Raw genomic sequence first — 115,343 nt, 5'->3', positions numbered from 1 at the left:
AAGGCATCGGCGGGCGGGTTGTAGACGGCGGTGATCAGCGATACCCGGGGCGATGGCATGGGCTTCAGCCTATGACCCCGGCGCGCGGTTCGCGGAACCCGACACGGGCCCCCCAGACGTTGGGGACCTGGCCGGCATCCGGGCTTCACGGAGGGTTCACCGGGGCCGGCTGGCGGTGTTGGCGAGCGTGTGATCTCGGGTGGTGAAGCCGAGAGTCGCCCGTGGGCCACTCTCGGCTTCACCCCTGTCCGGTACGTCAGTAGCGCAGGCGGCGCAGGTAGGAGTAGCCCACCTCGGCGGTCTGCTCCGGAGTGACCTCCGGGGTGTCGTTCTCGACGATGTACTCCTCCACCCTGTGGGCGGCGAAGATCTTCGAGAAGTCGATGAATCCGGTGCCGAGGTCGCAGTGGTCGCCGGTGCCGGGGTGGCGGTCCTTGACGTGGTACTGCCGCACCGACTGCGGAGAGCACTTGATGGTGTCGATGGCGAAGTCGATGGCGTCGTCGTTGGACATCCCGAGGTTCACCCCGCCCGTCACGGCCCAGTAGAGGTCGATCTCGTAGTGGACGTAGGCCGGGTCGAGCTCGTTGGTGAAGACGTCCCACGGGGTGACGCCGCCGCCCAGGTCGGTCGTGAACTCGTGGGCGTGGTTGTGGTAGCCGTAGGCGATCCCGCGAGCCTTCGCGGCCTGCGCCTCGACGTTCATCTGCGCCGCCCACCTCTGCCAGTCGGCCAGCGAGTTCGACGCCAGGTAGGGCACGTTCATGAAGCGCTGGCCCATGGTCTCGGCGTTGTCGAGCTTGGCCTCGAGCGCCGCCGGCGAGTCGCTGATGCCGTCATGGCTCGAGGAGGACCGGATGCCGAGCGAGTCGAGGGTGCCCCGCAGCTCGCCGGCCGTCCGGCCGTAGAGACCGGCGAGCTCGACCCGTGGGTAGCCGAGGTCGGCCAGGGTCGCCAGGGTCCGGTCGACACCGGCGCCCTGCATCACGCTGCGCAGCGTGTAGAGCTGGATGCTGATCCGGCCCGGGGGTACGCGGCGTACGCCGGAGACCGCCGCAGCGGCCGGTGACAGCAGGCCCGGCGCCGCAGCCAGCGCGGCTCCACCAGCGACGGCGCCCAGGGCGCCCTTGAGCATCGAGCGGCGGCTCAGGCCTCGCTCGGCGAGTGATCGGCGCAGCGCGCCCTCACCGTCGAATCCGTAACACATGGGGGTTCCTCTCGGTTGCAGTGACCGGCCAGAGCGGCCGGGGACCATGGAGCGGGTTCAGTCGTTGGTGCTGAACGCCGCGTCGAAAGCGGCATCAGGGGCGTCGAAGGCGAGCCGGCGGACGAACTCGAGCGCCTCCGGGGCACCGGCGAGACGGTCCATGCCGGCGTCCTCCCACTCGATCGAGATGGGGCCGTCGTAGCCGATGGAGTTGAGCATCCGGAAGCACTGCTCCCACGGGACGTCGCCGTGACCGGTCGAGACGAAGTCCCAGCCGCGCCGGGGGTCCGCCCAGGCGAGGTGGGAGCCGAGCCGGGCGTTGCGGCCGTTGCCGGTCTGCATCTTCGTGTCCTTGCAGTCCACGTGGTAGATCCGGTCGCGGAAGTCCCACAGGAAGCCCACCGGGTCGACCTGCTGCCACACCATGTGGCTGGGGTCCCAGTTGAGACCGAACGCCTCCCGGTGGCCGATCGCCTCCAGCGTCGCGACGGTCGACCAGTAGTCGTAGGCGATCTCGGAGGGGTGGACCTCGTGGGCGAACCGCACGCCGCACTCGTCGAAGACGTCGAGGATCGGATTCCACCGGTCGGCGAAGTCCTGATACCCGGCCTCGATCGTCGCCTGGGAGACGGGCGGGAACATCGCGACGTACTTCCAGATGGCGGAGCCGGTGAAGCCGACCACGGTCTTGACGCCGAGGTTCTTCGCCGCGCGGGCGGTCATCTTCATCTCCTCGGCGGCCCGCTGGCGTACGCCCTCGGGGTCACCGTCGCCCCAGATCTTGGCGGGCAGGATGTCCTGGTGACGCTGGTCGATCGGGTCGTCGCAGACCGCCTGCCCCTTGAGGTGGTTGGAGATCGTGAAGACCTCGAGGTTGTGCTTCTTCAGCAGGTCCAGCTTCGCCTGGACGTAGGTCTCGTCCTCAGCGGCCTGCCAGACGTCGAGGTGGTCGCCCCAGCAGGCGATCTCCAGGCCGTCGTAGCCCCATTCGGAGGCGAGGCGGCACACCTCCTCGAACGGCAGATCGGCCCACTGGCCGGTGAAGAGCGTGATCGGTCGGGTCATGGTTGTCCTTCCTCAGGGGGAGCAGTTCAGGTGAGCAGTTCAGATGAGCAGGGACGCGAGCAGGTCGCGGACCTCGGTGGCCTCGAACCGGTCGCGCTTGGCGGAGGCTTCCGAGCAGATGAGCACGGGACCGTGCTCCGGGGTGTCCGGCAGCCGACCGTGGCTGCCGGAGACCGGGGCGGGATCGAGCGGCACCACGCTCATGGCGTAGCGCAGCCCGGCCTTCTTGCGGGCCAGTGTGGTGGCGGCGCGCAGCTTGACCCACCGGTCCTCGGGGTCGAGGAACAGCTCGGCGGGGTCGTAGCCCGGCTTCTTGTGGATCTCGACCCCGCGGGCGAAGTCGGGCGCGTTCGCGTCGTCGAGCCAGTAGTAGTAGGTGAACCATGCCTCCGGCTCGGCCACCAGGACGAGCTCGCCGGCGCGCTCGTGGTCGAGTCCGTACGCAGCCTGGCCGCTGCGATCGAGGACCTCGGCGACGCCGTCGAGGCCGGTCAGCAGGGTCCGCACCCGCTCGATGTCGGCGGGATCCTTGATGTAGACGTGGGCGATCTGATGGTCGGCGACGGCGAAGGCCCGCGACGTCCACGGGTCGAGCAGCTCCCCGGTGGCGTTGTGGTGGACGTGCAGAAGACCTTCGCGGCGTAGCAGCCGGTTGACGTCGACCGGGCGGGAGGCGGGCGTGATGCCGTACTCGCTCAGCAGCACGACGCGGACGCCGGCAGCCTCGGCGTCATCGAGCAGCGGCGCCAGCGTCGCGTCGACGTCGCGGGCGGCCTGGACGGCCTGCGGGCTGTCGGGCCCGAACCTCTGCAGGTCGTAGTCGAGATGGGGGACGTAGACCAGGGTGAGGTCGTGGTCGGGCATGACCTTGCGGGCCGCGGCGACGATCCAGGCCGAGCTCTTGATGGAGGCGGTGGGTCCCCAGTAGGTGAAGAGCGGGAACGGGCCGAGCTGGTCGGTGAGGGTCTCGTGCAGCTCCGGCGGCCAGGTCCAGCAGTCCGGCGACTTCTTGCCGTCGGCGTGGTAGGCCGGGCGCGGGGTGACGGTGGTGTCGACGTCGGTTCCCATGGCGTACCACCAGCAGATGTTGGCGACCTTCGCCCCCGGACGCCGGCGGCGGACGATGTCCCACAGCTTCTCGCCCCGCACCAGTGCGTTGTGCTGGCGCCACAGGAGCACCTCGCCGAGGTCGCGGAAGTACCAGCCGTTGCCGACGATGCCGTGATCGCGCGGCAGCATGCCGGTCAGGAAGGTCGACTGGACCGAGCAGGTGACCGCGGGCAGCACCGTGCCGAGCTCGGCGGTGAACCCCGACTCCCCCACCTGCCGCACTCGCGGCATGTGCTGGAGCAGCTCGGGGGTCATCCCGACGACGTCGATGACCAGCAGCTTCTCGTTCGGGTTGTCGCTCATGCGGATGCCTCCTGCAGCTGTTCGAGACCGGCCTCGAGGAGCCGGTCGCGGGTCCAGGCCAGCTCGGCCGCGATGCCCGCGACCAGGCCGGCGTCACCACCGGGGCGCATCTGCTCGGGCAGCACTCCCCAGGTGTAGGTCTCGACCTCGAGGTGGTCGGTGTGTGCCACCGGACCGCCCAGGAGCGCGTCGAGCGTGCCCGCCAGGTGGTCACGGGTGCTGCGCAGCGGCGGTGCCGGGTCGGCATGAAGAGGTACGTGGAAGTGCACCCGCCACGGATGCTCGGCCGGCAGCGGACGGTGGCCGCCGAGAGCCTCGGGCAGGTCGTCGCGGCTGTCCACCCGGCCCCCGCGTGGTTCACGCGTCTGGTGCAGGAACCGGTCCTCGGCGTAGGAGGCCAGGGCCTCCCGGGTCGCCGGGTCGCTCGGGTCGTCGGCGTGCAGCGCCGCGGAGACCTGGACCTTGACGACGGGAAGTCCGGCGACGTGGAGCCGGTCGAGAGCCTCCGTGGCGTCCTCGAACTGGGTGGCGAGATGGCAGGTGTCGACGCAGATCCCGAGATGCTCCGGCGCGAGCCCGGCGAGGCGGGTCACCGCATCGCGGGTGGTCTCCACGACGCAGCCGGGCTCCGGCTCGAAGCCGACCCGCACCGCCCGGCCGTGCTCGGCCTCGATGCCGGCCAGCCCGTCGGCGAGCTCGCCGATCAGCTCCCGGGCCGCCCGGTCGCGGTCGGTGAACCACGGGGTGCGCCAGCCCAGCGGAAGGGTCGAGATGCTCCCGCGGACGGCGTCGTCGGGCAGCAGCGCAGCCAGCACCCGGGCACAGTCGAGGGTGTAGTCGAGACGTCGCCGGGTCGACCAGTCCGGGCTGTAGACGTCGCGCTTCACCACGGGGGCGTGGAACCCGCCGTACGGGAAGGCGTTGAGGGTGACGACCTCGAGGCCGTGCCGGTCCAGGCCGGCCCGGAGCCGCTCGAGGGTGGCCGGGTCACCGGCGAGCTCGTGCGCGGTCGCGGCCGGCAGCCAGAGTCCGAGGCCGAGGCGTGGGACGCCGAGCCGGGCCCGCACCTCACCGGCGTAGCGGCGGAGCTGGTCGAGGATGCCGTCGACGTCCTCGGCGGGATGCACGTTGCTGCAGTAGCCGAGATGGACGACCGTGCCGTCGCGATGCCGGAACCTCATCCGCGCTCACCTCGCAGCAGCGAGTTGCCGGCGAAGGTGGCGCCCTGGTCGGCCGCAGGTACGTCGAGCAGCAGCCGTCCGCTCTGGCCGAAGAACTCCACCGGGTTGCGCCACAGCACCCGGTCGACGTCGTCCTCGGTGAAGCCGGCCGCAAGCATCGCCTCGCCGGTCGCCCTGGTGCGCAGCGGGTCGCTCTTGCCCCAGTCGGCGGCGGAGTTGACCAGCACCCGGTCCAGACCGCGGCGCTGGAGGATCGCGACCATCCTGTCAGGGTCCATCTTGGTGTCGGGATAGATGGAGAAGCCCATCCAGGCGCCCGCCTCGTCGACGACGTCGACGGTCACCTCGTTGAGATGGTCGACGACGACCATCCCGGGCTCCATCCCCGCCGCCTCGACCAGATCGAGGGTGCGGCGGGTCCCAGCCAGCTTGTCGCGGTGGGGCGTGTGCACCATCGCGGGCAGCGCGAACTCACGGGCCAGCTCCAGCTGGCGGCTGAACGCCTTCTCCTCGTTCTCGGTCATCGAGTCGAAGCCCACCTCGCCGACCGCGACCACCCCGTCCTTCGCGAGGTAGCGCGGCAGCAGGTCGAGCACCGGCGTACAACGCGGGTCGTTGGCCTCCTTCGGGTTCAGCGCGATCGTGCAGTGGTGGGCGATGCCGAACTGCGAGGCCCGGAACCGCTCCCAGCCGACCAGCGAGTCGAAGTAGTCGACGAACGAGTCGACGCTGGTCCGGGGCTGGCCGAGCCAGAACGCCGGCTCCACGAGGGCGCGGACGCCGGCGGCGTACATCGCCTCGTAGTCGTCGGTCGTGCGCGAGCTCATGTGGATGTGTGGGTCGAAGATGCGCATCAGGACTCCCGAGTGGTCTGAGTGGGGGCGGGAAGGAGGGACAGCGCGTCGGCGGGGACCTCGCGGCCGGCCGCGGTGCGCTCGGCGGCGTAGTCGGCGACCATCCGGCGCAGCTCGTCGTCGGCTGGATCGTCGGCTGGCTCGAGGCCGGCGACCAGACGAAGAGGTACGCCGACGAAGAGGCACTTGAGGACACCCTGGCGCCACGCGGCGGCATCCAGACGAGCCGCGTACGTCCCCATGGCGGCGGCCACCAGGCGCGGGTCGTTGGTGCGCATCGCGTCGTGGAGCAGGTCGACTGCCCGGTCGCCGATCGCGTCCTCGAGGTGCCCGAGGCCGAGCAGGACCGCGCGTCGCTCGTCGGCGTCGCCGAAGCGGTAGAGATCGTGCAGCTCGGTGCTCAACGTGTCGGCGTCGTCCGCGAGGCCGCGACCGAGCGCCACCAGCAGCCGCACGCGTACGTCGTCCTCGACCCTTTCGGCATCCGGGGCCGGCGAGGTGCCCGGCGTACGGCCGATCTCCCGGGCCGCAGCCGGGAAACGGGTCCGGACCCGGGTCGGGTCGGCCTCGATCTCGGCACACCACTCGGCGAGAAGGCGCTCGTCGACGACTGTGTTGGTCTCGACACGCTCGCTGGCGCGAGGGTCTGAACGAAGTGGCCCTCGACCGACGGGAGAACCGCCGCCCCCGCTGGTCGAGCCGCCGGAGCCGCTAGGCGGAGGCGTGTCGAGACCAACACGGTCACCTTCCGAAGACGTGTTCACGCGCGCACCTCCTCGGACCGAGGGAGGGCCGCCACGGTCTCGCGCAGGAACGCGAGGGAACGCTCGGCGACGACCGGAGCGGCATGCGACTGGCGGGGCAGCTCGAGCGCCGCGAGCCCGGTGTAGCCGATCTCGACGAGCGTGCCGAGCGCGGCGGTGAAGTCGACCTCGCCGGTGCCGAGCTCCAGATGCTCGTGGACGCCCTCGACCATGTCGTCGACCTGCACGTTGGCCAGCAGCGGACCGGCCAGGCGGATGGTCTCGGCCATTCCCCGCGGCTCGTTGCACACCACATGTCCGAGGTCGAGGGTGACCCGGAGCAGCTCCGGGTCGTCGAGCCGCCGGCGCAGCTCGAGAACGGCATCGAGGGTGTCGATGAAGTGGCCCGGCTCGGGCTCGACGGCACACACCACGCCGCGGCGATCGGCGAGGTCGAGCACGCGCCACACGCCGTCGCACAACCGGCCCCAGGCCCGGTCCTCGTCGACTCCGTCCGGGAGGCTGCCCGACCAGAAGGAGACCGCCTCGGCACCGAGGTCGGCCGCGACCTCGACAGCCCGGTGGAGATAGTCGACCCGGCGGCTCGCCTCCGGAGCCGGATGGAGCAGGGTCGGATAGTGCTTGCGGCGCGGGTCGAGGATGTAGCGGGCGCCGGTCTCGACCACGACGGAGAGGCCGAGCTCCTCCAGTCGGCGCCGCACCTGTGCGACCCGGCCCGTCAGGTCCGGTCGGTAGGGGTCGAGGTGGAGGTGGTCGAGGGTCAGGGCGACCCCGTCGTAGCCCAGGTCCGCGAGGACGGCCAGGGCGTCCTCGAGCCGGTGGCTGTGCATGCCGTTGGTGCCGTAGCCGAACCTCAACGCGCTCATGTCGGGGACACCACCTTCGAGGCGGCCTTGGCGATCGGGCCGGCGGCGAGCAGCCCGAGCGCCGCCAGCGGCGAGCGGCGGGCGACGAGCGCTGCCTGGAGCGGGATCATCCCGCGGATCCCCGCCCCGGTGGCACGCCGGACCGTACCGGCATCCGGCGAGGAGACCGCGGCGAGCTGTGCGGTGCCGACGCTGGTCGCGTACGTCGCGGCGAGAGCGACAGGTAGCGCCGCGCGCCCGTGGCCGGCCGCCGCGGCAGCAGTCGCGACCGTGACCCCGCCGGCGATCCCGGCGGTGAGTGGCCGGGTGCCGTGGACCTCGCCCCGGCTGAGCAGGGTGACCCCGGCGGTGTGCGCGGCCAGCAGGGCTGCCGGCACCAGCCCTGCTCGCGTACGTCCGCTCGCGCTCGCCCCGAGCAGGACGTCGAGACCTCGGGCGGCGGCCATCGCGACCGGGCCGGCCGCGGTGTCCTTGAGGACGGTGTCGTAGGCCCAGACGGTCCCGGCGAGGGCGGCAGCCGTCGCCGCGGCCGGACGGCCTCCGACGAGCGCGGCCAGGCCGACACCCGCCGCGGTCAGTCCGGCAGCCACCCCGAGCGCCTGGCGGGGGCTGACCCGGCCGGACGGGATCGGCCGTTCGGGCCGCTCGACGGCGTCGAGGTCACGGTCGGCCCAGTCGTTGAGCGCCATCCCGGCCCAGTAGAGGGCCACCGAGGCGGCCGGCATCGCGAACGACCGGGCCCGCAACGGACCCGCCGCGGCCGCCCCGGCCAGGGTGTCCCCCGGCACGGTGAGGGCAGCCGGCAGCCGGACCAGCTCGGCGAAGGCTCTAGACGTCATGCGCCCACCCGGGCGCACCACGCGACCAGCTCTTCCCACTGCGTACCGAGGCGGTGCTCGGTGGAGCCGGCCGGGTCCTTGAAGAAGAACCCGAACGGAAGCGGTCCGCTCTCCCCCGCCTGCTGCGCGCGCAGGGTGAGCCGGGCCAGGTCGAGCACCAGCGGTGCGGCGAGCGCCGAGTCGCATCCGTTCCAGGTGAACTGCAGCGACATCCGCACCCCGAGGAATCCCTCGAAGGAGACGTGGTCGATGGCGGTCTTCCAGTCCCCGTGGTCGGGGACATAGTCGATGTGCATCGGCCCCTCCACGGGGTGGCCGAGCATCGCCTCCAGCCCCTGAGCCTTGGTGACGAGCTTGCTCCGCGCGTTGTCCGGGTCGGCGAGCGTGGCGCCGTCACCGCCACCGAGCATGTTGTACGAGGCCCAGGCGTTGACCTGCAGCGCCCGCGTCGCGAACATCGGTGCCAGCGCGGACTTCAGCAGCGTCTCCCCGGTCTTGCCGTCCGAGCCTGCCCATGGCAGCCCGGCCCGCTCGGCGAGGGCGACGAGCACCGGCAGACGCGGCCCGGGACTGGGCGTGAACGAGACCACCGGGCAGCCGGCGCGGTAGGCGGCCAGGACGTAGACCGAGCTGGCCGGCAGCGGCGACTCCCCCGCGGCCAGCGCCGCGTCGAGAGCGTCGGGGTCGGCGAGCGGTCCGCCGGCCACGACCTCGGCCGGTGGCTCGGTGCTCGCCACATCGACCACGACCACCCGCTCGAGCCCGTGCTCCTCGCGGAAGGCGACCAGGTCGGCGCTCAGCCGCTCGACCGCGACACCCTGAGGCTCCTCGCCCGCCCGGTCGTAGCCCGTACGCAGCCGCCCCTCGACCTCCGCCAGCTCGCCCGCGATCGGCGGCAGGATCCCCGCGGGGAGGACCCCGCCCGCGGCGAGCCGTTCGGCCCGCTTCACGAGCGTCTCGACATCGAGGTCGTGCCCGCCGATCACCAGGTCGTCGAGCGCAGGCAGCCCGGCCGCCGCGATCTCCGGCTGCTCGGCCACCAGTCCGACCCGTCCGGCGAGCCCGGCCCGCACGGCCAGCGCGCCGACCGTCGTGGTGACTCCCACCGAGCCGCAGGCACCGACCAGCCAGAGCCCGACGCGGCCGGCTCCCTCGCCGTCGCTCATCGGTCCCCCTCGCAGCGGAACCGTGCGACCCCGGCGACCATCTGGATGCCACCGAGCACGTGGGAGAGGAACTCCGGCTCGGTGAACGACTCCGAGGTGTGGCCCATCCCGGTGTAGAAGGCTCTGCCGCCGTCGTACTCGTGGCACCAGGCGATCGCGTGCGGGTCGCCCATGGCGTGCCGGCCCGGGTCGTAGCTGCGCTCGTCGAGGTCGGCGAGGACACGGATCGAGTCGGCCGGACGGTCGCGGAAGCTGTACCACTCGTCCCAGCGCGTCCACCGCTTCGGCAGCTCGGCCGTGGCCGCGGTGTTGTGCGCGTGCACCTTCACCGTCGCGGTCTGCTGGGCGGGATGGCCGGCGAAGTAGGCGCCGACGAGGCCGCCGTACCAGGGCCAGCCGTACTCGGTGTCGGAGGCGGCGTGGACTCCCACGTAGCCGCCACCGTCTTGGATGTAACGCTCGAACGCACCCTGTTGCCCCGCGTCCAGCACGTCACCGGTGGTGGAGAGCCACAGCACCGCCTCGTACGCCGCCAGGTCGGTGTCGTTGAACACGGCCGCGTCCTCGGTGGCGGTCACGGTGAAGCCGTTCTCGGCCCCGAGTCTCTCGATCGCCGCGATGCCGTTCGGGATGGAGCCGTGCCGGAACCCGGCCGTCTTGGAGAACACCAGGACGTCGTACGTCCCGACCTCCTCGCTCGCTTCGTAGCGGTCGGCGCTTGCTGCCGGCGTCGGTGACAGGCCCGGGGCGAAGGCGGCTACCGCCACCAGCCCCACACCCGAGATCAGCGCCCGGAACCTTCTAGATCCGTGCTTCATGGTGCGTGTCCCTTCTGTGCTCAACGGTCTTGAACAGGCTGGAGGTCGACGTGGCCCCGGGTTGGATCAGACGGGGATCTCCTGCCACGTCCTCGTGTCGGAGCTGGTCTCCACCGCGGCGAGCACGCGCTGCACCTGGAGACCGTCGGCGAAGTTCGGCGCCGGGTCGGTGTCGTCACCGAGCGCCCGGACCAGGTCGACGACCTGGTGGGTGAAGCCGTGCTCGTAGCCGAGGCCGTGGCCCGGCGGCCACCAGCCCGACACCCATTGGTGCTCGGGCTCGGTGACCACGATCCGGCGGAAGCCGGCCTCGGTGTCCGGCAGGGTCGCGTCGTGGAAGTGCAGGACGTTCATGTCCTCGAAGTCGAACGCCAGGCTGCCCTTCGAGCCGTTGATCTCGATCCGGATCGCGTTCTTGCGGCCGGTGGCGAAACGGGTGGCCTCGAAGGACCCGACCGCTCCCCCGGCGAACCGGGCCAGGAAGAGCGCGGTGTCGTCGACGGTGACCGGACCACGGCCGGCCCCGGCGGTGGCCGAGAGCCCGGAGGAGTCCTCGGCGACCGGGCGCTCCTTGACGAACGTCTCCAGCATCCCGGAGACCTCTTGGATCCGGTCGCCGGTGATGTGCTGGGTCAGGTCGATGACGTGGGCGCCGATGTCGCCGAGGGCGCCCGAGCCGGCCTTGGACTTGTCGAGGCGCCAGCTCAGCGGGGCCTCGGGGTCGGCCAGCCAGTCCTGGAGATACTGCGCACGAACGTGGTGAAGCTCCCCGAGCCGGCCGTCGGCGACCAGCTTCTTGGCCAGAGCGATGGCGGGCACCCGACGGTAGGTGAACCCCACCATCGTCCGGACTCCGCGCTCGGCGGCCACCGCGGCGGCCGCGGCCATCCGCTCGGCCTCGGCCACGCTGTTGGCCAGGGGCTTCTCGCACAGCACGTGCTTGCCGGCCTCGAGCGCGGCGATCGCGATCTCCGCGTGGGTGTCGCCGGGGGTGCACACGTCGACCAGGTCGACGTCGTCGCGGGCGATCACGTCACGCCAGTCGGTGGCGCTCTCCTCCCAGCCGAACCGGGTCGCGGCCTCGGCGACGCGGGTCGCGTCACGGCCGCAGACGACCTGCATGCGCGGGGTCAGGGGAAGGTCGAAGAAGCGGTGGGCGCTGCGCCAGGCGTGGGAGTGGACGGCGCCCATGAAGGCATAGCCGATCATCCCCACACCGAGCGTGGCTTTCTGCTCGGTCATCGGAACTCGATCCTGTGTTCGGTGGTGTCGCTCCGCGCCCGAGCGCGGAGCGATCTTGCGGTCTGGCTGGGTCGGGCTCGATCAGGACTCGAAGGCCGTGGGCAGGAACTCGGCCACGTTCTCCTTGGTCACGACCGGCGCGTCCAGCTGGATCGTGCGCGGCACGGTCACCTCGACGAGGTCGGACATCGCCTTGTCCTGTGCCAGGAGCCGGGCGAGCTTGATGCCGTCGGCAGCCTGGGTGGAGGGGTAGATGACCGTTGCCTTGAGGACGCCCTTGTCGCCCTCGATCTCGCGCATCGCGTTGGCCGAGCCGGCGCCGCCGACCATGGTGAACTCGTCGCGGCCGGCGTTGTTGATCGCGGCGAGGACGCCGACGCCCTGGTCGTCGTCGTGGTTCCACAGGAAGTCGAGCTTCGGCGCGGCCTGGAGCAGGTTGGAGGCCGCCTTCTCGCCGCCCTCGACGGTGAAGTCGGCGGCGACCCGGTTGTCGACGTCGAGGTCGCACTTGGCCAGCGCGTCCTTGAAGCCCTTGCTGCGGTCCTGGGTCAGCGGCAGCGAGTCGATGCCGGCGATCTCGGCGACGACGGCGTCCGTCTTTCCGGCGGCCTGCTCACAGACGTACTCGCCGGCCGAGACGCCCATGCCGTAGTTGTCGCCGAGCACGGTGACCCGGGCGGCGTTGGGGTCGTTGAACTCACGGTCGACGTTGATGACCGGGATGCCGGCCTCCATCGCCTTGAGGGCCACCGGCGTCATCGCAGCGCCGTCGAAGGGCAGCAGCACGATGGCGTCGACCTTGTCGTTGATGAAGGTCTCGACCTGGCTGATCTGCAGGCCGACGTCGTTGGTGCCCTCCGCCAGGCGCAGGTCGACATCCTCGTATGCCTCGGCAGCGGTCTTGGCCTGCTCGCTGATCGCACCCATCCAGCCGTGGTCGGCAGCGGGGGCGGAGAAGCCGATGACGATCGTGTCGCCCTTCTCGTCGTTGGAGCCGGCCTTGGCGTTGGAGGTGCCTCCGACGTTCTCGGACTTCTCGGGGGTGTTGCTGATGCAGGCCGAGAGTGCGAGCACCGCGAGACCGGCGACGAGGCCGGTGCCGACGCGTCGGGCGAGGGGGCGTCTTGCTGGGGACTTCAGGTTCATGGAACTGCTCCTAGATCGTGCGGAGGTGGAGGGCGGGTGAGTCCGAGAGATCCGAGAACGTACGGCGGCTACGAACCGGGCTGTCGTGCGAACCGCTTCTGCAGCAGCACGGCAGCGATGATGATCAGGCCCTTGGTGAAGGCCTGAGCGGAGATCGAGAGGTTGTTGAGCACGAACACGTTGGTGAGGGTCATGAAGATCAGCACCCCGAAGACGGTGCCGATGATGTTGCCGCGCCCGCCGGAGAGCAGGGTGCCGCCGATGACGACCGCCGCGATCGCATCCAGCTCGTAGAGCTGCCCGTGGGTGGCGCTCCCGGTCGTGGTGCGGCTGATCAACATGACCGCCGCGATGCCGCAGCAGACGCCGACGAGTACGTAGAGGAGCATGGTGTGGCGGCGTACGTTGATGCCGGCCAGACGCGAGGCCTCCGGGTTGCCGCCGATGGCCAGCGTGCGCCGGCCGAACGTCGTGCGGTTGAGCAGGACCCAGCCGATCACGGCCACGATGGCGAAGATCCAGATCAGCACCGAGATCCCGAGGATGTCGCGGGAGAGCGCGTCGGTGAAGCCCGGCACGCTGACGATCTGGGTCTTGCGCGCCGAGATGATCTCAGCCAGACCACGGGCGCTGGCCATCATCGCCAGCGTCGCGATGAAGGGCACCACACCGCCGTACGCGATCAGCAACCCGTTGATCAGGCCGGCGCCAGCGCCGACCAGGAGGGCGGTGGTCACGATGATGATCCAGTGGATGTCGTTGGCCATCGCCTGGGTGGCCACCGTCGTGCACCAGATCGAGGAGAGCGCGACCAGCGCGCCCACCGACAGGTCGATGCCACCACCGGTGATCACGAACGTCATCCCGATGCTGACCACGCCGATCACCGCGGCGAGGCGCAGGATCGTCATCACGTTGTCGACCGAGGCGAACCGCTCACCGCCCGTGATGACTCCGACCAGCGCCAGCAGCGCCAGCGCCAGCAGCAGGCCCAGGTTGTGGCCCGCTCCGCTGCGCAGCAGCTGGCCGAGACCACCGGGCTCGGCCCGGCGGGCCGCCTCCTTCTCGACCCGGGCTGTGTCAGCCAGGGTGGCGGCATCCGTGTGGTCGCTCATGCGACCTCTCCTTCCATCACGAGGTCCAGGACCTTCGACTCATCGATCTCGGTGGCGGGTCCCTCGTGGACGACGGAGCCCTCGCTGATGACGAGGACCCGGTCGGCGAGACCGAGCACCTCCTCCACCTCGCTGGACACCACGACCACGGCGACACCTTCGTCGGCCAGGCGGCGGACGAGGCTGTAGATCTCGCTGCGCGCCCCGACGTCGACGCCCCGGGTTGGCTCGTCGAGGAGCAGCACCTTGCAGTCGCGCAACAGCCACCTGGCGAGCACGACCTTCTGCTGGTTGCCGCCGGACAGGTTGCGGACCGGCCGGTCCACCCCGGCGGGACGTACGTCGAGCGAGCGGGTGAGCTCCTCGGCGGCGCGACGCTCGGCGGCGCTGTCCAGGAAGCTGGCCTTGGAGAACCGGCTCAGGGACGAGACCGTCACGTTGCGGTAGACCGCCTGGTCGAGCAGGAGCCCCTGGCTCTTGCGCTCCTCGGGAGCCAGGCCGATCCCGGCGGCGACGGCGGCGCGGACCGACCCACGGCGCAGCCGGCGGCCGTTGATGGTGACGGTGCCCGTGGTCGGGCGGCGGGCGCCGTAGATGGTCTCCAGGATCTCCGAGCGGCCGGAGCCGACCAGACCCGCCAGACCGACGATCTCACCGGCGTGGACGCGCAGGTCGACGTCGCGGAAGCGGTCGCCGGACAGCCCGGTGGCCTCGAGCACCGGCGTGGTGTCCCGACCGGGGCTCGTCGTGGGGCGCTCCGGGAAGACGTACTCGATCTCCCGGCCGGTCATCAGCGTGATCAGCTCGGAGGTGGGGGTCTCCGCGACCGAGAGCCCGGTGGCCACCGTGCGGCCGTCCTTGAGGACCGTGATCCGGTCGCCGATCTGGCGGATCTCCTCCAGGCGGTGGGAGATGTAGATGATCGCGACGCCCTCCGCGGTGAGGCCGCGGACCACCCGGAAGAGATTGTCGACCTCCTCCTGGTCGAGGACCGCGGACGGCTCGTCGAGGATGAGCAGCCGGGTGTCGTGGGACAGCGCGCGCGCCATGCTGACGATCTGCTGCCCTGCCGGGGAGAGGTCACCGACGAGGCGGTTCGGGTCGACCTCGCTGTGGCCGAGCCGGGCCAGCAGCGCGCGCACGCGCTGGGTCGCCTCGGCACGACGGCTGAACCCGGCGGTGGCGAGCTCGTGGCCGAGGAAGACGTTCTCGGTGACGGTGAGCCCCGGCACCAGGTCGAGCTCCTGGTAGATGGTCGAGATGCCGCGCTTCATGGCGGCGACCGGCGTGGTCAGCCGGACCGGCTCGCCCTCCCAGCGGATCTCGCCCTCGTCGGGCTGGTACGACGCGGAAAGCACCTTGATCAGGGTCGACTTGCCGGCACCGTTCTGCCCGAGCAGGCAGTGCACCTCACCCGCGCGAACATCGAGGTCGACGCCGCCGAGAGCGAGCACTCCGGGGAACCGCTTCACGATCCCGGTCATCTGGAGCAGTACGTCACCCCCGCCTGCCCGGGCGGCGGGGCCGTCCGGCGACGGCTCAGGGGTCAAGGTCATCGGGTTCCTCCGTGCAGTTCGGCGAGAGCGGTGGGATCGGAGAGCAGCGGTTCGAGGGAGACCAGGGCGCCGCCGCGCACTGCGGCGGTCGGGCCGAAGGCTGAGATCGCGACCTTGGTGCCACCGGCATGCGGCGCGAGCACGTCGGCGGCGAGCCGGGTCTCGAGCGCCGGGAGCAGCCACTCGCCGAGCACGGCGAAGTAGCCGCTGAGCACGACGGTGCCAGGGTTGAGCGTGTTGACCAGGAAGGCGGCGCCGGCGCCGAGCCAGGCACCGACCTCGTCCAGCGCGGCCAGGGTGCGGCCGTCGGCGAGACGGGCCCGGTCGGCCAGCGTGGCGAGCCGCTCCTCCAGGGTCAGCGCGGGGTCGCGGACCGGGTCGTCGGGGTCGGTCGCCGCGTCGAGCAGCGCCCGTAGGCCGACCACGGTCTCCCAGCAGCCGGTGCGGCCGCAGCCGCAGAGGCGACCGCGGGGGTCGACCTGGAGATGTCCGATCTCCCCGGCCCAGCCGTGCCGGCCGCGGATCACCCGGCCGGCGCTGACGACCGCGCCGCCCAGTCCGACCTCGCCGTAGAGCACGACCATGTCGGCACGGTCGGCGTCGCCGGGCTCGAGCTCGGCGGTGGCGGCGAGGGTGGCTTCGTTGGCCACGCGCACCGGCGGCACAGGCCCCACCGAGCCAGCCGTGACGGCCAGCCTGCGGCGTACCTCCGCGGCTACGTCGATGTCGCGCCAGCCGAGGTTGGGGGCGAGCGTGACCAGGCCCGTGGAGGCGTCGACGAGACCGGCCACTCCGACGGTGATGCCGGTGACGGTGGCGCCGGCGGTCCGTGCCTCGGCGAGGGCATCGTCGACCAGGTCGGCGACCTCGTCCAGGACACTCTCGGGCGGAAGGCTCCGGCCGTCGATGCCGCGGCGGGCCTCGGCGATCACCGACCCGGACAGGTCGACGGCGATGACGGCGAGGTGGTCGACGTTGATCTCCGCACCCACCCCGCACACTGCGCCACCGACGAGCCGGACCTGGACACCGGGACGGCCGGCACCGCGGCGGCCGGCGTCCTCGCAGGAGACCAGACCGAGCGCGGCGAGCTCGTCGACCAGCCCGGTCGCGACCGAGCGGGTCAGCCCGGTCTCCTCGGCCAGGCGGCCGCGCGAACGCGGCCCGCCGTCGCGCAGGGACCGGAGCAGCAGGCCGAGGCGCGCGGACCGGACGGCGGCCGGGTCGGCGGTCGCGGAGACCCGCACGGTGATGTCTGCGTCGCGCATGGTGGCCTCCTGTCCGCGGTCGTGATGGGTCGCTCGTCGAAACGCTCCTCTGTGATGGCAGTCACAGAATTCGGAGCCCGGAAGACAAACTAGTGACCACCGACACGTTCTACAACCCCTACATGGCGGTTTCTGCAAAGTTTGTGTCGAACTTTGAAAAGTTGTTGGACAAAGTAACCGAAAAGGGGGCACCCGGCCATGTTCGGCCGGATGCCCCCTTCCCAGATCTATCGCGAGGGGTCACTCGCTCGGAGCGATCACCACCTCGTCACTTCCGGTGAGCGCCGGGATGTCGCCCTCGCCCGGGTCGGTGTACTCAGCCACGAAGACGGCGTTCAGTTCGTCCTGCTCGGGGTCGTGGCCGCCAGGGACGGTCGTCGTGATCGAGCCGCTGCACCCGTTCGCCGTGGACTGCGGGTGACCGTGGTCGTCGTGCCCCAGGACGTACGTCACCGAGACCCGGCTGCAGTCGACCGCCTGGTCGTCGGAGACCTCGACCTGGAACTGCACGGTGTCACCGAAGTGGAACGCCTCGCCGGGCGCGGGGCTGGTGGTCAGGGTGACCACCGGAACCTCGTTGCCGACGATCACATCGACGTCCGCCGAGGCGTGCTTGCCACGCCCGATGCCACCCTTGTCCGTGACGGTCAGGGTAGCCCGGTAGACGCCAGGCTCCTGATACGTGTGCGTCGCGGTCTCGCCGGTCGCGTCGAAGGTGCCATCACCATCGAAGTCCCACTGATAGGTCAGCTTGTCTCCGTCCGCGTCGGCGGTGCCGGCGCTGTCGAACGCAACGGTCAACGGCCCGTCGCCTGCCGTCTTGTCGGCAGTGATCACCGGCTTCGGAGTGTGGTTGCCGCTTCGCGCGATGTAGTCGATCCGGGAGACCTGAGCCTCCTCGTTCTCGCTGAAGTACCCGTCGCCGTACTCGAGCATGTAGAGCGAGCCGTCCTTGCCGAACTCCAGGTCCATCACGTTGTCCGTGGCGAACGAAGAGAGCACGGACTCGATGCCGGTCAGCTCACCGTTGGCATCCACACGCATGCCCTTGATGTAGTCGCGGGTCCACTCGGCGAGCAGGGGGACGCCGTCGTAGTACTGCGGCCACGCGCCCGACTGGGGCCCGGACGCCACCGACTTCTTGAAGTCGTACGCAGGGCCCGCCATCGGTCCGATACCGCCCTGGGTGCCGAGCTCGGGGAACTCCTCGGACTGGCCATAGGAGTACCAGACGGTCGGCTGTGTCACCGGTGGGAGCTGCGCGAGGCCGGTGTTGTGCCGCGAGTCATTGACAGGCGCGTCGCAGTCGAACGCGGGGCCCGAGGTGCCGGTCGCGAAGTCGTAGTCGCGGTAGGGCATCTCGGCGGTCGCGCACAGCGGCCAGCCGTAGTTGGCCGGCTCGGTGACGACCGTCCACTTGCCGTGGCCTGCCGGCCCGCGATCCGGGTTCGCCGAGCCGGCGTCGGGCGAGTAGTCGGCGACGTAGACCCGGTCGGTCTGCGGGTCGATCTCGATCCGGAACGGGTTCCGCAGGCCCATCGCGTAGATCTCCGGACGGGTCTTGTCGGTGCCCGGCGCGAACAGGTTCCCGGCAGGGACGGTGTAGCCGCCGCCGGCCTTCGGCTTGATCCGCAGGAGCTTGCCCCGCAGGTCGTTGGTGTTGGCGGCCGTACGCCGCGCGTCGAAGGCCGGGCTGCGGCCCTCGCGGTCGTCGAGCGGGGAGTACCCGTCGGACTGGAACGGGTCGGTGTCGTCGCCGGTGGCGAGGACGATGTTGCCCGCGGAGTCGAAGACGAGGTCGCCGCCGACATGGCAGCAGCGTCCTCGGTCCACCGGGACGTCGATGACCTGCTGCTCGGTGGAGAGGTCGATCTTCCCGCGGGAGAACTGATAGCGCGAGAGTCGGATCGCGCCCTTGAACGGCTCGAAGTCGGCAGGGGTGCCGAACTCCGGGGCGTCACCCTCGTTGACGTCCGGGGTGGCCGGATCGTCGACAGGGGTGTCCATCGGGGGCGAGTAGTAGACGTAGACCCACTTGTTGGTGCGGCCGTTGTATCCGGGGTCCAGAGCGATGCTCTGCAGCCCCTCCTCGTCGTGCTGATAGACGTCGAACTCGGCTGCGACGCTGTTGACGCCGGTCTCGGCGTCGTTGAGCCAGACCTTCCCGGCCCGGGTGGTGTGGAGGACGTCCCCGTCGGGCAGGACCGCGAGGTCCATCGGCTCACCGGGACGGTCGTTGAGGGTCACCTTCTCGAAGTCGGTGTCCGGCGGTGGGGCACCCGTGGGGGCCGCGTCCGCGGAGGTCGTGAGGGGGAGAACCAGGAGGCCGGAGACCACGGTGGTGGCGACGCTCCAGAGGGTGAATCTGCGCACGGTCCATCTCCTTCTCTCGCTGTCGTGGAAGGGAGCGAGATCGCTGGCGAACGTAGCGATGTGATGCCAGTCACGTCAAGGAAGTTGCGTACTTTCGCAAGATATTTTCGAAAGATGAGACGGTGAGTTGCCCTTCGAAGCGGCCCGAGGTGGAGTTACGCCTCGCCGCTGCTGGGCGCGTAGACAGACGCGCTGATCAGGTGAGCGGCACCGATGACGCCGCCCTCGTCGCCCAGCTCGCTGAGCACGATGGGGAGGTTTCCGGTCGCCAGCGGCAGCGAGCGCCGGTAGGTGACGCTGCGGATCTCGGCGAGCAGTCCGTGGCCAAGCTTGCTGACCCGGCCGCCGATGACGATGAGCCCGGGGTTGAAGAACGACACCAGGCTGGCGAGCACCTGGCCGATGCGGTGACCGCTCTCGCGGATGAGCTGGACAGCCTGCGCGTCTCCGCGGGCCACCGCGACGGCGATGTCCTCCGCGCTCAGCTCGCCCTTCTCCGCGAGCAGTTCGGCCAGCACCGGCGAGCGTCCGGAGCGGGCCGCGGCGAGCGCCTCGCGAGCCAGTGCCGCTCCCCCGGAGAACGCCTCCAGGCAGCCGGTGTTGCCGCAGGCGCAGGTGGGCCCGAAGTCCTCGACCCGGATGTGGCCGATGTCGCCGGCACAGCCGTCGACACCGCGGTAGAGCTCACCGTCGACGACGATCCCGCAGCCGATGCCGGTGCCGATCTTGACGTAGAGGAAGTCACGTGCGGTCCGGGCGACACCAGCGTGCTGCTCCCCCGCCGCGAGCACGTTCACGTCGTTGTCGAGCACGACCGGACAGCCCAGCTCCCGCGCGACCGCGTCCCGCACCGGGTAACCGTCCCAGCCCGGCATGATGGGCGGGGACACCGAGACGCCTCGGTGGAAGTCGACCGGACCGGGTACGCCGACGCCCGCGCCCATCGGCTCGGCGACGCCGTGGTCGTCCAGAAGCGCACGGACCTCGTCGAGCGCGGTCGCGAGCACCTTCTCCGGACCGCTGCGGATGTCGCACGCCCTGGTGCGAATCTCGATCACCGACAGCCGGCCGTCGGTGAGGCCGACCGACATGCTGGTGGCGCCGATGGAGATGCCGACGAACCGGATGTCCGGCGCGAGGTCGACCAGCGTCGAGCGCCGCCCACCCCGGGAGGCCGCCGGGCCGACTTCGTGGGCCATGCCCAGCTCGGTGAGCCGGCCGACCTCAGCCGCGATCGTGGTGCGGGAGACGTTCAGCCGGTCGGCGAGCTGCACCCGTGAGAGGGGGCCCTCGTCGCGGAGCTGAGCGAGCAGCCGTGCCTGCATGGAGGTCTCGGCCCGGCCGGCGAGTGAATGGCGCATACCGGCGATCCTGCCATGTGGCACGGGAAGTTAGCCGAGGAGCGCGTCGACGAAGGCCTCGGGGGTGAACGGGGTCAGGTCATCGGGGCCCTCGCCGAGGCCGACGAGCTTGACCGGAACACCGAGCTCGCGCTGGACGGCGACGACGATGCCGCCCTTGGCGGAGCCGTCGAGCTTGGTCAGGACGATGCCGGTGACGGCGACGGCCTCGCTGAAGACGCGCGCCTGGATCAAGCCGTTCTGGCCGGTGGTCGCGTCGAGGACGAGCAGCACCTCGGTGACCGGGGTCTGCTTCTCGATGACTCGCTTGACCTTGCCGAGCTCGTCCATCAGGCCGGCCTTGTTCTGCAGTCGTCCGGCGGTGTCGACGATGACCGTGTCGACACCCTTGTCGAGGCCCTCCTTGACCGCGTCGAAGGCGACACTGGCCGGGTCGGTGCCCTCCGGGCCGCGGACGACCTCGACGCCGACGCGCTCGCCCCAGGTGGTGAGCTGCTCGGCGGCGGCGGCACGGAAGGTGTCGGCTGCGCCGAGGACGACCTTGTGGTCCTCGGAGACCAGGATGCGGGCGAGCTTGCCGGTCGTGGTGGTCTTGCCGGTGCCGTTGACCCCGACCATCAGCACCACGCCGGGAGCGCCGTCGGCGCCGCTGACCTGGAGCCGGCGGTCCATGTCGGGGTCGACCAGCTTGATCAGCTCCTCGCGCAGCGCCGCCTTCGGGCTCGCTTTGCCGCCCTCGACGCGCAGCCGGGTGCGCAGCCCCTCGACCAGCTCCTGGGTGGGCGCGACGCCGACGTCGGCGGTGAGAAGCAGATCCTCGATCGCCTCCCAGGTGTCCTCGTCGAGCCGGTCGGTCGAGAGCAGGTTGAGCAGGCCTCGGCCCAGCGCGTTGGAGCCGGCCAGACGCTGGCGCAGCCGCACCAGGCGAGAGGCGGTGCTCTCCGGCTTCTCGATGACCGGGGTGGCCGGCTCGGACGGCACCGTCTCCGGCTCGGCGGTCTCCTCGACCGTCGGCGCCTCCGGACGGGTGATGACATCGGTCTCCGCCTGCGGCGGAAGCGTACGGTCCTTGCGGCGCCGGGTGGTGGTGACCAGACCGGCGATGCCGCCGCCGATGATCACGACAGCGGCGACCGCGATGATGACGATGAGGGTGACCGTTTCCATGGGCCTCATCCAATCAAACTACCGGCCCAAACCGAGAGTCCTGCCGACGCGACGCTACGCGTTCTTCTCGGTGGCTCCCGGGTCGCGCTCACCGAGCAGCTCGCTGAGATGGTCCTCGCGGCGCTCCTGCAGCCGCGAGGCCGGGCTGAGCGTGGGGGCCGTGTCGACGGCCCGCTCCATCGCCTCGCCGAGCTTGGAGACGTACGGCATCTTCTGTCCGCGGTGGGGGAAGACCGTGTAGACGATCACCAGGCCTGCCAGCGCGACGATGAGAAACATCGCCACGAAGATGACAAAGATGGTCAGCACTGGCTCGGCCAGCCCCCTTCTGGAAACGCACGGACGGCATCAACCCTTGCACAACCCGCGTCCCGAGCCCACAACGCCACGCGGCCACGCGGCACGTGGGGCCGGGCGACGGCGTCCGTCGTACGGCGCGGGATCTCGACAACGTCCACCGGGCCGGTAGTGTTTCGCGGCATGAGGATCATCGGGACAATGATGGTCCGGGACGAGGTCGATATCGTCGCCGCGATGATCGAGCACCACCTGGACCAGGGTGTCGACACGTTGATCGTCACAGACAACGCGTCGGTCGACGGCACCACGGAAGTGCTCGAGCGCTACGTCGCGACGGGGCGGGTCGAGCTCCATCACGACCCCGTCCACGAGAAGCAGCAGGGCAAGGTCGTCACCGCGATGGCCCGCCGGGCGCGCACCCACTTCTGCGCCGACTGGGTCCTCAATCTCGACGCCGACGAGTTCCTCGTGCCCAAGGACAAGGGCCTGACCGTACGCCAGGCGCTCGAGGCCACTCCCCTGTCCCTGAACGCGTTCACCGTGGAGGTGGAGAACCTCGTCGGCCCGCCCGCCTGGAATGGCGGCGGCATCAACCGGCTCCAGTGGCGCGACCGGCGCTCCGACGAGCGCCTCGAGGCCGCCGGGCTGCACGCCCACCCCACGCCCAACGCGATCCACCGCGGCGAGTCCGACATCAAGGTCGTCCAGGGCAACCACTTCGTCTCGCTGAAGAGCAACGGCCACCCGGCCGACGAGGTCGCCATGGAGGTGCTCCACCTCCCCTGGCGATCCTGGTCCCAGCTCGAGCGCAAGGTGATCAACGCCGGCAGGGGCTACGAGGCCAACCCGGGGCTCAAGCCGAGCCCGCGCCACCACGGGATGCGTGACTACCAGCGCTACCTCGCCGGGACGCTGCAGGACGCCTATCTCGCCCGCACGCCCACCCGCACAGAGCTCGCCGCCGGGGCCTTCTCGGGCGACTACTCCTTCGACGACTGGCTGACCAACCACCTGCAGATCGTGCTCACCCGCGCGCTGATCCCCGACCTGCTCCGCGACGTGCTCGATCCCGAGAACGACAAGGCCGTGCCCGACGACGAGCACGCCCGCGGTGCCGAGCGCGGCCGGGCCGCCCTTGCCGCCGAGCCCTACATCCCACCCCGCAAAAGCTGAAACTCTCTTCAGGAGGACCTGTCTTGCCCACCTTCAGGGGCGCCGTACGCCGCGGCCTCGCTTCAGCGGGTCTGCAGACCGTCCGTGCCGCCGACGCCGAGGCCGCGCGCCTGCACCACCGGATCGACGAGCTCAAGCAGCGCAACCAGAAGCTGCGTACGAAGGTGGACCGGTTGCAGGGCGACCGCAACCGCACCACCGCGGTGCCGGCGATCCCGGGCCAGGACCGGCTCGGTCTGCGGCGCGAGCAGGTGCTCGCCGGGGTCAAGCCCGACGCCCTGATCCTCGAGATCGGCCCCGCCCACAACGCGATCCTGCCCAAGCGCGACGGCTACGACGTACGCATCGTCGACTATCTCGACCGCGAGGGTCTGGTGAAGCGCTACGCCGGCTTCTCCCAGTACGACCCCGACGACATCGAGGAGGTCGACTACGTCTTTCAGCCGGGAACTCCCTGGTCAGAGGTGATTCCGGATCGCTTCGACCTGATCGTCGCCTCCCACGTCATCGAGCACACCACCTCGATGATCGACTTCCTCAACGAGTGCGAGAAGCTGCTCGAGCCCGACGGCGTCCTTGCCCTGGTCATCCCCGACCACCGCTACTGCTTCGACCGGTTCCGGGAGCGGGCCTCGCTCTCGCGGGTCATCGACGCCTCGCTCTACCCGTCGTCGGTGCACACCATGGGCGCGGTCATCGAGGAGCGGCTCAACGCGGCCAAGCACGGCGGCATCACCGCCTGGGGCCCACGCCACAAGGGCGACTACACCTTCGCCAACGGGCTCGAGACCGTCAAGGCCAGCGGCGAGGAGGCGCGGCGCGGGGAGCGCTACATCGACACCCACAACTGGGTCTGCACCCCCAACCACCTCCGCCTGCTCCTCCAGGACCTCGCCGACCTCGACTTCATCTCGTTGCGGGAGACCTCCTTCCACGACACCGTCAAGCACGAGTTCTTCATCAACCTCTCCCCCTCCGGGGAAGGCACCGGCCTCGCCCGTGAGGACCTCCTCGTCCTCGCCGACGACGAGCGCCGCGTCCTCGACCAGGCAGTCTTCGAGAAGTAGCCGAGACGTCACCCCCGTCGCCCGAGGCGTCACTACGGTCGGCCGAAGCGTCACTACCGTCGGCCGACTTGGCACTGCCGTGACGTCTCGACCGACGTACGTGACGTCTCGGCCGACGTGCGTGACGTCTCGGAGGTCAGCGGCGGCGGACCTCGCGGAGGACGAAGGCGGCGGCTAGGCCGACGACGACTCCGAGGAAGGTCTCGGTCAGGCGTGACCACAGCAGCGCGTCGACAGGCTGGGGGTGGCCGAGCTGGACCATCAGCAGCGAGAGCGGGGTGATGGCGACGAGCGCGAGGCCGTAGTGACGCCCGACGAGGAGCTCGGTGATCGCCTGGAGCGCGGCGACGACGACCGCGATGACGAGGGCGGGAAGCGAGATCGACAGCAGCACCGCTGCCACCACCAGACCGACCAGGGTGCCGACCACGCGCTGCAGCCCGCGGGTCGTCTGAGCCAGCAGCCCGGTGACCCCGAACGGCACCGCCGCGGCCACCATCGCCCAGTACGTGTGGCTCAGTCCGAGCCCGGTCGAGACCGTGCCGGCGAGCACGACCGCGACGACGACCGCCGTCGCATGGTCGAGCCTGACCTCACCACGGCCGGCCTCGACCGGCCGGCCGTCGCCGAGGAGCCTCTCCTCGAGGACCCCGAGGAGCACCGCGAGCACGGCCGCAGCCGCCGCCACCCCGACCGCCACCGAGACCCCGGTCAGGGTCACCGGAAGCGCCGCACACGTCGCCACGGCGAACACCGGGAACATCGGGCCGGGTGGCCGCAGCACGAACCTGTCCGACAGCATCGACCCGGCCGCCGCCCACACCGCGGCAACCGGGATGACCAGCCAGGCACGGTGCGGTGAGGTCGCGACAAGCGCACCGCACAGGACCGCGACAGACATCATCGTTCCCGCCGCGGCCTGGGTCCGCCATCGTCCTCGCAGCGGTTGTCGGCCACCATAGATGGAGGCGAAGGTGCCGAAACAGGCGTACGCCGCCAGCTCCATGTGACCGGTCGCGGCCAGCGCGAGCAGCCCGACGAGCAGTGTCAGGCTGGCGCGCAAGGCCGGCGAGAGGCTTCCGGGCGCCGGCGAGACACGGACAGATTCCTGCACCAGCCGCTCGAGCCGGCTCCCCTCGCTGCCCAACCCGTCTCCTCCGTGCCGCACTGCCGTCATCGCCACCCAGCACCTTACGGCCACCCGGACTCACCAGATAGTTCAGGCCAGCCGGCGGCGGAGCTCAGGAACCCCATCCCCCTCCAGGCCGACCAGCACCACATCCCGCCCAGCCATCGCCATGACCAGGTCGAGCAGACGTCCTTCGGCCTCGGGACCGTCGCCGACCACGAAGTCCGCGTCGACGGCCCGGAGACGAAGTCCCTGGACCAACGTCTTGCTGTTGACCGCGAAGTCCTTCGTGGCGAAGAACCTCGCGACCACCAGCAGCCCGTCAGGGTCGGGGTCGTGCCGGATGCCGAGAGGCCGCCGGATGTCCTCGCCGTGCACGATCATCTCCCCCAGCCCGCCGACGCTCTCCTTGCGCGGCAGCCCGATGGGGCCGATCTCCGCGAACCGCTCCAGCGTCTCCTCGACCGAGGATCCGCGGAACTCCTCCAGCCGCCTGCGGTTGTGTACGTCGGGATCGAACCGCGCTCCGATCATGCTGCGCAGCCAGCCCGGGAATGAGAGTCGGGAGGCCGCGCCGAGGTGCGCCACGACCTCCTCCACGTCCCACTCCCCGCACAGGGTGGCCGACCGCCACTGCTCGGGCGAGAGTGACCTCAGGTCGTCAACCAGCGCGTCTCGCTCTCGCGTCTGGATCACCGACAGCTTCGTCATGCGCACACTCTGACAGGTCGTACGCCGCGAGAAGTGACGCCTCGATCGTCGAACGTGACGTCTCGGCCGACGCGGGTGACGCGTCGACCGACATATTCATCTAATCCCGCTCCGACGTCGCCCCTCACACGGTCCAGTCCCGGCCGAGGTCGAGCCAGACTCGCTCGTCGGCCAACGGGATGACGAACTCGTCGGAGAGTTTCCCGCTGACGTCGGTCGCGGTGGCCGTCCAGGTGACTCGTACCTCCGTGGTGACGCACCGGTCGGCGACGAGGTCGAGAGTCAGAAGTTGCTCGGTCTCGCCGGGACGCAGGTCGACCGGCACACAGGTGATGTTCACCGAGCCGCCGTTCTCGATTCGAGGATGCGGCCGAGGAGCCGACGCGACTATGGACGGACTCGACACTGCGTGCATGTAACGGAAGTCAGGGCGCTCGACGTTCGGGAACTTCGACGTCGTCCACGGGCCCCACTTCCGGGGCCGCTTGCCCACGTACTTGCCCCATCCCTTGAACTCATCGACCCAGTCGTAGCCGAACACGTCACCCTCGATGTGCAGTTTGACGAGCACCTTGCTGTAGTTGCGGTCGGTGTTGTTCGTGATCGAGAAGGTGACCGGTGTGCCCGCGTTGGCACGGATCACCTCGAACCCCTCCGGCAGGCCCTCGCGACACCGGTCGAGGTAGGCCGCGACCGCCGCTCGGAACTCGTCCTCGGTCCGGTCCTCTTCATGCCTCGTCCTGAGCATGTCGTTGACGCGACTCGCCTGAGGTTCGATGGCGGCCCCGACCCGTGTGATCGACGTGAGCGCGTCCGGGTAAAACCCGAGCAGCGCATTGCTGAGGTCCTTCCCCTGCGTCCAGGGCGGCTCGGGTTTCAGTGGCCCGAGAAGCGCGTCCTCCTCAGCATCGATCCACTGGTCGAGCCAGTCGACTGGGTAGTCAACCGCCGTCACCTCTTCCGACGCGGTGACGGCGATGTCGTGGAGCGTCTCCGCGGCCGGGGAAAGGCGATCCGAGAGGCGCCGGATGTCCGCTGCCTTGGCAGGCGCGGACTTCCCGGGAACCCGCACGTACACGTTCCCGTCGGTCACGGAGCCCGAGGACTTACCGATGCAAGCCATCGGGTCACCCGCCTTGGGCGGCGCGACGGTGATGACGATGAGCGGCTTGCCCTTGTACGACACCGGCGTCGGGTCCCAGTCCGGCGACGGGGACGCAATGAGCGCGCTGACCTTGTCGTGCAGGACCGCCGGGTCGACATCGGCCGTCCCGGCCAGGTTGCCCGGCGCCAGGCCGATCACGAGGTAGGCGTGTCCTCCACACCAGCGCTGGGCACGGGACGGGTCGCGGTTCGCGAACGCCACGATGGCCTTCGCGATCGTCGCGGCCCCGTCCTTGGTGCTGGGGTCCAGGTCGGCCTTGAACTCGATCCACTCCGATTCATCATTCGGGTCGGCGGCCTCGACCGCCTCCAGCAGCCGCTGCATGCCCAACACGCCCATCGGCGCAACGGCGACCTCGTAGTCGATCACTGGCAGTACCCCTCGCATCCAGACACCAGGCCCCTCGCACCGGTGACGGGTTAACCGTATCGGGAAGGACCGACAGAAACAGACCGGATTTCGCGGGGCAGAAGCCCCAGGACCGGACATCGGGATGGTTCTATGCACGGACAGGGGATCTCCTCGGCCTCCCACTCCCACAGAGGATGGCGGCCCGCCATTGAGCGGGTGAGAGCGACCTCAGGTCATCGACCAGCGCGTCCCGCTCGCGCAGTTGGATCACCGAAAAGCTTCGTCACCCGGACACTCTGATAGGTCACGTACGCCGTGAGGAGTGACACCTCGACCGACGTACGTGACTTCTCGGCCGACGCGAGTGACGCCTCGGTCGACGGCGGTGACGGTCCAGCTAGAGACGGTCGCGTCTGGTCCTCTCCTCGAGCGCGATGTCGAGAAGGGTGCGGGCGCGAGCGTCGAAGCCGTGGTCACGGTGGATTCGGGCGGCCTCGGCGCGGATGTGCTCGTCGGTGCCGAAGACGACCGAGGGGTCGGGCATCGATGACCACTTCACCAGGTCCTCGGGCGTCTCGTAGACCTGGACGGTGTCGCCGAAGACGTCGCGGAGGCCGACGACGTCGTCGGAGATGACCCGGGCGCCGGAGGCGACGGCGTCGAAGAGCCGGTTGGAGATGAAGCCGTAGTCGCGCATGTCGGCCCAGTGGTCGTTGAGCACGACCCCGGCGGCCCGATACTCCGCGCCGAGCCGGACGTTGGGCATGTGCTGGGCCTTGACGTAGTGGCGTGGGATGTAGGGCTCCCAGCCGTGGCCGTAGACCGACAGCGGCAGCCCAGCAGCGACAGCGTCGTGGATGATGGGGCGCTCCACGTCGCGCGAGGTGCCGACGAAGAGCACCGCGTGTCCGCTGTCGGGCAGCGTCCGGTCCGGGTTGAACAGCTCGGGGTCGGTGGCCTGCAGCAAAGGGTCGATGCGGATCCCCCACTGTGCCGACATCCGCTCGGCCCACGCCGGCCCGGCGGCCAGCAGCCGGTCGAAGCCGGCCGCCTCGGCGCGGGTGACCGCGTCGGGGTGGGAGATCACCCAGCCGATGTTGATCCGGCCGTCGGGGGCCGGAAAGTAGCGCGAGAGGCCGCGCAGGGTGAGCACGACGTCGTCGTCGAGAGCGCTCGGCCGCTCCCACTCGTAGTGGTGGTCGACCACCGCCGACTGGCCGAGCTTGCGCAGCGACCGCGCCAGCGCACGCGCGAAGTGGGTGTCACCCCACCGCTCCCCCTCCGGCGCTCCGGGCGCGGAGATCTTGATCGACCAGCGCAGCTGCGGGATGCCCTCGACGATCGACGCACGCGGCATCGGGGCGAGGATCGGGCGGGTGGCGGCGTACGTCTTCGCCGGGCCGGTCGGCTCCCCGGCCGTCGCCCGGCCGACGACCTGATAGCCGCAGGAGGCCCAGGCGGCCACGTCGTCGCGCGGCTCGACCCGTCCGGCCCAGCGGTCGAGGTAGATCAGCCGGTTGCGCGGGGCGCGCGCGAAGCGGCCCTTCGACTTCGACTCGTGGTGGACGACCTCCGCAGTGGTGACCACCCGGAACGACCCCGGCCGCAGCGCGGCGAGCCGGTGGCACAGGTCGACGTCCTCCATGCCGTTGGTGAAGATCGGGTCGAACCCCTGCAGCGCGACGACGTCGCGATAGCGCATCGCCAGCGCGGCGCCGGTCAACGCCGAGAACCGGTGACCCGCCAGGCCGGCGGCGTCCTCGGACGGATATTCGGCGAGCATGTTGTAGGGAAGCCCGCCGTAGGGCGGGAAGACGACCCCGGCCGACTGCACCGACCCGCTCGGGTAGAGCAGCAGCGGCTGCGCGGCGAGCACCTCGGGGTCCGCGAGTGCGTCGACCAGCGGCTCCAGCCAGCCGGCCAGCGCCGTGGTGTCGTTGTTGAGGAAAACCACGGTCTCCCCGGTGACGTACGGGACGGCGAAGTTGTTGCCGAGCGCGAAGTTGTGGTTGACGGTGCTGTGCACCACCTTCACCTCGGGAAACCGCAGCGGCAGCGAGTCGAGCACTGCCGAGACGCGGGCCGAGGAGCCGTTGTCCCAGACCACGATCTCGAGCCGCTTCGCTCCCGCGCCGTGCTCCAACACGGCCTCGACCGCACCGACGGTCAGCAGCGAGTCGTCGTAGGTCGGGATGACGACCGAGACCACGTCCGGGTCAGGCGCCCGCTCCGCGAGCGCGGCCCAGTCGACGAAGGCCCGGTTCCGGACGACGTCCTCCCACGACTCCAGGTCGAAGGGGTCCAGCGGGAGCCGGTCCTGGCGCCGCCGGCGCGGGTTGATGCCCTGGCGACGTTCGACGCCGACCTCGGGGACGACCTCGACGTCGGCCTTCGTGGTCAGTCGCAGCGCGAGGTCGTAGGCCCAGCCGACGCCGATGCCGGCACGGGGTCCGCCGACCTCGTTCAGCAGCGACGCGGAGATCAGCAGCCTCGAGAGCAGGACCCGCATCAGCGGGCCGGGGACGTCGGGTCCGGGCGAGAGCGGAGGCACGTCGACGGCGAACCGCTGCTCCGGCTGCCACGGACGCTCCAGCACATCGGCGACCAGCGGCCTCCCGGCCGACTCCGCCACCGAGGCCAGCCGCGCGAGACGACCAGGATTCCAGACGTCTCCCCCGGCGACGTACGCGACGAAGTCGCCGCTCACCTGGGCGAACGCCGCGGCAACGCCGGGCTCACCGCGGTCCGGGTCGCCCGGCACGACCCGCGCGCCAGGGACGAGATCGGCGACCGAATCGGCGGCCGAGGGAGTCAGGCCACGGTCGATGACGATGATCTCGGTGCTCACGCCGCTCTGGGCGGCGACGCTCTCCAGGGTCGCGCGAGCGAGCTCGTCGGAGGCACCGAGGTCGACGATGACGCTGACCGTGCCGACCGGCACACGACCGGCCGGGGTCGCCGTGCCGCGGTCGATGGCCGGCCGCCAGGTCTGCGGGCCGCCGCCCTGCCGGGCCTGCCACTCCGCGCGCCGGTCGCGGATCCAGTCACGCAGGTCGGGGAACCGGCCGTCGACCTGCTCCAGCCAGTCGTTGGCGCGCCGTCCGTTGCGAGCGCCCCGGTCGACGTAGTGGCCGATCGCGCCGCCGTAGAAGCTCTCGGTCTTGCGCCGCTCGGTGTAGCCGTCGGTGTCGAAGAGCGGGTGGGTCGGCTGCAGCCACAGCTCGGCGCGCAGCCAGTAGAGGAACGGGTCCTGGTCGCCCATCTGCTTGCGCAGCCGCGGGGTCAGCCGCGCGACGAAGAACTCGGGGTCGAAGAGCGGGCTGGGCTGCGCCAGCGGCTTGGCCGGATCCTGCTCGAGATAGTGACGGGCCGCCCGTTTGCGGTCGAGGCGCTCACCGACCTGCTGGGCGTACCACTCGTGGTCGAACAGCGGGCAGTCGACGAGCAGTCGCACGTCGTCGGCCCGGCTGTAGAGGGGCGAGTCGTTGTAGACCTTGCGAGCCAGGTCTCGCCCCCTGCGCAGGCCGCCACGGGCGATGCGCTTCAACTCTTCGTCCACAGAGGTCCCCCAAGACGCTCTCGATCGTGCTTCGGCAGTGGGTCAGGATGTCACAGAGCCTGGCAACGATGTAACGGTGCCACGCAAGATTCAGCCCCTCGTCACCATCAGTTCTCCCGCCACAGCGGCAGAACTGCCTCCCGGATCTCGTCGGGTATCGGCGTCACCGGCCGCGACGGGTCCGTGTTGTCGACATAGACGTGCACGAACCGGCCCTCGGCCGCGGCCTCCTCGCCCGGCCCCTGGAAGAGCCCGATCCGGTAGATGACCGACGAGCTGCCGACCTTGTCGACGACAAGTCCGGCCTCGACCGGCTCGGGGAACCCGATCTCGCGCAGGTAGCGGCACGAGGTCTCCGCGACGATCCCGATCTTCGGCAGCTTCCGCACGTTCACGCCGGTCGCCTCGAACAGGTAGGCGTTGACGGCGGTGTCGAAATACTCGTAGTAGGTCGCGTTGTTGAGATGCCCGTAGGCGTCGTCGTCACGCCAGCGGGTGGTGATCGTGCGCCAGTGCACGTAGTCGGCGCGGGTCGGGGCCTTGCGGTCAGGAGTGCTCATCGCGGCTGATCATAGACAGCGAGCCGAGCCCACGAGGGCGCGCCCTCGGGCCAATTACCGGCGGACCCGTCGCACGATCCTCCCGGCCACGCGCCGTGCCTTGCGCACTCCCCGTTCGCCGATGCTCGGGTCGATGTCGATCCCGTGGCGCGCACGGCCCTCGAGCTCGACGATCCGCGCCCTGTCGGCCGAACGTTCACCGATGACGTCCGCATCGATGACGACCGGCCCGTCGAACTCACCCAAGGCGTCGCGCCCCTGAAACCGTACGCGCCAGCGCCCGCCCGCGAGCGTGGAGGTCGACAGCGCCACCTCGACCTCGCCCGAGGCGAGCTCCGCGGCGTCGTAGTCGAAGGTTCGGCGCCGGCTGTCGTGAGCGAAGACCACCCGGAGACCCTCGGCACCCACCGTCGTGTGGGTGAGCCTCAGATGGACGTGCCCGTCCACGAGCGAGAGCGATGTGGCCGTCACCGGGTCGGTCGCGCCCGCGACCACCTGGCGAAGCAGCTCGGGTCCGTCCTCGAGCGCCACCAGGATCCGGCTCAGGCGCCAACCCGGATCGTCGGCAGCTTCGGCGACCGCAGTGAAGAGGTCGCGATGCTTGAGCACCAGGTCTGCGAGGTCGTCGCCGACCAGCGTCTCGTCGCTCAGCGCGATCGTCGTGACGACATCGACGAGCGGCCGTCGGAGCGTACGCAGCGGCGCCACGCCACTGTCCGCGACCAGGCGCAACGACTCGAGAAGATCGGCAACGGTCCGTTCCTCCCAGCGAACGTCGTCACCGATCAGCCGGGCCACTGTCGCCCACTTGCCCGACTCGACCAGCCGCCATCCCCACCGCTTCACGTCGTCCAGGTCGTCGATGACACCCTCGTCGAAGAGGCCGACCAGCTCACAGATCATCAGCCGCGCGGGCTCCAACGCGGCTGCGTCGATCACCGACATCCCGCGCAACGCCCGGACGATCGCCGTCCAGCCGTCGGCGGCGAAGACCAGCGAGGCATACTCCGCGCGCACCTTCGGGTCACCGAGCTCGACGATCCGGCGGGCACAGCGCAGCTCCTGCTCGAGATAGCTGATGAGCCCTTCGGGCGAGTGTGACTTCGCCGTCATCGACCCAGGTCCCGGCCGGTCTCGGTAGACGTAGACCGTCTCGGTGACGATGTCGAAGCGGGCGGTGGTCAGTGCGTGCACCATCGGCTCGATGTCGTTGGATCGGGTCGCGTCGGGGAACGAGATCTGCGCTGCGTCCCAGAAGCTGCGCCGGAAGACTCGGTTCCAGCAGGCCCGGTTGCGCAAGGCGGAGGGCGCGTCGGCCAACTTCAGCAGGGTGCGCTCTTCGTCGAAGGCAGGCCATACCCGCACCGGCCACCAGACCCGGTCGCTGAAGAGCTTGAAGAACCGGCCGACCACCATGTCCGAGCCGGTCTCCCGCGTCTTGCGCAGCATCGCGGCGTACGCCCCGCGGGGCACGAGGTCGTCGCCGTCGGCGAAGGCGAGGAACTCGCCGCGCGCCAGCGACACACCGTGATTGCGCGCCTGTCCTCCACCGGTGCCCGGCGAGCAGACCACCGTCAGGCGAGCGTCTCGGGCTGCGTACGTCTGGGCGATCTCGAAGGTCTCGTCCGTGGAGGCGTCGTCGACGAGGATGACCTCCAGGTCCAGCGGCGCCTGCTCGGTCGACTGGTCCTCGAGGATCGAGGAGAGAAGCTCACCCACCCAGGGGCCCAGATCGCGGGTCGGCACGACGACGGACAGCTCGGGCACCGCCATCAGGCCGCCAGCTCCACAACGCCGGCCAGGCCCTCGAGCAGCCGCAGGTAGTCGCGCGACATGTCATAGGGCGTGTAGGCCCGGGTGTACTCGTGGGCCGCGCGGCGCCGCTCCTCCTGCCCCTCGAGCGCCTCCAGGATCGCCGCCGCCAGCGCTGCCGGTTCGTCGGGCTCGGGCGCGTAGGTCACCACCCACGGCTGCTCCGCGAACTGTCGTGCGATCGGGGTGCCCTCGGGGATGAGGGCCGTGCGGCCGAACGTCCCGGCGGCAAGCAGCGAGCCGGAGTTGAGGATCCGGCGGTAAGGCAACGCGACCACGTCGCTGGACCGCAGCCAGTCGGAGTAGTCGGCAGTCTCGACGAACTCCAGCCGCTTCACGACGTTGGGAGAGGACAACATCGCCTCGACTGTCTGGTGATCCTCGGCCGGCACGACCTTGCCGGCCACGACGAAGGTCAGGTCAGGGACCGTGCGCGCTGCGATCTTGACGGCCCGGCAGAGCACGTCGAGCCCCTTGTAGGCCCGGATCTGGCCGATGAAACCCACTGTCGGTACCCCCTGAGGCACGCCGATGCGCTCGCGCGAGGCGACGTCGTCACCGCCGTCCGGGTAGACGCCGAGGTAGGACGAGTGTGGCAGTTCGACGACCTTCTCGGGCGGGAGCGCGTAGTAGGCCGCGGTCTCCTCGATGGTCGCCGGGTTGAGCCGGATGATCCGGGTCGCGTGCCTCGCCAGCATCTTGGCGACCGCGAGCTCGACATCCATGTAGTCGGCCTCGTGGGCGATCGAGTTGTGCACCGTCCAGATCACGTCGACGCCACGGCTGCGTACGCCGGTGAGCACGTCCTCGAACCGGGCGGCCTTGGCCCAGGCTTCGTCAGCATTCTGGCAACCGCTGGTCACCGGCGAGGTCCAGTGCACGTGGAGCACATCTCCAGAGGCGAGGTGCCCGGCCCTCAGCTCCAGGCGGTGCAGTGTGCGGATGCCGTCCACCACGTCCCACCCGGCGGCTCGCGGCGCCACGGTGAGCATCGTCAGGTAAGGGTTGCTCGCATAGTGAGGGAACGACAGGAGGGTCGAAGGCATGTGGGGGTCCTCGAATTTTCATTGACCGTGACGATCCCCCGAGCGTCGAGACCAGGTCTCGCCGAATGTCCCGGCTGGCCGGTAACCGGAGAATTCTAGGCCGGTAAAGGAACCGCCTTTGACCACTCCGACGAAATCCTCGCGGTCGTGTACTTATTGTTCACCAGCTGTTCCCTGGAGACCCACCTCGGGGATGCCCGTCCGGGCGGCCGAGCCCGGCATGACCCGTATGTGGTGTTGGGCGTCCGGGGTCGTCCAGGCCCGGTCAGGCAGGCTGCACGTCGCGCAGCCGCTGCGAGATGACGGTGGTGACCCCGTCGCCGCGCATCGTGACGCCGTAGAGGGCGTCGCCGACCTCCATGGTGCGCTTCTGGTGGGTGATGACGAGCAGCTGCGAGGACTCGCGCAGCTCCTCGTAGATCTCCAGGAGCCGGCCGAGGTTGGTGTCGTCGAGCGCGGCCTCGACCTCGTCGAGGATGTAGAACGGCGAGGGACGCGCCTTGAAGAGCGAGACCAGGAAGGCGACTGCCACCAGGGACCGCTCGCCACCGGAGAGCAGCGAGAGCCGCTTGACCTTCTTGCCCGGGGGCCGGGCCTCGACCTCGATGCCGGTGGTGAGCATGTTGTCCGGGTCGGTGAGGACGAGTCGGCCCTCGCCACCCGGGAAGAGCCGCGAGAAGACGTGGTCGAAGGCGACGCGCACGTCCTCCCAGGCCTCGGTGAAGACCTGCTCGACGCGGTTGTCGACCTCCTTGACGATGTCGAGGAGGTCCTTGCGGGTCTGCTTGAGGTCCTCGAGCTGCTCGGTGAGGAACTTGTGACGCTCCTCCATCGCGGCGAACTCCTCCAGCGCCAGCGGGTTCACCTTGCCCAGGGCGCGCAGGTTCTTCTCGGCGACCTTGAGCCGCTTGGCCTGCTCGGCACGGACGTATGGGATCGGCTCGCGCTCGTTGCCGTCCTCGTCGGGGTGCTGCGGGACCATCTGGTCGGGGCCGTAGTCCTTGACGATCGCCTCGGGGTCGAGGCCGAGCTCGTCGAGGATCCGCTCCTCGAGCTGCTCGATGCGCATCCGCTGCTGGGCGCGGGCCATCTCGTCGCGGTGGACCGAGTTGACCAGCTCCTCGAGCTCCTTGCCGAGGTTGCGCAGCAGCGAGCGGCACTCCCGCAGCGCCTGCTCGCGCCCGGTCCGGGACTCCTCGATCTCGGTGCGGGCCCTGGCGGCCTGCTGCACCGAGACCTCCAGGCAGTCCAGTGCGTACGCCACCGCGGTCCCGACCGCTCGCGCGGCCTCGCCCTCGCGGCGCAGCTGCTCACGGCGGGCGGCCGCCTTGGCACGCTGCTCGCGCTCCTGCCGAGCGGCGCGGAGCAGCCCTTCGGCGCGGCCGGCCAGCGCACGGGCGCGCTCCTCGGACGTACGCAGCGCCAACCGCGCGTCCATCTCACGCTGACGCGCGTCGCGGGCAGCCTGGGCCAGTCCGTCGCGAGCGCTCACGTCGGGCTCGTCCTCGGGCTCCTCCTCGGCCATCGCGAGCCGCTCTTCGAGCTCGGCGAGGCCGGCGACGGCGTTCTCGCGCGCCTCCTGCGCCTGCTCGACGGCCGCCAGCAGCCGCTCGGCCTCACCGCGCGCGGCGCGGGCCTGGGCACCGAACTGGCCGAGCTCCTCGGCCACGGCGGCCAGGGTCGCGTCGGACTCGTGCAGCTTGGCCAGCGCGACGTCGACCCGCTTCTGGGCGGCCAGCCGCTCTGCCTCCAGGCGGGAGGTCTCGAAGGTGGCCCGCTCGGAGACCGCATTGGCCTCGGCGAGCTGGGCGGTGGCCTCGTCGACGGCCGCCTGCACCTCGAGCAGGCTGGGCACGCTGGAGGAGCCGCCGGCGGCGAAGTGGGCGCCGATCAGGTCGCCCTCGCGGGTCACCGCGGTCATCTCGGGATTCTCGACGACGAGCGCTCGGGCTGAGGCGAGGTCCTCGACGACCGCCACCTTGTCGAGCAGTCGCGCCACCGCGGGCCGCAGCACCGGCTGGCACTCCACCACGTCCAGGGCGTACGCCGCCCCCGCGGGCAGCGACGGCCAGCCGCCGGTCTCCTCGGGCGATCCGCCCAGGAGCAGCCCGGCCCGACCGAGATCCTCGGTCTTGAGATGCTCGATCGCGCCGACTGCCCGCTCGGCCGACTCGACGACCACCGCGTCCGACGCGGTCCCGAGCGCTGCCGCGACGGCGGCCTCGTAGCCCGAGCGCACCGCGAGCAGCGCGGCGACCGAACCCAGGACGCCGGGCAGGTCCGAGCCGAGCAGCGCACCTGCACCGTCCTTGCGGTTCAGTCCCATCTCCAAGGCGTCCTTGCGAGCGGCCAGGGTGGAGCGGTCGCGGTCGGCCTGCTGAGCCTCTGCCTGCAGCTTGCCGAGCCGCCCCTCGATGTCCTCGAGCGCGGCGGCAGCGGCCTCGTGCTCGGCGTCGAGGCCCTCCTCCCCCGCGTCCAGCCCGGCGACCTTGGTCTCCAAGGAGGTGAAGTCGCGCTGAGCTCGCTCGGCGCGAGCCAGCGCCTCCTCGCGGGCAGCGGTCAGCCGCCCGACCTCGCCGTCGGCGGCAGCGGCCCGCGACTTGAGCGCGTTGACCTGCCCGGTCAGCCGGGCCAGCCCCTCGCGGCGGTCGGCGGCGGCGCGCTCGAGCCCCTTGACCCGGCGCTCCTCCTCGGCCGCGGCGTCCTCGGCCGCCTTGCGGGCCTCGACCGCCTCCTCGAGGGAGTAGCGAAGCTCCTCGACCTCGGCGTCGGCGGTCTCCTCCTGCTCGCGGGCCACCTCGGCCTGGGCCTCGAGCTCCTCAGGGTCGCGCCCCTGGCGCACCTCCAGGTCCTCGGAGCCGGCCGCGTTGCGGACCCGCTCGGAGGCCAAGGACTGGGTGCCGCGCAGCCGCTCTCGCAGCGAGTTCAGCGCGAACCAGGTCTCCTGCGCGGCGGCCAGCGCCGGCAGATCCTCGCGCAGCGCGGCCTCGAGCACCGCCTCCTGCTCACGTCCCTCCGCGATGGTCTCCTCGACCTCGGCCCGACGGGCCAGCAGCGCGCCCTCGTCGGCGAGCTCCTTGTCGAGCTCGGTCCTAGCGCTGACCAGGTCGTCGGCATAGATGCGGGCCTTGGCGTCGCGTACGTCCATCTGCACCGTCTGCGCCTGCCGGGCGACCTCCGCCTGGCGGCCGAGCGGCTTGAGCTGGCGGCGGATCTCGACGAGCAGGTCCTGGAGCCGGTCCAGGTTGACCTGCGTGGAGTCGAGCTTGCGCAGCGCCTTCTCCTTGCGCTTGCGGTGCTTGAGGACGCCGGCGGCCTCCTCGATGAAGCCGCGGCGGTCCTCCGGGGTCGCGCGCAGGATCGTGTCGAGCTGGCCCTGGCCGACGATGACGTGCATCTCGCGGCCGATGCCGGAGTCCGACAGCAGGTCCTGGACGTCGAGCAGCCGGCACGGACTGCCGTTGATCGCATACTCCGAGCCGCCGTTGCGGAACATCGTGCGGGAGATGGTGACCTCGGCGTACTCGATCGGCAGCGCACCGTCGGTGTTGTCGATCGTCAGCGAGACCTCGGCGCGGCCGAGCGGGGCGCGCCCGGCGGTGCCGGCGAAGATGACGTCCTCCATCTTGCCGCCGCGCAGGCTCTTGGCGCCCTGCTCACCCATCACCCAGGCGAGCGCGTCGACGACGTTGGACTTGCCCGAGCCGTTGGGCCCGACGATGCAGGTGATGCCGGGTTCGAGCTCGAGGGTCGTCGCGGACGCGAAGGACTTGAACCCCTTCAAGGTCAGACGCTTGAGGTACATCGGTTTCTCCCCCGGCTCAGGACCACGTGGTCGTCTTCGTCTCGCGCGCTTCGCACGGTCATCGCAAGCGGGCAAATCTAGTTGGCGCTGCACGGGGGAAGGCCAGCGGGTCGAGGATAACCCGCCTCACCCGCTGATCTGCGGACCTCGCAGCAACCTACGCCAGGAACCGTTCCAGATCGTCGGCGAAGATCGCCTCCAAGTCCCTGCCATGCGCCGACTCCAGGCCGGCCAGAACGTACTCCTTGGTGTACAGAGACGAGCCGAAGAGGATCCGCGCGCGGCGGAAGAGGCCGCGCTGTCGGTCCTTGTTGCTGACGAAGCCGAGAAACCGCCGGAACCCCATGATTCTGAAGAACCGCGGAAGCAACACGTCGACGGCGACCGTCGTACGCACCTGGTCGCTGACATCCGCGGCGGCGAGCTCGAGAAGCGCCCCCTCGAGGAACCGGAGCATGTCCGCGACCCGGTGGTGGGCGAAGTAGCCCCGGGTGTGGTCGCGTCGCGACAGGTGTCCATCCTCCACAGGACCGACGCTCGAGTGGCCGCTGAAGTGGTAATAGTCGTGGCCGCCAGCTACCGCCATGTCGGCGGCATGGGCGAGATAGCTGAAGGTGAACAGGCAATCTTCGAAGACGGTCATCGACTCGTCGAACCGGAGCCCCAGGTCGCGGAGCCTTTCGAAGCGGTAGATCCGCTTGCAGGAGAGCGACCCCGCCGCGTCAGGGAAGTCGACGGGCTTGAACTCCTCCGTCACCGTCAGCTCTCGGACGCGTTCGCTGTCCGAGACCGTATTGACCGCCAGATAGTCGAGCTCGGGGCGCCGATCGAGGATGTCGAGAAGACGTTCGGCCGAGCCGGCACCGAGGTAGTCGTCGGAGTCGACGAAGAACACATGGCTCGTCTCCACATGATCCAACGCGGTGTTGCGAGGCATGCTGGCACCGCCGGTGTTGCGAGGCAGCCGGACGATCTTGAGCAGATCCGAGGAGTAGCGCGACCCCAACGCATCGAGCATCCGCAGAGCCGCCTCGGAGTCCGAACGATCATCGGCGACGACGACCCGAACCCGGGTCCTCAGATCGCGCCGGTCTACGACGTCGTGCAGTGCGGAGCCGACACATCGATCGAGCAGTTCGGCCCGGTTGTAGGTCGGGATGACGATGGTGAGTCCCGGCGTACGGGTCATGATAGGTCCTTTCAAGTCGGACCCGCGCTAGTCCGGACCCCGTCGGGCCAAGATGCCAGCCAGGCGGGTGCCCACGGTCGCCGAGCCTCCCCGACAAGCTGCTGCAAGAGCCGGAGGTCGACAGTGTTCTGGTGCACGACCTGGCAGCGATAGCGCGCGCCGATCTGCTTGGATCTCAGGTAGAAGTCGGGCTTGACGAAGTTGTCCGGGAACAGCTCGACGACTTTCACCCCTGCGCGGGCGAAGGCGAGGTTGGTCAGCCCAGCACCGTGCGGCGCGACGACGAGGTCCGCAGAACCGAACGCGCTCGCCTGCTCGGCGAGCGTCAGGTCCTCCGCGTACACGATCCTGAAGCCGAGATCCGACATCATCTCCTCGACCGCTGCCTCATTGGTGAAGGATCGGGGCGAGCGGGTCCGGGAGACATAGATTCGACGGGAGGCGGGATCGACGTCCACCGCAGTCATCGACCCGAAGAGGTCGAAGACTCGCCGCGACCACAGGTATGGTGGAGGGTCCGGCCAGTATGCGCAGGCAACCTGGGTCGTCTCCAGCTCCCTTGCTGAGACCAGCCGGGCAGGATCCAGACCCAGCCGTTCGAAGGCGAACGGAAGCACTCCGAAACGGTCCTCCACGTAGACGATCGGAGTGTCGTGCGGCACCCGGTGGATTCCGCTCAGCCCGGCCGCGGTCTCAGCCATCAAGTGGTAGTAGTTCACGTAGTTGTGGGCGAAGGGAAGCACGTACGCCCGTGGGATCTCGGTGCGCACCGGGGCCGCCACGTTGGTGCTGTTGGCCTTGGCATAGCGCGAAGCACGAGCGGCACGCGTGCGCAGATCTGCGGTGAAGGCGGTCGCGACGTCCTCGTCGCTGACACAGAACCTCACGTCGCGAGCGACGAACACCCGGTCGATGTCGCTCTCGTTGAAATCACGGTCGAACCCGGCTGCTCGAAGCGCCGCCCGCTGGCTCTCCGGGAGCCCGGCGAAGTCAGCCTCGAAGGTCGAAGGATGAGTCTCGATCGTGCCGCCCTGTTGATAGCAGATCAGGTCGGCATCGGCCGACAACGGAAGACGCTCGGGCATCGGCCGCCGCTCGAACTCGCGCGCCTCGATCAACTGCACCCGTTCGTACGCACCGCTCTCGACGAGCTTCTCGAACTGCCCCATTCGCGCGTTGACGCCGTCGATGACACGCTTGGCGTCCTCCAAGCGCAGGTCGTCCATGGCAAGCAGACCTCGGTTCTCAACGAGGTCGACCAACTCTTGGGCGATGTCACCGAGGCCGTAGAAACAGAGGTGACGTACCGCCGCGTTAAACCCAGGCCGATCGAGGCCGCCCGCGGTGTCCATGAGCCGTGACTCCAAGAGGCCACCGGCTCCTCGTAGGAGTGCATCGACCGCGACCGCGATGCCGTCATCGACCCGTGTTCCGTCACCCTCGCGCAGAGCGATGATCATTGCCGCTGCCGCATCCACGTCACGCTGATGGATCAGCTGTTGAATCCGTTCCTCCGACATCTGGTTCTCCTACTCGGAGCTCAAGCTCGTGTGACGCGATTTGTGATCCGGCTGACCTTGCTGCGTACGCGGCGCTTGATGCCCAGCGCTTCGGCACGTGCCTCAGCGGCTTCCGCACGCTCTCGGTTGGCACGCGCTCGCTGCTTGAGGTTCTCGACCCGCTGCCGTTCCTGGCCGAGCTGCTCCCGCAGCTCGCGAACTGCCAGGTCGCTGTCACCGCGGGTTACCTTCTTGACCGGCTCAGCCGTCCGGAGATCGACCAGGCCGAGCTCCTTGCTGGAACGCCACTCAACGCCCCAGACTGCGTCGATCGCCTCGATCGGGGCGACCTTGTCGGAGGCATAGCGGAGGGCACGGCTGTACGCCTGGGTCGGCCTGACCGTCAGCACCGTGGCCTCGTCGGCGCCTTCCGGTGCGAAGTAGTTCACCACCCCGAGGTCGTTGCCGTAGACGTCACGCATGATCTCGTGAAGCGCGCTCGGGGCCAGCCCGACAGTGACCGGCACGTCAAGACGGTAGGGCGACGGGAAGACGTCGTCAGGGTCGTTCTCGACCATGGTGACCCGTCCCTCACAGCGATACCACTCCTGCAGCAGGTGCAGCTCCAGATCGGGGTCGGCAAGGACCCGGCGCCGACCGGTCACCAGCCGCGACCAGGGACCGACGAGAAGCACCTGCAGATCGGTCTCGGTCTGGTTGAGCAACATGTCGACGCAACGGCGGGCGAACTCTGCGGTTTCCTCGTCGACGTTCACCACGGCGGTGACGAACGGGACCTGCCACTGCCGGTTGGCGGCTCCCCGCCGGTAACGCGGGATCGGCATCCGCTGGGCGAAGTGGATGTCGTTGAAGTGGGCGACCTCGCGTCCCTTGTCCTGGACCGTCGCCCGTCCCAGGTGATAGGTCTCAGCACTCATGACGGGGATGAACACCGCGCCGCGCTGCCAGATCTGGTAAGCAATTTCGGTGTCGTCGCCGAGCTTGAGCTCGGGCCGCTGGCCGAAGGTTTGCTCGTAGACCGACCTGGTGACGGTCGCGCAGGCCCCCATGTGGGTGGAGTAGTTGCGTCCACCGCTGGCGTTGAGATCATCGGTCTTCTCGAAGATGTCGAGCGACCAGTGACGGTGCAGCGTGGAGAGGTCGTGATGCTTGCGGATGTCACCGCTGCGCACCTCGTTGAAGACCTGCTCGGGGGTGAAGTCCCACTCTTCGACGAAGCCCTTGTGCCCGATGGTCGCTGCCTCCGGGATGAAATGAGCCCACTTCGCGTGCTCACGCACATTGTCCGAGAAGAGGATCATGTCCGAGTCGACCCAGTAGATGATGTCGCCGTCGGACGCCTCGATGCCGATTCTGAGCGCGTTTGACCGCCCCCAGCCCTCGCCGAGCTCTTCGTTGACTCGGATTAGGCGGGTGTTCTTCGGGGCGTACTTCCCGATCGTGACCGCCGGCTCGCTGCCGTCGTCGATCACGACGACCTCGAGGAGATCCTCGGGGTAGTCCTGAGCCGCGAGAGAGGCGAGGGTCAGATCGAGGGTCTTGGAGTTGAAAGCCGCGGTGACGACCGTGACCTTCAGGGTCGGCTGCCAACCCTCGGGCACAGTGCCGTCGAAGGCGTCGCGCCATTGGTTCTTGTAGACGACGTCACGAAGCGCCGGGTTGGTGGTCAGGGGCTTGGGCATGATCTTGAGTCCTTCTTGTGATTCAGGCAGAGCGGGGCTGTCAGCCCTCGACGATCTCGGGCATGAAGCGTGGCCACTGCTCGTAGGAGCCCGCCACCAGGCTCGAGTCGTCACGGCGCCAGGTGTGCCCATCGGCGTGGCGGATGTACACGTATCCGAGGCCGTTGGTTCGGTAGCCGATGCCACCGGCGTTGCCGACCCGGATGAGCACCGATCGGTCGGTCGAGTTGGGGGTGGGGCGCCATCCCCCGATCTCGTTCAGCATCGCGGTGGAGAGCATCATCGCTCCCCCAGCGATCTGGTAGTGGTGCATCTCGGTCGCGAAGGTGCGGTGCACGGTGTGCTCGAGTGCCTCCAGATAGAGATACTCGGTGGTCTTGCCGACCATGTCGGCCCCGGAGTAGAGGTGGGCGAGGACCAGGTCGCCGATCACCTGCGGACCGTAGATGTCGTCGTCGTCAATCTTCACGACCAGGTCGCCGGAGGCGATCCGGGCTGCGTCTGCGAGGACCGCGCCGAATGCCTTCTCCTTCTCGTGGCGAGTGACCACTGCGCCGGTGGCCGCTAGAACCTGCTCGAGCCGCGGCGGCAGCGGGCCCTCCGCACCGTGGAGAGCGACGATGATCTCCACGTCCGGATATCGCTGCGCCGCAAGCGCCTCGATCACGGCTGCAACCCGGCCAGGGCGCATCGTGGAGAGCACCACGCTCACCTTCGGCAGCAGTCGGTGCCCTCGTGACTGGGTGTACTCGGCGAGTTCGAAGAAGCCACCGAACTGCTCCATCGCCAAGCGGCGCTGCGGCACCGACCGCAATTCACGGACCAGGCCCGAGCTCGGGCGGTAGGTCTGCCGCACCAGTCCGGCCAAGTCCTTGCCGAGCACGTCCTCGGCGATCCGCATCTCCGTCGGCAACGAGTGCAGGATCACCCCGGTCGCGGCTAGCTCGGCCAGGCGGCGGTAGATGGTCCTCTCCGTGTCGATATCGTCGACCGACACCCCAGACAGATCGATCGCCTCGATCTTGCGCAGACCGCGTACGTCGGCACCGCGAACTGGCGCAGTCAGCGGCAGCACCACGTCGACCACCCGCTCAGCCGAGTGGGCCGTGGGTTCGAGCCGCAGCGTCCCCTCGACCAGGCTGGCTCGATACGAGCCGTCGGGGTCGACCCAGCCCTGGAACCGTCCGACCGGGTTGTGCACATTGAGGTCGACCAGCGGCGCCTGCCCACGATCGGAAACGGTGAGGTGACCGGTCGCAGGGTCGACGGCAAGCGGGTGTCGGAAGACTGTGAGGGCAGGGTCGTCCTTGAACCCGACCAGCTCAGCGAGCCGAACCTGATCGCTGACCAGGCCGTAGTCGGCGAGGCTCAGCCCGACCCCGTCGAGATGGTCGACCGGCACTTCTGGAACCCCGGGCGCGGTCGGGGTGGGCAGAAGTCCGAGACCAACCAGCGAAAGCGCATCGGAACCGAGACCGACATACCCGTAGCCGTGATGGCCGCGAGTGACGGCGAAGAGCGGATAGATAGCCCGGGCGACCGCAGCGAGCGGGGCTGGCTGCCGGAGCCCGATCTCGACCTCCGCTGCGCCCGCTCCGCTGCGCGGGTAGCGCAACTCCTGTCGAATGACCCCCGGCATCCAACCGAGCCGGCCGTTCCAGCGCTTGTGCGGTGTCTCCCAACGCTCGATGCGCAGCGTGAAGGTCTCCACCGTGGTCGCCGGGTCGGCAAGGGTAAGGATCCGGATCAGGTCCACGTCGGCTACGGCGACGGTGACCTCGCCCGCCGGCTGGGGAAGTTCCTCGACGAACCCCATCAGGTCCTGAGCGCTCTCGAATACGCGGTTCAGCGGACGCTCCATCAGTTCGATCCTTCCATTGCCTGCTCGACTGCCACACCAAGTTGGGGAGCAAGGCTTCTGACGAAGGTCCCCGACAGGTGGTGTAGGTCGTAGTGGACGATCACACCACCGACCACGGCCCGGCAGATTCCATCCGGGCAGACGTACGGGGTGGGGTCGAACACCTTGACCCGCTCGTCGTTGATCTGCCTGGCCGCGTCAGCCTGCTCGACCGGGACATCACGTTGGGAGATCGGTGCGTCGCACGCGGCCAGATCGCTTGCGTTAGCCTCCACGCACTGGGGGTCGGTCGGGTCATCGTCGAACCCTGCTCGAGGCACATCCTGCAGGACCAGGACACGCTTCCCGCCGTCCATCCACTGCCGCAGAACCTTTTCGTACGCTCTGGTCAGCACTTCACCCTTGTCTGCCTCGGAGACGCCGACCAGCGGCTGCAGAGACCTGTTGCCGGTGATGACCAGGTCGAAGTCGCCCTTGCTCACCTCGCCGATCGCCCATCTGTTCCAGCTCGCGCAGTTGCCCGTCCGCTTGTCCTCGAAGTCGATCTTTCTGGCCACCGTGTAGCAGTTCTCGATCAGATAGGTGGTCACCCTCCATCCGCGCCGCTCGGCGACCTCGTCGAGCGCGGGAAGCCACATGTCTGCGTGCGAGTTGCCGATCAGCGCGACCCTCGCCTGCTTGCCTGAGGCCGCCCCGAAGGTGCAGGACGCACGGTCGGTGTAGCCACCGCCGACAACGCATCCTCTCTCGGCAGCGGGACTCATGTCCGTAGCGGCAAAGGCCGGTGGCGTCACCAGCGATTCACCATGCACCGAGTCGCAACCGCGGTCGATCAGCGCTTGGGCCCCAAAGCACGGTCGGCCGGCAGCAACCGTCGGAGCTTCCGAGGCGAGCCTGGTGCGCCACTCGAGCCCCGCTCCTACGGCCGAGACGACGAGCGCTCCAGACAGGGCGAACACGAAGCTCCGCCGAAGCGGCATTCCGAGCGGTCTGGAGCCTCGCAGAGGGTCCTCGACCGTGATCTTGGTCCCCCAAGCCAGTAGGAACACGACCGCGAGCGCTCCCGCCTTGACCGGCCACGAAGGTGGGTGTCCGAGGGCGAACGGGAGCAGGACGATCACCGGCCAGTGCCACAGGTAGACCGAGTAGGAGACGCCGCCGAGCCACTGAACCGGTCGTAGCCCCATCAGCGGCAGCGGCGACCCTGCACCAGGGACGGGTGCCGCCAGGATCACGAGGGCGGTCGCGAGTACGGGCAGCGCAGCCGCGGAGCCAGGGAAGACGGTGGTCTCGTCGTAGGTCCAGGCGGAGAACACGATACCCGCCAGACCGGCCCAGGCGAGCAGCGTGCGCAACGTACGACCGCCCTCGGCGGCAGGGAGCCAGATCGCGACGAACGCCGCAAGGCCGCCCGCACCGAGCTCCCAGAATCGGGTCCACGAGTGGAAGTACGCGGCCGCGTCGGTCGAGGGCGCCAAGGCTGACGAGGCGAAGGAGATCAGCGTGACGATGACGATGCAACAAGCCGCCCCTGACAGCAGACTGCCGCCACGCCTGCGGACGAATATGCCGCTGAGCATGATCAGCACCGGCCAGCAGAGGTAGAACTGCTCCTCGATCGACAGCGACCAGTAGTGCTGGACGGCCGTCGGGACGCTGTCGGCCGCCATGTAATCGACGGCCTGGGCCGCCAGCGCCCAGTTCTGGGCGTAAAACGCAGAAGCGATCGCCTGCACGGTCGTGTCGTGCCACAAGGTCGACGGCGCGACCAGCCAGGTCGCAACCAAGCTCGCGACGAGCACGAGAAGTGCCGCAGGCAGCAGCCGACGGATCCGCCGCCCCCAGAAGGAGGCGAGATCACCCAACCGCGCCGGCGGATTCTGGATGAGGTGCGTCGTGATCAAGAATCCGGAGATCACGAAGAACACATCGACGCCGACATATCCTCCGGTCAGCCTGTGGGGCCAGAAGTGATAGATGACAACGAGCGAGACCGCGAGCGCGCGGAGCGCCTGGATGTCGGCGCGTTGACCTCCGGACGGCACAGCGCGCTCGGTCGCCGGCGCCGGCTGCTCCCGGCTGGCTTGAAGAGTAGGCATTGAGGAGTGGAATTTCTGGGTCACGACGGATGGCCGCGCTGCAAGACAGCGCGGAGCTCCCGTGGGGGATCATGAGGCAGAATGCCGCCGAGACCAGCACACCGGGCGATCTATCCAAGACGGATGCGACGGCCGCAGCGAACCTTACAGCAAGGTGGGCCGTCCTCGACCATGGGACGCTTCCCAACCAAAAGGTCGAAACCGACCCTGTTATCCAGAGTCGGTTCCCCCTGAACGAGAAATGGCTCTCGCCCGTGGTGTTGCAGTGTGCCCGCAGGTCAGGCGGGCTGCATCTCCTGCATCGAGGTGTCGAGGTCAGCGGTGTGAGCCGCGACCAACGCATCGTTCTCCGTCTTCAGAGAGAGAACGAGATCCTCGAGCTCACGCACACGCGCACGCAACCGAGCATTCTCGGCGGTGAGGTGGGCGGGAGTCCGCAGGTCGCTGCTCATATAACCGATCAGCGCCTTCGCCATGAATACGTTTCCTTCGTTGGAATCACTAGAAGTTCCCGCGATACCGGGCCGTCTACAAGGGTGACACCGTAATCGACAAGCGTCAACGTCGCGCACGCAAAGCCAGGACCTCCGACCGTAAGAATCGCCGGATCTCACCCCAGACTTGAGTGCGACACACTCAACTTCGGCGACGGCGCTCACGCAGCTGCATGAGCTCCTTCTTCTCCTTGCTGGTCAGCGAGTCGGCACCCTCGGCGTGGATCTTGTCGAGGAGCTCGTCCATCCGCTGCTCGTCCTTCGAGACCGTCGAGGACTCCCAGGGGCCGGTGACGACGGTCGGGCCGGACTTCCGCTTCCTCGCCTTGGCCGGCTTGGGCGCCTTCGGCTGCCCGGCAACCTGCGGGATCCAGGCGAACTTGTCGAGCAGCCCGAACTGGCGCGCGACGAACGCGTTGACGACCAGACCGACGACGAAGACGAGCAACATCACCCAGCTGCGGTAGCCGAGATACTGGATCAGCTGGATGCCCACCAGGATCACACCGAAGAGCCATGCCGGGATGTTGAAGATGAACATCCGGTCGGGCCACTGCGCGATCCACAGCAGCACCACCATCATCTCGAGCATCCCCAGGCCGGCGAGGACGTAGTTGGGGTCCAGCACCGAACCGAAGAACACGGCCAGAACCGAGAGCACCGCGGTGAACGTCACCAGCAGCCAGGCGAACTTGACCCGGCCGAGCTCGTTGCGCTCGAGCTCGGACCCGAAGTACCAGAAGAAGAAGATCGCCAGGACGTCGAAGATGCTGAACTGCGGATAGGCGAACGGCCAGGTGATCAGCGTCCACAGCTTGAGGTCGGCGAGGTTGGGCTGGATCAGGGCCAGCCCGACGACGCCCGCGCCACCGAGGAAGGCGAAGAGCACCAGCCCGACGATGCTCCCGAAGACCACGAGCCACGTCGTGGTCACCCCCAGGGAGCCGATGTGGAACCAAGGCTCTTGGGGGTAACGACCGCCTGGGGACAACCGGAAACGTTCTCGCACGGGGCAGAGCCTATCCGCGCATTGGTTGTCGCGTCAGGAGGGCACTCCCACCGATGCCTCGATGTCGCCCAGATTCGCGGGCAGCGCCGGATCATCGCGCCACGGATGCTGGCCGATCGCCTTCCGGGCGCCGTGTCTGTCGATCATCGTGACCAGGACGGCGAGGTCCTCGGCCCGATCCTGGGCGACAAGCCACGCCATGAGCCGCTGGGCGCGTGGAACCGCGGTGTCCTCGAACGGCACCCCGGCGTCGTACCAGAACTCCAGCACGGCAGCGCGCAACAGGTTCCAGTAGCGGCGCGGATCCTCGGTGTCGGGATGAACCGCCGCACGAAAGTGCTCCCACATGTCGATCGGCAAGACCTCGACGAGCAGGGTCTCCATGAGGTCAGCCGATCCGGCCGCACGAACCAGCTCGATGGTCTGACGCTTGGTGCCGATGCGCTCGACCAGGTTCGCGATCTGCGCCCGCTTCTGCGTCGCCGAGGACCGGTCCGCGCGGACCTGCCAGTCGTAGACGATCTCCGTCATGACGTCGAAGGAGTCGGCGGCGAGGAACGCCTGCGTCAGTGCGACCTGATCCTGGTAGCGAGTTCGCTCCGGGAAGGCGATCGCATTCTCCGTCCAGAACGACCGCCGGAAGACCTTGTTCCACACGAAGATGTCGGCGAGCATCAAGGGCGCGTCCTCGATCCGGCACCTGAGCCGTTCCTCCGCGTGGTTGCGGCGCATCAGCGGCGTCATGAACCTGCGTTCAACCCCGTCTTCGACGGCGACCCGCTCTGCCGCACCGACCGCGAAGTCCGAGCCCGTACGCCGCAGCGACCGCACCATCGCCGACCACGCATCGTGCGGAAGGGTGTCGTCGGGGTCGACGAACGTCAGCAGCTCACCGGTTGCCGCGTCGATCCCGGTGTGACGCGCTCGCGACACCCCTGAGTTCGGCTGGGTGATGACGGTGACGCAGGACTCCTCCGCGGCCAGTCGCCGCAGGATCTGCGCCGACCCGTCGGTCGAGCCGTCGTCGACGACGATCACCTCGAGCTTCGAGATCTCGCTCCGCGACTGGGCGAGGATGCTGCGCAGGCTCTTCTCGACGTACTCCGCCACGTTGTAGACCGGTACGACCACGCTGAGCGTCGGCCTGAACCCTGCCAGGTCTCTGACCCGACGGACTCCGGCTTCGCCCAGCTTCCTCCAGCCCGTCACGCCCGAGCAACTCTCACAGTCGGACGTCCTTCCGAGAGCTTGTGGGGAGCCACCTGTTGTCCTTGTCGAGCTGTTGCCCAACCGATGACGGCCAGCGTCGTTGACGCCTGCGCCGGTATGGGTGGGCCGCGGTTTGTCTTCCCGAGATCCGGATGACCACGTCGCCACCCGGCTAAAACCGCCAGCCCGAACAAGGCGGTGCGTCGTCTCTGAACCCAAGACGAACGGACCAGAGATTAACCCACGGGGATTCGGTTTCCTTAACCAACGCCGAGGATCGCCGGAACTGTCATCGGCCCGCAATATTCGGGCGGTCCCATGGGCCCCTGAGCAATAGCACAGATGGACTATTTCCCGTGGCTTCCGCGGACTCGAGGTGCCGGCTGGCAGGTGGGGCAGAAGTAGGAGGAACGGTTCATGAAGGCCACGCGCCGCATCGGCGCTCCGCACCGGTCGCACGGCTCGCCCTCGCGTCCGTACGCCGCCAGCGACCGGTCGAAGTAGCCCGACTCGCCGTTCACGTTGACGTAGAGCGCGTCGAAGGAGGTGCCGCCCTGGGCGAGCGCCTCGATCATCACGTCGCGTACGTGGCCGAGCAGCTCACGCACCTTCGGGCCGGTCAGCCGCTCCCCCGGCCGTTCGCCGTGCAGCTTCGCGCGCCACAGGGCCTCGTCGGCGTAGATGTTGCCGACGCCGCTGATGACCGTCTGGTTGAGCAGGATCCGCTTGATGCCGCTGGCCGAGCGGCGTACGCGGGTCGCGACCGCCTCCTCGTCGTAGACGGGCTCGAGCGGGTCGGGGGCGATGTGGGCGATCTCGGGCGGGAGCTCTGCTCCTCCAGGACTGATCGAGAGGCCGCCGAACATGCGCTGGTCGACGAAGCGGAGCTCGCGGCCCTCGGCGGCACCGTCGAGACGCAGACGCACCCGCAGGTGCCTCTCGTCGGGCGAGAGGGGCGGCTGGACGAGCATCTGACCGCTCATGCCCAGGTGGGCCATGAGGGCGTCACCGGAGTCGAGCGGCAGCCACAGGTACTTGCCGCGGCGCCGGGCACCCGTGACCACCCGGCCGGTCATCTCCTCTGCGAAGGCCGACGGGCCGGCGAGGTGGCGTCGCACGGGCCTGGGGTGCAGCACCTCGACCGCGACGATCCGCGCTCCGACAATGTGACGCTCGAGGCCGGCGCGTACGACCTCTACCTCCGGTAGCTCTGGCATCAGGGCCTCCCGCTGGGGATGTGCTCGCCCAGACGGCGGAACAGCTCCTCAGCCATCGTACGTTCGTAGGTCAGGGTCAGGTGATGGGCATCGCGGTACACGATCACGTTCCCGATGACTGCGGGACAGGTCCGGTCGTCGCAGTAGAGATCGAGCGTGGTCACGACGGGAGCCTCGATCCGACGTGCCGTCGACACGAGCGTGTCGGGTGCGTTCGTGGCCTCCGCTCGAGAGACGTCGCAGGCCCCGGCCCGCAGCTTCTCCTCGGACGACTCCGTGATGCAGCGCGCGGCGTCCTCGCCGTTCCGCGGGTTGTCCTCGATGACGACGACATCGGTCCCCCGTTCGCGCAGCGCACGCCAGTTCGTCGCCGCCTCGTCGATCCTGTCCGGGGCGACCATGCCGGGATTGCGGCCTCCGGCGAAGACCACCGCATCGAACGGCTCGCCACCGAACAGCTGATCCTCGGTCTCCTGGATGCGTGTCCCACACCGTTCGCTGATGCCCTGGCCGCCCGCACGCTCCGCAGACCAGACGCACCCGTTGCCCGTCATCACGCTCACCTGCCAGTCACGCTCGCGCGCTGCCGCGCGGAACAGCGGCGTGAGCATGGCCGCGTGCGAGGTCCCGACCAGCGCGACCCGTACGCTGCCCGTCCCGAAGGTGCAGGTCCGCAGATGCTTCGCGTCCGCGGCCGAGTAGCAGTCGTAGGCCCGCCCGGTGTCGTTCAGGAGTCCGACCCGGGCCGGCATCATCGGCGCCGAGGCGAGCTCGTCGGCACACGGACCGGCACTGTCCTTGGCGGCGTACCCGAAGCAGTCTCCGAGCTCGTCCGCGGCCTGGGCGGCGCTCTGCCGGCTGTTCGCGGCGACCTCGTTCGAGTCCCTGACGCCGACGTAGGAGAGCGCCACCACAGCGATCCAGGAGCCGATCAGGGCCGCAGCGATCACCGGCTTCGCCGGGCCCGGCCGCCAACCGCGGGCGACGGGGCGCTCGACGGCGTAGTGGAAGGCGATGGCGAGCAGCACAGCGGCGAGGACCATCGTGACTCCGGCCAGCACGCCGGGCACGGCGTCCGTGCCGTGGACATACCGGTAGCCGATGAGGATCGGGAAGTGCCACAGGTAGATGCCGAACGCCATCGCGCCCAACCAGCTCACGGCCGGCGTGGCGAGCAGGCGGGTCCCGGACCAGGCCCGCTCGTCCTCGCGCGTCGACACCAGAAGCAGCGTCGCGCACGCGACCGGCCACAGCGCCGCCACACCGGGGAAGGCGCCTTCGACAGGAAGCACGAGGCCACAGGCGAACAGCCCGAGGAGCGCTGCCCAGGAGGCGAGGGCCGCTGCCCGGCCACGAAGGGCGAGTCGCGCTCCGGCCAGCGCGAGCAGCCCGCCGACAGAGAACTCCCACACCCGGGTGAGATAGGAGAAGTACGCGTACGGCTGGTTGCCCGCCGTCTGGATCAGACTCCACGCGAACGAGATCGCGCCGACAAGAGCGATGAGACCGGCAAGGACGGCCACGAAGCGGCGGACGTCGACACGGCGGGCGCCGCGCGCGGCGAGGAGCCACGCAGCCACGGCCACGACCAACCAGGTCAGGTAGAACTGGCCCTGCACGGACATCGCCCAGAAATGCTGAACAGGCGTATGCGGATCATGCTGGTTGAGGTAGTCGACCGCGTTCTCCGCGAGGAACCAGTTCTCGTAGTAGAGGGCTGAGGCGAGCACCTCGGAGAAGTTGCGTGGCCGAAGCGCCTCTGGAGCGATCACGACCGTCATCGCCAGGGCGGCCAGCAGCACCACGGCGGCCATCGGCCAGACGCGCCGGGCCAGACGGCCGAGGTACGACAGCGGTCTGATCCGACCCTCGCGGCGTACGTGGCCGACCAGCGTGAGGGTGATCAGGAACCCGGTGACGACGAAGAAGACGTCGACACCGCCGGAGACCTTGCCGAGCCAGATGTGGTAGATCGCGACCAGGAGTGCCGCGACCGTACGCAGGCCTTCGATCTCCTTGCGCTTTCCCTGGGCGCCGGTCGCACCGCGCGCAGCGATCTGCTGCTGCGGCGACGAGGCCTGCAGGACGGGTGGAGACACGAGCCGGAATCGTAGTTGCCGGATGAGGACCCACCAAGCGAGGGGCGCCGGGCGGTCAGCCCGTGACCGCGGCGGCGGCCTGGATCTCGCCGTAGGCCGTCTCCGCGGCGGCCTGCTCGGCCTCCTTCTTGGAGCGGCCGACGCCGTTGCCGTAGAGCTGCTCGCCGACCCGGACCTTCGCGGTGAAGGTCTTCATGTGGTCGGGGCCCTCGTCGGTGATGACGTATTCCGGCACACCGAGGGCACGCTCGGCGGAGAGCTCCTGCAGGGAGGTCTTCCAGTCGAGACCGGCACCGAGGTCGGAGGCCGCCTCGATGAGCGGGTCGAAGAGCCGGTGGACGAGGACCGTGGAGACCTCGATACCACCGGAGAGGTGGACCGCTCCGATCACCGCCTCGACGGTGTCGGAGACGATCGAAGCCTTCTCGCGCCCACCGGTGGCCTCCTCGCCCCGGCCCAGCTTGATGTGCTGGCCCAGGCCGATGGCCTGACCGACCTCGGCCAAGGCGCGGGCGTTCACAACCGCCGCCCGCAGCTTGGCCAGCTTGCCCTCGGGCAGGTCTGGATGGATGCGATAGAGGGTCTCGGTGACCACGACGCCGAGCACCGAGTCGCCAAGGAACTCCAGGCGCTCGTTGGTGGGCAGGCCACCGTTCTCGTACGCGTAGGAACGATGAGTGAGCGAACGCTCAAGCAGCTCGGGGTCCAGGATCGGATCCCCGAGCGCTTTGCGAAGCTCTGCGTAGTTGGTCAGGAGACTAACCGCGTGTCAGATCAGAGGACCTGGCGACGTTCGGCGCGAGCGCCGTACTGGCCGCACTCGCCGCACGCACGGTGCGGGATGTGCTTGGCGCCGCAGGCGGGGTTCGCGCACGTCACCAGGGTCGGCGCAACGGCCTTCCAGGCCGAGCGGCGGTGGCGGGTGTTGCTGCGCGACATCTTCCGCTTCGGGACAGCCACTGTTTTCTCCTCTTATTCGGCCGGTCGGATCTCGACCGGCTACTGAAGCCTAATTATCTGGCGAACTCTAGTTGCTGGGGTCTTCCTTGAGCGAAGCCAGCCCCGCCCAGCGCGGGTCTACCTTGTCGCCGTGGTCGTGCTCGGGCTCGTCCGCGAGCCGCGCCCCACAGTCGGGGCACAGTCCCGGACAGTCGTCCTGGCACATCGGCTGGAACGGCAGTGCGAGCACCACCGCATCCCTGAGCACCGGCTCGAGGTCGATCAGATCGCCCTCGGTCCGGCTGGTCTCGTCGTCCTCATCAGGCGCCTGGCCGTCACGAGAGTCGTTGTAGACGTACAGCTCCTGGATGTCGACCTCGGCTTCGTCCTCGATCTTCTCCAGGCACCGCACGCACTCGCCATCGAGGCCGACCAAAGCCGTCCCCGTGACCAGCACACCCTCCATGACCGCCTCGAGACGCAGGTCGAGCTCGACCGGCGATCCCTCGGGGACAGCGAGGACTTCGATACCAAGATCTGCCGGCGCCGGCACCGTCACCTCGACATGACGCTCAGACCCCGGGCGGCGGCCGAGCTCGCGAGTATCGAGCACGAGCGGCGCTCTCGGGTCCAGGCTGGTCATGTTTCACTTCCGGATGAGGGCACGACAGATCCATCAGATCTTAACGGGACCGGGCGACGGCGACCAAAAGGACGGTCGCCACGCCGACCGCGGCCGCGACCCCCGCGATCCCCGTCGCGACCCAAGCCGCCGACTGGAAGACCGGGGCGGTGGCGAGATCGCCGCCGGCGGGGTTCGGCGGGGCGACGTGGGCGGCGAAGACCGCGTACGCCGCTGCGGCCCAGACCGCGACCGCCGGTCCCGCAAGGCGCGGTCTGGCCGTGAGCCCGATCGCGGTGAGCAGACTGGTCACGATGGTGAGCGGGACGAGGTAGCGCCAGTACGCTCCCCCGCCGCCGGCCGCATAGCGGAGCTGGATCCCGACGATGACGGCCGTGAGGGCGAGCAGCAGCAGCGCTGTCGCCACGCGGACCAGGTCGCGGCGCGACCGGGACAGCACCCGGAACCCGACGATCAGGCCGAGCACCAGCGGGACGACCGTGAGCACGGCACCGATGGTCACGTGCTGCTGGAGCGCCGGCGGGATCAGGAGCTGACGCCAGATGTCCGGGTCGGTGGCGACGTCGAGCACCGGGCGGACCTCCCGCGCGTGCAGCGGGCCACCGGGCTTGCCGACGAGGTCGGTCTGCATCCCGGACCAGTTGCCGGTGTCCCGGAAGTTGCGGAGGAAGAACCACGCGTTGACGGCGACGGCTAGCACCACCGCCACGCCCAGGCGCAGGACGCCCGCCCAGTCGCGGCGGGGGCCGGTGAAGATCCAGACCAGGCCGAGGGTCGTCGCGCACAGACCGATGAAGACGACCCCGGGGAGTCGGGTGCCGAGTGCGGCTGCGGCGTACAGGCCGAAGAGCACCAGCCCGCGGGTCCGCGGCCCGTGGCGGAGCAGCCAGACGGTCTGACCGACAAGAAGGGTGGCCCACAGCACGAACAGGTTGTCGTTGAAGACGATGCCGCCGAGCCTGGTCAGTGCCGGGCTCAACGCGGTGACCAGGCCGGCCGCGATCGACACCTCGGGACGGCCCGGGACAATCTGCCGCGTCGTCCACATCACCGCGGCCACGACGAGGCACGTGATCACGGCGGAGATGCCGCGTGCGGCCATCCCGGCGGCGAGCAGGTGGCCGGCGTCGGTGAGCGGTCCGACCACGGGCGCCAGCAGCAGGTAGAAGAGCGGTGGATGCTGGCCGGTCCAGTCGAAGGGCAGCGTGTAGCCCCAGACCTGCGGCATCCGCATCGGGTCGCCGACGCTGATCAGGGTGCCGTGCCAGAGCTGGTAGGCGTGGTCGGCATGGGCCACCTCGTCCTTGGAGCCGTAGAGCGGCGAGGAGAGCGCGTAACCGGCGCACACGCCGGCACAGGTGACGAGGTTGGCGATCAGGCCGGCGGTCCAGAGCTGTGGTGCGGTGGGCCGTGCGGTGGGCACAGAGATCTCCCGAGTGGTTCGTTGGCTGGTCACGGAGCTGACGATGGGGCGGGGGTCGCGACCTCGCCGCCGCGGCGGGTCAGGAAGGCGGCGACCAGGGCGACGAGCACATCGGCCAGGACGGCGATGCCGCGAGCGAGCAGGGCGACCAGCAGCGCGAGCCCCGGCGCGAGGACACCGGAGAGGGCGACGACCAGGACGGCCTCGCGCAGCCCGGCGCCGGCAGGGAGCCCGATCGCGGCCATGCCCAGGCTGAACCCGAGCGCGTAGCCGCCGACGCTGGCCAGCAACGAGGGCAGCGGGTCACCGCCCAGGCCGACCACGACCACCCAGACCTGGAGACCGAGCAGAATCCAGACCAGGCCCTGCAGCGCCAGCGCCTTGCCGAGCCCCCGCCAGGTCGGGAGTACCTCGAGCGGCTCGCGCCCCAGCAGCCGAAGCCCCGTGTCGACCACCTTGCCGAAGACCGGCGGATGGAGCATCACCAGGATCAACGGCAGGAGCAGGACCGCCCACCAGTAGCGTGCGAGCGTCTCCCGCCCGAGGAACGGCATCAGGAGCACCGACACCATCACCCCGGCGCCGACGGCGATCGCCAGCACGAGGACACCCTGGGTCAAGGACGTACGCCGCGGCACCCGCTCGGCGCGGGCGAGCTCCATCTGACCCAGGAGCGTCCACAACGAGCCAGGCAGGTACTTTCCCAGCTGGCTGACGTAGAAGATCCTGGCCGCGGGCACCAGCCGCAGCGGCGAGCCGAGATCGGCCAGCACCACCCGCCACATCAGCAGCGCGACGACCTGGGCGAGCACGGTCAGTCCGAAGGCGACCGCGAGCACCCACAGCGGCAGCTCCTCGAAGCCGCGCACGAGCGCGTCCCAGTTGCGGTGGACCGCGTACGCAGCCACCACGACGACGATCGCGACGACCACCGCCTTGAGGGGAACCACCTTCGTCCAGCCTCGGCCCACAGATCCTTCCCGGCAGCACTTTTTCGGGTGCCGACATCTCAGATGCGGGGTGTGCTGCTCGATCTCCCCTTGACGACGAGCCTAACGTTGAGGTGATGCACATCGTCGCCTTCGGCACCTACGACGTGACCTCCCATCCGCGGGTCGCGGTACTCATCGAGGGCCTGCGCGCCTGCGGCGCCGAGGTCACCGAGGTGAACCGGCCGCTGGGCCTGGACACCGCGGCGAGGGTGGCGATCCTGCGCCAGCCGTGGCGGCTGCCGCTGCTCGTGCTGCGCCTGCTGAGCCGCTGGAGCGGGCTGACCGTCGAGTCGCTGCGACGGCGCCGGCGTCCCGATGCCGTCCTGGTCGGCTATCTGGGCCACTTCGACGTGCACCTGGCGCGCCTCCTCCATCCTCGTTCGACCATCCTGCTGGACCACATGGTCTCCGCGGCCGGGGTCGCCACCAACCGGCGCCTGGCCGGCTCGGGCGGGCTGAAGCTGCGGCTGATGAAGGCGATCGACGCGATGGCGCTGGCACGGGCCGACGTGGTCATCGTGGACACGGCCGAGCAGCAGCAGGCGCTGCCCGAGGACGTACGCCTCCGCTCGGTGGTCTGTCCGGTGGGTGCCACCAAGGAGTGGTTCGACGCGGGGGCCAAGTCGCTCGAGCGGCCGACCGAGGCGCCGCTGAAGACGGTCTTCGTCGGCCTCTTCTCCCCCACCCACGGCCCTGCCGTGATAGCCGAGGCCCTCGACATGCTCGCCGACGACGAGCGGATCGAGGTGACGATGGTGGGCCAGGGCCAGCAGTACGACGAGGCCCGGCGCCTCGCGGCCCACAACCCGCGGGTCTCCTGGGTCGACTGGGTCGACGCCGAGGACCTGCCCGAGTTCGTCGCCGGGTTCGACGTGAGCCTCGGCATCTTCGGCACCGTCCCGCAGGCACGACGCGTGGTGCCCAACAAGGCGTTCCAGGGCGCGGCCGCCGGCGCGGTCGTCGTCACCTCCGACACCGCGCCCCAACGGCGGATGCTGGAGAGCGCGGCCATGCTGGTCACCCCCGGAAGCCCGGAAGACCTCGCCGCCGCCCTCACCAAGCTCGCCGACGACCCCGAAGAAGCCCAGCGCCTGCGGGAGGCGGCCTACGAGCAGGCGCGCGAGCACTACACACCTCAGGCCGTCGCCGCCCCCATCCTCGAATGTCTTCGCTGAAGCGAAGCCCGAAGCAGTAAGTACAGCTGAAGCGAAGCCCGAAGCAACAGGTACAGCTGAAGCGAAGCCGACCCAGGAACCAGATGACGCTCACCGCCACCGACCGCCCGCTGCCCCCGCTCGCACCCCGCGCCTGGCTGCGCTACGACGTCGTCAGCCGCATCATCGACCGGCTCGCACCGACGACGGCGCTGGAGATCGGCTGCGGCCAGGGCGCCTTCGGTGCCCGGCTGGCCACGCGCGCCGACTACCTCGGGGTCGAGCCCGACGCGGACTCGTTCACGGTGGCGTACGAGCGCATCACCGCGCTCGGCGGCACCGTGCTCAACGCGATGTCCTCCGAGCTGGAGCCGGGGGCGACGTACGACCTCGTCTGTGCCTTCGAGGTGCTCGAGCACATCGAGGACGACAAGGAGGCGTTGGCCGAGTGGGTCACCCACATCCGCCCCGGCGGTCACCTCGTGCTCTCCGTGCCGGCGTTTCAGGAGCGGTTCGGGCCCATGGACCGGCATGCCGGCCACTTCCGCCGCTACAGCCCCGAGGAGCTCACCACCCGGCTCGAGGAGGCGGGCCTCGGCGAGGTCGACATCACCGTCTACGGCTGGCCCCTCGGCTACGCACTGGAGGCGGTCCGCAACCGGATCGACGCCAGGAAGCTGGCGAAGGTGGGAGATCTCACACCCGAGGAGCTCACCCGGGCGACCGGCCGTACGTTCCAGCCCAGCGGACGCCTCAAGGGCGCCGTCATCGCCCTGGCGACCAGCCCGTTCATGGCGCTGCAGCGACTGCGGCCCGAGACCGGCACCGGCCTCGTCGCGGTCGCGACCAGGCTCGACTGAGCATCCACATGCCCGACCTGCCGCGCGCGCTCCCCGCGCTCGGTGCCGACTGCTCATAGATTTCCGGCTGTGATCTCCGATCGGTGGCGCTCCGGCGTCGTGCTGGCGCTCCTCGTCCTCTTCGTCGCGGTGACCTTCGGTCCCGCGCTCGTCGGGCGGGGGATGCTGCTGGACACCGGCTGGCTGCACGCGATGATGCCGTACGCCGCCGAGGGGCCGATCCCGCAAGGAACGCTGTGGTGCCGCGGCGACACCTGGGACTACTACCTGCCGGGCGTCGAGAACATCGTCGAGGGCGTACGCCACGGCAACTGGCAGACGTGGGCGCCCTACGAGGTGGGCGGTGCGCCGCTGGCCTCGCTGCCGAACCACGCGGTGCTGAGCCCCGTCTCGTGGTCCTACTGGGTGATGCCGATGTGGCTGGCGCCGGCTTGGGTGAAGCTGACCGAGCTGGTCCTGGTGCTGGCCGGGATGGTGCTCTTCCTCGGACGCCTCGGCGTTCGCCGCAGCATCGCGCTGGTCGCCGGCCTGGTCTTCTTCACCTCCGGCTTCATGATGATGTGGACCAACTGGCCGCACACCAAGGTCGCCTGCCTGATCCCGCTGCTGTTCTGGGCTCTGGACCGGGCTGTGCGCGAGCGCGGCGCGCGCGACCTCGCCGCCGTCGGCTCGGTCGTCGCCTCGATGCTGCTCGGTGGGTTCCCGGCGGTGACGATGTTCGCGCTGACGCTGGGCGGGGTCTACGTGGTCGTCCGGGCGCTCCTGCTCCGAGACGCTCGCCGCACCCTGGTCGCGGGCGGCATCGCCGCCGGCGGGGTCGGGCTCGGGGTCGCGCTCTCCGCGGTCCAGGTGCTTCCGTTCGCCCTCAACATGAGCGCTCTGGGGATCGACGAGCGGGTCCCCAACCAGGTCAAGCCCGCCAGTCTCGCGCTCACCACCGTCGCCCCCGACGTCTACGGCACCTGTGTCGACGGGCTCTGGCTGGGCGAGGACAACCCGATCGAGTCGATCGCGTTCGTCGGCGTGGCGGCGCTGGTGCTGGTCCTGTGCGCCGTGGTCATCAGGCTGCCCGGCGGTCGCCGGCCGTCGACGCCGGCACTCCTCGCGCTCGCCCTGGCCGCGGTCGTCTGGCTCCTGTGGATCGGTGGACTGCCACTCGAGCTGCTCCAGAAGCTGCCCGGTTACAGCTCGAACAGCTTCGGGCGGGCTAACTCGATCTTCGGGTTCCTGTGCGCGGTCCTGGCCGGCATCGGGCTCGAGCGTCTGGTCCAGCGGGCCGAGGAGCCCCGCTCGTCTCGCGGCGAGGGCGGGCCCCGGCGTCCGCGCCTGGTGGTGGCGCTGGTCGTGCTGCTGGTGGCCGCCGGGGCGGCTGCGTACTTCTTGTACGCGGCCTACACCTACATCGACAGCTACCAACGGCCGATCCCGGACCTGGCCGCGAATCTGCGGGGTCCGGCGCTGCTGCTGATCGTCTCGGTCCTCGCGGTGGCGGCGACGCTCCTGCTGCGGGGTCGCCTACGCCTGCTGGGCCCCCTGCTGCTCGTGATCGCCGTGCTCGCGCAGAGCACCATGTTCGCGCGCGAGGTGCTGCCGCTGACCGACCGCGACGACTTCTACCCGGTCACCCCGGCCCACGCGTTCTTGAAGGAGAACCTGGGCCAGGACCGCTACGGCGCCTCCAGCTGGGAGCACTCGGCCGTCGCCGACCACTACCGGCTGCGTACGCCGACGGGTCACGAGTTCACGTCGCCGGAGTGGAAGGCGCTGATCGCCGCGGTCAGCCCGGATGCCCAGCTGTCCCGGACCTACAGCGACTTCCCCGCGAACGTGCCCACGCCGGGACGTCAGCCGGTGCTCGACCAGCTCTCGGTCCGCTACTGGGCGACCCAGCCGATGGAGGTCATCGGGGCCGCCGAGCGGGTGCGAGTGCCGGCGGCGCAGCGGCAGGCGCTGGCCGTGATGCCCGACCAGGAGACGACCTGCCAGGTCCCGCGGGGCAACCTGCGCGGGGTCGAGGTCACCGTGCCCGACGGCCTCAGGCCGCGCCAGGAGACGCCCACGATCGTCCGGGTGAACGTCGGCACCGGTGCCGACGCGGTCACCTCCGAGCGCGCCGTGACCAAGCCGCTCAAGCGTGGCGAGAAGCTCCGCGTCGCAGTGCCCGACCACCGCTTCACCACCGGCCCGGTGGCCGTCACCATCACGTTCTCGGGGAAGCGCAAGCCCGTCCACCTGGCCGGCCGCTCCGACGGGTCCGCGATCTGCGCCGCGGTCAGGCCCGAGAGGAACGACGGCCTCCGGGTGGTGCACACCTCGGCCGGCGCGGTCGTCTACGAGCGCGCGAGCGCTCTGCCCCGGATCCGCTGGGCCGGCACCAGCGAGGTCGTCGCCGACGGTCCGACCCGGGTGCGGCGACTGAGCGAAGGGGTCCCTCCTGGCACGGTGCTGCTCGAGGACGACTCGACGCCGGCGGCGTCGGGCTCGACCGCAGAGGTCGAGGTGCTCCGCGACGAGCCCGAGACGATCCGGGCGCAGGTCACCGCGGACGGAGACGGCTACCTGGTAATCGCCGACTCGATCGCCCGCCCGGGGTGGTCGGCGACGGTCGACGGCCGCGCCGTGGACCTGGTCGCCGGCAACCACGCCTTCGCGGCGGTGCCGATCCCTGACGGCACCCACACCGTCACGCTCCGCTATGACGCGCCCGGTCTTCGGGCCGGCGCGGCGATCTCCTCCGGCGGCGTCCTCGTTCTCGCTCTCCTCCTCGTACCGGCCGTGCTCCGGAGGTGGCGGCGAGGCCGGGAGGACGTCGCGACGCCGAACGACACGAGTTCCTAGAACACGTTCCATCTAGCGACACCGAGCGCGTGACACCTGCACGCTCGCGTTCCAAGGTTTCACTCATGGCTGTTCAGATCGCCGACCTGGTCGAGCACGTTGTCGATGTCGTTCCGGACCGTCCAGCGCTGATCGCCGGCGAGGTGCGCTACACGTACGCCGAGCTGGACGCGGAGGCCAACCGCTTCGCGCACCACCTCCTCGGGGCGGGGATCGAGCCCGGCGAGCACGTCGGGCTGATGGCCCGCAACGTGGCCGAGCACGTGGTCGCGATGCTCGGATGCTTCAAGGCGCGCGTGGTGCCGATCAACATCAACTACCGCTACCTCGAGGCCGAGCTCGACCATCTCTTCGAGAACTCCGGGATGGTCGGCCTCGTCCACGAGGCCGGCTACGCACCGGTGCTGGCCGGAGTCGTGCCGAAGCACGAGCGTCTTCGGCACGTGGTGTCGATCGCCGACGGCAGCGGCGAGAGCACGGCGTACCAGTCCGTCGACTGGCAGACGGCTCTCGACGGCGAGCCCACGACGAGAGGCTTCGGCGAGCGCAGCGCCGATGACGTCTTCATCATCTACACCGGCGGGACGACGGGCTACCCGAAGGGCGTGATGTGGCGCCACGAGGATGCTTGGCGGGCCCTCGGTGGCGGCACCGACTTCGCGACCCGGAAGCCGATCGATGAGTTCGCGCCGTCGCGGGCCGCGGCCGGGGATCCCTCGCCGCTGGTCTCTCTCCAGCTCGGGCCTCTCATGCACTCCAGCGGGCAGTGGGCGATGCTGATGCGGTTCATCACCGGCCACACCAGCGTACTTCTTCCCAAGTTCGACCCGCCGACGATCTGGCGGACCTTGGAGGCCGAGCGGATCAACACGATCTCGCTGGTCGGGGACGCGATGGCGCGACCGCTGATCGAGGAGTTCGAGCGTGGCTCCTACGACGCCAGCACGCTGTTGACCGTGACCAGCGCGGCCGCGCTCTTCTCCGCCGAGGTCAAGGAGCGCTGGATCAAGGCCTTCCCGGACGCCGTGGTGCTCGACGTGCTCGGCTCCTCCGAGACCGGGATGACCGGCAACGGGCGGATCGAGCAGGCGACGCTCGCGGACAAAGGCTCCCTGGTGCACCTCGGGCCCGGAACCGTCGTGATCGACGAGCAGCATCGGATCATCGATCCCAGCGAGGTCGGCGCGATCGGCCTGATGGCACGCTCGGGCACCATCCCGATCGGCTATCTGGGCGATCCGGAGAAGACCGCGCGCACCTTCATCGAGATCGACGGCACCCGCTACGCCGTGCCCGGCGACTACGTCCAGATCGAGGAGGGCCATCGGCTGACTCTGCTCGGTCGCGGATCGGGATGCATCAACACCGGCGGCGAGAAGGTCTATCCCGAGGAGGTCGAGGTCGCTCTCAAGTCGCACCCGGGAGTCTTCGACGCCCTCGTCTTCGCTCTTCCCGACCTACGGCCAGCAGGTCGCAGCACTCATCGAGCCGCGTGGGGGTCTCGATCTCGATGTCGAGGACGTCCGCACGCACCTGCGCACCCGGCTCTCGGGATACAAGGTCCCGCGCACCGTGCACGTCGTCGAGAAGGTTTCGCGGCACGTGACCGGCAAGGCCGACTATCGCCGCGCCCGGGAGATCTCCGACGCCATCCGCGCCGACAAGGCGAGCTGAGCATGTCGTACGTCTCGGTCGACCGTCCCGCCGAAGGCGTGGACCGGTGTTGAACGCCAGGTGGCCCTAGCACATACGCCGGGTGACACCAGCGAGGGGGCGTGGAGCCTCAGAATCCACGCGGTAATGTGGCCGATCGGAAGCCCCTCACGTACCCCGAATTCCGTTCGGTCCCACTAGCTGCCCTTGAGGTCCCTGTGAAGCTTGTCGTTCAAGTCCCCTGCCTCAACGAGGAGGAGACGCTACCGTCCGTCCTGGAGTCGATCCCGAAGGAGATCCCCGGGATCGACGAGATCGTGATCCTGATCATCGACGACGGGTGCAGCGACCGGACGGTCGAGGTCGCCAAGGAGCACGGCGTGCGCGAGTTCGTGCACCACTCCCGCAACCAGGGGCTGGGCCGTTCGTTCCACGACGGTGTGGTCCGCGCGCTGGAACTGGGCGCCGACATCGTGGTCAACACCGACGGCGACAACCAGTACCCGCAGGAGCGCATCGCCGATCTCGTCCAGCCGATCATCAACGGTCAGGCCGACATCGTCATCGGCGACCGCCAGGTCGACCGGATCGAACACTTCTCGGGGCTGAAGAAGAAGCTGCAGAAGGTCGGCTCCAAGGTGGTCAACATGGCTGCCGAGACCGACCTGCCCGACGCCGCCAGCGGGTTCCGCGCCTACTCGCGCGAGTCGCTGATGCTCCTCAACACCGTGACCCGCTTCTCCTACTGCATGGAGACGATCATCCAGGCGGGCAACAAGCGGATGAAGATCACCTCGGTGCCGATCGAGACCAACGCCAAGACGCGTGAGTCCCGACTGTTCAAGTCGATGCCCGAGCACATCATGAAGTCCGGCGCGGCGATCGTGCGCTCCTACATGATGTACAAGCCGTACGCCATCTTCGTCTGGCTCACCGCGTTCTTCTTCGTCCTCGGGGCGATCCCGTTCGTCCGCTATCTCGCGCTGTGGCTGAGCGGCGACAACGGCAACCACATCCAGTCGCTGCTGCTCGGTGGCGTACTGATCAACCTGGCCTTCATGTCCGCGATGCTCGGCGTCATCTCCGACCTGATCCGCACCAACCGGGTGCTCATCGAGGACGACCTGGAGCACACCAAGAAGGCCCGCTTCGGCAAGTCCGGCACCGAGATGCTCCGTGACCAGACCTCGGTGGCGCAGTTCGACCTGCCGCACGCCCAGAAGCGCGCCGCCGCCCAGTCGTCCGGCGAGACGTGGACGACCAGCCTGTGACGACGACCGACTCCGACCCGGTCTCCCCAGCGGAGGCCGGGTCGTCGGCTACGCCCAGCCCCACGAGACCCAGCCTGGCGAAGCGGCTGCTCAAGATCGCCCTCGCCCTCCTCGTCGTGCTCGGCGGCGCCTACCTCGTCTGGCGCCAACGCGAGGACCTGGCCACCGCGGTGCAGGAGCTGAGCCTCGGCAGAGTCGCGATCGCCGGGGTCCTGGCCGTCGTCGGCACCATGCTGATCGGCCAGATCTGGGTGGCCCTCCTGCACGGTATGGGCATCCGGCCCTCGCTGCGCGACTCCCACTCGGTCTTCTACGTCTCCCAGCTGGGTAAGTATCTGCCCGGCTCGGTGTGGCCGGTCGTCGCTCAGATGCAGTTCGGCCTGCGTTGGGGGGTCGCCCGGCGCACCATGCTCGGCGCCAACATCCTCTTCATGGGTGTCGTCGTCGCCAGCGGCATCGGTGTCGGCGCGCTCCTGCTGCCGTGGTCCTCCCCCGACGGCCTCAACCACTACTGGTGGCTGCTGCTCCTGCTCGTCCCCCTCGCCGTCTGCCTGCACCCGCGCGTCGTCCCCGGGGTGCTCGACTGGGTGTTCGCCCGGCTCGGGCGAGAGCCCCTCGGCGTACGCCTCACTGCCCGCGGGCTCTTCACCGCGATCGGCTGGGCCGTGCTCGCCTGGGTCGCCTTCGGTCTCCACCTGGCTGTGATGATGGAGTCCTACGCCTCGGTGGGACTGATCGAGGTCGCGGCCGCCACCGGCGGGATGGCCCTGGCCTGGGCCGCCGGGATCGCGTTCATCCCCGCTCCTGCCGGCGCGGGAGTCCGCGAGGCATTGCTCGCGCTCACGCTGGGGCCGATCATCGGCGTCCCCGAGGCGCTCACCGTCGCGCTCGCCTCGCGGGTGCTGCTGCTCCTCGCCGATGTGGTGCTGGCCGGCCTCGGGGCGGTTGCTGGGCGGCGTACGTCTGCCTAAGGGGTAGGCGACCTGTACTGCGCTCCCATGTCCCCAGCCAACGGCTCGACCTGCGCGGTGAGGGTGAAGGCAGCACGTACGACGACGATCACCGCGAAGGTGGCCCACCGGACGGGGCCGATGGGTTCGCGTGGTTGCTGTGGCGTCATTGCTGTTGTCTCCTCGGGCGGGTGTGGGCCGCCGACCCTTCTTCGAGGGTCTTCTCGACATGCCCCGGAGTCAAGGACGCCCTGCGGCCGCCGGCTACGCCGGTCGCCTTCGGCGATCCTGGACACCGGACCATGTCGAGAAAAGACGCTTCTATGTTTGTCAAGCGGTGTTGAGGGTGCGGTAGATCTGTCGGGTGGTGTAGCGCTTGAGGATGCGGCGGATCTCTCGGGTGGTCTTGCCCTCGGCTCGGCGTCGTTCGGTGTAGGCGCGGGTGGTGGGGTCGCAGCGCATGCGGGTCAGGACGATGGTGTGCAGGGCGCGGTTGAGACGGCGGTCCCCGCCGCGGTTGAGGCGGTGGCGTTGGGTGTTGCCGGAAGAGGCGGGGAGTGGGGCGGTGCCGGCGATCTTGGCGAAGGCGGTCTCGCTGCGTACGCGGCCGGGGTGGGACCAGGCGGTGAGGATGATTGCCGCGGTGACGGGGCCGATGCCGGGCTGGTCGAGCAGGATGGGCGCTTGGTCGTGGACGAGTGTCTTGATCTGGTTGGCGTTGTCGGTGATCTGGGAATCGAGCTCGGTAATTCGGAGCGCGAGGCGCACGGCATGGGCCCTGGTGGTGGCGAGGTCGATGGGTTCTTCGCGGCGTCGCCACCGGGAGATGGTCTTGATCTGGGTGTTGGTCAGGGCACGGCGGGCGTCGATGTCGAGGTCGTTGGTCCGCAGCAATGCGGTGAGCGCATTGACTGCGCGGGTGCGTTCCCCGGTGGCCTGTTCACGGGCGGTGAGCAGGACTTGCAGCGCTGAGCGCACGCTGGCGGCGTGCTGGTCCCCACCGCCGCGACGATCGCGGAGTCGGCGGGTCGGCGTCGTCAGCGTGGAGCGCGCCGCGGCGAGGGAGTCTATGGCGTCGTTCTTGCCCGCGGCCGGGTCACGACGCGGGGTGGGGGCTTCCACGACCCGGTAGCCAGATACGGCCAGACGGCCGGCCAGGATCGCGCCGTAGGTGCCGGTGTCCTCTGCTGCGACCAGGGTGGCGTCGAGGTCGCCTTCGGTGCGGCGCCCGATCCAGTCGATTGCTCGGGTCAGGCCGGCGGGGCTGGCGGGAAACTGCTGCTGGTCGATCACTCGACCGGAGGACTCCAGGATGGTGTAGGTGTGGGTGGCCGCGTGGGTATCGACTCCCACGACGAATCTGAACAGGTCTGCCACGATGGTCATCGGCGATGGACTCCTCTGCTTCGGGATGGACGTCGTCACCGGCGTCGGCCCGGGAGTGAAGTCACCACGAGGCATCACTGTGATGAGCCACGACCACGGCTGCTACCGGGTCGGACATGCTTCTGATCAAGCCATCGAGGTGGGCCAGGGTCGGCGCCGGACCCCATCGAGACGGACACGTCTTTTCGAAGACACCACGAACATGATCGCGGGCCAATTTGGCTGGGAGTCACATCCCGACAGGACCGGCCCCGACCCTGCCAGCCAGCCCCAGGCCAGCCGTCATCAACACTCACAGATTTGGCTGGCTATCGGGGCGGCGGCCCGGGTGTGGCCGCGGGGAAATCACCCACGACAGGTCGCCGTCATGTCGCTACACCCCAAAAAACCAGCTGCCGAGAAGGCATGCTCCTCTGCGCGAACGAAAATTCGTTCGCCCGCACTAGCCAAGTCCCAGCCGAGAACGACCCCGGCGCCCGAACGAAAATTCGTTCGCCCGGACGGTGGCGCGCGCTGGTGAAAGAAACCCTTCTTTCACCAGCAAACCCACCCCTCCAACCAGGAGCACCGGGCCCACGCGGCCCAAGCCCCTGCCCAACCCAAACCCCCGCACCAAACCCCTGCCGCCGACCCGATAGCCAGCCAAAATTCTCGGCGACGGCCGGTGTCAAGGATCGCCGCAGGCGACCGGCGACAGCCGGCGGCCGAAGTCCGTCCTTTACTCCGGACGCCGCCGAGAACACCCTCCCCGAAAGGGTCGGCGGCAAACCCCAACCACAAAAACACACCAACCTCAGCGCGTCGGCCCAATCTCCCCACCCCGAACAGTGAGATCGCGCTGCTGAACACCGCCGCGGGACTGATGAGTCCAGACAGTGACAGCGACCCCCTGCTTCTCGATCCGCACGACCGAGCACGGCACATAGTTCGCCCGGACGGCGTCGGTGAGCCACGGCTGCGGAGTGTGCAGGGGCATGGTCTCGATGACGACAGGGATCGAGCCGTCCTCGAGCTGAGGCACCAGCACGTCCTCGTACTGCGCGAAGTCGTAGTGGAACAGGTAGTAGGGCGTGGGGTTGGTGATCTCGAGTGCGTCGTAGAGCTCCAGATAGTTGGGCATCACGAGCGTCTCACGAGTACCGCCGCTGCAGCGCTCGTACTCCGGCCCGACCCAGCGGGCGATCGAGTCGCTCACCACGAACGACTTCGCGTCAGTGCGCATGTCGCCCAGGTGGTCGACGGCGGCGAGAGCCGGTACGCCGCCCAGCACGACCAGAGCGCCGGCGGAGACCGCTGCGGTGGCCCTGCCGAGGAAGGCGGAACCAAGGGTCGCTCCGGCGATGGCCAGCGCCACCAAGAAAATCGCTCCGAGCATGCTCTGCAGGCCGAAGCCGATCCAGAGGGTTGCGGCTGTCCAGGCGGCACCGAGCACGGCGAGAGGTAGCGCGATGACGGACCGTGTTGGTTTCGACACGGATTCGCTCGTTCCTCGCGAATCCGGCTCAACCGACGGCGGGGGCGTACGGCGCTCGTAGAGCTCGGCCACGACCAGGACGACGGCGACGAGGACCAGGGCGGAGACGGTGGTGGTGTGGGGGTTGTCTACCCGCCGAATGGGGACGATGACCAGGACCAGACCGGCCAGGGCGACCAACCGGGTGGAGTCGGAGACCCGCTGCCACACCAGCGGGACGAAGGGCAGCAGCAGCGCGAAGGGGTAGAGCGCGAGAATGAAGAACCGCCCGGACTCGGTCGGCAGGTCGAAGAAGTTCCAGACGGCGTACTGCGCATTTTCGTGCGTCTCGGTCTGCCCCAGGATCACCTGCCGGTTGAAGTCGGCGAAGGAGAGCCCCCACAAGGCCTTGTATGCCACTGCCTCGACGACCAGCCCGAGCACGAACCCCCCGGCGAGCTGGACGCAGTTGACGATCCGGGTGCGCCAGGACACAGAGCGACGCGCGAAGAGCTCGAAGAGACCCGCGGCCCCGGTGAGGAGCACCGCCAGCTCGACGTACTGCCAGAAGACCAGCGCGGGGAGCAGCACCCGCGCGGCAGCGGCCAGGCGTGGGCGCGACTCGAGCCACCCGGTGGGCAGCAGGACGAAGACCCACAGCAGGCAGATCGTGTACTTGATGTGCAGCGGGGTGGCCAGCAGGAGCACTCCGAGTGCGACGGCGATCATCACGACGGGATGCAGCCGCAGCCGCAGCCCGATCGCGGCGGCCAGCACGGCGCCGAGGCCGGCGCCGAGGAGCCGGCCCCAGAGGAAGTACCAGATCGTCGGGCTGCCGCTGGCGATGGCGTAGAGGGCTGCGTTGACCCAGAACGAGCCCGCGTTCCAGCCGTGCTCGAAATCGACCAGCGGGATCGCGCCCCGGGCGGTGATCTCGGCGAGGTGATACTGGGCGCCGAAGTCCTGGGTCAGGAACGAGCCGTTCTGGGCGCCGACCGAGTAGGCCGACCAGACCAGCGCGACCACGCAGACCCCGACGAAGGTCGCCCACCTGATGGTCCCGATCGGCTCCGTGTGATCAGCTCTCAGGTCCCCAGATGACGCCATGACGGCGACCCTATGAGAGCGGGCGCCCGGCGTGGATCATCCACGCCGGGCGCCCCTGATGACTTGGGTCTCAGCCACCGGTGGTCGAGCTCAGCCACCGGTGGTCGAGCTTGTCGAGACCTCAGCCTTTGGCGAGGACGGACGTGCGCTCAGGATAAGGGAGCGTCGGGGTGAGACCGGCGTGGATGGTCTCCTTCAGGCCCGAGGCCGCGATCGCCTCGACGTAGCGGCGCCGACGGCTGTTGTCGAAGACGATGATCCCGCCGGGAGCGAGCCGGTCCTTGGCCTTCTCCAGGCACGCCTCGCGGGCGCGCCCGTCGATCACCACGAGGTCGAACTCGCCGTCGACGTCGTCGATGGAGTTGACGTACGTCTCGAAGTCGAGCCCCGCATGGCCCTCCTTCTGCGAGGCGATCACGGGGTTGTCGCTGGCGACCGGCTCGATGACCCGCAGCGAGATCTTCTCCTCGCCGGCGAGCTCGGCCTGCATCATCTCGCCGAAGCCCTTGTGGTGCTCGACGGAGTGGATCTCGTCGGCGCGACGGGAGAGCCAGATGGTGGAGGCGCCGGAGCCGTACTCATAGATCCGGATCGGGCGCTCACGCTCGCTCAGCCAGGCGTCGACGGCGGTGATCGCGTCGTAGGTCCACCACGGCACGTCCAGCTTCGCCATCGCCAGGGAGTCGTAGACCTTGGTCAGCGAGTGGGTCCAGTGACGCCAGCGCTGCTCGACCGGCGGGGCGGTCTCCTTCGCTAGCCCCGTCTTCGTCAGTCCGCGACCGACCGCCTTGAGAGAGGCGGCGTAGGACTGCTTTGCCAAGGAAAGCGGGGAACGGCCTGAGGTGGACATTGATCTCCAGAGAAAGAACGGCGGGCAGCCCTGGGAAGAACTGTCCAGTGAACGATACCGGCGAACGATGCCTGTTACGCGGAACGTTCTGCCAAACGCTTGGTGAGTCGTGCGAGAACATCCGGCGGCAGGAAAGCCGACACATCCCCACCGAAATGGGCCATCTCCTTGATCAACGAGGAGGAGACCGCCGCCCAGCGTGGGTCGTTGAGCAGGAATACGGTCTCGACACCGGTCATGTGGGCGTTCATCTGCGCCATCGGCGCCTCGTACTCCAGGTCGGGAGCGCCGCGTAGCCCCTTCACGATCGCCTGGGCCTCGATCTCGACGCAGAAGTCGGTGACCAGACCGGTGAAGTCCTGGACCCGTACGTTGCCCAGCGGAGCGACGATCTCGGTGATCATCTCCATCCGCTCCTCAGGCGTGAACAGGCGCTTCGACTTCGACGGGTTGACCCCGACGGCGACGACGACCTCGTCGAACATCGCCGAGGCGCGGGTGAAGATGTCGAGGTGGCCGAAGGTGGGCGGATCGAACGACCCAGGGCACACCGCGCGACGCGTCATTCTGCTTCTCTCCTTAGATCGGTCCGGCCTCGGTGGTCGAGATCGTCGAGACTCATTCCGGCGCAGTGCCGTACCAGAGCGTGGTCTCGCCGTACTTCTTGGGCTTCTGGTCGGTGAACCCGTCGGGCCAGACCGGCTCGGGGCTGCGCGCGGACCGCTCGACGACGACCAGTGCCCCCGGCACCAGCCAGCCGTGCTTGACCAGCAGCGCGACGTCCTCGGCGACGGCGTCGTCCGAGAGCGGGTAGGGCGGATCGAGGAAGACCATGTCGTAGGGAGCCAACGGCGGTGTCACCAGGGTGCTCGCCACCGTGGCCGCGACCACGTTGGCCCGCGGGAAACCAAGGTCCTTCGCGTTGGAACGGATCACCCCGGCCGTACGCCGGTCCGACTCGACCAGGGTCACGACCCCGGCGCCGCGCGACCACGCCTCCAGCCCGACAGCGCCGGTGCCGGCGTAGAGGTCGAGGAAGCGCAGCCCGGCCAGGGAGCCGTAGTTGGACTCGATCGCCGAGAAGAGCGCCTCGCGGACCCGGTCGGTGGTGGGACGGGTCCGCACCCCTTTGGGGGAGAGTAGACGTCGCCCTCCCGCGACGCCTCCGATGATCCGGGTCATTGGGATACCTTAGGACTTCTCCAGGTAGTCGGCGGAGGCGGACTCCTCGATCTCGTGGACCCGCTCGGCCAGGAGCGGCGCGGTGGTGAGCTCCTGGTCCGCCTCGAGCAGCGACTCGGCCGCCTCGCGGGCCCGCAGGATCGTCTCCTCGTCGCGGAGCACACGCAGGCTCTCCAGGCTCGATCGCCGGCCAGACTGGGAGGCACCGAGCACGTCCCCCTCGCGGCGCTGGTCGAGGTCGACCCGGGAGAGCGCGAACCCGTCGGTGGTCTCGGCGACCGCGTCCAGGCGGGTCCGGGCCGGGGTGCCGGCCTCCGCGTGGGAGACCAGCAGGCACAGCCCGTGCAGGCCGCCACGACCGACACGGCCGCGCAGCTGGTGGAGCTGGGAGACGCCGAAACGATCGGCGTCGAGGATGACCATGGTGGTGGCGTTGGGTACGTCCACACCGACCTCGATCACGGTGGTCGCGACGAGCACATCGATGTCACCGGCGGCGAAGGCGCTCATGGTGCGCTCCTTCTCATCGGCCGAGAGCCTGCCGTGGAGCTTGGCCACGCTCAGCCCCTGCAGCGGACCGCTCGTCAGCTCCTCGGTGACCTCGTCCACGGCGGAGAGCCGCCCGGGCGTTGCGGCGACCTCGTTGCCGTCCACGTCGAAGTCACGCTGGTCGCTCTCGCCCTGCTCGGACTCGTCACCGCTGATCCGCGGGGCGACGACGTAGACCTGGTAGCCCTTCTCCACCTCTTCCCTGACTCGCTCCCACACCCGGGCGATCCATGCGGGATGCTCCACGAGGGAGACCAGGTTGGTCTGGATCTCGGCACGTCCGGCCGGGAGCTCGGTCAGCGTCGAGACCTCGAGATCGCCGAAGACCGTCATCGCGACCGTGCGCGGGATCGGCGTCGCGGTCATCACCAGCAGATGCGGTGGGGTGCCGGCCTTGTCGGTCAGGGCGGCGCGCTGCTCGACGCCGAAGCGGTGCTGCTCGTCGACGACGACCAAGCCGAGGTCGTCGAACATCACCTGATCCTGCAGCAGGGCATGGGTGCCGACGACGATGCCGGCCTCGCCGGTGGCGATCCGGCTCAACGGCCCCTTGCGCTGCGTCTTGGTCATCGAGCCGGTGAGCAGCTCGACATGGGTCTGCTCCTGGTCACCGGCGAAGAGCCCTCCGGCAAGGCCGCTGGCGGCCAGATCGCCGAGCATCGTGGTGATCGAGCGGTAGTGCTGCTGAGCGAGCACCTCGGTCGGCGCCAGCAGCGCCGTCTGGCCCCCGGAGTCGACGACCCGGAGCATCGCCCGCAGCGCGACCAGCGTCTTACCGGAGCCGACCTCACCCTGGAGGAGGCGGTTCATCGGATGGGGCTGAGCCAGCGCCTTCTCCACCTCCGTCCCGATCTCCTCCTGTCCCTTGGTGAGGGTGAACGGCAGCCGCTCGTCGAAGGCCTCGAGCAGGTGGTGGACACCACCGGTCCGGGCGGTGGTGCCCAGCGCCTGGAGCGCTCGTCGCCGACGCCCCAGCACCAGCTGCAGCCCGAGCGCCTCCTCGAACCGGAACCGGTGCTGAGCGCGCTGGACGTCCTTGAGCTCGTGGGGCGCGTGGATCAGGTCCATGGCCTCGCGCAGTCCCGGCACGGCGTACGTCTCCCGGAGCTGCTCGGGGAGCACATCGGTGATGTCCTCGACGACCTGCCGGGCGAACCGCACCGCGCGCATCACGTCCCAGTGCTGGAGGCCGGCGGTGAGCGGGTAGATCGGGAAGAGCTCGGTCAGCTCCTCGACGGCCATCTGGTTGTCGGCCGCATCGGCGGCGTTCTCGGAGTCGGTGGGGTCACCGAAGACGACCATCTGCGGGTTGGCCAGCTGCCAGTCGCCGCGGAAAGAGCCGGCCTTGCCGACGAAGACCCCGCGAGTGCCTGGTGCGAGCACTCCGCGGCGCCACTCGGCGATCCGCTGGGACTTGGAGAAGAAGGTGAGCTGCAGGTCGGCGGTGCCGGCCTTGAGCTGGGTCTCGACCCGAAAGGCGGGGCGGCCGGTGCGGCGGTCGGTGTGCTGGCGCACCACGCTCCTGACCACCTCGCCCAGCACCGTGAGCATCTCGCCCTCGTGCAGCTGCGGCGTCTGACCGAGATCGGCGGTGCGCAGGTAGCGGCGCGGGAAGTGGTGGAGCAGGTCTCCCACGGTGCGCAGCCCGAGGCCGTTGGTGAACTTCGCGCCGTGCTTGCTGTTTCCCAGCACCGCCTCGATCGGGGACTCGAGGGTGATCGCCACCGTCTGCTCCTCCTAGATCTCGCGATCTCTACTCGACCGACATCAGGAGGGGATAGCGCTCCTGGCCTCCGTCGTACACCATCACATCAACGGCCGGATGGTTGGCAGCCAGCCACGCCGCGACAGCCTCGGCGAGCTCGCCCTTGGGGTCCTCGAGCCCGGAGACCAGCGTGACCAGCTCGCCACCGCCACCGATGAGCCGGGCGAGGACGTAGGTCGCGCATGTCTCCAGGTCTTGGCCGACCTTGACGAAGTCTCCGTCGAGCACCCCGAGCGCGTCGCCCGGCATACACGGCCCTGCCATGGTAATCGCTCGGGTGTTCGAGATGGTGACCGCGCCGTGCCGCGCGTGTCGTGCGGTGGCGGTCATCTCCAGCACGTCCTTGTCGAACTTCCGCCCCGGCTCGTGGACCGCGATCGCCGCCAGCCCCTGCACCTGGCTACGGGTCGGGATCACCGCGACGTTGATGTCGAGGTCGTCCTCGGCGGTGCGGGCAGCGGCCTCCCCCGACTGTCGGGTCGGCACGTCGTTGGGCAGCACGATCACCTCGGCGGCACCCGAGGCGGTGATCGCCTCGAGCAGCTCGGAGGTCGTCGGGCGACGACGCGGGCCGCCCTCGATCACGATCGCCCCAGCACCCCGGAAGAGCTCGGCGAGGCCCGGTCCGGCCGCGAACGCGATCACCGCCCGGCCGCTGCGGGTGGCGTGGCGATGCTGCTGCCCGGCGATCTGCTCGGCGAAGTGGGTCACGTGGATCCGATGCGGTCGCCCGGCGTTGATCCCGGCCTCGATCGCGGCCCCGACGTCGTCGACGTGGACGTGGACGTTCCAGATGCCCTCGCCACCGACGACGACGAGCGAGTCCCCCAGCGGCTGGAGCCGCTTGCGGAGGTCGGCGATCGCCGCGTCCTCGGCGTCGAGCAGATACATCACCTCGTACGACGGGCCGCCCGGCTCCAGGGCATGTCCGTCGGCCGCACCCATGACCGTCGGGATCGGGATGTGCGGGGTGTGGGGCATCGGCGCCTGCGGGCTGGGGCGGCGCCCCGTCAGAGCGGTCTCGAAGGCGTCGAGGAGGACGCAGATCCCGCGGCCACCGGCGTCGATCACCCCTGCGGCCGCGAGCATGGGCAGCTGCTCCGGCGTACGGGCCAGGGCTTCGCGGGCCGCACCCGCGGCGACCGACATCACGTCGCGCGTGCGGGCGGTGTCATCGGCCTCGACGCACGCCACGGCGGCGTCCGCGGCCGCGCTGAGCACGCTGAGCATGGTGCCTTCCTGGGGCTCCCCCACCGCTGCGTACGCGGCGTTGCCCGCCTTGCGCAGCGCGTCGGCGAAGACCGTGGCGGTGCGCTCCTCATCGGTGGCCTGGACCAGGCGGCGCAGCAGAGCGCCGATCATCTCGGCCAGGATCACGCCGGAGTTGCCGCGGGCGCCCAACAGCGCGCCGCGGGAGAAGGCGCGCAGCCCCTCTCGCCAGTCGGGGCCGGTGAACTCGCGCAACCGGTCACGGGCTGCGGCGATGGTCAGGTAGAGGTTGGTGCCGGTGTCGCTGTCGGGGACGGGGAAGACGTTGAGCGCGTCGATCTCCTCGCGGTGCGACGCGAGCGCGTCGGTCGCCAGGTCGCCGAACCGGCGGAACAGATCGAGCTTGACCTCGGCCACGCTGCCTCCCTACTCCTCGACACCCCTGTTTACAGCCAGACACCGTGACGACGGACACACTTCCCGGTATCGCGGCCCCAAGGTTAGGCGGTTCCGGGGCACGGGGTAAACGACGGGTGAACAAATCCGAGGCTGCGGCAAAGACACTAGTGAGTAACAAGATCCGCCGAGTCGCGCCCTGCATCGGTGTGCGTACGTCCCTAGTCTGGATACCTCCCTACGCCGAAGGACTCCCGGATGTCGATTCCGACCCCGACCCCACGCGCGAGACGCGTCAACGAAATCTTCGACTTCTCCGCCGGCTGCGGACTGGAGATCGGCCCCCTGCACCAGCCGCTCATCCCGCGAGGCGCCGCGGAGGTCTCCTATCTGGACCTCTACGACCGCGACCGGCTCTACGAGTCGTACGCCGAGCACTCCAACGTGAACCACGACACCATCCCCGAGATCGACTATCCGATGTGGGACGGCACCAGGATGCGTACGCTCGACGAGGCTGCCAAGGAGGGCGCTCCGTTCGACTGGGCGCTGGCCAGCCACGTCGTCGAGCACGTGCCCGACCTGATCGGCTGGCTGGCGCAGGTCGAGGCCGTCACCGCTCCGGACGGCGCTCTCGTCCTGGTCGTCCCCGACCGGCGCTACACCTTCGACGCGCACCGCCCACCCACGACGATCGGGCAGATCCTGCAGGCGTACGAGGCCGGCGACACGACCCCGTCGGTGCGCGCGGTCTACGACCATCACCGTTGTGCGGTCAACGGCGATCCCAAGCGCCTCCACCGCCACGGGCCCAGCGAGGCGGAGACCTATGTCCACGACCTCGGCTACACCCGGGCTCAGCTCGACCGAGCGCGTCGGGGCGAGTACGTCGACTGCCACGTGTGGACCTACACCGACCGCTCGTTCCCCGAGATCATCGCCGAGCTGCGCCGCTTGGGGCTGACCGGCTGGGCGGTCGAGTCCCTCCTGCCCGTGCCGGAGAACGACATCGAGTTCTACGTCGTCCTGCGCCGCGGCCTCGCCCCCGACCTCCCCGCGGTGCCCGCCATCCCGGACTGGGTCGAGCACGGCCTGGAGCTGCGCGAGGAGCTCGCGCGGCTCCGTGAGGTCGTCTCGGACCAGAAACGGCGGCTCGGGTCGCAGCGCAAGCAGCTCGCCGGCCAGCGCGCCGAGATCGACGCCCTGCGGGGGTCGAAACGCTGGAAGCTGGCCACCGCGCTGGCCGCCCCGCTCGACAGGTGGCGCGATCGCGGCTCGGACGAGTGACGATTTCGTCGCTCACAGCCCGACGGGCTACGCTTGTTCGGTTGTCTCGGCTGGGCAGCCGTTCATCGCGCTCGCCGGCAACATCTAACTGACCTCGATCATCTATTCAACCTCAGGAGTTCACGGTGGCTGCCGTCTGCGACATCTGCGACAAGAAGCCGGGCTTCGGCAACAACCGGCCGTGGTCCAAGAAGGCGACCAGGCGCCGCTTCGACCCCAACATCCAGCGCGTCCGCGCCGTTATCAACGGCACTCCGAAGCGCATGAATGTCTGCACGACCTGCATCAAGGCCGGCAAGGTCGCTCGCTGACCCCAAGCTCTTGCATGAACGAAGGCCGCTGCCCAGCTGGGCGGCGGCCTTCGTCGTTCCCTGAGCTGGGCTCAGAAGTGCGTCCAGCCGGTCGTGCCCTCGTAGAGCTCACCGTCGACGGTGACCGGCTCTTCTCCGGGCTCGCCGATCGTACCGATCACGGTCCACCCCTCCGGCAGCTCGGCGTCGGGCGGGAACGCGGCGAGCAGGGAGTGATCCTCTCCCCCGCCCAGTACGAAGGCGAGCGGATCGGCTCCCGTCGCCGAGGCGACCGCCTTGAGCTCCTCGGAGATGGTCAGCGCCGAGGTGTGCACGTCGATGGAGACCTCCGAGGCGTCGGCGATGTGCCTGGCCTCGGCCAGGAGCCCGTCGGAGACGTCGATCAGAGCCGACGCACCAGCGGCTGCGGCGGCGGGGCCGGCGGCGTACGGCGGCTGGGGACGCCGGTAGGCGTCGACGAGCACGCGCGGTGACCGGAACCCGCGCTTGAGGATCGCCAGGCCGGCGGCGGCCCACCCCTGGCGGCCGCACAGGGCGAGTACGTCGCCGGGCTCGGCGCCCGAGCGGAGCACCGGCGCCTGGGCGACCGCGCCGATGGCGGTCACGGAGATGACGATCTGGTCCGCGCCGGTGACGTCGCCTCCGACCACGGAGGCCCCGACCAGCGCACACTCCGCGGCGAACCCCTCCGCGAAGTCGACCGCCCACTCGGCCGGAAGGTCCGACGGAAGGGCGAGCCCGAGAGTCATGGAGTGCGCGACGCCGCCCATCGCGGCGATGTCGGCGAGGTTCTGACCGGCGGCCCGGTGGCCGATGTGAGACGCCTCGGCCCAGTCCCGCCTGAAGTGTCGTCCCTCGACGAGCAGGTCGGTCGAGACCACCACGTGACCATGCTTGACCCGCAGCAGCGCGGCGTCGTCGCCGGGGCCGACCAGCACCTGCTCTCCCTGGGCGAAGTGCTTGGTCATCTCGGTGATCAGCCCGAACTCACCGACGTCGGCGAGTGTCGAGTCCCTCGGAAAAGCCATGACTACATCCAACCCTCATCTTCGCGCGCGAAGATACCGGGACACGCATCCGGCCGTCTCCGCACTTCGCGCGGTCGCTCCATCGTTACGTCTTATCCCCAGGGTCGGTGTAGGTCGATCGATAGATAACGCGATAGGTTACTGGTCGGACAATGTGCCAAGGGAGGCACTGAGAACAGGAGCTGCACCATGGTCGTACAGGCGTACATCCTCATCCAGACGGACGTCGGCAAGGCCGCGGAGGTCGCCACCGAGATCGGCAAGATCCAGGGCGTGACCCTGGCCGAGGACGTCACCGGTCCGTACGACGTGATCGTCCGCGCCGAGGCCCGCAACGTCGACGAGCTCGGGAAGCTGGTCGTGGCCCGTGTGCAGAACCTCGAGGGCATCACCCGCACGCTGACCTGCCCGGTCGTGCACATCTGACATCGGACTGACGGCTCCACCCGGCCGTCCGTTACAACACTGTGTTAGAACCATGGGCATGAGCACACCTCCTCTTTCCGGGCCCGTCGCCGTCATCGCCGGCGGGCTGAGCCACGAGCGCGACGTGTCGCTGGCCTCGGGCCGCAACCTCGTGCGCGAGCTGTCGGCGCTGGGAGTGGAGGTGGCGGCGTACGACTTCGACCGGGCGCTGCTGCACAACCTCGAACGCGACAAGGCGGTCGTGGCGCTGCCGGCGCTGCACGGCCAGTTCGGTGAGGACGGCGAGATCCAGACGCTCCTGGAGCTGATCGGGATCCCGTACGTCGGCACCGTCTCCACCTCCTGCCGGGTCGCGTTCGACAAGGCGGCCGCCCGGGAGCTCCTGCGCCGCGGCGGCATCCCGGTCCCGGAGTCCGTCTCGCTCTCCTCCACGACGTTCCGCGACGTCGGCGCCCCGGTGCTGATGGAGCACGTCATCTCGCGGATGGGCGAGCGCGTCGTGGTCAAGCCCTCGCGCGGCGGATCGGCGCTCGGCGTCACCGGCGTCGACGGCCTCTCCGCCCTTCCTGCGGCCCTGGTCAAGACCTACGCCTACTGCGACGAGGCGCTCATCGAACGCTTCTACGCCGGCATCGACGTCTCCGTGGTCGTCCACGAGACCGACGAGGGCCCGCAGTCTCTGACCCCGATCGCCATCGACTTCAGCAAAGGCCACGAGTTCGACTTCGCGGCTCGCTACACCGCCGAGTTCGTCGGCTTCGGCCGCCCCGACCTCCCCGACGCGCTGCTCACCGAGCTCGGCGAGACCGCCGTCCGCGCCCACGAGCTGCTCGGCATGCGCGACATCTCCCGCACCGACTTCATGGTCACCCCCGACGGCGCCTTCGTCGTCCTCGAGGTCGCGATCACCCCCGGCGCCACCGAGACCAGCGTCTTCCCCTTCGCCGCCAAGCACGACGGCACCTCGATGGGCGAGGTCACCCTCGCCCTCCTCAAGCGCGCTCTCGCCCGCTGAGGCCACCCGCCGCTGGTCGAGGGCCACTTCGTTCAGACCCTCGCGCCAGCGAGCGTGTCGAGACCAACACAGCCCCCTCGGCGCTCGAGACGACTGTGTTGGTCTCGACACGCCTCCGCCTAGCGGCTCCGGCGGCTCGACCAGCGGTGAGCCTCAGCTCAGGCCGGTGAGCTTGCCGGCGATGCCGCCGGCGGCCTTGAGGGCGACGCCCTCTTCGAAGTTCCTGGTCACCTGGGGGATGTGCTTCTCGGCCTCGGCGATGGCGCTGGTGAGGACCTCGGAGGCGGGGGTGTCGGGCCACAGGTAGAGCGAGAGGGCTCCGGGGATGGAGTTGACCTCGTTGATGTAGACCTCGCCCTTGCCGTCGGAGAGGAAGTCGATGCGGAGGATGCCGGTCAGGCCGGTGAGCTCCACGACGCGTACGGACAGCTCCTTGATCTGCTTGGTGATCGACTCCTCGACCTGGGCCGGGAACTCGCGCGGCGACGAGGACAGCCCGTCGGTGTGGACGTACTTGGCGGAGTAGTCGTACATCTTCGCCTCCTCGGAGCGCAGCGGGCGCTCGACCTCGGAGACGGCGACCTCGGGAGCGGTGCGCACCGAGGCGTTGAGGTCGAAGAGGTCAGGGCGGTACGGCTCGACGACCGCGCCGGCACGCAGGTGCGGCGAGGTGTTGAGGAGCGCCAGGCCGGTCTCGTAGTCGTCGACGACCTCGATGCCGATCGAGGAGCCACCGAAGCGCGGCTTGACGATGTAGGGGCCCTCGAAGGACGGCGTGGCGTAGCGCGAGAGCAGCTCACGCTGCAGGGACGGCAAGCCGGCGTTGAGCATCACCGCGCCGAAGGCGAGCTTGTCCATGCCGAGCGCGGCGGAGGCGGGGGTGGCGCCCGTGGCCTTCAACCCCGCGAGCTCGAAGAGCCACTGGATGCCGCCGGCCTCGCCCGCGCCACCGTGGAAGGCGGAGAGGATCGGGCCGGTCTCCAGGCGCTTGCCGCCGCCGAAGCCGCCGACGGTGTAGAACCCGTCGCCCTTCTCGGAGCCGAGACGGAGCTCGACGGCCTTGGAGCCCTTCGGCTCACCACCGAGGAAGTCACGCGCCTCCTGCTTGGCGGGCACCAGGAACCACTTGTCCGAGCGGGCCCAGTAGAGGCACGTCACCTCGACGCCCGCACCGGAGAGGACCCGCTCGGCCTGGAGACCGGTGAGGATGCTGATGTCGTGCTCGGCGCTCGGACCGCCGAAGACGATGGTGGCCTTGGTTACGCTCATGGTGAAAGCTCCTGGGTCCTACGCGTAGTGGTCGGGGAGGTCGTTCTCGTAAAGCACCACGTCGCCCTCCTTGGCCGCGGTCAGAGCATGATCCGCTGCCGCCTTGCGGCTGTCGAACTCGTGGATGCGCGACGGGTCCCCCGCACGCAGCGCTTTTCGGTTGGTGCGACCGACGATGCACAGCTGCATCTTGTCGGAGGCAGTGGCAGCCTGCGCGAACTCGACGTTGCGCGCGGCCTGCTCCGTGCCCAGCTCGACCATACCGGGAGTGATGGTCCACACCGTGCCCGCCTCCCCCGCCAGCCGCTTCGCCTTCGCGAGCGCCGCGGCGGCGCCGGTGGGGTTGGAGTTGAAGGTGTCGTCGACGACCCAGACGCCGCCGGGCGTCTTGTTGGCCTCGGCCCGGTGGGGTGTGCCGGGGATCGACGCCAGCCGCTGGGTGATCGTCTCGATCGGGACGTCGACCGCGAGAGCGAGGCCGACTGCGATCGCGACGTTGATCGGGTGCCCGACCTCGTCGGGCAGCTCGACGGCGTACGTCTCGTTGCCGATCGTGAGCGCGCCGTCTGTCACCACGACCTGAGCGGCGGTGCCGGGCACCGCGGAGCAGGCGATGACGCGCTTGCTGGCGCGGAGGTTCTCGGCGATGAGAGCTAGCTCGGGTACGTCGATGTTGAGCACCACGGTGGCGGCGTTCGGGAGGATCTCCGACTTCGCCTTCACGATCGTCTCGCGCGACTTCATCCGCTCCAGGTGAGCCTCGCCGATCGTGGTGATCGCGGCGACCTCGGGCGGGAAGATCTCGGTCAGCGCGGCGATCTCGCCCGGACCGTAGGTCCCCATCTCGGCCACGAAGATGTCGGTGCCGGGCTGGAGACGGTCGTTGACCGCACGGGAGAGGCCCATCGCGTTGTTGAAGCTCGCCGGCGAGGCCAGCGTCGACCACCGCCCCTGCATCAGGTGGGTGGCGTAGTTCTTCGTCGAGGTCTTGCCGTAGGAGCCCGTGATCGCGACGATCTTGGGGTTGACCTTCTTGATGGTGGCGGCGGCCTGCACCTGCCACTTCTTCGCCATCGCCTTCTCGGTCGGCCACATGATCGCCAGCGCCGCCTCGGACAGCGGGACCGCGAGGACCGGGAGCAGGCCGGCGGCGGCCGGGGCCAGCAGCGCGATCAGGACGGTCACGAGGGCGTGGAGCACGAAGAGCACCCCGGCCAGGCGCTTGACCCGATCCGTCCAGACCAGGCGCTTGGCGCCCACGAAGCTCATCCCGACCGGCCAGCCGACGAACAGCAGCGCCCCGACGAGCGCACCGTAGGGCAGCACGAACGAGGCCAGGCAGACCACGACGACCGCGCCGAGCAGGATCGCCTCGACCGGACGGGCCTTGATCCAGATCCACTCGATCGCGAACAGTCGCGTCGGCTCGTAGTGCTCACGCTGGGCTACCCGCAGCCAGCGGTAGTACGAGACCAGGGTCAGCGCGGAGGTGACCAGGACGATCCACATGCTTCTTCTTCAGCCCCTCAGATTCAGTTCGTACGAAGTTCGTCGATGGCGCCTCGAAGGCTCTTGACCAGCCCCGCGTCGAGCAGGTGTGCGGAGCCGGGGACGATCTCGAGGGTCGCGTTGTCCCCCAGGATCTCCATGGCCTCGCCGGGCATCCAGACCGGAGCGGCGGTGTCGTTCTCGCCCCAGATCAGACGGACCGGGAGGTCGTTCGGGATGGCCGCCAGCTGGTCCGCGTAGGACTCGTTGACGACCTTCACGAAGATGTCGCGGATGATTCCCTTGGCGTTGCGGTAGTCGGTCGAGCCGTACTTCTCCCGCAGCGCTTCCATCTTGGCCTCGGGGATCAGCCCCTTGGAGTGGAGCCAGCGGCCGATCCGGTAGGCGAGCTTGGGTTTGCCGCCGGTCTTCGGACGGAACAGCGGCACCCCGGTGAGGATGACGGCGCGGACGAGCTCAGGACGAGTCGCGGCGAGCTGGACGGCCACCCGGCCGCCGAAGCTGTGGCCGACGAGCACCGGGCGGTCGAGCCTCTCGAGGATCTCGGCGAGCCACTCGGCGTACTGCTTGCTTCCCCAGGCCGTCTCCGGAGCCGGGGTCGCGCCGAATCCGGGCTGATCGAGCGCAAGCGCGTCGAGGCCCTCGAGCGTCGAACCCCAGTCGCTGCGGTTGCGCGCCCAGCCGTGCAGGGCCACGACGGTGGCAGCATCCTTGCCGTGCTTCTCACCGAAGGCACGTCCATCCAGCAGGGTCGTCAACACGGCCGCAACCTTATCCGGGACCATGCCCTGACCCGTAACCGCACGGCGCGTGAGATGTGCCGCCGCCCTGGGGTAACACGCTGTTCGTAGGACTACTCGCCCTTTCGCAACGACCGGATAGACCTACGAACGACGTGTTACCCCGAGCGGCCACATAGGCTCGGTCGCATGGATCACAAGCCCGCCACCATCGCCGTCCACGCCGGGCGGCCGGCCCACGAGCCCGACCAGCCGCTCAACGTACCGATCACGATGGCCTCGACCTATGTGGCCGGCGGGGAGAAGGAGTACGGGCGCTACACGAACGACACCTGGGTGGCCTTCGAGGAGACGCTCGGGCGCCTCGAGGGAGGGCGGGCGCTGTCGTTCGCCTCCGGGCTCGCGGCGATCGCGACGCTGCTCGACCTGGTCAACGACTCCGTCGTCGTGGCGACCGAGCAGAGCTACCTGGGGACCATCGGCCAGCTGGCCGACCTCGAGGGGCGCGGCCGGCTGACCGCACGCCTCGCGGACTTCTCCGACACCGCCGCGGTCGTGAAGCTGCTCGAGAAGCTCGACGGCGAGGTCGCGCTGGTGTGGGTCGAGACGCCGACCAACCCGGGGATGCAGCTCGCCGACCTGCCGGCGATCATCGCTGCCGCGCACAAGGCCGGAGCGCGGGTCGTGGTGGACAACACCTTCGCCACTCCCCTGCTCCAGCAGCCGCTCGCACTCGGCGCGGACATCGTCATCCACTCGGCCACGAAGTTCATCGCCGGCCACTCCGATGTCGTCATGGGTGCGGTCGTCGTCTCCGACGACACCCTGTGGGAGGTGCTCAAGGCCCGCCGCGATCTGCTCGGCGCGATCCCCGGCCCGTTCGAGGCCTGGTTGGCGCTTCGGGGGCTTCGTACGCTGCACCTGCGCGTCGAGCGCTCCGCCGCCAACGCGGCGGAGCTCGCCGAGCGGCTGGCCGCGCACCCGGCCGTCGCGGAGGTCCGCTACCCGGGGTTCGGCGGCATGCTCGCAGCCGTCCTCCCGACCGCGGAGCAGGCCGACTTCCTCACCCACGCCACCTCGCTGTGGGTCCACGCGACGTCCCTGGGCGGTGTCGAGTCCACCTTCGAGCGCCGGCGCCGCTGGAAGACCGAGTCCGCGACCGTCCCCGACGGGCTGGTGCGGATGTCGGTCGGCATCGAGGACGTCGACGACCTGTGGGACGACCTCGCCCAGGCTCTCGACCGCATCGACCGCTAGTCGACCGGCCTCACCACCAGCGCTGACCCGCCACCCCGCCGCCAAGGCTCCGCGGCGGCCGTCAGCAGCCCGTCCGGGCCGATCTCGATCGCGGTGGCCGCACCGAGCTCGGCGGTCGAGGCGAAGCGGTGGCCCAGCGATGTCAGCGGCGGCCCGTACGTCTCGATGAACGCCGGCTCGGCGCCGGTGCTCGCAGCGTTGCGCTGCGAGGCCCGCGGCGCGGCCATCGCCTCCGGCAGCGTCCGGTCACGCGCGAGCCGCTCGACGAGGATCTGGAGCACGGTGGTGATGATCGTCGATCCGCCGGGCGACCCGACCGCCAGGACCGGACGGCCCTCGGACAGGACGATCGTGGGCGCCATCGAGCTGCGTGGGCGCTTGTTGGGCTCGATCCGGTTGGGGTCGTCGGCCCGGTAGGTCGTCGAGAAGTCGGTCAGCTCGTTGTTGAGGATGAAACCACGCCCGGGCACGGTGATCCCGGATCCGCCGGTCTGCTCGATCGTCAGCGTGTATTCGACGACGTTGCCCCATCGGTCGACCACGGTCAGGTTGGTCGTCTCCAGGTTCTCGGTGTCCTTGGCGGTCTCACCGGGACCGGTCGCGCCGTCGCAGACCCCGTCGAAGTCGTACGCATCGCCGGCCGCCACCGGCTTCGGCTGCGCCGCCGCGGGGTCGAGCGTGCACGCCCGCTCGGCGGCGAAGGTGTCGTCGAGCAGCGCCTCGACGGGCACGTCGACATGGTCGGCGTCGCCGAGGTAGGCCCCACGGTCGGCGAAGCTGATCGCACTCGCCTCGAGCAGGTGGTGGTAGGCCTCGGTGTCGTTCATCCCGGCGAGGTCGTATCGCTCCAGGATGTTGAGCGCCTCTCCCACCGAGGTGCCGCCGGAGGACGGCGGTGCCATCCCATAGATGTCCAGGCCCTGGTAGGTCGAGTGGGTCGGCTCGCGGTCGGGCGCGGTGTAGGCGGCGAGATCCTCGGTGGTCACCCAGCCGGCCGGGACCGGCAGGTCGGTATCGGCGCTCTTGGGCGGCGCGGCCACCGTCGCGGCGATCTCCTCCGCCAGCGGGCCGCGGTAGAAGGCCTTCACGCCCTTGCGGGCGAGCAGATCGTAGGTCTTCGCGATGTCGGGGTTGCGGAACCGGCTGCCCACCTCGGGCGCGGATCCTCCCGGAAGGAACAGTTCGGCCGTGGAATCGATCGCTGCGAAACGTTCGGCGTTGTCGACGGTCTGCTGACGGAAGGTCTCGTCGACGACGAAGCCGTGCCGCGCCAGTCGTGCGGCCGGCGCGAGCGACTGCCCCAGCGAGCGCGTGCCCCACTTCCTCAGCGCCTTGTCCCAGGTCAGCGGGGTGCCCGGCACCCCGACCGAGGCACCGCTGGTGACCATGTCGGGGAAGAACGGATACTCCTTCCCCGTCTCGGGATCGATGAACGCGTCGCGAGGCATCGCAGCCGGCGCCTTCTCCCGTCCATCGATGGTCTCCACCTCACCGGTGCGTGCCGAGTAGTGCACGAAGAAGCCGCCCCCGCCGATGCCGGCCGAGTAGGGCTCCGTCACACCGAGCGCGGCTGCGGTCGCGACCGCGGCGTCGGTCGCATTGCCGCCCTTGCGCAGCACCTCCAGCCCCACCCGGCTCGCGTCGGCGTCGACGCTCGCCACCGCGCCGCCGTAGCCCACCGCGGTGGGCACCTTCGGTGGCGGCACGAGCCGTTCCTGCGGAGCGGCGGCTGCCCCTCCGTACGGGACCAGGGTGGCCAGGGCGAGCGCGCCTCCGGCCAGGGTGGCGACAACTGCAGAGCGGCGTCCGAGCATGGCGATCTCCCAGAGATTGGCGGCTCGTCGAACGTACTACTTTCCCGTCCGGCTCGAATTAGGTTCTGGAATTCCTTAATTAGTAAGGGTTGCTTACAAACAAACTCACTGCCACCATCAAATGGCGATTCGGGCGCCTGGTGCCCGAGCCAGCCATCACCTCGGAGGTGTCACCATGCATGTCGCCTTTCCCCCACGAAGAGCCCGCCGAACAGCCGGGCTTCTCATCGGCGCACTCGCCGGAGCACTCGCCCTCACCGGCACTCTCGCCCTCACCAGCACCCCGTCCAGCGCATCGCTGAAGACGGCCGCCGCGGAGCCGACCGCGATCAACGGCTACCGCAACGTCGGCTACTTCGTGCAGTGGGGCGTCTACGGCCGTGCCTTCAAGCTCAAGCAACTGGAGACGTCCGGCGTCGCCGACGACCTCACCCACCTCAACTACGCGTTCGGCAACATCCACCACCAGACGCTGACCTGCTTCGAGGCCAACAAGGCCCAGGGCGAGGGGCCCAACGGCTCCGACGGCGCCGGTGACGCCTACGCCGACTACGGGATGTCGTACGCAGCCGACGCATCCGTCTCCGGCAAGGCCGACACCTGGGACCAGCCCTTGGCCGGCTCCTTCAATCAGCTCAAGCAGCTCAAGGCGAAGCACCCCGACCTGAAGGTCCTGCTCTCGCTGGGCGGCTGGACCTGGTCGAAGAACTTCTCCCTCGCGGCGGCCACGCCGGAGTCGCGACGCAAGTTCGTCTCCTCGTGCGTCGACCTCTACATCAAGGGCAACCTGCCGATGATCGACGGCCGCGGTGGCACCGGAGCGGCCGCCGGCGTCTTCGACGGCTTCGACATCGACTGGGAGTGGCCGGGCTCGCCCAACGGCAACACCGGCAACCACGTCGACCCGGTCAACGACCGCGCCAACTTCAAGGCGCTCCTGGCCGAGTTCCGCTCGCAGCTCGACGCCCTGGGATCGACCACGGGCAAGGACTACCAGCTCTCGGCGTTCCTCCCGGCCAACCCGCAGGACATCGAGGCCGGCGGCTGGAACGACCCGGCGATCTTCGACTCCCTCGACTTCGGCAACATCCAGGGCTATGACCTGTGGGGCGCCTGGGACCCGAAGCTCACCGGCCACCAGGGCAACCTCTACGCCGACCCCGCCGACCCCCGCCCCGACGGCAAGCGGTTCAGCGTGGACGAGTCGGTCCGGGAGTACCTCGACGCCGGAGTCTCACCGGCCCAGCTCGGCCTGGGCATGGCGGCGTACGGCCGCGGATGGCAGGGTGCCACCTCCTCCGCCCCGTGGGGTCCGGCGACCGCCGCGGCACCGGGGACGTACGAGGCCGGCAACGAGGACTACGACAAGCTCAAGTCCCGCGGCACCGACCACTACGACGCCGCGACCGGCGCCGCCTGGCGCTACGACGGCAACCAGTGGTGGAGCTACGACAACACCCGGACGATCGCCCAGAAGGCGGCGTACGCCATCTCGAAGGGCCTCGGCGGAGGCATGTGGTGGGAGCTGTCCGGTGACCGCCAGGGAGAGCTGATCGGCACCTTCGCCGACGCCATGCGCAACGGCACCGGCGGCCCGGTCGAGGAGCCGGACCCGACCGACCCGCCGACCGAGGACCCGACCGATCCGCCGACCGATCCGCCCGGTGGGGCAGCCGCATGGTCGGCCACCGCGGTGTACGTCGCCGGTGACCGCGTCACCTACGGCGGTCACCTGTGGGAGGCCAAGTGGTGGACCCAGGGCAACACCCCGGGCACCGAGGAGTGGGGCCCGTGGAAGGACCTCGGCACCGCCTGACCCGCTGACCGCTCCGCTGGTCGAGCCCGGCGAGCGCTAGCGAGCCGGTGTCGAGACCAACACGGTCGCTTACCGTGTTGGTCTCGACACGCCTCCGCCTAGCGGCTCCGAGGTCTGAACGAAGTGGCCTTCGACCAGCGGGCGCGAGTTACTCGGTCTCGGCCTTCGTCGGCCGCTCGAGCATCTCGTCCAGGATCTCACCGACGGTCTTGGCGCCGGAGACGACGTCGTCGACGTACTGCGCCAGCGGCACGTCCACCCCGACCTTCGCCGCCAGCTCGCGCAGCGAGTGAGACGACTTGGCACCCTCGGCGACCTGGTGGCTGGAGGCGAGGATGTCGGCGGTGGTCATGCCCTGGCCGAGCTTCTCCCCGAACGTACGGTTGCGAGACAGTGGCGAGGAGCAGGTCGCGGCCAGGTCGCCCAGACCCGCCAGACCCATGAGGGTCATCGGGTTGGCCCCCAGCTGCACCGCCAGTCGCGCGGTCTCGGCAAGACCTCGGGTGATCAGCGACGCCTGGGTGTTGTCGCCGAACCCCATTCCGGCGGCCATGCCGGTCGAGATCGCGACCACGTTCTTGTAGGCCCCGCCGATCTCGCAGCCGACCACGTCGGTCGAGGTGTAGGGACGGAACGCCGGCGAGTGCACCCGAGCCTGGATGGTCTTGGCAACGTCCTCGTCGGCGCACGCGACCACACCGGCGGCCGGCTCGCGGCGGATGATCTCCTTGGAGAGGTTCGGACCGCTGACCACGGCGATCCGGTCCGGGCCTGCGCCGGTGACGTGGGCGATGACCTCGCTCATCCGCTCCAGGGTGCCGAGCTCGACGCCCTTCATCAGCGAGACCAGTGGCACGTCCTTGGGCAGGAACGGCGCCCAGTCGGTGAGGTTCTTGCGCAGCGTCTGAGACGGCGCCGCGAGCACGACCAGGTCAGCGCCGTACGCCGCCTTCTCGATGTCGTGGGTGGCGCTGATGTTGTGCGGCAGCTCGGTGCCCGGGTGGTAGTCGGGGTTCTCGTGGGTGTCGTTGATCGCCGCCGCGACCTCCTCCCGGCGCGCCCACATGGTCACGTCGTTGCCCGCGTCGGCGAGGATGACCGAGAACGCGGTGCCCCATGAGCCCGCTCCAAAGACCGCTACCTTGCTCAATTGCTGTCCTTCTTCTTCGTCTTGCGGGGGTCGCCGATCGCATTCACACCGGCCTTCTTCGGGTCGAAGAGCTCGCTGGGCGGCTCCTCGCCCCTGATGTCGGCCACCAGGCCGACGATCGCCTTCATGATCCGGTCGGTCGCCTCGTTGATGACATCGGTGGTGTGGTCCTGGACCTCGAGGTCCTTCAGGCCCACCGGGTCACCGATCTTCATCTGGATCATCTTGCGGCCGATCAGATGCGGCTTGAGAGAGTACGCCGGAAGCAGCTCCTGGGCTCCCCACTGTCCCACCGGGTAGACCGGGGCACCGGTGGCGAGCGCGATCCGAGCCGCGCCGGACTTGCCGCGCATGGGCCAGCCGGTGGGGTCCTTGGTGATCGAGCCCTCCACGTAGACGACCACGATGCTGCCCTCCTTGACAGCTTTGACGGCCGCGTCGAAGGCTGAGGCGCCGGCCTTACGGTCCACCGGGATCTGTCCGGCGGCCCGCAGGAACTTGCCCAGCGGGCCCTTGAACAGGCCGGCCTTGGCCAGGTAGCTCGGCCTACGTCCGTAGTCCCAGACGATGTGCGCCGCGGTGAACGGGTCGATCTCGGAGACGTGGTTGAGCGCGAACACTGCTCCCCCGCTCTCCGGGATCTTCTCGCCGCCGTCCCACTGATGCTTGGTGGTGGCGAGAAGGGTGGGCTTCACTATGCCGACTGCAACGACCCATGGCCAGCCGACTTTGCCCTCCTGGAACTTCCGGTACTTTCCCACCAGGGCAGGCTACCGGGCCGTAGCCGCGCCATTGCGAGACACCTGTCAGGATCTACCCTGATGCCCGCACCTGCACCCGGTTACGTCGTTCTGCTGCCCGTCAAGCCTCCGGCGCGCGGCAAGTCCCGGCTGGTCGGTATCGAGCCACACGAGCGGGCCGACCTCGCCCGCTCGTTCGCCCTCGACACCGCCGAGTCGTGCCTGGCCGCCACCCATGTCAGCGCCGTCCTGGTGATCACCGACGACGCCTACTTCGCCGCCGACGTCGCTCGCCTCGGAGCCGCCGTCATCCCCGACGGGGTCAGCGGGGACCTCAACGAGAGCCTGGTGCAAGGCGCGCTCGAGGCCCGGCGCCGCTGGCCGGGGCTTCGTCCCGCCGCGCTGTGCGGGGACCTGCCCGCGCTGCGCTCCGCCGATCTGGACGCCGCGCTGGCCGCCTCGGAAGGGGCCGGGCCGGCGTACGTCGAGGACGCGGTGGGCGGGGGCACCACCCTCTACACCGCGCCCCACGACCTGTTCCGGCCCGCGTTCGGACCCGGGTCTGCCGCCGCCCATCGCGCCGGCGGCGCCCGTCCGCTGGAGGGCGACCTCCACTCGCTGCGCCACGACGTCGACACTCTCGAGGATCTCGAGGCCGTACGCAGGTTCGGGCTGGGACCGCGCACCGCGCTGGCGTCGGTGCGGGTCGGCAGCCTCGGCTAGGCGTCGCTGGAAGGGTTCTCGGACCCGGTCGTCGGGCCGGTCGGCCCCGCTCCCGGGCTCGTTCCCGTCGAGTCCGGGCTCGTTGGTGCCTTCTTCTCAGGGGCCTTCTGCTCGGCCTTCTGTTCGGGCACCTTCTGCGTGGAACTCAGCTTCGCGGGGGCCTTCTTGGCGGCAGTCTTCTTCGCCGTCGCTGCGGTCGTCTGCGCGGGTGCCTTCTTCGCCGTCGTCTTCTTGGCGGCGGTCGTCGTCTCGGCGGTCGTCGTCTTCTTGGCCGGAGCCTTCTTCGCCGCAGGCTTCTGCGCCGGAGCCTTCTTGGCCGGAGTCTTCTTAGCGGCAGTCTTCTTAGCGGCCGAGGTCTCGGCAGGGCTCTCGGCCGAGGTCGCCGCGGCGGCGACCTTCTTCGCGGGGGCCTTCTTGGCGGTCGTCTTCTTCGCCGTCGTGGCCTTCTTGGCCGGGCTCTTCTTGGCCGGGCTCTTCTTGGCCGGGCTCTTCTTGGCCGGGCTCTTCTTGGCCGGGCTCTTCTTCGCAGGTGCCTTGGTCGCGGCGGTCTTCTCAGGCGGGGTCGACCTAGTCACCGGGGCCGCCTTCTTCACCGGCTCCGCCTTCTTCACCGGCTCCGACTTCGTCACCGGAGCGGGCGTCTCAGCGGGGCCGGCTGCCTCCTTCGGGACGGTCTTGACCGGCTCGGCGGCCTTGGCCGGCGCCTTGCGTCCCGGCCTCGGCAGCTTGACCTTCGGCACGGAGGGAACCTTCACCTTGCCGGTGACGACGTCGGCAACCAGCTTGCCCGCCGTGCCCGTCACGGTGCCGACTACCTTCCCGGCCTGCTTGCTCGCATCAGCTACTCGTTTTCTCACCACCCGATCGACCATAGGCCATTGCCACACATTTGATACATACCGACAGCATGTGAACACGCACTGTTCACCCGAACTCTCCTGATCCGTCCGAGCACGCCGGTTAGCGTGGAGACATTCTGGGCACGTCCGACAGCTCAGCTCTGGGAACGCAGCCTTCGGGTGACAGGACGAGGAAGGTACGACCATCACCGACGTGCACATCGACGAGGAGCAGCGAACCGTGGTGCTCGAGGAGCCTCAGGCCGCGGCGAGACACAGCCGTGCCGGGATCCTGTTCTCGGCCTGCATCATCCTCGCCCTGATCGCCTCTGTGGCCTGGCTGGCCGTCCACACGACCCGGCTCGCGGAAGGCCGCGCCGGAGCCGACGCCCCCACACCGGTGCCGCCGGCTCCCAAGGTCCGCAACAGCGAGCCCGCCACCCCGGCGACGTACGCAGATCTCCCCGTCGGCCCGGCAACGACCCTGCCGTTCCTCGACCGGGCCGGCCGGCTCCAGCTCGGGGCGAAGCCGCAGAAGGTCTACGGCTCGCAGATGAGCGTGGCCGGGTGGACGGTGCTGATGTACGAGGACGCCGACGAGCCCGGCCCGGTCTGGGTCGCGCGACGCGGGTCGACCATCCAGATCCCCGGCCTGTGGACCCAGCCGGCCCTCAGCAAGGACGGCAGTCGGCTCTTCGCCGTCCAGCAGACCGGAGACGCCGCCTCCGCCCTCGTCGCTGTCGACGCCGCGACGGGCGAGGAGATCGACCGACTCGCGCTCGAAGGGACCCCTGCCGGCACCGCGGTGCTCGGCACCGACCGCACCCGCGCCTACTTCCGCACCGGCATCGTGCCCACCCCGCCGGCCGTCCCCGGCAACTATGGCGAGCTGGCCGTCTCCCGCCCGCCGGTGACGGCCTGGGACCCCGGAAAGGCGACACAGCGGATCTCGCTGCCGCTCGGCTACCAGCAGGTGATCCCGTTGCGCCGCGGCGTACTCCTCTACAACCCCGGCGAGTGGGAGGTCCGCTTCGCCGCCATCGAGGCCGACGGCAGCCTCACCCAGCCCGGTGTCCACGCGCCGCTGCCGGGGTCGGTCGCCGACTCCCCCGACGGCTCGATCGTGGCCATCGCCCGCAACCCCAGCGACCCCGGGATGATCAGCTACGGCGCCGAACGCGGCATCGCGGTCAACATGAGCACGTCCGAGCACATCGACCTGCGCGTACCCGACTCCGTCGAGAAGGTCCACGTCGCCGGCTTCGAGTCCGACCGCAGCGTCGTCCTCCGCACCGCCACCGCATCCGAGTCCTGGTATCTCCGCTGCTGGGTCGACACCGGCTCCTGCGACCGCATCACCGGCTCCGAGCGCGGTCCTGGCGGAAGCCAGATCCACCTCCCCTGACCACCCGCGGCCGGCCGAAGCGTCACCCGCACCGGCCGAGGCGTCACGTACGTCGGCCGAGACGTCACAGGCGTGACGTCTCGGCCGACGGGAGTGACGTCTCGGCGCGGTAGGGAAGGCCCTCAGGCGTGCAGGGTGACCGGCTTGAAGGAGGGTCGGGTGGCCTCGTACGTGGCGATGTCGTCCTCGTGGGAGAGGGTGATGCCGATGTCGTCGAGGCCCTCGAGGAGGCGCCAGCGGGTGTAGTCGTCGATGTCGAAGGAGTCCTCGATGGCGTCGGGACCCTCGCCGGCGCGAACGGTGCGCGACTCGAGGTCGACGGTGATCTGGGCACCCGGGTTGTCGTCGAGGTGGTCCCACAGCTTCTGGACGACTTTCTCGTCGACCTTCGCCGCGAGCAGGCCGGCCTTGCCGGAGTTGCCGCGGAAGATGTCGCCGAAGCGGCTCGAGATGACGACCCGGAAGCCGTAGTCCATGAGCGCCCAGACGGCGTGCTCGCGCGACGAGCCGGTGCCGAAGTCGGGGCCGGCGACGAGGACGGAGGCCCCGGCGTACGCCTCGTTGTTGAGCACGAAGGACGGGTCGTTGCGCCAAGCGGCGAAGAGGCCGTCTTCGAAGCCGGTGCGGGTCACGCGCTTGAGGTAGACCGCGGGGATGATCTGGTCGGTGTCGACGTTGCTACGACGCAGCGGGACGCCGAGGCCGGTGTGGGTGGTGAACTTGTCCATGTCAGGCGCTCCGTTCAGGCTCGGGCGAGAGTCAGGTCGGCGGGCGAGGAGAGGGTGCCGCGTACGGCGGTGGCGGCAGCCACCTCCGGCGAGACGAGGTGGGTGCGACCGCCCTTGCCCTGGCGACCCTCGAAGTTGCGGTTGGAGGTGGAGGCCGAGCGCTCACCGGGAGCGAGGATGTCGGGGTTCATGCCCAGGCACATCGAGCAGCCCGCGCCCCGCCACTCGGCGCCGGCGTCGAGGAAGATCTTGTGCAAGCCCTCCTCCTCGGCCTGGAGGCGCACCCTGGCCGAGCCCGGCACGACCAGGAAGCGGGTGCCGTCGGCGACGTGGTGACCCTGGATGATGTCGGCGGCCGTACGCAGGTCCTCCATGCGCCCGTTGGTGCAGGAGCCGAGGAAGACGGTGTCGATGCGCACCTCGCGCATCGGGGTGCCGGCCTCGAGCCCCATGTAGGTCAGGGCCTTCTCCGCCGCGATCTTCTCGTCGGCGTCCTCGAAGTCCTCGGGGTTCGGGACGGCAGCGCCAAGCGGGACGCCCTGGCCCGGGTTGGTGCCCCAGGTGACGAACGGGGTGACCTCGGCGGCGTCGAGCACGATCTCCTTGTCGAAGACGGCGTCCTCGTCGGTGACCAGCGACTTCCAGTGCGCGACGGCCAGGTCCCAGTCGGCGCCCTTCGGAGCCTCGGGCTTGTCCTTGATGTAGGCGAAGGTGGTCTCGTCCGGAGCGATCAGGCCGGCCTTGGCGCCCCACTCGATCGACATGTTGCAGATCGTCATCCGGGCCTCCATGGAGAGCTCACGGATGGCCTCGCCGCGATACTCCACGATGTAGCCCTGGCCACCGCCGGTGCCGGTCTTGGCGATCAGGGTGAGGATCAGGTCCTTGGCGCTCACGCCGTCGGGCAGCGCGCCGTCGACGGTGACAGCCATCGTCTTCGGCTTGTCCTGCATCAGCGTCTGGGTCGCCAGCACGTGCTCGACCTCGGAGGTGCCGATACCGAACGCGATCGCGCCGAACGCACCGTGCGTGGAGGTGTGCGAGTCACCGCAGACGATCGTCATCCCCGGCTGGGTGAGCCCCAGCTGCGGGCCGACCACGTGGACGATCCCCTGCTCGGCGTCGCCGAGGGGATGGAGACGTACGCCGAACTCCTCCGCGTTCTTGCGAAGCGTCTCGACCTGCGTGCGGCTGACCGGGTCGGCGATCGGCTTGTCCCAGTCGACGGTCGGGACGTTGTGGTCCTCGGTGGCGATGGTGAGATCGGGACGGCGCACCTTGCGGTCGGAGAGCCGCAGGCCCTCGAACGCCTGGGGGCTGGTCACCTCGTGGATGAGGTGAAGGTCGATATAGAGGAGATCAGGCTCTCCGGCGCTCGACCGGACGACATGCTCGTCCCACACCTTCTCCGACAAGGTCCTGCCCATGACAACGTTCTCCATCTGGCATCTTTAGGTCTGTAGTGGCCGGCGGCGGGTCGAGCGTTGAATCGCGAAGTCAGATCCGCCACTTCCAGTCTGCTGCTCCGAGCGTAACGTTGCATCTCAGGTTCTGAGAAGTTAGTCTTGCGATATGGACAGTTCCAGTGGTGTAGGCGTTCTCGACAAGGCCGCTCTTGTGCTCACAGCACTCGAGTCCGGCCCGGCGACCCTGGCGGGTCTGGTGGCAGGGACAGGGCTCGCCCGCCCGACCGCACACCGCCTCGCGGTCGCGCTCGAGCACCACCGTCTGGTCGCCCGCGACATGCAGGGCCGCTTCGTCCTCGGTCCGCGCCTGGCCGAGCTGTCCGCCGCCGCCGGCGAGGACCGGCTGCTGGCCACCGCCGGCCCCGTGCTGGCGCGTCTGCGCGACATCACCGGTGAGTCGGCGCAGCTGTGGCGGCGCCAGGGCGACTTCCGCGTCTGCGTCGCCGCCGCCGAACGCCCCTCCGGTCTGCGCGACACCATCCCCGTGGGCTCGCAGCTGACCATGCGTGCCGGGTCGGCCGCTCAGATACTGATCGCCTGGGAGGACCCCGAGCGCCTCCACCGCGGCCTCCAGAACGCCGCGTTCTCCGCGGCCGCACTCTCCGGCATCCGGCGCCGCGGCTGGGCGCAGTCGATCGGCGAGCGCGAGGCCGGCGTCGCATCCGTGTCCGCCCCCGTCCGCTCCCCCGGTGGCAAGGTCATCGCCGCCGTCTCCGTCTCCGGCCCCCTCGAGCGCCTCAGCCGGCAGCCCGGCAAGATGCACGCTCCGGCCGTCCTCGCCGCTGCCGACCGGCTCTCGGAGTCGCTGCGGCGGGCGGCCGCGGAGTAGCTGCAGTCACTCCAGCCCCAGGCCGGAGAAATTTGTGGAGGCCGGTTGACCGGGTATCCCAGCGACACCACTCAGCCGCAGATCTCCCGAACCGCCTCGCGCACAGCACTGAAGTCGTCAACCCGAGCCTGGTCCTCGGCAGAACCGACGATCGCGGTGACGTGGTAGTCGTCGAAGAGCCGGGGCTCGGCGTCATCGAGGTCGCCGGTCACCAGCACGACGACGCCGGCGGCGGTGCTCTCGGCGAACCGCACCGACCACGTCGGCTGCTGGAGCCCGCCGACGCGTTCGATGACGCCCTTCGCCTCTTCGCTCGACACGTCGTGGTCGCAACGCACCCGGCCGTTGACCCGCAGCTCACCCGCTCCCTCGCTGAGACTCTCGCCGGCCGAGGGCTCAGCGGGCTGCTCGGCCGGCGCGCCCCCGCACCCGGCGAGGGCAACGGCGAGCACGGCAGCTGCCGGCGACGTACGCCACAGCTCCGCTCTCGGCCACCACGACTGCAGGCTCGGCATCAGAAGAGCGCGCCGCTCTCCAGCCCCAGCAGCGTCGTCTTGCGCTCCAGGCCACCGGCGTAGCCGGTCAGGGTGCCGTTCGCGCCGATGACACGGTGGCACGGGATGACGATGGGGATGGGGTTCTTGCCGTTGGCGAGCCCGACGGCGCGGGCGCCGTGGCCGGTCATCGCCAGTCGGCCGGCGATCTCACCATAGGAGCAGGTCGTGCCGTACTCGATCTTCTGCAGCTGCTCCCAGACCCGTGCCTGGAACGGCGTCCCCGCGGGTGCCAGCGGAAGGTCGAAGAAGGTCCGGTCGCCGGCGAAGTACTCGGCGAGCTGCCGGGCACATTCGATGAGCAACGGATCCGAGTCGGACCGTTCCCCACGCGGCCGGCCCTCGGCGTAGAGCGCCGGCATGAAGTCGATCGCGGTGATCGCGCCGTCCTGCGCGACCAGGCGCAGCTCGCCGACGGGCGTGTCGATGAGAGTCCACATCAGAGTTCCTCCAGAGCAGTCAGTGAAGTCCATAGGTAGAGCAGGGCGTACGAGCGCCACGGTCGCCACGCGGCGACGTCCGCCGCGGGCGCTCCGAGCACTTCCAGCGCTCGTCTGATGCCGACATCCGTCGGCAGGAAGACATCGGGATGGCCGAGCGCGCGCAGAGCGACATAGTCGGCGGTCCAGGGTCCGACGCCGGGCATGCCGAGCAGCTGGTCGTGCACGACGTCGCGGTCGGTGCCGCGGTCCAGCTGGAGCTCGCCGGAGGCGAGAGCCGCGGCCAGACCGGTGACCGCCCGCCCGCGCGAGCGCGGCATGGGGAGACCGGCCGGATCGGCGGCAGCCAGCGCGGCCGCGGCCGGGAACAGATGGGTGAGGCCCTCGATGTCGGTCGTGACCGGGCGGCCGTGGTCGGCGACGATCCCCGCCAGCACGGTGCGCGCACCGGCGACCGAGACCTGCTGTCCCACGATCGTACGCAGCGCCAGCTCGCCTCCGTTGACGGTGCCGGGCACTCGCAGCCCCGGCAGTGCCCGGGCCAGCGGCCCCATCACCGCGTCTTCGGCGAAGACGTCGGCGACCGCGCGCGGGTCGCAGTCGGCGTCGAGCAGCCGGCGGGCACGCTCGACGGCAGCGGTGGTGTCGCGCAGGTCGGTGAGCTTGAAGGTCGCGTGGACGAAGCCGGTCTCGCCCTCGGGGATGTCGGCCAGCTCGAGGCTCAGCGTCCCCGGCCCGTTGGGCAGGTCGAGCGTCCGGGCGAACCACAGCCGTCCGTTCTCGACCCCTGCGGCCTCCACGCCCGGCACCAGGTGGTCGCGCAGGAAGGCGTGCAGGGCGCGGCCGGCGAACGGAGTGCGGACGGCGAGTCGCAGCGCGATCGTCCCGTCGGCCCGGCGCCTCGAGCCACGTCGCCCGCGGAGCTCGGTCGGCGAGGCCGCATAGACCTCGCGGACGGTGTCGTTGAACTGACGTACGCTCGAGAAGCCCGCCGCGAAGGCGATGTCCGCGAAACCCAGCTCGGTGGTCTCCACCAGCGTCCGGGCGGTCTGCGCGCGTCGCGCCCTCGCCAACGCCAGCGGACCGGCCCCGAGCTCGGTGGTCAGCAGCCGGGTCAGGTGACGAGGCGAGTAGCCGACCCGACGAGCCAGCCCCTCGACGCCTTCGCGATCGACGACGCCGTCGGCGATCAGCCGCATCGCGCGGCCGGCCAAGGTCGCGGCCACATCCCACTCCGGACTGCCGGGGGTGGCGTCGGGACGGCAGCGCTTGCAGGCCCGGTAGCCGGCCGCCTGGGCCGCCGCCGCGGTCCGGTGGAACGAGACGTTGACCAGCGCCGGGGTGCGGGCCGGACACGAAGGCCGGCAGTAGATCCCGGTCGAGGACACCGCGGTGTAGAAGACCCCGTCAAAGCGCCGATCACGCGATCTAACGGCGCGATAACACGATTCGAAGTCGAGTCCGTTCACGCTCATCGTCCCATCCATGTCCCCAATGTTGCCGTGTTCGGAACGGAATTACGCGCGGTTTTCGGACAGCACCTTCCTCATGGTTTCACATTGCAGTTTTCTGCCGTCAACTGATTGCAGCAACCTCTCGGCTCACTGGCGCGTACTACCTGTGTGGGATTGCTCAGACAGACGGACCGAGGGAGGCCGATGGGGACCGGAGCGAGGTCGGGCACGCGTACGGTCGTGCTCACCGTGGTGGTCACGATGCTGTTCTTGGCGGTCGCCACCGGGATCGGCACCTGGGCGTTCTACGACCGCCTCAACCGCAACCTCGGGTCGGGCGGCGACATCGACCATCTCGTCGACGAGCCCGTGGACACGGGCCCGAAGCGGCCGCTCAACATCTTGATCCTCGGCACCGACGGACGCGACTGCGAGGGTTGCTCGATCGACGGTGAGAGCGGCGTCGGCGGCTCCGACAGCACGATCCTGCTCCACGTCGCCGCGGACCGCGGGTCGGCCTACGGCATCTCGATCCCCCGCGACGCGCTCGTCGAGCGGCCCGAGTGCACCGCCCCGGACGGCTCCACGATCCCCGAGGCGAGCGGGGTGATGTGGAACGAGGCCTACGCCTTGGGCGGCCCCACCTGCACCGCGCGCCAGGCCGAGCTGCTCACCGGCATCCCGATCGACCACTATCTGGCCCTCGACTTCGCCGGGTTCCGCGGGATGGTCGACGCCGTCGGCGGCGTCAGGATCTGCATCCCGGAGGCGATCGACGACGAGGAGCACAACATCTTCCTGCCCGCGGGGACACGCAACCTGCGTGGGAAGCAGGCCCTCGACTACGTACGCAACCGCTCCTCCACCCCCAACGCCGACCTGGGCAGGATGCGACGCCAGCAGTACTTCCTCACCGCCCTCGCCACCAAGGTCCTCTCTGCCGGAACTCTGACCCGCCCGCGTCGGCTGGCCACGTTCGCCACCGAGCTCTCCAGGTCGATCACCACCGACATCGGCTCGGTCGCCGGCCTGGCCGAGCTGGCCCGCGAGATGCGCGACCTCGACCCGGGCAGCATCGAGTTCGAGACCGTGCCCAACGAGGCCTACCCCGAAGGCGATCCCAACTGGGGCCGCCTCCGCATCCTCCCGGAGGCCGACGAGATCTGGCAGCGGATGCTCGAGGACCGCCCGCTCCACGACGCGACGGCCTCCGCCGGCCCCTCCCCCACGTCCACCGCCGGACCCGGAGACCCCGGGTCCAGCGCCTCACCGGACGAGGTGGTCGACGAGTCGCCGACCGGGTCAACGAGCGGGTCACCGACCGGGTCCGGGACCCTCGAGGAACGCCAGAAGGACGCCGCCGACAACGGCCTGTGCTCGGCTCGCTGAATGTGATGTGATCCACTCATCCTCATGACCAACACCACGGTTTCCGTCGGGGTCGGTGCCCTCACCTTCGACCAGGTAGTCGCCGTCGCCCGCCACAACGCCCCTATCAATCTCACCGACGAGTCACTGACCGCGATGGCCACGAGCCGAGCGCTGATCGAGGACCTCGCCCACGACTCCCGGCCCCACTACGGCATCTCCACCGGGTTCGGTGCCCTGGCCAACACCTCGATCCCGCCCGAGCACCGCGCCCAGCTGCAGGCCTCGCTGGTCCGCTCGCACGCGGCCTCGTCGGGCGCCGAGATCGAGAAAGAGGTCGTACGCGGCCTCATGCTCCTGCGTCTCTCGACCCTCGCCACGGGCCGGACCGGCGTGCGGCCCGAGGTCGCCGAGACCTACGCGGCTCTGCTGAACGCCCAGATCACACCGGTGATCGGCGAGTACGGGTCGCTCGGCTGCTCCGGCGACCTGGCCCCGCTGGCCCACTGCGCGCTCGCGGCGATGGGTGAGGGCGACGTACGCAACGCCGACGGCGACCTCGTCACCGGCGCCGACGCGCTGGCGGCCGCTGGGATCGCCCCGGTGCGGCTGCGCGAGAAGGAGGGGCTGGCGCTGATCAACGGCACCGACGGGATGCTCGCGATGCTGATCCTGGCGCTCGCCGACCTGGACGAGCTGGTGGCCACCGCCGACATCGCCGGAGCGCTCAGCATCGAGGGCCTCCAGGGCACCGACAGCGTCTTCGCCGAGGACCTCCAGGCGCTGCGCCCGCACGCCGGACAGGCCACCTCGGCGGCCAACATCCGCGCCGTCCTCGCGGGCAGCGGCATCGTCGCCGACCACCGCGGCACCGGGTTCACCCGGGTGCAGGACGCCTACTCGCTGCGCTGCGCACCCCAGGTCCACGGTGCCGTGCGGGACACCATGTCCCACGCCGCCCGGGTGGCCGAGACCGAGCTCGCCAGCGCGGTCGACAACCCGGTGGTCACCCTCGACGGCCGCGTCGAGTCCAACGGCAACTTCCACGGCGCGCCGATCGGCTACGTACTCGACTTCCTGGCCATCGCCACCGCCGACCTCGCCTCGATCTCGGAGCGCCGCACCGACCGGTTCCTCGACAAGTCCCGCAACCATGGGCTACCGCCGTTCCTCGCCCACGATCCCGGCGTCGACTCGGGGCACATGATCGCGCAGTACACCCAGGCCGGGATCGTCTCCGACCTCAAGCGTCTCGCGGTCCCGGCGAGCGTCGACTCCATCCCCACCTCCGCGATGCAGGAGGACCACGTCTCGATGGGCTGGAACGCGGCCCGCAAGCTGCGCCGCGCGATCACCGGGGCTCAGCAGGTCGTCGCCATCGAGATCCTCACCGCCGCCCGCGCGATCGACATGCGCGCCCCCGAGCGTCCCGGTCCCGTCGGCGCCGCGCTGGTGGCGGAGATCCGCAAGCAGGTCCCGCCCCCGGGACCCGACCGGTTCCTGGCTCCAGACATCAAGGCGGTCGTCGACCTCGTCGCCAGCGGGAAGCTACTGACCGCTGCCCGCACTCTGACCACCGTCCGCTGACCCCACTGGAAGGATGGGCGACATGAGCGAACCACGCACTGTCCGCGCACCGCACGGCCCCGAGATCACCGCCAAGAACTGGCAGACCGAGGCCGCCAAGCGCATGCTGATGAACAACCTCGACCCGGAGGTGGCCGAGCGCCCCGACGACCTGGTCGTCTACGGCGGCACCGGCCGCGCCGCACGGTCCTGGGAGGCCTACGACGCCATCGTCCGCACCCTCGACGAGCTCGAGGCCGACGAGACCCTGCTGGTCCAGTCCGGCAAGCCGGTCGGCGTCTTCCGCACCCACGAGTGGGCGCCGCGGGTCCTGATCGCCAACTCCAACCTCGTCGGCGACTGGGCGACCTGGCCGGAGTTCCGGCGGCTGGAGTCGCTCGGCCTGACCATGTACGGCCAGATGACCGCCGGATCGTGGATCTACATCGGCACCCAGGGCATCCTCCAGGGCACCTACGAGTGCTTCGCCGCGATCGCCCGCAAACGGTTCGGCGGCAGCCTGGCCGGCACCGTGACGCTCACTGGCGGCGCCGGCGGCATGGGCGGTGCCCAGCCGCTCGCGGTGACCCTCAACGAGGGCGTCGTCATCGTCGTCGACGTCGACGCGGCCCGACTCCAGCGCCGGGTCGACCACGGCTACATGGACACCGTCGCCGCCTCTCTCGACGACGCACTGGCCCAGGCCGAAGAGGCCAAGAAGGCTCGTACGCCGCGCTCCATCGGCCTCGTCGGCAACTGTGCCGCGGTCTTCCCCGAGGTCTTGGCGCGCGGGGTCGAGATCGACATCGTCACCGACCAGACCTCGGCGCACGACCCGCTCTCCTACCTCCCGCTGGAGTACTCGGTCGAGGAGTGGGCCGCGCGGGCCGCGGAGGACCCCGACGACTTCACCGAGAAGGCCCAGGCCTCGATGGCCAAGCACGTCGAGGCCATGGTCGGCTTCATGGCGCGTGATGCCGAGGTGTTCGACTACGGCAACTCGCTGCGCGAGGGTGCCCGGCTGGGTGGCTTCGCCGAAGCGTTCGCGTTCCCGGGCTTCGTACCCGCCTACATCCGCCCGCTCTTCGAGGAGGGCCTCGGCCCGTTCCGCTGGGTGGCGCTCTCGGGCGACCCCGAGGACATCGCCAAGACCGACCGGGCGATCGTCGAACTCTTTCCGGAGAACGAGGGCCTCAAGCGCTGGATCACTCAGGCGGGCGAGAAGGTGCACTTCGAGGGCCTGCCGGCGCGGATCTGCTGGTTGGGCTACAAGGAGCGCCACCTCGCCGGGCTGAAGTTCAACGAGATGGTGGCGAGCGGGGAGCTTTCGGCCCCGGTCGTCATCGGCCGTGACCACCTCGACTCCGGCTCGGTCGCCTCGCCCTACCGCGAGACCGAGGCGATGAAGGACGGCTCCGACGCGATCGCCGACTGGCCGTTGCTCAACGCCCTGCTCAACACCGCCTCCGGTGCGAGCTGGGTGAGCATCCACCACGGCGGCGGCGTCGGCATCGGACGCTCCATCCACGCCGGTCAGGTCTGTGTCGCCGACGGCACGCCGCTGGCCGCGGAGAAGATCGAGCGGGTCCTGACCAACGACCCCGGCACCGGCGTCATGCGCCATGTCGACGCCGGCTACGAGCACGCACGCGACGTCGCTCGGGACCGCGGCCTCAACGTCCCGATGCTGGACGCCTGACGCTGGCTGACGACTGTGTTGGTCTCGACACGCTCGGCCGTAGCCGGCCTCCCGGCTCGACCAGCGGTGGCCCGTCCTCCGCTGGTCGAGCCGCCGGAGCACCCGAGCGAAGCGAGGGCGGCGGAGGCGTGTCGAGACCAACACAGCCCCCTCTCCGAACGACCTGAACGACCTGAACCAAGGACCTGAATGACCCTCGACGTCGTCACCCTGCTCAACGAGATCGCCGAGATCGGCCGTGACCCCGTCCGCGGTGGCTACTCCCGCCATGTCTACGAGCCTGCAGAGCTCGAGCTGCGCGAGTGGTTCAGGCGTACGTCGACCTCCCTCGGCCTCGAGGTCGAGACCGACCGCAACGGCAACATCTGGGCCCACTGGGGCCCGCGAGGAGCCGGGACGATCGCGATCGGGTCCCACCTCGACTCGGTGCCGGGCGGGGGTGCCTACGACGGCCCGCTCGGCGTCGCCTCCTCCCTGGCCGCGGTCTCGGCGCTCATGGACGAGGGCTTCGTACCTGCCCGGCCGGTGACCATCGCCGCGTTCGGCGAGGAGGAAGGGTCCCGGTTCGGCATCGCCTGCCTGGGGTCGAAGCTGATGGCCGGAACGCTCCCAGGCCCCAAGGTCGCGGCGCTCGTCGACGACGCCGGAGTGACGTACGCCGAGGCCTGCCGTGCCGACGGCATCGACCCTGCCGGGCTCGGCCGCGACGAGGAGCGGCTGACGAGCCTGGCTGCCTTCGTGGAGCTCCATGTGGAGCAGGGCATCGGGCTCGCGGACCTGGACGCCCCGGTCGCGGTGGCCTCCTCGATCCTCGCCCACGGCCGCTGGAAGCTGGTCTTCTCCGGCGAGGGCAACCACGCCGGCGCGACCCGGATGCGGGACCGTCGCGACCCGGTGGCCGCGATGGCCGCCGCCGTCCTGGCCGCTCAGCGCATCGCGTCGGCCCACGACGGCTCCGACGCCGCCCGGGCCACCATCGGCCGCCTCACCCCGGTCCCCGGCGGCACCAACGTCATCGCCTCCCGGGTGGATGCCTGGCTCGACGTACGCGGCGACAGCGACCCGCAGACCCGCGCCCTTCTCGAGGAGATCCTGCAGGCCGCCAACGCGGCCGCCGAGGAGCACGGCTGCACCCTGGAGGTGGTCGAGGAGTCCTACGTCTCCACCGTGCACTTCGACGCTGACCTGCAACAACGCCTGGTTGGCGCGCTGGGCGGGGTTCCCGTGCTCGCCACCGGCGCCGGCCACGACGCCGGCATCCTCGCCGCCGAGCTCCCCACCGCGATGCTCTTCACCCGCAACCCCACCGGCGTCTCCCACTCCCCCCACGAGACCGCCACCGACGAGGACTGCCGCACCGGGGCGAGGGCGCTGACCGAGGTCGTTCGGCTGCTGGCGAGCGAGTCCCGCGGATGACCCGGATCCATGCCGAGCGGGCGCTGGTCGCCGGCCGCGAGCTCACGGACGTCGTGATCGAGGTCGCGGACGGCCGGATCACCGCGATCACCTCGGGCGAGAGCCCGGAGTCCGCCGACCTTCGCCTCGGCACCGTGCTCGCCGGCTCCGGCAACGCCCACTCCCACGCGTTCCACCGCGCACTGCGCGGCCGTACGCACGACCAGGGAGGCGACTTCTGGCGCTGGCGCCAGCAGATGTACGCCGTGGCCGACCGCCTCACTCCCGACTCCTACGAGCGCCTGGCCGAGGCCGTCTTCGCAGAGATGCTGGTGACCGGCTGGACGTCGGTCGCGGAGTTCCACTACGTCCACCACCGCCCCGACGGGGCACCGTACGAGGACCCCAACGCGTTCGGCCTCGCCCTCGCCAGGGCTGCCGCCGGCGTCGGCATCCGGCTGACGCTGCTCGACACCCTCTATCTGACCAGCGCCCCCGGCGAGCCCCTCCTCCCCGAGCAGAGCCGCTTCGGGGACGGCACCGCCACGGCTTGGCTCGACCGTTGGCAGCGCCTCCACGAGACCCACGAGTCCAACGAAGGCACCGTCGTCGGGGCGGCCATCCACTCCGTGCGGGCCGTCTCCCCCGAGGACATCGCGCTCGTCGCCGAACGGCTTCCTACCGAGGCGCCGCTCCACGTCCACGTATCCGAGCAGCCGGCGGAGAACGAGCAGTCGCTCGCGGCGTACGGACGCACCCCCATCCGGGTGCTCGCCGACGCCGGCGCGCTCACGCCACGCACCTGGCTCGTCCACGCCACCCACCTGACCGACGACGACATCGCCCTCATCGCGGACAGCGGCGCGGGAGTGGTGATGTGCCCGACCACCGAGGCCGACCTCGGCGACGGCATCGGCCCGGCCCGCGAGCTTGCCGACGCCGGGGTGCGGATCGCCCTCGGATCAGACCAGAACGCCGTCATCGACCCCTGGCTCGAGGTGCGCGGGCTCGAGGCGGGCGAGCGCCTCCGCAGCCGTCGGCGCGGCCGCTTCTCCCCCACCGACCTCGAGTCCGCCCGAACGAGCGCCGGCTACGCCGCCGGCGGCCTCCCCGGCGGCCTCCGGGTCGGAGCCCGCGCCGATCTGGTGGAGCTCCAACCCGATTCCGTACGCACCACCGGCGCCTGCCTCGACCAGGTCGCCCTGGTGGCGACCGCCACCGACGTCACCAAGGTCCTGGTCGGCGGCCGAGCGGTGGCCGAGGACGGCCGCCTGGCCGACGGCCGCGACCCAGCCACCCTGTTGACCGAAGCGCTGAAGGAGCTCCCATGAGCCTGCTGCTGACCGACATCGGCGAGCTGACCACTCACACCGACGAGCACGGCACCGTCCACGACGCGGCGCTGGTGATCGAGAGCGGCCGCATCGCCTGGATCGGCCCCGCCGCCCAGGCGCCCGCGGCCGACGCGCGAGAAGACCTCGGCGGGCGCGCGGTGCTCCCGGGCTGGGTCGACTCCCACACCCACCTGGTCTCGATGGGCGATCGCGCCGAGGAGTTCATCGATCGGATGGCGGGCCGGCCCTACGAGGCCGGCGGGATCATGCGTACGGTCGAGGCCACTCGAGCCGCCGGCGACGACGAGCTCCGGGTCCGCGCGGGGTCGCTGCGGGCCGAGGCCTTCCGCGGCGGCACCACGACGATCGAGGCCAAGACCGGCTACGGCCTCGACGTCGAGACCGAGCAGCGTCTGGCCCGGATCAGCGCCGAGCACGCCGAGGTGGTCACCTACCTCGGCGCTCACGTGGTCCCCGCGGGGACCGACCGCCGTGACTACCTCGACCTCGTGACCGGCCCGATGCTGACGGCCGTCGCGCCCCACGCCGACTACGTCGACGTCTTCTGCGAGCAGGGTGCCTTCGACGTCGAGGAGTCTCGTGAGGTCCTCGAGGCCGGGCGTGCGGCCGGCCTCGGTCTGAAGGTCCACGGCAACCAGCTCGGCGAGTCCGGTGGGGTCCGGCTGGCCGTCGAGCTGCGCGCGACGAGCGTCGATCACTGCAACCATCTCGCTCCGGCCGACGTCGAAGCGCTCGCCGGCTCCGCCACCGTCGCCACGCTCCTGCCCGCCTGTGACCTGTCGACCAGGCAGCCGTTCCCGCCCGCCCGGGCCCTTCTCGACGCCGGTGTCACGGTCGCGATCGCGTCCAACTGCAACCCGGGATCGAGCTTCACCACCTCGATGGCCTTCTGCGTCGCGACCGCGGTCCTGCAGCAGCACCTCACCCTCGAAGAGGCGCTCTGGGCGGCCACCGTCGGCGGCGCGAAGGCGCTCGGCCGCGACGGGACCGACGACGCGGTCGGGCGCATCGCCGTCGGCGGCCGCGCCGACCTGCACGCCCTCGACGCACCCACCGCCAGGCACCTCGCCTACCGCCCAGGAACGCCTCTCACCCACAAGGTCTGGAAGGACGGAGAGCAGCGATGAACATCAGACCTGCCACCACGGACGACGCCGCCGCCTGCGCCCGGATCTACGCCCCGTACGTCACCGACACCCTCGTCTCCTTCGAGACCGAGCCACCCACGGCCGAGGAGATGGCCAGCCGCATCGAGTCGTCCCTGGCCGAGCACGCCTGGCTCGTCCTGGAGACCGAGTGCGAGACCGGCCCGGAGGTGGTCGGCTATGCGTACGCCACCCAGCACCGCACCCGCGCGGCCTACCGCTGGGCCTGTGACGTGTCGATCTACCTCGACCAGGAGCGCCGCGGCAAGGGTGCCGGCAAGGCCCTGTACGCAGCCCTCTTCCCGATCCTGAAGGAGCGCGGTTACCGCCGCGCCCTGGCCGGGATCGCTCTCCCCAACGAGGCCAGCATCGGCATCCACCGGTCCTTCGGGTTCACCGATGTCGGGACGTACAAGAACATCGGCTGGAAGTTCGACGCCTGGCACGACGTCGCCTGGATGCAGCTCGACCTCTGAGACTCGCCGCCCCGGAGAACCAAGAAGCCCCGAGTCAGTGACTCGGGGCTTCTGTGCGTTGTACCCCCGACCGGATTTGAACCGGCGTTACCGCCGTGAGAGGGCGACGTCCTAGGCCGCTAGACGACGGGGGCTTGCACGTCCTGCGGCGACCTTTCGGCTCCGCAGGCAGGACGAAATATTACCTGACACCTCTCCGAACCAACACATCGGCGTCGCCTCAGCCGAGCTGCCGCCTCAACGAGGACCTGGCGCGGTGATAGCGACTCCTCACCGTTCCCGCACGCTTCCCGAGCAGCTCAGCGGTCTCGACGAGGCTGAGCCCGTCCCAGTGCACGAGGCGCAGGATCTCCTGATCGATCGGCTTCAGACGTTCGAGGGCCGAACGCAGGTCCAGCACTCGCACGTCCGCCGGATGCGCGAGCACGTCCGCCATCGGGCCGGGACGCGGTGCAGCCGCTCTCAGCAGATCGTCGAGCTCGTCGTCGTACATCGGGTCCTCCTGCGGTGGGGCGGTGTCGCCCATACCTGACCGCTCGTGCCCGAAACGTTGCAGCCGATTCCGCACCGGATCCTGCCGAAGACCCGCAACCGAAATGACGAAGGGCCCCGAGTCAGTGACTCGGGGCCCTTCGTGCGTTGTACCCCCGACCGGATTTGAACCGGCGTTACCGCCGTGAGAGGGCGACGTCCTAGGCCGCTAGACGACGGGGGCCTGCACTGCTTCCGCGGACTTTCGTCCGTTTCAGCGGGAGAAACTTTAGCCAAACGCTTCGTTCTCTCCCAAATCCTCAGCAGAGGATCCGCTGGGCTACTAGGACTCGAACCTAGAATAACTGGACCAGAACCAGTCGTGTTGCCAATTACACCATAGCCCATCGATTTTGTTGACTTAGCCTCGGGAGAGGCTTTCAACAAGAGCGATACGGCCCTCGGAATTTCTCCCTCGAACCGAGAGGAAACATTACCGGGGACGTCCCCAGGCTACGAAATCGGGGGGCGCACTACGCGAGCACTACGTGCTCTTGGTCGTAGTCGAGAGGCCCGCCGATCGGGCGGCCCACACGGTCAGGGCCAGGAAGACGCCGGACTGGACCAGCGTGACCGGGATCCGCCACCACGACGCCTCGGAGGTGTTGAGCACCGTCGAGATGTCACCGAAGGCGACCGCCATCCCAAGGCTGACGAAGTTGTTGAGGACATGCATCGCGATGCCGGCCTCGATGCCTCCGGTGGCGATGACACAGATCCCGGCGACGATCCCGAAGGCGAACCGGTCCAGGAAGAGCGGCAGGTCCTGGGAGCCGTGGGCGAAGGCGAAGAGCAGCGCGGTGATCGTCACCGCGACCGTACGCGCGCCCAGCATCCCGCCGAAGAGCGACCCGAAGGTCTGGAAGATGTAGCCGCGGAAGAGATACTCCTCCCCCGCCGCCTGCAGCGGGGTGAGCAGCACGATCACGAGCACGAAGTCGCGCATCGTGGTCGTGTAGGGGTTGAGGGTGCTGGCGCCGAGGTCGTCCCCCGGTATCGGCAGCCGGGAGGCGATGATGACGGTGACCACCATCGTGATCGCTGCGATCCCGAGACACTGCAGCAGCCACCGCCAGCGGATCCGTCGCTCCACCGAGGCCAACCATCCCGGCCGCAGCCCGTGCAGGGCCCAGCACAGCAGCATGGCCGCCGGGATCGCCCCGGCCAGCGACAGCAGCAGGAACGCGAGCGACTCCGGCGTGACGTTCTCCACGTCGGCGACCCGGACCATCCCGTTGGAGACGTCGTCACCGGCGAGCACGAAGAAGACCTCGAACCCGGCCAGCACCACAGCCGGCGAGACGAAGAAGACGCACAGCCCGATCAGGATGAGCCCGATCAGCGGTCGCCCCCAGCCGCTGCGCCCACTGCGCTGCACCTGGTAGTACGCCAGTCCCGAGGGCGGTTCCACGACCGTGCTCATCCTGTCCGACCTGGGGTCTGCCGGTGAATGAGGTGTGCACTCTGCGTCGTCAGGGTGCGTGCTTGGCCAGGCGCCCCGCTGAAGGCATACCGGGGTACGTCGAGGCGGGGCAACGCCGCCGAGTGCGTGCCATGGCGGCGCAGGGGGTGCACATCATTCACCGTCAGACCCCTACTTCCCGAGTGCCGCCTTAAGGCGCCCCAGCGTACGCTCCCGGCCGAGCAGCTCCATGGATTCGAACAGCGGCGGGCTGATCCGCTTTCCGGTCACCGCGACCCGCACCGGACCGTACGCCTTGCGCGGCTTGAGCTCGAGACCGTCGATCAGGGCCGCGGTCAGCGCGTCCTGGATCTCGGCCGTCGACCACGTGGGCAGACCGTTCAGGGCGTCGTACGAAGCCTGGACGACACCCACGCCTGCCTCGTCGAGCAGCTTGGCGGCGTCTTCCTCGTCGAGCGCGAAGTCGGCCTCGGGGACGAAGAGGAACCGCAGCATGTCGGAGGCCTCGCCGAGCTTGTTGATCCGCTCGGCAACCAGCGGCATCGCCAGCTCCAGCATCTGCGCGTCGGCATCCGAGACCGGGTCGGAGAGGACACCGTCGGCCTTGAGGAACGGGATCACCCGGTGGGTGATCTCCTCGACGGGCAGCAGCCGCATGTGGGAGGCGTTGATAGCCTCGGCCTTCTTGACGTCGAAGCGGGCCGGGTTCTTGACCACGTCGTGGATCTCGAAGGCCTCGACCATCTCCTCCATGGTGAAGATGTCGCGGTCGGCCGCGATCGCCCAGCCGAGCAGCGCCACGTAGTTGAGCAGCCCCTCGGGCAGGAACCCCTCCTCGCGATACTTCAGCGCGTGCGCCTCCGGGTCGCGCTTGGAGAGCTTCTTGTTGCCCTGGCCCATCACGTAGGGCAGGTGGCCGAACTCTGGCGCCCGATCGGCCAGCCCGACCTCGACGAACGCGTCGAAGAGGGCGATCTGCCGCGGGGTCGACGACAGCAGGTCCTCGCCACGGAAGACGTGGGTGATGTTCATGGTGGCGTCGTCGACCGGCGCCGTCAGCGTGTAGAGCGGGTCGCCGTTGGCGCGCGCGAGCGCGTAGTCGGGGACGTGCTTGGTCTCGAAGGTCACCTCACCGCGGACGAGGTCGTTGAAGGTGATCGAGCCGTCGGGCATGCGGAAACGGGGCACGGAGGTGCGGCCCTCCGCCTCGTACGCCTTGATCTGGTCCTCGCTCAGGTCACGGCAGTGGTTGTCGTAGCCCTGGGCCGGGGCCTCGCCCTTGATCCCCTCGGCCTTCGCGGCCTTGTAGGCGGCCAGGCGCTCCTCGTAGCGGGCGGTGGTCTCCTCGCCGGTGCAGTAGCACTCGTAGACGTGGGAGGAGGCGCGCAGCCGCGCGAGCGCGTCGGCGTAGATGTCCGAGCGCTCCGACTGGCGGTAGGGACCGTAGGGGCCGCCGACCTCGACGCCCTCGTCCCAGTCGAGCTTGAGCCAGCGCATCAGGTCGATGAGCCCGTGGTAGGACTCCTCGGTGTTGCGCGCCTTGTCGGTGTCCTCGATGCGGAAGACGAAGGTGCCGCCGTGGTGGCGCGCGAAGGCCCAGTTGAACAGGGCGGTCCGGACCAGGCCGACGTGGGGCGACCCGGTCGGCGAGGGCGCCATCCGGACCCGATAGTCCTTCGGCTCGAGTGTGCCGGTCGATCCAATGTCAGTCAACGCTGTGCCACCTTGTTCGTCAGAGCTCCGAGCCCCTCGACGAAGATCTCGATCTCATCGCCGGGCTCCATGGGACCGACACCCTCAGGGGTGCCGGTGAGGATCACATCGCCCGGCAGCAGCGTCATGACGCTGCTGATGTGGGCGATCAGCTTCGGGATGCCGTGGACGAGGTCCTTCGTGGACCCGTCCTGGACGACGTCACCGTTGAGGAATGTCTGGATGCGTACGCCGGCGGCCAGCTGCTCGAGCTCGACGTCGGTCTCGATCCACGGGCCGAGCGGGCAGAAGGTGTCGTACCCCTTGGCCTGGGAGAAGTGGTTCAGCCGGCGCTGGGTGTCACGCGCGGTCACGTCGTTGGCGACCGTCATCCCATGGATGACGTCCTTCACCTTCTCCTCCGGGACGTCGCGGCAGATCCGCCCGATCACGATCGCGAGCTCGCCCTCGAAGTGCAGGTCCTCGACGCCGCTCGGCCGTTGGATCGCGTCGTTCGGCCCGCACACCGAGGTGTTGGGCTTGATGAAGAAGAGCGGTTCGGCCGGCACCTCGTTGCCCAGCTCCGCGGCGTGCTTGGCGTAGTTGCGGGCGACCGCGACCACCTTGCTGCGCGGGATGACCGGCGCTAGCAGCTTGACGTCGTCGAACTTGTGGACCTGGTCGGTGAGGTTGACCCCGGAGAACAGCGGGTCGCCCTGGAGGGCGACCACGGTCGCGTCCTCGCTGAGCTGGCCGTAGCCGTCGAGGTCCCCCACGACGACGCCGAACTGGGGCTCGCCACCCTTGGTGGTGAATCTGGCGATACGCACACCCCGAGCCTATCCGCAGAACTCCGCGCGCCGGTGGTCGAGCCTGTCCCTCCCACCGGTGGTCGAGCTTGTCGAGACCCCATTTACGCTGAACGTGTGCTGTTGTCTCGTGAGGAGTGGACCCAACGGGCACAGTCGCATCGCGAGCGCCTGGCGCCCTACGTCGAACCCCATCTCGCCCGTCGCGGCGCCCGGGTCAAGCACCCGGTCAACGACTTCCTCTTCACCTACTACTCCTACCGCCCCGCCCAGCTTCTGCGCTGGCACCCGGGCTTCGGGGTTTCCCTGGAGGACTCTTCGGAGTATTCGTCGCTGAAGGGTTACGCCCCCGCTGGTCGAGCCGCGAGGCCGGCCACGGCCGAGCGTGTCGAGACCAACACAGTCTCTGCCGCGTACGTCTCCTCCCAGCACCTGCTGATCGAAACCCTTTTGAAGCTGCTGAGGGCCACCGCCTCTCGCGAGGCCAACTTCGGCTGCTTCGGACTCCATGAGTGGGCGATGGTCTATCGGCTGACGCCGGAGCAGGTACGCCATGCCGACTGGCCGCTGCGCCTGGGTGCCGCCGGCACCGACCGAGTGGTGGAGACCCACCGGATCGCGTGCAGCCACTTCGACGCGTACCGCTTCTTCACCCCGCCTGCGGCGCCGCTCAACACCCTCTCGCCGCGATCCGACGACCGGGCCGCCTTCGAGCAGCCCGGCTGCCTGCACGGCAACATGGACCTCTACAAGCACGCCTTCCGGCTCTCGCCGCTGATCTCCTCCGACCTGGTCGCCGACTGCTTCGAGCTCGCCTGGGACATCCGCACGATGGATATGCGGGCCGCCCCCTACGACCTCGCCGAGCTCGGTCTCGACCCGATCCGGATCGAGACGGCCGCCGGGAAGCAGGAGTACGCCGCCGCCCAGCGCGCCTTCGCCGAGCGCGCCGCTCCGCTCCGAGAGTGCCTGATCGCCGAGTGCGAGCGGCTGATCGAGGCGTAACAGACGTCACACGCGGTAGGGGGCTGCTCCCCCCGTGACCTCGATGGACGGGTTACGTTAACCCCACAATGGCCCTCCTTCCCCACCCCCGAAAAGCTGCCGCCTCGATCACCACCACGGTCGGCGCCGCGGCGGGGAACGTCGCGCACGCGCTGCTCTACGGCGGTCTCGCCGACCTGAGGCCGATGCCGCGTACGTTGATCGACGACGGCAACCGCCGCGAGCTCTACCACTACCGGCCGCTGGCCGGGGAGACGCCGGAGGGCGATCCGGTGCTGCTGGTGACGCCGCTCGCGGCGCCGGCGCTCTGCTACGACCTGCGGCGCGACTGCTCGGTCGTCGAGCATCTGGTGGAGACGAACCGGCCGACCTACCTGGTCGAGTACGGTGAGGTGAACTTCTCCGACCGCAGCCTCGGCATCGAGCACTGGATCGAGCACGTCGTCCCGGAGGCGATCCGGTCGGTCTCCGAGCACGCCGGCGGGCGGCCGGTGCATGTGGTCGGCTGGTCGCTGGGCGGGATCTTCACGATGCTCACGGCCGCCGACACCCCCGACCTCCCGATCGCCTCGCTCGCGGTGCTCGGCTCGCCCTGTGACGTACGTCAGGTGCCGCTGATCGCGCCGCTGCGACCGCTGCTCAACCTGCCGCCGGGCAATCTGGTCACCGCTGCCTCACGGGCCCTCGGAGGCGCCCCGAAGCCGCTGGTCCGGTGGGCTTTTCAGATCTCCTCGGTCGACAAGATGTTCACCAAGCCGGTCGCGAAGCTGTCCAACCTGGCCGACCGCGAGTTCCTCGCCCAGCTCGAGGCCGTCGACCGGTTCACCGACAACATCATCGCCTACCCGGGACGTACGTTCGGACAGCTCTACCACCACTTCTTCCGCACCAACGCGCTGTTCAGCGGACAGATCGACCTCGGTGACCACGCCGTCCATCTCCGCGACGTCAAGCAGCCCACCCTCGTCGTCGCGGGCGCCAACGACGGCATCGGACCCGTCGCCGCGGTCAAGCCCTTGGTCGACCTGCTCACCGGCGCCGAGGAGCTCCGTTTCGAGGTCGTTCCGGGCGGTCACCTCGGCCTGCTCACCGGTCGCGCCGCCCGCGACACCACCTGGCCCCTCCTCGACGAGTGGTTCACCCAGCACGACTGAGCCCGACCGAGCAGGACTGTCGGCGGCAGGTGGCAAGGTGTGCGCCATGCCGAACCCACCCGCCGAGGCGACCGACGAGCACTTCCGCAACGAGGATTGGTACGGAGCCGATCTCACCGGCGCGCGGTTCGTCGACTGCGTCTTCACCGATGTCGACCTCACCGAGGCGACCACGTCGGCGGCGCTCTTCGAGAGGTGCACGTTCCACGGCGGTCGCTTCAACGCCTCGACCCATGTCGGCTCGGCGTTCGTCGGCTGCGACTTCCGGCGTACGAACTTCTTCGACTCGACATTCGAGGGGTGCAAGCTCAGCGGGACCGAGTTCTCCGGCTGCACGCTGCGTCCGCTGAAGGTGAGCGGCGGCGTATGGCGTGGCGTCTCGCTGCGCGGCGCGAACCTCGCCCGGCTCGACCTGTCCGGGCTGGACCTGCGAGAGGCCGACCTGTCGCTTGCCGACCTCACCGACGCGGTCCTGCGAGATGCCCGACTCGGTGGCGCCACGCTCCAGGAGACCACCCTGCACGGGGCCGATCTCCGCGGTGCCGATCTCGACCGTGTCGATCTGATCACGGCGTCGCTGCGCGGGACGAGGCTCGACCTCGCCGGTGCCGTGATGCTCGCCGAGCTGCACGGCGCCGAGGTCGACGCGCTCTGACCGCTGCGACCTCAGCGGTCTGACGCCGCCTCACGGACGGCCTTGGCCATGGAGATGCCCGCGGCGACCAGGCCGAGGCCGGTGACGAAGTCGTCGGTGTCGCGGACGTCGTCCTCGATGGCGCCCGCGGCGGCTGCCTGGAGGTGGGTCTGCTCGTCGACGGCGTGGCCGTAGACGAAGTGGAGCAGGGTGCGCGCCGCGACGGGAGCGAGGTCGCCGAGGCCACCGTCGTTCAGGGCGGCCACGAGGTCGTCGTACGGCTGGGTCGCGCCGAGCCCGAACGCCCACACGGTGGCGACGACCTCGGCTCCGTCCCGATAGGCCAGCAGGGAGTCGCGCAGGTCGCTGCAGATGGCGGTGACGCGTACGTCCCAGGCTCCTGACGGCTCGTGCCGGCCACGGAGCAGGATCTCGTCGGCCACCGCGGCCAGCAGCGACTGCTTGTTGGCGAAGTGGTGGTAGAGGGCGCTGGGGCGTACGCCGAGCTCGGTGCCGAGGCGGCGCATGGTCAGGTCGGCGAGGCCGTAGTCGTCGAGGACCTGCAGCGCACGCGCGACGACGTCCTCACGGCGGTATCGCATGGTGCTCCCCGGGGGCCAGGTGGTGGGACGAAGTGGACGAAGACGTACACCGACCTTAACCTGAACACCGTTCACCTGACCACGGTTCAGGTCTGAGTACGCAGGAGCGAGTATGACCGAGTCCCCCACGACCGCCGCCGAGACCCCCATGGCGAGGTCGCCGCGCCTCGACGCCACCGACCTCGCGCTGATCGCCGCGTTCGCGGCCCTGATCGCGGTCTGCTCCTATCTCGCCGCCATCCCGATCGGCGGCGCCGGCGTCCCGCTCACGCTGCAGGGCTTCGCCCTCCTGCTGACGGGTGCGCTGCTGGGTCCGCTGCGCGGCACCGCCGCGGTGGTGCTCTATCTCATCCTCGGGATCGCCGGTCTGCCCGTCTTCGCCGGCCACGCGGCCGGGCCCGGCGTCTTCGTCGGCGTGACCGCCGGCTACCTGTGGTCGTTCCCGCTGATGGTGCTCGTGGTCGGCCTGCTGGTGAAGTACGTCCTGCGAGGACGCCGCACCAACCCGCTCCTCGTCTTCGCCGCCTGCGTCGTCGGGGTGGTCATCAACCACGTCGGCGGCATCATCGGCATGGCCGTCGTGCTCCGTGTCGGACTGCTGGAGGCTGCGG

General features: G+C 69.6%; 97 protein-coding genes and 3 tRNA genes (2 of these 100 running past the window's edge). 28 read left to right on the top strand and 72 right to left on the bottom strand.

The window, feature by feature from the left end:
• From BJ988_RS04980 to BJ988_RS04885, 20 genes are all read right to left on the bottom strand, one after another.
• On the bottom strand, positions 1 to 59 hold the 5' end (the start) of the coding sequence (locus BJ988_RS04980; protein ID WP_179657000.1) for a glycosyltransferase family 2 protein. It extends 1,510 nt beyond the left edge of the window; 59 of the gene's 1,569 nt are visible here — the first part of the coding sequence; it begins with the start codon at positions 57 to 59; its stop codon lies off the left edge, out of view.
• Between the two features lie 197 nt (positions 60 to 256).
• A complete protein-coding gene (locus BJ988_RS04975) occupies positions 257 to 1,207 on the bottom strand; it encodes a sugar phosphate isomerase/epimerase family protein (RefSeq protein ID WP_179656999.1) in 951 nt (316 codons plus the stop codon).
• A 57-nt stretch (positions 1,208 to 1,264) separates the two neighbouring features.
• Complete coding sequence (locus tag BJ988_RS04970; protein WP_179656998.1) at positions 1,265 to 2,272, bottom strand: sugar phosphate isomerase/epimerase family protein; 1,008 nt, start codon at positions 2,270 to 2,272, stop codon at positions 1,265 to 1,267.
• Positions 2,273 to 2,311: 39 nt separating this feature from the next.
• Positions 2,312 to 3,685 carry an alkaline phosphatase family protein gene (locus BJ988_RS04965; RefSeq protein ID WP_179656997.1) on the bottom strand — a complete coding sequence of 458 codons (1,374 nt, stop codon included), beginning with the start codon at positions 3,683 to 3,685 and terminating at the stop codon, positions 2,312 to 2,314.
• Positions 3,682 to 4,866: a metabolite traffic protein EboE gene (gene eboE / locus BJ988_RS04960; protein ID WP_179656996.1), complete on the bottom strand. Its 1,185-nt coding sequence runs from the start codon at positions 4,864 to 4,866 to the stop codon at positions 3,682 to 3,684. Before eboE ends, BJ988_RS04965 begins: the two co-directional genes overlap by 4 nt.
• Positions 4,863 to 5,720 (bottom strand): TatD family hydrolase, encoded by an 858-nt coding sequence (locus tag BJ988_RS04955; RefSeq protein WP_179656995.1) that lies wholly within the window; start codon positions 5,718 to 5,720, stop codon positions 4,863 to 4,865. Before BJ988_RS04955 ends, eboE begins: the two co-directional genes overlap by 4 nt.
• Positions 5,720 to 6,484, bottom strand: a complete 765-nt coding sequence (locus BJ988_RS31255) for an EboA domain-containing protein (protein ID WP_179656994.1) — start codon at positions 6,482 to 6,484, stop codon at positions 5,720 to 5,722. Before BJ988_RS31255 ends, BJ988_RS04955 begins: the two co-directional genes overlap by 1 nt.
• A complete protein-coding gene (locus BJ988_RS04945) occupies positions 6,481 to 7,350 on the bottom strand; it encodes a sugar phosphate isomerase/epimerase family protein (protein WP_179656993.1) in 870 nt (289 codons plus the stop codon). The genes BJ988_RS31255 and BJ988_RS04945 overlap by 4 nt, the downstream gene beginning before the upstream one ends.
• Entirely contained in the window at positions 7,347 to 8,189 is an 843-nt protein-coding gene (locus BJ988_RS04940) for an SCO3242 family prenyltransferase (RefSeq protein WP_179656992.1), read from the bottom strand. The genes BJ988_RS04945 and BJ988_RS04940 overlap by 4 nt, the downstream gene beginning before the upstream one ends.
• Complete coding sequence (locus BJ988_RS04935) at positions 8,186 to 9,355, bottom strand: inositol-3-phosphate synthase (RefSeq protein ID WP_179656991.1); 1,170 nt, start codon at positions 9,353 to 9,355, stop codon at positions 8,186 to 8,188. The genes BJ988_RS04940 and BJ988_RS04935 overlap by 4 nt, the downstream gene beginning before the upstream one ends.
• On the bottom strand, positions 9,352 to 10,173 hold the full coding sequence (locus BJ988_RS04930) for a ThuA domain-containing protein (RefSeq protein WP_179656990.1): 822 nt from the start codon (positions 10,171 to 10,173) through the stop codon (positions 9,352 to 9,354). The genes BJ988_RS04935 and BJ988_RS04930 overlap by 4 nt, the downstream gene beginning before the upstream one ends.
• Before the next feature lie 66 nt (positions 10,174 to 10,239).
• A complete protein-coding gene (locus BJ988_RS04925) occupies positions 10,240 to 11,415 on the bottom strand; it encodes a Gfo/Idh/MocA family protein (protein ID WP_179656989.1) in 1,176 nt (391 codons plus the stop codon).
• A gap of 81 nt (positions 11,416 to 11,496) precedes the next feature.
• Complete coding sequence (locus tag BJ988_RS04920; protein ID WP_179656988.1) at positions 11,497 to 12,561, bottom strand: substrate-binding domain-containing protein; 1,065 nt, start codon at positions 12,559 to 12,561, stop codon at positions 11,497 to 11,499.
• A gap of 68 nt (positions 12,562 to 12,629) precedes the next feature.
• On the bottom strand, positions 12,630 to 13,676 hold the full coding sequence (locus tag BJ988_RS04915; RefSeq protein ID WP_179656987.1) for an ABC transporter permease: 1,047 nt from the start codon (positions 13,674 to 13,676) through the stop codon (positions 12,630 to 12,632).
• Positions 13,673 to 15,232 (bottom strand): sugar ABC transporter ATP-binding protein, encoded by a 1,560-nt coding sequence (locus tag BJ988_RS04910; protein ID WP_218860600.1) that lies wholly within the window; start codon positions 15,230 to 15,232, stop codon positions 13,673 to 13,675. The genes BJ988_RS04915 and BJ988_RS04910 overlap by 4 nt, the downstream gene beginning before the upstream one ends.
• Positions 15,229 to 16,500, bottom strand: coding sequence for an ROK family protein (locus tag BJ988_RS04905; RefSeq protein WP_179656986.1), 1,272 nt, complete (start codon positions 16,498 to 16,500; stop codon positions 15,229 to 15,231). The genes BJ988_RS04910 and BJ988_RS04905 overlap by 4 nt, the downstream gene beginning before the upstream one ends.
• Before the next feature lie 240 nt (positions 16,501 to 16,740).
• Complete coding sequence (locus tag BJ988_RS04900; protein ID WP_179656985.1) at positions 16,741 to 18,873, bottom strand: PQQ-dependent sugar dehydrogenase; 2,133 nt, start codon at positions 18,871 to 18,873, stop codon at positions 16,741 to 16,743.
• A gap of 155 nt (positions 18,874 to 19,028) precedes the next feature.
• A complete protein-coding gene (locus BJ988_RS04895) occupies positions 19,029 to 20,234 on the bottom strand; it encodes an ROK family transcriptional regulator (protein WP_179656984.1) in 1,206 nt (401 codons plus the stop codon).
• Between the two features lie 30 nt (positions 20,235 to 20,264).
• Positions 20,265 to 21,401, bottom strand: a complete 1,137-nt coding sequence (gene ftsY / locus BJ988_RS04890) for a signal recognition particle-docking protein FtsY (RefSeq protein WP_218861292.1) — start codon at positions 21,399 to 21,401, stop codon at positions 20,265 to 20,267.
• Positions 21,402 to 21,455: 54 nt separating this feature from the next.
• A complete protein-coding gene (locus BJ988_RS04885) occupies positions 21,456 to 21,710 on the bottom strand; it encodes a hypothetical protein (RefSeq protein WP_179656982.1) in 255 nt (84 codons plus the stop codon).
• Between the two features lie 171 nt (positions 21,711 to 21,881).
• On the opposite strand from BJ988_RS04885, the gene BJ988_RS04880 reads away from it, so the two are divergent.
• Together BJ988_RS04880 and BJ988_RS04875 are read left to right on the top strand one after the other, a co-directional pair.
• Positions 21,882 to 22,874, top strand: coding sequence for a glycosyltransferase family 2 protein (locus BJ988_RS04880; protein WP_246321403.1), 993 nt, complete (start codon positions 21,882 to 21,884; stop codon positions 22,872 to 22,874).
• A 23-nt stretch (positions 22,875 to 22,897) separates the two neighbouring features.
• Complete coding sequence (locus BJ988_RS04875; protein WP_179656981.1) at positions 22,898 to 23,941, top strand: methyltransferase domain-containing protein; 1,044 nt, start codon at positions 22,898 to 22,900, stop codon at positions 23,939 to 23,941.
• A 136-nt stretch (positions 23,942 to 24,077) separates the two neighbouring features.
• On the opposite strand, the gene BJ988_RS04870 is transcribed toward BJ988_RS04875, so the two are convergent.
• The 23 genes from BJ988_RS04870 to BJ988_RS04760 form a co-directional block, all read right to left on the bottom strand.
• Complete coding sequence (locus tag BJ988_RS04870) at positions 24,078 to 25,118, bottom strand: FUSC family protein (RefSeq protein ID WP_179656980.1); 1,041 nt, start codon at positions 25,116 to 25,118, stop codon at positions 24,078 to 24,080.
• 42 nt (positions 25,119 to 25,160) lie between these two features.
• Positions 25,161 to 25,781, bottom strand: a complete 621-nt coding sequence (locus BJ988_RS04865) for a maleylpyruvate isomerase family mycothiol-dependent enzyme (RefSeq protein ID WP_179656979.1) — start codon at positions 25,779 to 25,781, stop codon at positions 25,161 to 25,163.
• A gap of 124 nt (positions 25,782 to 25,905) precedes the next feature.
• Positions 25,906 to 27,315, bottom strand: coding sequence for an RNA-binding domain-containing protein (locus tag BJ988_RS04860; RefSeq protein WP_179656978.1), 1,410 nt, complete (start codon positions 27,313 to 27,315; stop codon positions 25,906 to 25,908).
• Positions 27,316 to 27,694: 379 nt separating this feature from the next.
• Positions 27,695 to 30,856 carry a glycosyltransferase gene (locus tag BJ988_RS04855; protein WP_179656977.1) on the bottom strand — a complete coding sequence of 1,054 codons (3,162 nt, stop codon included), beginning with the start codon at positions 30,854 to 30,856 and terminating at the stop codon, positions 27,695 to 27,697.
• A 107-nt stretch (positions 30,857 to 30,963) separates the two neighbouring features.
• Positions 30,964 to 31,416, bottom strand: coding sequence for an acyl-CoA thioesterase (locus tag BJ988_RS04850; RefSeq protein WP_179656976.1), 453 nt, complete (start codon positions 31,414 to 31,416; stop codon positions 30,964 to 30,966).
• Positions 31,417 to 31,470: 54 nt separating this feature from the next.
• The gene (locus BJ988_RS04845; protein ID WP_179656975.1) at positions 31,471 to 33,189 is read right to left on the bottom strand and encodes a glycosyltransferase family 2 protein; all 1,719 of its coding nucleotides are present in this window, start codon (positions 33,187 to 33,189) and stop codon (positions 31,471 to 31,473) included.
• Positions 33,189 to 34,274, bottom strand: a complete 1,086-nt coding sequence (locus BJ988_RS04840; protein WP_179656974.1) for a glycosyltransferase — start codon at positions 34,272 to 34,274, stop codon at positions 33,189 to 33,191. The genes BJ988_RS04845 and BJ988_RS04840 overlap by 1 nt, the downstream gene beginning before the upstream one ends.
• Before the next feature lie 265 nt (positions 34,275 to 34,539).
• Positions 34,540 to 38,079, bottom strand: a complete 3,540-nt coding sequence (gene smc, locus BJ988_RS04835) for a chromosome segregation protein SMC (RefSeq protein ID WP_179656973.1) — start codon at positions 38,077 to 38,079, stop codon at positions 34,540 to 34,542.
• Positions 38,080 to 38,236: 157 nt separating this feature from the next.
• Positions 38,237 to 39,268 (bottom strand): glycosyltransferase family 2 protein, encoded by a 1,032-nt coding sequence (locus BJ988_RS04830; RefSeq protein ID WP_179656972.1) that lies wholly within the window; start codon positions 39,266 to 39,268, stop codon positions 38,237 to 38,239.
• An 11-nt stretch (positions 39,269 to 39,279) separates the two neighbouring features.
• Positions 39,280 to 40,788, bottom strand: coding sequence for a glycosyltransferase family 61 protein (locus BJ988_RS04825; protein WP_179656971.1), 1,509 nt, complete (start codon positions 40,786 to 40,788; stop codon positions 39,280 to 39,282).
• Positions 40,789 to 40,808: 20 nt separating this feature from the next.
• A complete protein-coding gene (locus tag BJ988_RS04820; RefSeq protein ID WP_179656970.1) occupies positions 40,809 to 42,470 on the bottom strand; it encodes a glycosyltransferase family 2 protein in 1,662 nt (553 codons plus the stop codon).
• Positions 42,471 to 42,510: 40 nt separating this feature from the next.
• Positions 42,511 to 44,331, bottom strand: coding sequence for a glycosyltransferase family 2 protein (locus tag BJ988_RS04815; RefSeq protein WP_179656969.1), 1,821 nt, complete (start codon positions 44,329 to 44,331; stop codon positions 42,511 to 42,513).
• Positions 44,331 to 46,430 (bottom strand): acyltransferase family protein, encoded by a 2,100-nt coding sequence (locus tag BJ988_RS04810; protein WP_179656968.1) that lies wholly within the window; start codon positions 46,428 to 46,430, stop codon positions 44,331 to 44,333. The genes BJ988_RS04815 and BJ988_RS04810 overlap by 1 nt, the downstream gene beginning before the upstream one ends.
• A gap of 278 nt (positions 46,431 to 46,708) precedes the next feature.
• The gene (locus BJ988_RS04805) at positions 46,709 to 46,906 is read right to left on the bottom strand and encodes a hypothetical protein (protein WP_045548398.1); all 198 of its coding nucleotides are present in this window, start codon (positions 46,904 to 46,906) and stop codon (positions 46,709 to 46,711) included.
• Positions 46,907 to 47,066: 160 nt separating this feature from the next.
• Positions 47,067 to 47,858, bottom strand: coding sequence for a rhomboid family intramembrane serine protease (locus tag BJ988_RS04800; protein WP_179656967.1), 792 nt, complete (start codon positions 47,856 to 47,858; stop codon positions 47,067 to 47,069).
• A 108-nt stretch (positions 47,859 to 47,966) separates the two neighbouring features.
• Complete coding sequence (locus BJ988_RS04795; RefSeq protein WP_343051470.1) at positions 47,967 to 49,142, bottom strand: glycosyltransferase family 2 protein; 1,176 nt, start codon at positions 49,140 to 49,142, stop codon at positions 47,967 to 47,969.
• Positions 49,143 to 49,489: 347 nt separating this feature from the next.
• On the bottom strand, positions 49,490 to 50,359 hold the full coding sequence (mutM, locus tag BJ988_RS04790; protein WP_179656966.1) for a bifunctional DNA-formamidopyrimidine glycosylase/DNA-(apurinic or apyrimidinic site) lyase: 870 nt from the start codon (positions 50,357 to 50,359) through the stop codon (positions 49,490 to 49,492).
• On the bottom strand, positions 50,359 to 52,458 hold the full coding sequence (locus tag BJ988_RS04785; protein ID WP_179656965.1) for an SGNH hydrolase domain-containing protein: 2,100 nt from the start codon (positions 52,456 to 52,458) through the stop codon (positions 50,359 to 50,361). Before BJ988_RS04785 ends, mutM begins: the two co-directional genes overlap by 1 nt.
• Positions 52,459 to 52,513: 55 nt before the next feature.
• Entirely contained in the window at positions 52,514 to 53,155 is a 642-nt protein-coding gene (gene rnc, locus BJ988_RS04780; RefSeq protein WP_343051832.1) for a ribonuclease III, read from the bottom strand.
• A 77-nt stretch (positions 53,156 to 53,232) separates the two neighbouring features.
• A complete protein-coding gene (gene rpmF / locus BJ988_RS04775) occupies positions 53,233 to 53,418 on the bottom strand; it encodes a 50S ribosomal protein L32 (RefSeq protein WP_008358292.1) in 186 nt (61 codons plus the stop codon).
• A 67-nt stretch (positions 53,419 to 53,485) separates the two neighbouring features.
• On the bottom strand, positions 53,486 to 54,040 hold the full coding sequence (locus tag BJ988_RS04770) for a YceD family protein (protein ID WP_179656964.1): 555 nt from the start codon (positions 54,038 to 54,040) through the stop codon (positions 53,486 to 53,488).
• Positions 54,041 to 54,080: 40 nt separating this feature from the next.
• Entirely contained in the window at positions 54,081 to 55,496 is a 1,416-nt protein-coding gene (locus tag BJ988_RS04765; protein WP_179656963.1) for a hypothetical protein, read from the bottom strand.
• Positions 55,493 to 56,413 carry a lysylphosphatidylglycerol synthase domain-containing protein gene (locus tag BJ988_RS04760; protein ID WP_179656962.1) on the bottom strand — a complete coding sequence of 307 codons (921 nt, stop codon included), beginning with the start codon at positions 56,411 to 56,413 and terminating at the stop codon, positions 55,493 to 55,495. Before BJ988_RS04760 ends, BJ988_RS04765 begins: the two co-directional genes overlap by 4 nt.
• Positions 56,414 to 56,529: 116 nt before the next feature.
• Here BJ988_RS04760 and BJ988_RS04755 point away from each other — a divergent pair, with 116 nt between their 5' ends.
• The 6 genes from BJ988_RS04755 to BJ988_RS04730 all read left to right on the top strand — a co-directional run bounded on the left by BJ988_RS04755 (position 56,530) and on the right by BJ988_RS04730 (position 65,202).
• A complete protein-coding gene (locus tag BJ988_RS04755; RefSeq protein WP_218860598.1) occupies positions 56,530 to 57,630 on the top strand; it encodes a glycosyltransferase family protein in 1,101 nt (366 codons plus the stop codon).
• An 83-nt stretch (positions 57,631 to 57,713) separates the two neighbouring features.
• Positions 57,714 to 58,469: a class I SAM-dependent methyltransferase gene (locus BJ988_RS04750; RefSeq protein WP_179656961.1), complete on the top strand. Its 756-nt coding sequence runs from the start codon at positions 57,714 to 57,716 to the stop codon at positions 58,467 to 58,469.
• A 69-nt stretch (positions 58,470 to 58,538) separates the two neighbouring features.
• Positions 58,539 to 61,307, top strand: a complete 2,769-nt coding sequence (locus BJ988_RS04745) for a YfhO family protein (protein ID WP_179656960.1) — start codon at positions 58,539 to 58,541, stop codon at positions 61,305 to 61,307.
• 65 nt (positions 61,308 to 61,372) lie between these two features.
• Entirely contained in the window at positions 61,373 to 63,034 is a 1,662-nt protein-coding gene (locus BJ988_RS04740) for an AMP-binding protein (RefSeq protein ID WP_425490800.1), read from the top strand.
• A gap of 144 nt (positions 63,035 to 63,178) precedes the next feature.
• A complete protein-coding gene (locus BJ988_RS04735) occupies positions 63,179 to 64,231 on the top strand; it encodes a glycosyltransferase (protein WP_179656959.1) in 1,053 nt (350 codons plus the stop codon).
• Positions 64,228 to 65,202, top strand: a complete 975-nt coding sequence (locus tag BJ988_RS04730; RefSeq protein WP_179656958.1) for a lysylphosphatidylglycerol synthase domain-containing protein — start codon at positions 64,228 to 64,230, stop codon at positions 65,200 to 65,202. Before BJ988_RS04735 ends, BJ988_RS04730 begins: the two co-directional genes overlap by 4 nt.
• Here the strand turns inward: BJ988_RS04730 and BJ988_RS04725 are convergent.
• The 8 genes from BJ988_RS04725 to BJ988_RS04690 all read right to left on the bottom strand — a co-directional run bounded on the left by BJ988_RS04725 (position 65,199) and on the right by BJ988_RS04690 (position 75,099).
• Positions 65,199 to 65,351, bottom strand: a complete 153-nt coding sequence (locus BJ988_RS04725; protein WP_179656957.1) for a hypothetical protein — start codon at positions 65,349 to 65,351, stop codon at positions 65,199 to 65,201. The genes BJ988_RS04730 and BJ988_RS04725 overlap by 4 nt on opposite strands.
• 160 nt (positions 65,352 to 65,511) lie before the next feature.
• A complete protein-coding gene (locus BJ988_RS04720) occupies positions 65,512 to 66,567 on the bottom strand; it encodes an IS110 family RNA-guided transposase (RefSeq protein ID WP_179656956.1) in 1,056 nt (351 codons plus the stop codon).
• A 793-nt stretch (positions 66,568 to 67,360) separates the two neighbouring features.
• On the bottom strand, positions 67,361 to 69,127 hold the full coding sequence (locus BJ988_RS04715; protein WP_179656955.1) for a hypothetical protein: 1,767 nt from the start codon (positions 69,125 to 69,127) through the stop codon (positions 67,361 to 67,363).
• Between the two features lie 121 nt (positions 69,128 to 69,248).
• Positions 69,249 to 69,947 (bottom strand): class I SAM-dependent methyltransferase, encoded by a 699-nt coding sequence (locus BJ988_RS04710; protein ID WP_179656954.1) that lies wholly within the window; start codon positions 69,945 to 69,947, stop codon positions 69,249 to 69,251.
• A gap of 104 nt (positions 69,948 to 70,051) precedes the next feature.
• Positions 70,052 to 70,543: a pantetheine-phosphate adenylyltransferase gene (gene coaD / locus BJ988_RS04705; RefSeq protein ID WP_179656953.1), complete on the bottom strand. Its 492-nt coding sequence runs from the start codon at positions 70,541 to 70,543 to the stop codon at positions 70,052 to 70,054.
• A gap of 52 nt (positions 70,544 to 70,595) precedes the next feature.
• On the bottom strand, positions 70,596 to 71,159 hold the full coding sequence (gene rsmD / locus BJ988_RS04700; protein WP_179656952.1) for a 16S rRNA (guanine(966)-N(2))-methyltransferase RsmD: 564 nt from the start codon (positions 71,157 to 71,159) through the stop codon (positions 70,596 to 70,598).
• 9 nt (positions 71,160 to 71,168) lie between these two features.
• The gene (locus BJ988_RS04695) at positions 71,169 to 73,433 is read right to left on the bottom strand and encodes a helicase-related protein (protein ID WP_179656951.1); all 2,265 of its coding nucleotides are present in this window, start codon (positions 73,431 to 73,433) and stop codon (positions 71,169 to 71,171) included.
• A 28-nt stretch (positions 73,434 to 73,461) separates the two neighbouring features.
• On the bottom strand, positions 73,462 to 75,099 hold the full coding sequence (locus BJ988_RS04690) for a DAK2 domain-containing protein (protein WP_179656950.1): 1,638 nt from the start codon (positions 75,097 to 75,099) through the stop codon (positions 73,462 to 73,464).
• Between the two features lie 237 nt (positions 75,100 to 75,336).
• Between BJ988_RS04690 and BJ988_RS04685 the strand changes: the two genes are divergently transcribed.
• A complete protein-coding gene (locus BJ988_RS04685; protein WP_179656949.1) occupies positions 75,337 to 76,365 on the top strand; it encodes a class I SAM-dependent methyltransferase in 1,029 nt (342 codons plus the stop codon).
• A gap of 125 nt (positions 76,366 to 76,490) precedes the next feature.
• Positions 76,491 to 76,676, top strand: coding sequence for a 50S ribosomal protein L28 (gene rpmB / locus BJ988_RS04680; protein ID WP_141803692.1), 186 nt, complete (start codon positions 76,491 to 76,493; stop codon positions 76,674 to 76,676).
• Between the two features lie 71 nt (positions 76,677 to 76,747).
• Here the strand turns inward: rpmB and BJ988_RS04675 are convergent, their stop codons facing one another.
• Positions 76,748 to 77,704 (bottom strand): thiamine-phosphate kinase, encoded by a 957-nt coding sequence (locus BJ988_RS04675; RefSeq protein ID WP_179656948.1) that lies wholly within the window; start codon positions 77,702 to 77,704, stop codon positions 76,748 to 76,750.
• Positions 77,705 to 77,893: 189 nt separating this feature from the next.
• On the opposite strand from BJ988_RS04675, the gene BJ988_RS04670 reads away from it, so the two are divergent.
• Together BJ988_RS04670 and BJ988_RS04665 are read left to right on the top strand one after the other, a co-directional pair.
• Entirely contained in the window at positions 77,894 to 78,130 is a 237-nt protein-coding gene (locus BJ988_RS04670) for an Lrp/AsnC family transcriptional regulator (RefSeq protein WP_179656947.1), read from the top strand.
• Positions 78,131 to 78,188: 58 nt separating this feature from the next.
• Positions 78,189 to 79,145 (top strand): D-alanine--D-alanine ligase family protein, encoded by a 957-nt coding sequence (locus tag BJ988_RS04665; protein ID WP_179656946.1) that lies wholly within the window; start codon positions 78,189 to 78,191, stop codon positions 79,143 to 79,145.
• Between the two features lie 153 nt (positions 79,146 to 79,298).
• Here the strand turns inward: BJ988_RS04665 and BJ988_RS04660 are convergent, their stop codons facing one another.
• From BJ988_RS04660 to BJ988_RS04650, 3 genes are read right to left on the bottom strand one after another with little or no spacing between them, the layout of a single operon-like run.
• Positions 79,299 to 80,414, bottom strand: coding sequence for a D-alanine--D-alanine ligase family protein (locus BJ988_RS04660; RefSeq protein WP_179656945.1), 1,116 nt, complete (start codon positions 80,412 to 80,414; stop codon positions 79,299 to 79,301).
• An 18-nt stretch (positions 80,415 to 80,432) separates the two neighbouring features.
• Entirely contained in the window at positions 80,433 to 81,923 is a 1,491-nt protein-coding gene (locus tag BJ988_RS04655; RefSeq protein WP_179656944.1) for a Mur ligase family protein, read from the bottom strand.
• A 23-nt stretch (positions 81,924 to 81,946) separates the two neighbouring features.
• Positions 81,947 to 82,684, bottom strand: a complete 738-nt coding sequence (locus tag BJ988_RS04650) for an alpha/beta fold hydrolase (RefSeq protein ID WP_179656943.1) — start codon at positions 82,682 to 82,684, stop codon at positions 81,947 to 81,949.
• Between the two features lie 168 nt (positions 82,685 to 82,852).
• Between BJ988_RS04650 and BJ988_RS04645 the strand changes: the two genes are divergently transcribed.
• Positions 82,853 to 83,920 carry a trans-sulfuration enzyme family protein gene (locus BJ988_RS04645; RefSeq protein ID WP_179656942.1) on the top strand — a complete coding sequence of 356 codons (1,068 nt, stop codon included), beginning with the start codon at positions 82,853 to 82,855 and terminating at the stop codon, positions 83,918 to 83,920.
• On the opposite strand, the gene ggt is transcribed toward BJ988_RS04645, so the two are convergent.
• Positions 83,917 to 85,734 (bottom strand): gamma-glutamyltransferase, encoded by a 1,818-nt coding sequence (ggt, locus tag BJ988_RS04640; RefSeq protein ID WP_179656941.1) that lies wholly within the window; start codon positions 85,732 to 85,734, stop codon positions 83,917 to 83,919. The genes BJ988_RS04645 and ggt overlap by 4 nt on opposite strands.
• 175 nt (positions 85,735 to 85,909) lie before the next feature.
• Between ggt and BJ988_RS04635 the strand changes: the two genes are divergently transcribed.
• Entirely contained in the window at positions 85,910 to 87,550 is a 1,641-nt protein-coding gene (locus tag BJ988_RS04635) for a glycosyl hydrolase family 18 protein (protein WP_179656940.1), read from the top strand.
• Between the two features lie 148 nt (positions 87,551 to 87,698).
• Here the strand turns inward: BJ988_RS04635 and BJ988_RS04630 are convergent, their stop codons facing one another.
• Positions 87,699 to 88,700: an NAD(P)H-dependent glycerol-3-phosphate dehydrogenase gene (locus BJ988_RS04630; protein ID WP_179656939.1), complete on the bottom strand. Its 1,002-nt coding sequence runs from the start codon at positions 88,698 to 88,700 to the stop codon at positions 87,699 to 87,701.
• Positions 88,697 to 89,395, bottom strand: coding sequence for a lysophospholipid acyltransferase family protein (locus tag BJ988_RS04625; RefSeq protein WP_343051465.1), 699 nt, complete (start codon positions 89,393 to 89,395; stop codon positions 88,697 to 88,699). The genes BJ988_RS04630 and BJ988_RS04625 overlap by 4 nt, the downstream gene beginning before the upstream one ends.
• Before the next feature lie 126 nt (positions 89,396 to 89,521).
• Between BJ988_RS04625 and cofC the strand changes: the two genes are divergently transcribed.
• Entirely contained in the window at positions 89,522 to 90,163 is a 642-nt protein-coding gene (cofC, locus tag BJ988_RS04620; RefSeq protein ID WP_179656937.1) for a 2-phospho-L-lactate guanylyltransferase, read from the top strand.
• On the opposite strand, the gene BJ988_RS04615 is transcribed toward cofC, so the two are convergent.
• On the bottom strand, positions 90,160 to 90,966 hold the full coding sequence (locus tag BJ988_RS04615) for a histone H1 (RefSeq protein ID WP_179656936.1): 807 nt from the start codon (positions 90,964 to 90,966) through the stop codon (positions 90,160 to 90,162). The genes cofC and BJ988_RS04615 overlap by 4 nt on opposite strands.
• Positions 90,967 to 91,216: 250 nt before the next feature.
• Between BJ988_RS04615 and BJ988_RS04610 the strand changes: the two genes are divergently transcribed.
• On the top strand, positions 91,217 to 92,407 hold the full coding sequence (locus tag BJ988_RS04610) for a YncE family protein (protein ID WP_179656935.1): 1,191 nt from the start codon (positions 91,217 to 91,219) through the stop codon (positions 92,405 to 92,407).
• 122 nt (positions 92,408 to 92,529) lie between these two features.
• Here BJ988_RS04610 and leuD read toward each other — a convergent pair whose 3' ends face one another.
• Together leuD and leuC are read right to left on the bottom strand one after the other, a co-directional pair.
• Entirely contained in the window at positions 92,530 to 93,135 is a 606-nt protein-coding gene (gene leuD / locus BJ988_RS04605; RefSeq protein ID WP_179656934.1) for a 3-isopropylmalate dehydratase small subunit, read from the bottom strand.
• Positions 93,136 to 93,149: 14 nt separating this feature from the next.
• Positions 93,150 to 94,562: a 3-isopropylmalate dehydratase large subunit gene (leuC, locus tag BJ988_RS04600; protein WP_179661328.1), complete on the bottom strand. Its 1,413-nt coding sequence runs from the start codon at positions 94,560 to 94,562 to the stop codon at positions 93,150 to 93,152.
• Between the two features lie 145 nt (positions 94,563 to 94,707).
• Between leuC and BJ988_RS04595 the strand changes: the two genes are divergently transcribed.
• Positions 94,708 to 95,430, top strand: a complete 723-nt coding sequence (locus BJ988_RS04595) for an IclR family transcriptional regulator (protein WP_141781349.1) — start codon at positions 94,708 to 94,710, stop codon at positions 95,428 to 95,430.
• A 71-nt stretch (positions 95,431 to 95,501) separates the two neighbouring features.
• Here the strand turns inward: BJ988_RS04595 and BJ988_RS04590 are convergent, their stop codons facing one another.
• From BJ988_RS04590 to BJ988_RS04580, 3 genes are read right to left on the bottom strand one after another with little or no spacing between them, the layout of a single operon-like run.
• A complete protein-coding gene (locus BJ988_RS04590) occupies positions 95,502 to 95,945 on the bottom strand; it encodes a hypothetical protein (RefSeq protein ID WP_179656933.1) in 444 nt (147 codons plus the stop codon).
• Positions 95,945 to 96,424, bottom strand: a complete 480-nt coding sequence (locus BJ988_RS04585; protein WP_179656932.1) for a methylated-DNA--[protein]-cysteine S-methyltransferase — start codon at positions 96,422 to 96,424, stop codon at positions 95,945 to 95,947. The genes BJ988_RS04590 and BJ988_RS04585 overlap by 1 nt, the downstream gene beginning before the upstream one ends.
• Positions 96,424 to 97,899 carry a DNA-3-methyladenine glycosylase 2 family protein gene (locus BJ988_RS04580; RefSeq protein WP_246321402.1) on the bottom strand — a complete coding sequence of 492 codons (1,476 nt, stop codon included), beginning with the start codon at positions 97,897 to 97,899 and terminating at the stop codon, positions 96,424 to 96,426. Before BJ988_RS04580 ends, BJ988_RS04585 begins: the two co-directional genes overlap by 1 nt.
• A gap of 183 nt (positions 97,900 to 98,082) precedes the next feature.
• On the opposite strand from BJ988_RS04580, the gene BJ988_RS04575 reads away from it, so the two are divergent.
• The 7 genes from BJ988_RS04575 to BJ988_RS04545 all read left to right on the top strand — a co-directional run bounded on the left by BJ988_RS04575 (position 98,083) and on the right by BJ988_RS04545 (position 106,882).
• Positions 98,083 to 99,267: an LCP family protein gene (locus BJ988_RS04575; RefSeq protein ID WP_179656930.1), complete on the top strand. Its 1,185-nt coding sequence runs from the start codon at positions 98,083 to 98,085 to the stop codon at positions 99,265 to 99,267.
• 24 nt (positions 99,268 to 99,291) lie between these two features.
• Positions 99,292 to 100,833 (top strand): histidine ammonia-lyase, encoded by a 1,542-nt coding sequence (gene hutH / locus BJ988_RS04570; protein ID WP_179656929.1) that lies wholly within the window; start codon positions 99,292 to 99,294, stop codon positions 100,831 to 100,833.
• A 22-nt stretch (positions 100,834 to 100,855) separates the two neighbouring features.
• On the top strand, positions 100,856 to 102,511 hold the full coding sequence (gene hutU / locus BJ988_RS04565) for a urocanate hydratase (protein ID WP_218860596.1): 1,656 nt from the start codon (positions 100,856 to 100,858) through the stop codon (positions 102,509 to 102,511).
• A gap of 189 nt (positions 102,512 to 102,700) precedes the next feature.
• Positions 102,701 to 103,927, top strand: a complete 1,227-nt coding sequence (locus BJ988_RS04560) for an allantoate amidohydrolase (protein WP_179656927.1) — start codon at positions 102,701 to 102,703, stop codon at positions 103,925 to 103,927.
• Complete coding sequence (locus tag BJ988_RS04555; RefSeq protein WP_179656926.1) at positions 103,924 to 105,237, top strand: formimidoylglutamate deiminase; 1,314 nt, start codon at positions 103,924 to 103,926, stop codon at positions 105,235 to 105,237. Before BJ988_RS04560 ends, BJ988_RS04555 begins: the two co-directional genes overlap by 4 nt.
• Positions 105,234 to 106,388: an imidazolonepropionase gene (gene hutI / locus BJ988_RS04550; protein WP_179656925.1), complete on the top strand. Its 1,155-nt coding sequence runs from the start codon at positions 105,234 to 105,236 to the stop codon at positions 106,386 to 106,388. The genes BJ988_RS04555 and hutI overlap by 4 nt, the downstream gene beginning before the upstream one ends.
• Entirely contained in the window at positions 106,385 to 106,882 is a 498-nt protein-coding gene (locus tag BJ988_RS04545; protein WP_179656924.1) for an arsinothricin resistance N-acetyltransferase ArsN1 family B, read from the top strand. The genes hutI and BJ988_RS04545 overlap by 4 nt, the downstream gene beginning before the upstream one ends.
• 61 nt (positions 106,883 to 106,943) lie before the next feature.
• Here BJ988_RS04545 and BJ988_RS04540 read toward each other — a convergent pair.
• From BJ988_RS04540 to BJ988_RS04510, 7 genes are all read right to left on the bottom strand, one after another.
• A tRNA-Glu gene (locus BJ988_RS04540) sits at positions 106,944 to 107,016 on the bottom strand.
• An 86-nt stretch (positions 107,017 to 107,102) separates the two neighbouring features.
• Positions 107,103 to 107,408, bottom strand: coding sequence for an RNA polymerase sigma factor (locus tag BJ988_RS04535; RefSeq protein WP_179656923.1), 306 nt, complete (start codon positions 107,406 to 107,408; stop codon positions 107,103 to 107,105).
• 116 nt (positions 107,409 to 107,524) lie between these two features.
• Positions 107,525 to 107,597 (bottom strand) — tRNA-Glu (locus BJ988_RS04530).
• 91 nt (positions 107,598 to 107,688) lie between these two features.
• Positions 107,689 to 107,760: transfer RNA gene (locus BJ988_RS04525), tRNA-Gln, on the bottom strand.
• A gap of 137 nt (positions 107,761 to 107,897) precedes the next feature.
• Positions 107,898 to 108,836, bottom strand: coding sequence for a CPBP family intramembrane glutamic endopeptidase (locus tag BJ988_RS04520; protein ID WP_179656922.1), 939 nt, complete (start codon positions 108,834 to 108,836; stop codon positions 107,898 to 107,900).
• Positions 108,837 to 109,007: 171 nt separating this feature from the next.
• Positions 109,008 to 110,495: a glutamate--tRNA ligase gene (gene gltX / locus BJ988_RS04515; protein WP_179661327.1), complete on the bottom strand. Its 1,488-nt coding sequence runs from the start codon at positions 110,493 to 110,495 to the stop codon at positions 109,008 to 109,010.
• 50 nt (positions 110,496 to 110,545) lie between these two features.
• Positions 110,546 to 111,358: a fumarylacetoacetate hydrolase family protein gene (locus tag BJ988_RS04510; RefSeq protein ID WP_179656921.1), complete on the bottom strand. Its 813-nt coding sequence runs from the start codon at positions 111,356 to 111,358 to the stop codon at positions 110,546 to 110,548.
• A gap of 96 nt (positions 111,359 to 111,454) precedes the next feature.
• On the opposite strand from BJ988_RS04510, the gene BJ988_RS04505 reads away from it, so the two are divergent.
• The 3 genes from BJ988_RS04505 to BJ988_RS04495 all read left to right on the top strand — a co-directional run bounded on the left by BJ988_RS04505 (position 111,455) and on the right by BJ988_RS04495 (position 114,151).
• Complete coding sequence (locus BJ988_RS04505) at positions 111,455 to 112,342, top strand: 3-methyladenine DNA glycosylase (protein ID WP_179656920.1); 888 nt, start codon at positions 111,455 to 111,457, stop codon at positions 112,340 to 112,342.
• A 68-nt stretch (positions 112,343 to 112,410) separates the two neighbouring features.
• The gene (locus tag BJ988_RS04500; RefSeq protein WP_179656919.1) at positions 112,411 to 113,496 is read left to right on the top strand and encodes an alpha/beta fold hydrolase; all 1,086 of its coding nucleotides are present in this window, start codon (positions 112,411 to 112,413) and stop codon (positions 113,494 to 113,496) included.
• Between the two features lie 46 nt (positions 113,497 to 113,542).
• Positions 113,543 to 114,151 carry a pentapeptide repeat-containing protein gene (locus BJ988_RS04495; protein WP_179656918.1) on the top strand — a complete coding sequence of 203 codons (609 nt, stop codon included), beginning with the start codon at positions 113,543 to 113,545 and terminating at the stop codon, positions 114,149 to 114,151.
• A gap of 11 nt (positions 114,152 to 114,162) precedes the next feature.
• On the opposite strand, the gene BJ988_RS04490 is transcribed toward BJ988_RS04495, so the two are convergent.
• Positions 114,163 to 114,732 carry a TetR/AcrR family transcriptional regulator C-terminal domain-containing protein gene (locus tag BJ988_RS04490; RefSeq protein WP_179656917.1) on the bottom strand — a complete coding sequence of 190 codons (570 nt, stop codon included), beginning with the start codon at positions 114,730 to 114,732 and terminating at the stop codon, positions 114,163 to 114,165.
• Positions 114,733 to 114,844: 112 nt separating this feature from the next.
• On the opposite strand from BJ988_RS04490, the gene BJ988_RS04485 reads away from it, so the two are divergent.
• Positions 114,845 to 115,343: the 5' portion of a biotin transporter BioY gene (locus BJ988_RS04485; RefSeq protein WP_179656916.1), read on the top strand. The gene runs 110 nt beyond the window's last position; 499 of the gene's 609 nt are visible here — the first part of the coding sequence; it begins with the start codon at positions 114,845 to 114,847; its stop codon lies off the right edge, out of view.

The organism is Nocardioides panzhihuensis, assembly GCF_013408335.1.
Taxonomy (GTDB): Bacteria; Actinomycetota; Actinomycetes; order Propionibacteriales; family Nocardioidaceae; genus Nocardioides; species Nocardioides panzhihuensis.
The sequence above is the reverse complement of the archived record's forward strand: the minus strand, read 5'-3'. Positions and strand labels throughout refer to the sequence as shown.

Coding starts and splice junctions, on each gene's coding strand:
- BJ988_RS04975 (WP_179656999.1), bottom strand. CDS start 1,207: ATGTGTTACGGATTCGACGGTGAGGGCGCGCTGCGCCGATCACTCGCC.
- BJ988_RS04970 (WP_179656998.1), bottom strand. CDS start 2,272: ATGACCCGACCGATCACGCTCTTCACCGGCCAGTGGGCCGATCTGCCG.
- BJ988_RS04965 (WP_179656997.1), bottom strand. CDS start 3,685: ATGAGCGACAACCCGAACGAGAAGCTGCTGGTCATCGACGTCGTCGGG.
- eboE (WP_179656996.1), bottom strand. CDS start 4,866: ATGAGGTTCCGGCATCGCGACGGCACGGTCGTCCATCTCGGCTACTGC.
- BJ988_RS04955 (WP_179656995.1), bottom strand. CDS start 5,720: ATGCGCATCTTCGACCCACACATCCACATGAGCTCGCGCACGACCGAC.
- BJ988_RS04945 (WP_179656993.1), bottom strand. CDS start 7,350: ATGAGCGCGTTGAGGTTCGGCTACGGCACCAACGGCATGCACAGCCAC.
- BJ988_RS04940 (WP_179656992.1), bottom strand. CDS start 8,189: ATGACGTCTAGAGCCTTCGCCGAGCTGGTCCGGCTGCCGGCTGCCCTC.
- BJ988_RS04935 (WP_179656991.1), bottom strand. CDS start 9,355: ATGAGCGACGGCGAGGGAGCCGGCCGCGTCGGGCTCTGGCTGGTCGGT.
- BJ988_RS04930 (WP_179656990.1), bottom strand. CDS start 10,173: ATGAAGCACGGATCTAGAAGGTTCCGGGCGCTGATCTCGGGTGTGGGG.
- BJ988_RS04925 (WP_179656989.1), bottom strand. CDS start 11,415: ATGACCGAGCAGAAAGCCACGCTCGGTGTGGGGATGATCGGCTATGCC.
- BJ988_RS04920 (WP_179656988.1), bottom strand. CDS start 12,561: ATGAACCTGAAGTCCCCAGCAAGACGCCCCCTCGCCCGACGCGTCGGC.
- BJ988_RS04915 (WP_179656987.1), bottom strand. CDS start 13,676: ATGAGCGACCACACGGATGCCGCCACCCTGGCTGACACAGCCCGGGTC.
- BJ988_RS04910 (WP_218860600.1), bottom strand. CDS start 15,232: ATGACCTTGACCCCTGAGCCGTCGCCGGACGGCCCCGCCGCCCGGGCA.
- BJ988_RS04905 (WP_179656986.1), bottom strand. CDS start 16,500: ATGCGCGACGCAGACATCACCGTGCGGGTCTCCGCGACCGCCGACCCG.
- BJ988_RS04895 (WP_179656984.1), bottom strand. CDS start 20,234: ATGCGCCATTCACTCGCCGGCCGGGCCGAGACCTCCATGCAGGCACGG.
- ftsY (WP_218861292.1), bottom strand. CDS start 21,401: ATGGAAACGGTCACCCTCATCGTCATCATCGCGGTCGCCGCTGTCGTG.
- BJ988_RS04880 (WP_246321403.1), top strand. CDS start 21,882: ATGAGGATCATCGGGACAATGATGGTCCGGGACGAGGTCGATATCGTC.
- BJ988_RS04870 (WP_179656980.1), bottom strand. CDS start 25,118: ATGACGGCAGTGCGGCACGGAGGAGACGGGTTGGGCAGCGAGGGGAGC.
- BJ988_RS04865 (WP_179656979.1), bottom strand. CDS start 25,781: ATGACGAAGCTGTCGGTGATCCAGACGCGAGAGCGAGACGCGCTGGTT.
- BJ988_RS04850 (WP_179656976.1), bottom strand. CDS start 31,416: ATGAGCACTCCTGACCGCAAGGCCCCGACCCGCGCCGACTACGTGCAC.
- BJ988_RS04845 (WP_179656975.1), bottom strand. CDS start 33,189: ATGGCGGTGCCCGAGCTGTCCGTCGTCGTGCCGACCCGCGATCTGGGC.
- BJ988_RS04840 (WP_179656974.1), bottom strand. CDS start 34,274: ATGCCTTCGACCCTCCTGTCGTTCCCTCACTATGCGAGCAACCCTTAC.
- smc (WP_179656973.1), bottom strand. CDS start 38,079: ATGTACCTCAAGCGTCTGACCTTGAAGGGGTTCAAGTCCTTCGCGTCC.
- BJ988_RS04830 (WP_179656972.1), bottom strand. CDS start 39,268: ATGACCCGTACGCCGGGACTCACCATCGTCATCCCGACCTACAACCGG.
- BJ988_RS04825 (WP_179656971.1), bottom strand. CDS start 40,788: ATGTCGGAGGAACGGATTCAACAGCTGATCCATCAGCGTGACGTGGAT.
- BJ988_RS04820 (WP_179656970.1), bottom strand. CDS start 42,470: ATGCCCAAGCCCCTGACCACCAACCCGGCGCTTCGTGACGTCGTCTAC.
- BJ988_RS04815 (WP_179656969.1), bottom strand. CDS start 44,331: ATGGAGCGTCCGCTGAACCGCGTATTCGAGAGCGCTCAGGACCTGATG.
- BJ988_RS04810 (WP_179656968.1), bottom strand. CDS start 46,430: ATGCCTACTCTTCAAGCCAGCCGGGAGCAGCCGGCGCCGGCGACCGAG.
- BJ988_RS04805 (WP_045548398.1), bottom strand. CDS start 46,906: ATGGCGAAGGCGCTGATCGGTTATATGAGCAGCGACCTGCGGACTCCC.
- mutM (WP_179656966.1), bottom strand. CDS start 50,359: ATGCCAGAGCTACCGGAGGTAGAGGTCGTACGCGCCGGCCTCGAGCGT.
- BJ988_RS04770 (WP_179656964.1), bottom strand. CDS start 54,040: ATGACCAGCCTGGACCCGAGAGCGCCGCTCGTGCTCGATACTCGCGAG.
- BJ988_RS04755 (WP_218860598.1), top strand. CDS start 56,530: ATGCACATCGTCGCCTTCGGCACCTACGACGTGACCTCCCATCCGCGG.
- BJ988_RS04750 (WP_179656961.1), top strand. CDS start 57,714: ATGACGCTCACCGCCACCGACCGCCCGCTGCCCCCGCTCGCACCCCGC.
- BJ988_RS04740 (WP_425490800.1), top strand. CDS start 61,373: ATGGCTGTTCAGATCGCCGACCTGGTCGAGCACGTTGTCGATGTCGTT.
- BJ988_RS04725 (WP_179656957.1), bottom strand. CDS start 65,351: ATGACGCCACAGCAACCACGCGAACCCATCGGCCCCGTCCGGTGGGCC.
- BJ988_RS04720 (WP_179656956.1), bottom strand. CDS start 66,567: ATGACCATCGTGGCAGACCTGTTCAGATTCGTCGTGGGAGTCGATACC.
- BJ988_RS04715 (WP_179656955.1), bottom strand. CDS start 69,127: ATGGCGTCATCTGGGGACCTGAGAGCTGATCACACGGAGCCGATCGGG.
- coaD (WP_179656953.1), bottom strand. CDS start 70,543: ATGACGCGTCGCGCGGTGTGCCCTGGGTCGTTCGATCCGCCCACCTTC.
- rsmD (WP_179656952.1), bottom strand. CDS start 71,159: ATGACCCGGATCATCGGAGGCGTCGCGGGAGGGCGACGTCTACTCTCC.
- BJ988_RS04685 (WP_179656949.1), top strand. CDS start 75,337: ATGTCGATTCCGACCCCGACCCCACGCGCGAGACGCGTCAACGAAATC.
- BJ988_RS04675 (WP_179656948.1), bottom strand. CDS start 77,704: ATGGCTTTTCCGAGGGACTCGACACTCGCCGACGTCGGTGAGTTCGGG.
- BJ988_RS04670 (WP_179656947.1), top strand. CDS start 77,894: ATGGTCGTACAGGCGTACATCCTCATCCAGACGGACGTCGGCAAGGCC.
- BJ988_RS04665 (WP_179656946.1), top strand. CDS start 78,189: ATGAGCACACCTCCTCTTTCCGGGCCCGTCGCCGTCATCGCCGGCGGG.
- BJ988_RS04660 (WP_179656945.1), bottom strand. CDS start 80,414: ATGAGCGTAACCAAGGCCACCATCGTCTTCGGCGGTCCGAGCGCCGAG.
- BJ988_RS04655 (WP_179656944.1), bottom strand. CDS start 81,923: ATGTGGATCGTCCTGGTCACCTCCGCGCTGACCCTGGTCTCGTACTAC.
- BJ988_RS04645 (WP_179656942.1), top strand. CDS start 82,853: ATGGATCACAAGCCCGCCACCATCGCCGTCCACGCCGGGCGGCCGGCC.
- ggt (WP_179656941.1), bottom strand. CDS start 85,734: ATGCTCGGACGCCGCTCTGCAGTTGTCGCCACCCTGGCCGGAGGCGCG.
- BJ988_RS04635 (WP_179656940.1), top strand. CDS start 85,910: ATGCATGTCGCCTTTCCCCCACGAAGAGCCCGCCGAACAGCCGGGCTT.
- cofC (WP_179656937.1), top strand. CDS start 89,522: ATGCCCGCACCTGCACCCGGTTACGTCGTTCTGCTGCCCGTCAAGCCT.
- leuD (WP_179656934.1), bottom strand. CDS start 93,135: ATGGACAAGTTCACCACCCACACCGGCCTCGGCGTCCCGCTGCGTCGT.
- leuC (WP_179661328.1), bottom strand. CDS start 94,562: ATGGGCAGGACCTTGTCGGAGAAGGTGTGGGACGAGCATGTCGTCCGG.
- BJ988_RS04595 (WP_141781349.1), top strand. CDS start 94,708: ATGGACAGTTCCAGTGGTGTAGGCGTTCTCGACAAGGCCGCTCTTGTG.
- BJ988_RS04590 (WP_179656933.1), bottom strand. CDS start 95,945: ATGCCGAGCCTGCAGTCGTGGTGGCCGAGAGCGGAGCTGTGGCGTACG.
- BJ988_RS04585 (WP_179656932.1), bottom strand. CDS start 96,424: ATGTGGACTCTCATCGACACGCCCGTCGGCGAGCTGCGCCTGGTCGCG.
- BJ988_RS04580 (WP_246321402.1), bottom strand. CDS start 97,899: ATGAGCGTGAACGGACTCGACTTCGAATCGTGTTATCGCGCCGTTAGA.
- BJ988_RS04575 (WP_179656930.1), top strand. CDS start 98,083: ATGGGGACCGGAGCGAGGTCGGGCACGCGTACGGTCGTGCTCACCGTG.
- hutH (WP_179656929.1), top strand. CDS start 99,292: ATGACCAACACCACGGTTTCCGTCGGGGTCGGTGCCCTCACCTTCGAC.
- hutU (WP_218860596.1), top strand. CDS start 100,856: ATGAGCGAACCACGCACTGTCCGCGCACCGCACGGCCCCGAGATCACC.
- BJ988_RS04560 (WP_179656927.1), top strand. CDS start 102,701: ATGACCCTCGACGTCGTCACCCTGCTCAACGAGATCGCCGAGATCGGC.
- BJ988_RS04555 (WP_179656926.1), top strand. CDS start 103,924: ATGACCCGGATCCATGCCGAGCGGGCGCTGGTCGCCGGCCGCGAGCTC.
- hutI (WP_179656925.1), top strand. CDS start 105,234: ATGAGCCTGCTGCTGACCGACATCGGCGAGCTGACCACTCACACCGAC.
- BJ988_RS04545 (WP_179656924.1), top strand. CDS start 106,385: ATGAACATCAGACCTGCCACCACGGACGACGCCGCCGCCTGCGCCCGG.
- BJ988_RS04535 (WP_179656923.1), bottom strand. CDS start 107,408: ATGGGCGACACCGCCCCACCGCAGGAGGACCCGATGTACGACGACGAG.
- BJ988_RS04520 (WP_179656922.1), bottom strand. CDS start 108,836: ATGAGCACGGTCGTGGAACCGCCCTCGGGACTGGCGTACTACCAGGTG.
- gltX (WP_179661327.1), bottom strand. CDS start 110,495: ATGGCGCCCTCGCCGACCGGGTCGCCCCACGTCGGCCTGGTCCGGACC.
- BJ988_RS04500 (WP_179656919.1), top strand. CDS start 112,411: ATGGCCCTCCTTCCCCACCCCCGAAAAGCTGCCGCCTCGATCACCACC.
- BJ988_RS04495 (WP_179656918.1), top strand. CDS start 113,543: ATGCCGAACCCACCCGCCGAGGCGACCGACGAGCACTTCCGCAACGAG.
- BJ988_RS04490 (WP_179656917.1), bottom strand. CDS start 114,732: ATGCGATACCGCCGTGAGGACGTCGTCGCGCGTGCGCTGCAGGTCCTC.